Genomic DNA, 115343 nt, shown 5'->3' with positions numbered 1-115343 from the left:
GGATTTGAGCGTCACAACGCCAACTTCTGGCATCTGCTGAGCTCCTTGTTGAGCCTGTTTATTGTCACATCCTGTAAGCGCTAAGCTGCCTGAGAGCATCAGAACGACCGCCAGAGGCGTTAACCCTCTGTTTTTGTTCATATGTAAACCTCTAGTGTCCGATTTCAAATTGATCAATGGTCCTGAGTCCAAAAACCCATTGCTGCGTTTATATTATCGTCATGCTATGGTACATACATTCACAAATGTATGTAAATCTGACTCCTGTAAATTCACCCACCTATGGCACGAAAAACTAAACAACAAGCGCTGGAAACCCGACAACACATTCTGGATGTGGCAATGCGTTTGTTCTCTCAGCAGGGTGTTTCATCAACCTCGCTGGCACAGATTGCTCAGGCCGCAGGTGTCACGCGGGGAGCGATTTACTGGCATTTTAAAGACAAGTCAGATCTGTTCAGTGAAATCTGGGAGCTTTCAGAGTCCAGCATTAGCGATCTCGAGAGTGAGTATCGGGCAAAATTCCCTGACGATCCACTCTCAGTATTGAGAGAAATATTAGTATATATCCTTGAAGCGACAGTCGTTGAAGAACGTCGCAGGTTAATGATGGAAATTATTTTCCATAAATGCGAGTTCGTGGGCGAGATGGCGGTGGTGCAAGAGGCGCAACGCAGCCTCAGCCTGGAGAGCTATGATCGTATTGAACAGAACCTGAGCCTGTGTATGCAGGCAAAGCTGTTACCGGCCAACCTGATGACCCGTCGGGCAGCTATCCTGATGCGCAGCTACATTTCAGGCCTGATGGAAAACTGGCTTTTTGCGCCGCAATCCTTTGACCTCAAAGAGGAAGCCCGCAGCTATGTGGCGATTTTACTGGAAATGCTACAGCTCTGCCCCACGCTGCGCAGCGACGCACCTTCACTAACAGCCTGATCCCTTTTCAGGATTTATCTGAGAGGATAACGTTCTCGCTATTCTGCTTCCGGCGAGCGTGATATTCTTCACGCCGGACTATTTTCGGTCATCTTCTGACATCATTCATGACTATGCTGCCCATCAATCGCTCGCAACATCCTGTTTTTGCATTGCTCCTTGCGATGCTGTTTTTCTTCGCCACGGCACCGCTTTCCTGGGCCCGTGCCGATAACAGCAATGATATCCCCTCGCGCGCTGATGTTCAGTCGCAACTCGACACCCTGAACAAACAGAAAGAGCTCTCTCCTCAGGAGAAGCTTATCCAGCAGGATCTGACGGAAACGCTGGAAACGTATGATAAAATTGAGCGTGTCAAAGCTGAAACCGCACAACTGCGTCAGAAGGTGGCCCAGGCTCCTGACAATATGCGCAAGGCAACGGATGCGCTGAATGCCCTGAGTGACGTCGATAACGACGATGAAACACGTAAAACACTCGCGACCCTTTCGTTACGTCAGCTGGAGTCGCGCGTCTCGCAATCACTTGACGATCTGCAAACCGCACAGTCCGATCTCGCAACGTATAATAGCCAACTTGTCTCACTGCAGACTCAGCCTGAGCGCGTGCAAAATGCGATGTACGCCGCGTCCCAACAGTTGCAGCAGATCCGCAATCGCCTGAATGGCACGACGGTGGGAGAGGGCACTTTACGCCCGACGCAGCAAACTCTGCTACTGGTTCAGCAAACATTACTCAATGCGCAAATCGAACAGCAGCGTAAAAGCCTGGAAGGGAATACGCTGCTGCAGGATACGCTCCAGAAACAGCGTGATTACGTCACCGCGAATATTAATCGCCTGGAACACCAGCTCCAGTTGTTGCAGGAGGCGGTTAACAGTAAACGCCTGACGCTGACAGAAAAAACGGCCCAGGAGGCAGTATCACCCGACGAAACCGCTCGTATTCAGGCGAACCCACTGGTGAAACAGGAGCTCGAGGCTAACCATCAGCTCAGCCAGCGTCTGATACAGGCGACAGAAAGCGGTAACTCGCTGGTTCAGCAAAATATCAAAGTGAAAAACTGGCTGGACCGTGCGCTGCAGGCTGAACGCAACATTAAAGAGCAGATTGCGGTTCTGAAAGGCAGCCTCCTCCTGTCGCGTATTCTCTACCAGCAGCAGCAGACGCTCCCGTCCGCCGATGAACTGGAGGATATGACCAATCGTATCGCGGATTTGCGTCTGGAGCAGTTTGATGTCAACCAGCAGCGAGATGCCCTTTTCCAGAGCGATACCTTCGTCGCAAAAATTGAAGAAGGCCATTCCAGTGACGTGAACCCGGAGGTGCACGATGCGCTACTTCAGGTAGTGGATATGCGTCGCGAACTGCTGGACCAGCTCAACAAACAGCTGGGGAACCAGTTGATGATGGCCATTAACCTGCAGATCAACCAGCAGCAGCTGGTAAGCGTTTCGAAAAGTCTGCAGGAAATTTTGACGCAGCAGATTTTCTGGGTAAACAGCAACAAGCCAATGGACTGGGACTGGATTAAATCCTTCCCTGAGACGCTGAAAACGCAGATCAAGAGTATGAAAATCACCGTGAACTGGGAGAAAGCCTGGCCTGCGGTGATGATTGCCTTCCTGGCGGGGTTACCGCTACTGCTGATTGCCGGTCTGATCCGCTGGCGTCTGGGTTGGCTGAAAAAGTACCAGGCGAAACTGGCATCCGAAGTGGGACAACTGCGCAACGATAGCCAGCTCAATACGCCGAAAGCGATTCTGATTGATCTCATTCGTGCCCTGCCGGTATGCCTGATTATCCTGGCGGTAGGTCTGATTCTGCTCACGATGCAGCTCAACGTCAGCGATCTGCTGTGGGCATTCAGTAAGAAACTGGCGCTGTTCTGGCTGGTGTTTGGTCTGTGCTGGAAGGTACTGGAAAAAGACGGCGTGGCAGTGCGCCATTTCAACATGCCTGCGCAACTGACCAGCCACTGGCGTCGTCAGATTGTGCGTATCAGCCTGGCCCTTCTGCCGCTGCACTTCTGGTCGGTTGTCTCTGAACTTTCTCCGCTGCATCTGATGGACGATGTGCTGGGGCAACTGGTTATTCTGCTGAACCTGCTGCTGATTGCCATTCTGATGTGGCCGATGTGCCGCGATAGCTGGCGTGATAAAGAGTCCCACAATATTCGTCTGGCCACGGTAACTGTGCTGGCGATTATTCCGCTGGCGCTGATGGTGCTCACGGCAACGGGCTACTTCTACACCACGCTGCGTCTGTCTGGTCGCTGGATTGAAACGGTTTATCTGGTGATCATCTGGAACCTGCTCTATCAGACCGTTCTGCGAGGTTTGAGTGTTGCGGCCCGTCGTATCGCCTATCGCCGTGCCATTGCGCGTCGTCAACATCAGGTAAAAGAGGGCGCGGAAGGGGCGGAGCCACAGGAAGAGCCGACCATCGCCCTGGAGCAGGTCAACCAGCAGACGCTGCGTATCACCATGCTGGTGATGGTCGCTCTGTTTGCGGTAATGTTCTGGGCTATCTGGTCTGATTTAATTACCGTCTTCGCCTATCTGGACAGTATCACCCTCTGGCAATACAACGGTACCGAAGCTGGTGCTGCGGTCATGAAGAGCGTTACCATGGGCAGCCTGTTGTTTGCTGTGGTGTCGTCAATGGTGGCCTGGGCGCTGATTCGCAACCTGCCAGGTCTGCTGGAAGTACTGGTGCTGTCACGCCTGAACCTGCGTCAGGGGGCGTCCTATGCCATTACTACCATCCTCAACTACGTCATTATTATTGTCGGGGCGATGACGGTCTTTGGCTCGCTGGGTGTCTCGTGGGATAAACTCCAGTGGCTGGCTGCGGCTCTCTCGGTAGGTCTTGGTTTTGGCTTGCAGGAGATCTTCGGTAACTTCGTTTCTGGTCTGATCATCCTGTTCGAACGTCCAGTTCGTATCGGCGATACCGTCACCATCGGCACGTTCTCCGGTACGGTCAGCAAGATCCGTATTCGTGCGACCACCATTACCGACTTTGATCGCAAAGAGGTGATCATCCCGAACAAAGCATTCGTGACCGAGCGCCTGATCAACTGGTCACTTTCAGACACCGTGACGCGCGTAGTGATCCGCCTCGGCGTTGCCTACGGTTCGGATCTGGATAAGGTAAAAGAGGTTCTGCTGCAGGCGGCGTCTGAACATCCGAAAGTGATGCATGACCCAGCCCCGGCGGTCTTCTTCACTACCTTTGGGCCGAGTACGCTGGATCACGAGCTGCGTTTATATGTGCGTGAGCTTCGCGATCGCAGCTACACCGTGGATGAGCTGAACCGCTCTATCGATCGGCTGTGCCGCGAGAACGATATTAATATCGCCTTCAACCAGCTTGAAGTTCACCTGCGTAATGAAAAAGGTGATGAGCATACGGAAGTGAAGCGTGAGATTAAGGGTGACGATCCGACACCGGCCTAATCTATATTCCCTCTCCCTCCGGGGGAGGGGCAGGGTGAGGGCAATACAGCCTTCACCTTACCCTCAAAATCTCTTCGCACAATCTCCAGCGCCTTAAGCACGGTTTCTGCGGGGATTTCATGATTCTCCAGCAACATAATCAAATCAACGGCCAGTTTGACCTCATCGGGTGCATTTTCCAGTGACATTTATATGGCTCCTGTTAACGGGTCAAACGGGCAATAACGCGTTCAATCTCATCCAGCGCCTGACGGCAGCGGACGAGGCGACCTTCCACTGCGCTAATCTCGCGCATTAATAGTTGCTGCTCTTCCAGCGTTTCACTGTTGTTCAGGCGTGCTTCCCGCTCGCGCTTCATCTCAAACAACCGGCGTTCAAACTCCTGGTTCTCCAGCCGCTTACGCTGCCATTTGTTGAGCCCCGGTGATGCACCGTCCCAGGCACGTAGCGTCCAGGTGGCGATTTCCCGGTGCAGGGCGGTGATTTGCCCGCTGAGATGCTCTGCAAGCCAGGCCACTTGCTGCGTCTGCCCGTGCTCAACCGCGTGGCGAAGCTCATCAAGATGGGCCTGGGCTTCAGCAATATAATCCTGAATGAGCGTGCTTCGGGTGCGAAAAAGTTGCCGGTCAAAGCGTGGCTTCAGCGTGGCGTGCCCCATCAGAGGGGTGGCCTCTGCTCGCAGGGTGGTCAGCTGTTTTTGCAGCATCTCCAGAAGCAAGGCTGTTTTCAAGGCGCTCTCCAGTGGTAAAGTAGCCGTTCAGTTTGATAACGATTCGCATTATGCAGCGTACTATTTTAATCATCATTGGCTGGCTCGCGGTAGTGCTTGGCACATTAGGTGTGGTTTTACCTTTGCTGCCGACCACGCCGTTTATCCTGCTGGCGGCCTGGTGCTTCGCCCGCTCATCGCCGCGTTTTCACCACTGGCTGCTGTATCGCTCATGGTTTGGTGGCTATCTGCGCCACTGGCAAAAACACCGGGCCATGCCGCCCGGAGCTAAACCGCGCGCGATCGCGGTGATCCTCATCACCTTCGCTATTTCATTATGGCTGGTGAAAATGATGTGGGTGCGGATCCTGTTGCTGGTGATCCTGACTTGCCTGCTCATCTTTATGTGGCGAATCCCGGTGGTTGATGAAAAGCAACAAAAGCACTGACGCCTTATAATGTCTGTTGCAATTATCTCGCACAGCCAGTAAATTCGACCGTTTTCGAGCACAGGTGCGCCTGGTTAAAGGTTAAGCAATTGTTATCTTTACCGACTCGTTGCGCGCTGTGAGTAACACTGTTTCATTTAGGCACAAACCGATGACCGCAACTGCACAGCAGCTTGAATATCTGAAAAACAGCATCAAAAGTATCCAGGACTATCCAAAACCTGGCATTCTTTTCCGTGATGTCACCAGCTTGCTGGAAGACCCGAAAGCGTACGCGCTCAGCATTGAACTGCTGGTTGCGCGTTATAAAAACGCCGGGATCACCAAAGTAGTAGGTACCGAAGCCCGTGGCTTCCTGTTTGGCGCACCGGTTGCGCTGGCGTTGGGGGTGGGTTTTGTGCCGGTACGTAAACCGCGCAAACTGCCACGTGAAACCATCGCTGAAAGCTACGAGCTGGAATACGGCACCGATCAGCTGGAGATCCACGTTGATGCGATCGTCCCAGGCGACAAAGTGCTGGTGGTTGACGATCTGCTGGCAACCGGCGGCACCATCGAAGCGACCGTGAAGCTGATCCGTCGTCTGGGTGGTGAAGTGACCGATGCGGCATTCATCATCAACCTGTTCGATCTGGGCGGTGAACAGCGCCTGGAAAAACAGGGTATTACCAGCTACAGCCTGGTGCCATTCCCGGGTCACTGATCCCGATTTTCACAACCTCGCTCAATGGGTGAGGTTGTGATAGCATTCCCCTCCATAAATTCACCTTCCAGCGTTGCAGAGCCTGCCCATGAGTTATCAGGTGTTAGCCCGTAAGTGGCGACCACAAACCTTTGCTGACGTTGTCGGTCAGGAACATGTGCTGACGGCCCTGGCGAACGGCTTGTCGCTAGGTCGCATCCATCACGCCTATCTTTTCTCCGGCACCCGCGGCGTCGGCAAGACCTCTATTGCCCGTTTGCTGGCAAAAGGTCTGAACTGCGAAACCGGGATCACCGCCACGCCGTGTGGCGTATGCGATAACTGCCGGGAGATTGAGCAGGGGCGTTTTGTCGATCTGATCGAGATCGACGCCGCCTCACGCACGAAAGTTGAAGATACCCGCGATCTGCTCGACAACGTGCAGTATGCCCCGGCGCGTGGGCGCTTCAAGGTCTACCTGATCGATGAAGTGCATATGCTGTCGCGTCACAGCTTCAACGCCCTGCTGAAAACGCTGGAAGAACCGCCCGCGCATGTGAAATTCCTGCTGGCGACCACCGATCCGCAAAAGCTGCCGGTCACGATTTTATCGCGCTGCCTGCAGTTCCACCTGAAGGCGCTGGACGTTGAGCAGATCCGTGCGCAGCTTGAGCACATTCTTGATGAAGAGAAGATTGTCCACGAACCGCGTGCTCTGCAGCTTTTGGCTCGCGCGGCGGACGGCAGTCTGCGTGATGCGTTAAGTCTTACCGATCAGGCGATAGCCAGCGGTGACGGCAAGCTCTCGACCGATGCGGTCAGTACCATGCTTGGCACGCTGGATGATGATCAGGCGCTCTCCCTTATCGAAGCGATGATTGCCGCTAACGGCGAGCGTGTTATGTCGCAGGTCGATGCGGCCGCAGCCCGGGGTATTGAATGGGAAGGGCTGCTGGTCGAGATGCTCAGCCTGTTGCACCGCGTGGCGATGCTGCAGCTTTCACCGTCTGCCATTGGTGCGGATATGGCGGCTATCGAACAGCGGATGCGTGAACTTGCCCGCACCGTACCGCCTGCTGATGTTCAGCTTTACTACCAGACGCTGCTGATTGGCCGCAAAGAGTTACCGTTCGCGCCGGATCCGCGTATGGGCGTTGAAATGACGCTACTGCGCGCGCTGGCGTTCCACCCGCGTATGCCGTTACCGGAACCGGACGTGCCGCGACAATCCTTTGCTCCGGTCGCACCGACGGCGGTGATGTCACCGCAGCAGGTACCACCGCAGCCGACGCCGCAGCAGCAAAATGTGCCGCTGTCGGACGCCACCAGTTCGGTGCTTGCCGCGCGCAGCCAGTTGCAGCGTGCGCAGGGAGCAACCAAACCAAAAAAGAGTGAACCGGCAGCGCCTGCAAGAGCGCGGCCGGTTAACAACGCCGCGCTTGAACGACTGGCCTCGGTAACGGAGCGCGTACAGTCGCGTCCTGCACCGTCCGCGCTCGAGCAGAAAGCCCCGGTGAAAGAAGAGGCTTACCGCTGGAAGGCGACTACTATCATCGAAGAGGTGAAGGAAGAGGTCGCCACCCCGAAAGCGCTGAAAAAGGCGCTGGAGCATGAGAAAACGCCGGAGCTTTCCGCGAAGCTCGCCGAAGAGTCCATTGCGCGTGATGCCTGGGCCGCCGAAGTCAGTAAACTTCAGTTGCCGAAGCTGGTGGAGCAGGTCGCGCTGAATGCCTGGAAAGAGCAGGACGGCAATCAGGTGCGTTTACACCTGCGTCCTGGTCAACGACACCTGAATTCACCTGGCGCGCAAAAGGCGCTGGCTGAGGCGCTCACCGCATTACAGGGTTCGCCGGTTGAATTGACTATCATTGAAGATGATAATCCGGCAGTTAAAACGCCGCTGGAGTGGCGTCAGGCCATTTATGAAGAGAAACTCGCGCAGGCGCGCGAGGCGATTATTGCGGATAACAACATTCAGACCCTGCGCCGTTTCTTCGACGCCGATCTGGATGAAGAGAGTATTCGCCCCATTTGATCGTGAGTCTGACTTACGGTTGTAATCCTTAAACGTGAAAAAAGAGAGAAGCCTATGTTTGGTGGAAAAGGCGGTCTGGGTGGCCTGATGAAGCAGGCTCAGCAGATGCAGGAAAAAATGCAGAAGATGCAGGAAGAGATCGCTCAGCTGGAAGTCACGGGTGAATCCGGTGCCGGCCTGGTCAAAGTGACCATCAACGGTGCGCACAACTGCCGCCGCGTTGAGATCGACCCAAGCCTGCTCGAAGACGACAAAGAGATGCTGGAAGATCTGGTTGCAGCCGCGTTTAACGATGCCGCTCGCCGTATCGACGAAACTCAGAAAGAGAAAATGGCCTCTGTTTCCAGCGGCATGCAACTGCCACCTGGCTTCAAGATGCCATTCTGATGCAAACCAGTCCGCTGCTCACGCAGTTAATGGAAGCACTGCGCTGCCTGCCGGGCGTTGGCCCGAAGTCGGCGCAGCGCATGGCGTTTACGCTATTGCAGCGCGACCGCAGCGGCGGGATGCGCCTGGCGCAGGCTCTGACCCGCGCCATGTCAGAAATTGGTCACTGTGCGGATTGCCGTACCTTTACCGAGCAGGACGTGTGTAACATCTGTTCGAACCCGCGTCGCCAGGAAAACGGTCAGATTTGCGTGGTGGAGAGTCCGGCGGACATCTACGCCATTGAGCAGACCGGGCAGTTTTCCGGCCGCTATTTCGTGCTGATGGGGCATCTCTCCCCGTTGGACGGTATTGGCCCTCATGATATCGGCCTCGACCGCCTTGAACAGCGTCTTGAGTCCGAAACGATCAACGAGGTGATCCTCGCCACCAACCCCACGGTGGAAGGGGAGGCAACGGCCAACTACATCGCCGAGCTTTGCTCGCAGTATGGTGTTGATGCCAGCCGTATCGCCCACGGCGTGCCGGTGGGCGGCGAGCTGGAGATGGTCGATGGCACCACGCTGTCGCACTCTCTGGCGGGACGCCACAAGATTATTTTCTGACCAAACGGAGGCTGCGTCCGTGGCCTCCGCTTGAAATTTCCCCCCCTTATCCCCATCTCTCCCTCAACGTTTTAAAACCCCATTAAATGGCATTGTTGAGGTCGACATAGATGAAAGGACAAGAAACCCGTGGTTTCCAGTCAGAAGTAAAACAGCTTCTGCACCTGATGATCCATTCCCTGTATTCCAACAAAGAAATCTTCCTGCGTGAGCTGATTTCCAACGCCTCCGATGCGGCGGACAAGCTGCGCTTCCGCGCACTGTCTAACCCGGATCTGTACGAAGGCGACGGTGAGCTGCGCGTGCGCGTCTCTTTCAATAAAGAGAACCGTACCCTGACCATCGCCGATAACGGCATCGGGATGAATCGCGATGAGGTCATCGACCATCTCGGGACGATCGCCAAATCCGGCACCAAAGCGTTCCTGGAGTCTATGGGCTCTGATCAGGCGAAAGACAGCCAGCTGATCGGTCAGTTCGGCGTTGGTTTCTACTCGGCGTTCATCGTCGCGGACAAAGTCACCGTGCGTACCCGTGCGGCAGGCGACAGCGCGGAAAACGGTGTGTTCTGGGAATCCAAAGGTGAAGGCGAATATACCGTTGATGACATCACCAAAGCGGATCGCGGCACCGAAATCACGCTGCACCTGCGTGAAGGCGAAGATGATTTCCTGAACGACTGGCGCGTGCGCTCCATCATCAGCAAATATTCCGATCACATCGCCCTGCCTGTTGAGATTGAAAAACAGGAAGAGAAAGACGGTGAAACCGTGGTTTCCTGGGAGAAGATCAACAAGGCGCAGGCATTGTGGACGCGCAACAAGTCTGAAATCAAAGACGACGAATACAACGAGTTTTACAAACACATCGCCCACGATTTTAGCGACCCGCTGACCTGGAGCCACAACCGTGTGGAAGGTAAGCAGGAGTACACCAGCCTGCTGTACATTCCGGCACAGGCACCGTGGGACATGTGGAACCGCGATCATAAGCATGGTCTGAAGCTGTACGTACAGCGTGTGTTCATCATGGACGATGCCGAGCAGTTCATGCCGAACTACCTGCGCTTTGTGCGTGGTCTGATAGATTCTAACGATCTGCCGCTGAACGTCTCCCGTGAAATTCTGCAGGACAGCACCGTCACCCGTAACTTGCGCAACGCCCTGACCAAACGTGCGCTGCAGATGCTGGAAAAACTGGCAAAAGACGATGCGGAAAAATACCAGACCTTCTGGAAACAGTTCGGCCTGGTGCTGAAAGAGGGCCCGGCAGAAGACACCGCGAACGTTGAAACGATCGCCAAACTGCTGCGTTTCGCCTCTACGCACACCGACTCCTCCGCGCAGACCGTGTCGCTGGAAGAGTACGTCTCGCGCATGAAAGAAGGGCAGGAGAAGATCTACTACATTACCGCCGACAGCTACGCGGCGGCGAAGAGCAGCCCGCACCTCGAGCTGTTGCGCAAGAAAGGCATCGAAGTGCTGCTGCTTTCTGACCGCATCGACGAATGGATGATGAACTACCTGACCGAATTCGACGGTAAGGCGTTCCAGTCTGTTGCCAAAGCTGATGAGTCCATCGACAAGCTGGCGGATGAAGTGGATGAAAGCGCGAAAGAAGCCGAGAAGGCGCTGGAACCATTCGTTGAGCGCGTGAAAACCCTGCTGGGCGAACGTGTGAAAGAGGTGCGTTTCACTCACCGTCTGACCGATACCCCGGCGATCGTTACCACCGACGCTGACGAAATGGGCACCCAGATGGCGAAACTGTTCGCTGCTGCGGGCCAGGCGATGCCGGAAGTGAAATATATCTTTGAGCTTAATCCGGATCATCCTCTGGTGAAACGCGCGGCGGATACCCAGGACGACGCTCGCTTTGCCGAGTGGGTTGAACTGCTGCTGGATCAGTCCCTGTTGGCCGAGCGCGGCACGCTGGATGATCCTAACCTGTTCATTAAACGTGTGAATGCGCTGCTGCTGGCGTAATTGACCACGCCTCCCCTGGTCTTCTCCCTCTCCCGTGGGAGTGGGCCGGGGTGAGGGCACCAGACCCCTCCCTCCCAAATAATCTCCCCCCGTTAACCGTTTCAGCCTTCCCGCCTTCCTTGAGCGATGCCCGTTCTGGTGGTATTGTTTAGCGCTTTTGAAAAATTGAAACGACTTTTGAGGGGATTTTCGCAATGCGTATTATTCTGCTTGGCGCTCCGGGCGCGGGTAAAGGAACTCAGGCTCAGTTCATCATGGAGAAATACGGTATTCCGCAAATCTCCACCGGTGACATGCTGCGCGCCGCTGTTAAATCTGGCTCCGAGCTGGGTAAACAAGCGAAAGACATCATGGACGCAGGCAAGCTGGTGACCGACGAGCTGGTTATCGCTCTGGTCAAAGAGCGCATTGCTCAGGAAGACTGCCGTAACGGTTTCCTGCTGGACGGCTTCCCACGCACCATTCCTCAGGCTGACGCCATGAAAGAAGCGGGCATCAACGTGGACTACGTTCTGGAGTTCGACGTGCCGGACGAGCTGATCGTTGACCGTATCGTGGGTCGTCGCGTACACGCTGCTTCTGGCCGCGTTTACCACATCAAATTCAACCCACCTAAGGTTGAAGGCAAAGACGACGTGACCGGCGAAGAGCTGACTACCCGTAAAGACGATCAGGAAGAGACCGTGCGTAAGCGCCTGGTGGAATACCACCAGATGACTGCACCGCTGATTGGCTACTACACCAAAGAAGCGCAGGCGGGTAACACCAAATACGCCAAAGTTGACGGTACCAAAGCCGTTGCTGACGTACGTGCAGAGCTGGAAAAAATCCTCGGCTAATCGCACCTTTCTCACCCGGATCTCCGGGTGAGAAATATTCCCATCTCTCCTATCGCAGCAATGGGTTTCGTTTAAACGCATTTCCGCTACAATTGACAACCATTCAAATGGTTAAGAGGCGTGAATGAGTCAGGCGAAAACCGGCATCCTGCTTGCCAATCTGGGCACCCCAGAAGCACCCACTTCAGACGCGGTAAAACGCTACCTGCGACAATTTTTAAGCGACACGCGCGTCGTGGATACCCCAAGACTGCTGTGGTGGCCGTTGCTCCGTGGCGTGATTCTGCCGATTCGTTCTCCGCGCGTCGCCAAACTCTATCAGTCCGTCTGGATGGAAGAGGGTTCTCCGCTGATGGTTTACAGCCGTCGCCAGGAAAAGGCGCTGGCCGCACGCCTGCCGGATATGCCCGTCGCGCTCGGCATGAGCTACGGTAAACCCTCGCTGGAAAGCGCGGTCGAATCACTGCTGGCGCAGGGGGTTGACCACATTGTGGTGCTGGCGCTCTATCCGCAGTACTCCTGTTCGACGGTTGCTGCGGTATGGGATGAACTGGCGCGTATTCTGGCGACTCGCCGTCGCATACCTGGCGTGACCTTTATTCGCGACTACGCGGATAACGATCTCTATATCAAGGCGCTTGCTAACAGCGCGCGTGCGTCGTTCGAAAAACACGGCGAGCCGGATCTGCTGCTGCTGTCTTATCACGGCATTCCGCAGCGTTTCGCTGACGAGGGGGATGATTACCCGCAGCGTTGTCGTGATACCACGCGCGAACTGGTTTCTGCCCTCGGCCTGCCACCAGAGAAGGTGATGATGACCTTCCAGTCGCGCTTTGGCCGCGAGCCGTGGCTCACCCCATATACCGATGAAACGCTTAAGATGCTCGGTGAGAAAGGGGTGAAGCATATTCAGGTGATGTCGCCAGGCTTCTCGGCGGATTGCCTGGAAACGCTCGAAGAAATTGCTGTGCAAAACAGGGAGTTCTTCCTGGAAGCGGGGGGCACGAAGTACGAATACATTCCGGCACTTAACGACTCGCCTGAGCATATCGACATGATGGTCTCTCTGGTGACAAACAGTCGCTGATCGCACTCCGGGCCGGGTTTGTGCTACCATTCCCGGCCCATATTCTTTGTACAGTTCAGACCATGAAATTTCCCGGTAAACGCAAATCCAAACACTACTTTCCCGTTGATGCCCGCGATCCGCTCCTGCAGCAAATCCAGCCTGAAAATGAAACCAGTGCCGCATGGGTCGTTGGTATCGACCAGACGCTGGTGGACATTGAAGCGAAAGTGGATGATGCGTTTGTCGCCCGTTATGGTCTGAGCGCGGGGCACTCGCTGGTGATTGAGGACGACGTTGCCGAAGCGCTTTACCAGGAACTGGTGCGCGAAAACCTGATCACCCATCAGTTTGCCGGCGGTACCATCGGTAACACCATGCACAACTATTCCGTGCTGGCTGATGACCGCTCGGTACTGCTGGGCGTAATGTGCAGTAATATCGAAATCGGAGGCTATGCCTACCGTTATCTGTGCAATACCTCCAGCCGTACCGATCTGAACTACCTTCAGGGCGTCGACGGGCCGATTGGCCGCTGCTTCACGCTGATCAGCGATTCTGGCGAGCGTACCTTTGCCATCAGCCCGGGTCACATGAACAAACTGCGTGCCGAGAGCATCCCGGAAGAGGTGATTGCAGGCGCCTCGGCGCTGGTGCTGACCTCCTATCTGGTGCGCTGCAAACCGGGTGAGCCGATGCCGGACGCGACCATGAAAGCGATTGAGTACGCGAAGAAATACAATGTGCCCGTCGTTCTCACGCTGGGCACCAAATTCGTGATTGCCGACAATCCGGAGTGGTGGCAGGCGTTCCTGAAAGAGCACGTCTCGATTCTGGCGATGAACGAAGAAGAGGCGGAAGCGCTGACGGGTGAAAGCGATCCGCTGCTGGCGTCTGATAAAGCGCTGGACTGGGTGGATCTGGTGCTCTGTACCGCAGGACCGGTTGGGTTGTATATGGCGGGCTTCACGGAAGAAGAGAGCAAGCGCAAAACCCAGCATCCGTTGCTGCCTGGCGCGATCGCCGAGTTCAACCAGTACGAGTTCAGCCGTGGTATGCGTTTTAAAGACTGTGTTAATCCGCTGCGTATCTACTCGCACATCGCCCCGTATATGGGCGGGCCAGAGAAGATCATGAACACCAACGGTGCAGGTGATGGCGCGCTGGCCGCATTGCTCCATGACATCACCGCGAATGCCTACCATAAAACTAACGTCCCGAATTCCAGCAAGCACAAGTTCAACTGGCTGACCTATTCGTCGCTGGCGCAGGTGTGTAAATATGCCAACCGCGTGAGCTACCAGGTGCTGAACCAGCACTCCCCGCGCTTAACGCGTGGGCTGCCGGAACGGGAAGACAGCCTGGAAGAGGCTTATTGGGATCGTTGATTGCTAAAAGAAAACCCCGGTGGCGCTACGCTTACCGGGGCTACTTGTAGGCCTGCTAAGCGTAGCGCCACCAGGCTTTTTTAACCCGTCACCCCTTCTTCAACCGGCGGTTTCTCCAGTAGCGTCAGCATCGTATTTGCAATCTCGCGCTCGCCCATCACGACCTTATCCGCACCGCGCTCGGTAATGTACTCCACCTCGTCGTCATAATGCGCGCGGGCGATAATCTCAATCGTTGGGCATTTCTCACGTGCAGTTGCCACAATTTCACCCGCTTCATAGCCGTTTGGAATGGTCAGCAGCAACCAGCGTGCGCAGTCCAGATGTGCCAGATTCATGATCTCTTCGTTTGCCGCATTGCCCAGCACCGCTCGGATACCGCGCTCACGCAGCTCGTCGACGCGGGTGCGTGACGTTTCAATCACTACCAGCGGGATCCCTTGCGCCATCAGTTTCTCACCAAGCAGGCTGCCTACGCGACCAAAACCAACCAGCAGGGCGTGATTACAAATATCTACCGGGATCTGCTTCTCTTCTTCGATAGCTTCTTCCAGCGTCTGTTCTTCCAGCGTTTCGGTTTTATCGAGGTATTTTTCCAGCAGTGCGAACAGGACTGGGTTCAGCATAATCGACAGGATTGCGCCTGCCAGCACCAGGTTCTGCCCGGCTTGCGGTAGCAGGTTCAGCGCCATGCCCAGACCCGCCAGAATAAAAGCAAACTCACCAATTTGCGCCAGGCTGGCGGCGATGGTCAGCGCCGTACGCGGGGAGTGGCCAAACATCCTTACCAGGAAGAAAGCCGCGAGCGACTTACCAAAGATAATAATCGCCAGCGTGCCCAGCACAGCCAGCGGCTGATGAATCAGGACCATCGGGTCAAACAGCATCCCGACGGAAACGAAGAACAGTACGGCGAAAGCATCACGCAGCGGCAAAGTGTCGTGCGCCGCACGGTGGCTCAGCTCGGATTCGTTCAACACCATCCCGGCGAAGAACGCGCCCAGTGCGAAGGAGACATCAAACAGCTCAACGGCACCAAAGGCGATACCCAGTGCCAGCGCCAGTACGGAGAGGGTAAACAATTCGCGTGAACCCGTCGCTGCGCTGCGGGACATGATCCACGGCACCAGACGGCGGCCCACCAGCATCATGATGGCGATAAACGCCACAACTTTACCGATGGTAATGCCCATATCCAGCGCCAGTGAGGTAAAGCCGACGTTGTCTTTTTCCATCATCCCGGCGACAGCGGGCAGCAGTACCAGCGTTAACACCATCACCAGGTCTTCAACAATCAGCCAGCCTATCGCAATTTGTCCACGCTGGCTGTCAATCAACTGTCTCTCTTCAAGTGCACGAAGCAACACCACGGTACTGGCGGTGGAAAGACACAGCCCAAAAACGATACCGGTCATCAGCGACCAGCCAAGAATTGCCGAAAGCGCCATCCCCAGCAGCGTCGCTACCCCTATCTGGGCAATCGCTCCCGGTATGGCGATCGACTTTACCGCCATCAGGTCCTTCAGTGAAAAATGCAGGCCAACGCCAAACATCAGCAGAATCACGCCTAATTCCGCCAGTTCAGGAGCCAGTTTGGTATCCGCAACGAAACCTGGCGTAAATGGTCCCGCCAGAACACCCGCTAACAAATAGCCGACAAGAGGAGAAATACGCAGTTTATTGGCAATCATGCCAAGGATAAAAGCGAGCACAAGGCCACCAACAATGGTGGTGATTAGCGGTGTGGCGTGATGCATTCCGTCTCCTTTCGTTGTGGGTGTTCCTTTTTGGCGCAAACCAAAAAACCGAGTAATAGTTTATGACAATTTTTACTCTTATGTTTATGAATAATTGTTGAAGTTTGAATAAAACAGCAATAAGCACGAAAAAAAGCGCATTTTGATAAATTCAGCAGGGGGAGGCAGAAGAAACCCTTATGGCATCAGGGTATCAGGTAGCCAAAGTAAAACTTTGGCTACCTGTAATTTACGCTTTGTGACGGTTATCAGGCAGGAATATGGTCAACATCCCAAGAAGTGGCAGGAAAGCGCAGATTTTATAAACCAGGAAGATGCTGGTGTGATCCGCAACCATCCCTAACACCGCAGCACCAAGCCCACCCATGCCGAAGGCGAACCCGAAAAAGAGTCCGGAAACCATACCGATACGACCAGGTAACAGCTCCTGCGCATAGACAAGAATGGCGGAAAACGCGGAAGCGAGGATAAAACCAATAATCACGGTTAAAATTCCCGTCCATTCAAGGCTGGCGTACGGCAAAATAAGGGTAAACGGTGCCACACCGAGGATAGAGCCCCAAATAACATATTTACGCCCAATCTTATCCCCCACAGGCCCGCCAATCACTGTCCCTGCAGCGACCGCAAACAGGAAGGCAAACAGATGGATCTGCGCATTTTGTACCGATAATCCGAATTTTTGCATCAGATAAAAGGTGTAATAGCTGCTGATGCTCGCCATATAGAAATATTTCGAGAAAATCAGCACCAGCAGGACGGAAACCGCCAGGATAACCTTGTTACGAGGTAGAGGATTAATCACCTTCGCTTTAGGTTTGCCCTTGTTCACCCGATGTTGAGCGGCATACCAGCGACTGATCTGTGCCAGTACGATGATCGCCAGCAGTGCGGCCAGCACAAACCAGGCCACGTTGCCTTTACCGTAGGGCGCGATAATCACTGCCGCCAATAGCGGACCCAGGGAGCTACCAAAGTTACCGCCCACCTGGAAAAGAGATTGCGCCAGCCCGTGGCGACCACCGGACGCCATACGCGCCACACGGGAGGATTCCGGGTGGAAGACCGACGAGCCGGTGCCCACCAGTGCGGCGGCGATCAACACCGCTTCAAAACTCCCTGCCATGGCCAGCAGTACCAGCCCACTTAAGGTGAAACACATGCCAATCGGCAGCGACCATGGCATCGGGTATTTGTCCGTCCAGTAGCCCACTATTGGCTGCAGTAGCGAGGACGCGAGCTGGAAGGTCAGGGTGATCATCCCGATCTGCACGAAGGTTAAAGAGAACTCGGACTGCAGCAGCGGATAAATTGCCAGAATCAACGACTGGATCATATCGTTGAGCAGATGAGAAAGACTGATTGCACCTAAGACTTTAAAAGAGGTGCGCGATTTCGGCGGTGACGCCGGCACGCCCGGAACGGGCTGGGTTGATTCACTGATTGCCATAGAGAGAATTACCACGTCTTTAGTTATTAGAAATGCAGGATGTAATTATTATCCAACTAACATACCTGTCAGGGGCATTTGAAGAAAGTCGCAATTCTGAAAACTTATTTGTCTATTATTGTGAGTCATTGTAATTTTTGCCTTTGTCTATTGGTCAGGGAGAGAAAAGATGAAGTTAATGAAGCGGGGCGTCGCGCTGGCGCTTATCGCAGCATGGGGCCTGGTAAGCCTGCCCGCGCAGGCATACGAAAAAGATAAAACCTACAAAATCACCATTCTGCATACCAACGATCACCACGGGCATTTCTGGCGCAGTGAATACGGCGAATATGGTCTGGCGGCGCAAAAAACGCTGGTGGATGGTATTCGTAAAGAGGTGGCGGCTCAGGGCGGCAGCGTGCTGTTGCTGTCCGGGGGAGATATCAACACCGGGGTACCGGAATCCGATTTACAGGATGCCGAGCCCGATTTTCGCGGTATGAATCTGATTGGTTACGATGCGATGGCCGTCGGCAACCACGAGTTTGATAATCCACTAACGGTACTGCGCCAGCAGGAAAAACTGGCAAAATTCCCGTTCCTCTCAGCCAATATTTATCAGAAAAGCACCGGTGAACGCCTGTTTAAACCGTGGGCGTTGTTTAAGCGTCAGGATCTTAAAATCGCCGTCATCGGGTTAACGACTGACGATACAGCGAAAATTGGTAATCCGGAGTTCTTTACCGATATCGAATTCCGTAAACCGGCAGACGAAGCAAAGCTGGTTATTCAGGAATTACAGCAGAACGAAAAGCCGGATGTGATTATTGCCACCACCCACATGGGGCACTATGACAATGGCGAACACGGCTCTAATGCGCCAGGTGACGTGGAGATGGCACGCAGCCTGCCGGCTGGCTCGCTGGCAATGATTGTGGGCGGTCACTCACAGGATCCGGTCTGCATGGCCTCCGAGAATAAAAAGCAGGTTGATTACGTGCCAGGCACGCCGTGTGCCCCAGACCGTCAGAACGGCATCTGGATTGTGCAGGCGCATGAGTGGGGCAAATACGTGGGCCGGGCGGACTTTGAGTTCCGTAACGGCGAGATGAAACTGGTGCATTACCAGCTCATCCCGGTCAACCTGAAGAAGAAAGTCACTTATCCTGACGGGAAAAGTGAGCGCGTACTTTACACCCCGGAGATTGCTGAGAATCAGCAGATGCTCTCCCTGCTGACGCCGTTCCAGAATAAAGGTAAAGCACAGCTGGATGTGAAGATTGGCACGCTCAATGGTCGTCTGGAAGGGGATCGCAGCAAAGTTCGCTTCGTGCAGACCAATATGGGGCATCTGGTGCTGGCAGCGCAAATGGCGCGTACCGGCGCTGATTTTGGCGTAATGAGCGGCGGCGGTATTCGTGATTCCATCGAAGGTGGAAACATTACCTATAAAGATGTTCTGAAGGTGCAGCCGTTCGGTAACGTGGTGGTCTATGCGGACATGAGCGGGAAAGAGGTCATTGACTACCTGACCGCCGTGGCGCAGATGAAGCCGGATTCCGGTGCCTATCCGCAGTTTGCCAACGTGAGCTTTGTGGCGAAAGACGGCAAGCTTAACGACCTGAAGATCAAAGGCGAACCGGTTGATCCGGCTAAAACGTACCGTCTGGCGACGTTAAGCTTTAACGCCACCGGCGGTGACGGCTATCCGCATATTGATAACAAACCAGGCTATGTGAACACCGGTTTTATCGACGCGGAAGTGCTGAAGCAGTTCATCGAGCAGAATTCACCGATTGACGTGAATGCATACGAGCCGAAGGGTGAGGTGAGCTGGCAGTAGTGTGGTTGTTTTGCCGGGTAGCGGCTGCGCCTTACCCGGCTTTTCTTTTACTCCCGGCGTGCAATATCCGCAAATTTCGCGTCCAGCATTTTTGCCAGGTCGCCCGCCGCGAGTTCAATATCCAGCCCGCGTTTGCCGCCGGATATAAAGATGGTTTCAAACTCCTGTGAAGGCGCATCTATCAGCGTCGGCAGACGTTTTTTCTGCCCGAGTGGGCTGATCCCGCCGACCAGGTAACCCGTGGTTCGCTGCGCAACCATTGGGTCCGCCATATCCACTTTTTTCGCCCCCAGCGCTTTCGCCACTTTCTTCAAGTCAAGCTGCCCGGCGACGGGCGTAACCGCGACGGCGAGGTGCTTCATGTCACCATTCACGGCGACCAGCAGCGTTTTATAGACCTGGTCAGCGTTCAGCCCCAGTTTACGCACCACTTCATCACCAAAATTGGTTTCATTCGGATCGTGATCGTAGGTATGGATCCGGAAAGGAATTTTGTTTTTTTCGAGTAATTTAACGGCGGGAGTCATAGCTATCCTTCTTACGACAGACAATTCATGCTCACAGCATACGCCTGACGTTTGTCTAAAAAATAGCACCATCTTGCGCAATAGTATTGGCAGTGATGGTCACTTTGAGCGACAATCGGCTCAACCGAAGGTCTCCTTCGGCATAATAAAAACGATGAAATTCCTCTTTGACGGGCCAATAGAAATATTGGCCATTTTTTTATTTCAACAGTGACGGCAAATTCCCTTCTCCGTACAAATGTAATGCACCTACTGCGACAACGTAATGCCCGGCAGGTAAGGCATGCAGAGTCTGCCGCCAGGCTTTATTACGCGCATTCATCAGCACATCATATAACGATTCACTAAACGTCGACGGTAAAGCCAGTTTACTGTCTGCGGGGGGAGCATCCAGCCACCAGCCGATCATGGTCTGCAGCAGACGCGCGTTGGTGTGCCAGTGGGTCAGGGTATCATCCAGCAGCATCAGACCGTCGTCAGGCAGTTGTCGCAACAGCGCAATCTGGCTGTCCGTCCCTTCCAGTTCGATGATCGGCATCCTGCGTGCCCTTGCCATATTCAGTAACTGGTAATCAATGCCGTAATCACCGCGCAGACCCAGACGTTGCGCCTGCGTGGCCTGAAGCACCATGGCAATTTGCCAGAGCGGCAGAGCGTCGATCATCGAGAGCGACACGCCCGTTTCATCCGCGACGCGCGTCAGTTCCGCGAGCAGAGCATCATCCAGACGTTCTGCCAGGCTGAGAGTGCTCTCCAGACCGGCAAACGGTGATTCATGGCCCGAAATGTCCGCCTCAACAACCAGCGCATCGGCGCGCTTGAGAAGTTTTATCAGACCAGGAGGCAGGGGAGACATATCCTGCGTACCCATATGGATGCTGCCCACCAGGTGCAGGTGTTGCCCGCCGGGAAGAGAGATATCCAGACCGGGCCAGGCATAACGGCGGGGAAATAGGGCGCGAAACGATGTTTTTATACGATTAAACAGACTCATACGCGCTCCATGAACGGAAAAGTTCATGCTAGCGCGTACGAGTACAAGGTTCAATCCTTCGGTTTAAACCGCAACAGTCGGTTGGCGTTGCTTACCACGGTGATGGAGGAGAGCGCCATGGCTGCGCCTGCGACCACGGGGTTAAGCAGCGTGCCGGTCAGCGGCCACAAAATCCCGGCGGCAATCGGAATGCCGAAACTGTTGTAGATAAATGCCCCCAGCAGGTTCTGCTTCATGTTGCGCAACGTGGCTTTTGAAATGGCCAGCGCATCAGCAACGCCCATCAGACTATGGCGCATCAGCGTGATCGCTGCCGTCTCAATAGCGACATCGCTCCCGCCTCCCATGGCGATACCGACATCCGCCTGGGCCAGCGCAGGGGCATCGTTGATGCCGTCGCCGACCATTGCCACCTGACGACCCTGGCTTTGCAGTTTCTTGATTGCGTCAGCTTTACCGTCCGGCAGTACGCCTGCAATGACCTCATCAATACCGGCTTCTTTCGCAATGGCGTTGGCGGTGGTCGGGTTATCCCCGGTCAGCATGACCAGGCGATAACCTGCGCGGTGCAGGCGTTTTAAGGCACCCACACTGTCCTGGCGAAGCGGATCGCGCACGGCCAGCAGCGCGGCGGCTTTGCCATCCACCGCCAGCAGAACCGGCGTGGCGCCCTGAGACGCCTGCGCCTTCAGCTCGCTTTCCAGCTCGACAGTATCAATACCGTTTTCATTGAGCAATGCCTGGTTGCCCAGCAGCAGCACGTGGCCTTCTGCTTCACCGCTGACGCCGAGCCCGCGCAGGGTGCGGAAATTGCTCACCTGCGGCAGGCTGGCATTCCCGGCTTTCTCAATAATCGCGCGCGCCAGAGGATGGCTGGAGCCTTGCTCAAGCGCGGCAGCAAGACGCAGTGCGTCATTTTCTGCCATACCTGTCGTATTCACGGCCACAACCTGCGGTTTGCCTTCGGTCAGCGTGCCGGTTTTATCAAACACCAGCGTGTCGAGCGTACTGGCGCGTTGCAGGGCATCGGCATCACGCACCAGCACGCCAAACTCGGCGGCGCGACCGACACCGGAGATAATCGACATCGGTGTGGCAAGACCGAGTGCACAAGGGCAGGCGATGATCAGCACCGTGGTGGCAATCACCAGGGTATAAACAATCTGCGGCGCGGGACCGAAAAAGTACCAGATAGCTGCACTCAGCAGGGCAATACCGACCACGACCGGAACAAAAATGGCTGAGATTTTATCAGCAAGCTGGCCAATCTCCGGCTTGCTGCTCTGCGCCTGGCGCACCATGCGAATAATACGCGACAGCGTCGTGTGGCTGCCGACGGCGCTGGCGGTGAACAGCACGCTGCCGTCCTGCACCACCGTACCGGCATGAACGGCGTCACCGTGGGATTTCTGTTGCGGAATGGGTTCCCCGGTGAGCATCGCTTCGTCCAGCCAGGCATCACCCTGTATGATAATACCGTCAACGGGAACGCGGTCACCCGTAGTCAGGCGCAGAGTCATACCGGGTTGAACCTCGGCCAGCGGGACGCTCTTTTCACCGTCCTCTGTGACTACACGCGCGGTTGGCGGCGTTAAATCAAGTAATCTTTCCAGTGCTTTTGAGGAACGCTGACGCGCGCGCGCTTCGAGCATATGGCCTAAGTTGATCAGGCCGATAATCATCGCACTCGCTTCATAATAAAGATGTCGCGCCTCCATCGGGAACCACTGAGGCCAGACGTTAACGCTCATTGAATACAGCCATGCTGCTCCCGTACCAATGGCAACCAGCGTATCCATTGTCGCAGTACGATTCTTCAGGCTTTTCCAGGCGCTGGTATAAAAATGTCCGCCTGCAATGATCATCACCCCAAGGGTGATCAAACCGATCGCCAGCCACAGTGTGCGGTTATCGTCGGTGACCATCATGTTGTCGCCGAGCATGCCCCACACCATAACCGGAACCCCGACCTGCAGGGCAACTATTGCCTGCCAGCGGAAGCGTTTCATGGTGGCAACAGCCGTTTCCTGCTGACGTTCACGACGTTTTGCATCATCTTCGATAGCTTCAGCGCCGTAGCCCGCTTTTTCAACGGCCTGCACTAAGTCTGCGGCGGAGGCACTGCCCATCACCAGCGCGGTGCGCTCCGCAAGATTGACCCGTGCCTGCGCGACGCCCGGTACGGCCTGCAAGGCGTTTTGTACCCGGGAGACGCAGCTGGCGCAGCTCATGCCGTTGATCAGCAGCTGTTGGCTGTCATCAATATCATCAGCTACCGGAAGCTCAGGAGTGGCCGCTGTCAGTGCTTCCGACGGGGATGATGACTCTGCCAGCGGTTTAGCCTTTGGGTGGCTCAGCTCCGCCCCGTAACCGGCCTGCTTGATGGTATCAATCAGCGCATCCGCGCTGGCGCTACCGGTTACGGCGGCATGATCGATGGTGACTTCAGCGCTTTCAACGTCAGGACGCTGTTCCAGACTTTCTTTAACGCGTTTGACACAGTGGCCGCAGGAGAGGCCGTCCAGTGTCAGGTCAATAGTGTGAGACATAACTAAACTCCCGTATAATGATCTGGTCAGATGTTGACCGGAGTAACGCTTTTGGCTAACTGTTATGAAGGTTAAACCTTCCATCAAGGGGAAGGTCAAGGGGGAAATGTGAATATCAGTGATGTTGCGAAAAAAACCGGCTTAACCAGCAAAGCGATTCGCTTTTATGAAGAGAAAGGGCTGGTGACACCGCCGCTGCGCAGCGAAAACGGCTACCGCAGTTACACGCAACTACATCTTGACGAACTGACGCTGCTGCGTCAGGCAAGACAGGTCGGTTTTAATCTGGAAGAGTGTGGCGAACTGGTGAATCTGTTTAACGATCCGAAGCGTCACAGCGCTGATGTGAAAAAGCGCACCCTGGAAAAGGTGGCTGAGATTGAACGCCACATCACCGAGTTACAGGCAATGCGCAAACAGCTGCTGGCGTTGGCGGAATCGTGCCCGGGAGATGACAGCGCCGATTGCCCGATCATAGATAATCTTGCTGGCTGCTGCCATCGTAAGGCATCTGTTTAACAGGCTTTAACCCGCAGGGTGATTCCTTCTACCGCAATGACCTCAACCCGCGTTCCGGCGCTGAGGTCATCGTCGGCCACGACAGGCCACGAACTGTCGCCCACGCGCATATGTCCACGCCCGTTCACCAGCGCGGTGTCAAGCGTAAAACGCTGGCCGACAATCTGCTGCCCGCGCTGATTAAGGTGCGCATCTAACGGTTTCTGCTCGTTAACCCGTCGGTTAAGCCAGCGCCACCACAGCCATGCAGCCACCAGTGTCAGTACGGCAAACAACGCGCCCTGCCATGCCCAGTCAAGCGGCAGAAGCCACACGAGCAGCCCGGTAATGACGGCGGCGACACCGCTCCAGAGCAGGTAGCCGTTGCCGCCCAGCATCTCAGCGGCCAGCAATAACCCCCCGAGGCTTAGCCAGAAAGCGTGAGGATGTGCGGCGATGAGCTCAATCATTTTTTACGCTCGTTTCCGCTGTCTTTGATCAGTTCAGCGATCCCGGCAATAGAGCCCATCAGGCTGCTGGCATCCAGCGGCATCATGACCACTTTGCTGTTGTTTGCGGAGCCGATCTCTTTCAGAGCGTCGGTATATTTTTGCGCGACAAAGTAGTTCACGGCCTGGATATCACCAGCGGCAATCGCCTCTGACACCATCTGGGTGGCACGAGCTTCCGCTTCGGCTGAACGTTCACGCGCTTCCGCCTGGAGGAACGCAGACTGGCGATCGCCCTCGGCTTTGAGGATCTGCGACTGTTTTTCCCCTTCCGCTTTGAGGATCTCGGCCTGACGTACCCCTTCGGCTTCAAGAATGTAGGCACGTTTGGTTCGCTCGGCCTTCATCTGGGCGTTCATGGAGGCGATCAGTTCAGCCGGTGGGCGAACGTCGCGGATCTCAATACGGGTCACTTTGATCCCCCACGGGTTCGTCGCTTCATCGACAATATGCAGCAGTCGGGTATTGATGCTGTCGCGCTGTGAGAGCATCTCGTCCAGCTCCATCGAACCCAGTACGGTACGGATATTGGTCATCGTCAGGTTAACGATAGCCAGCTCCAGATTGCTCACCTCATAGGCCGCTTTTGGCGCATCAATTACCTGAATAAAACAGACGGCATCAATGGTGACATTGGCGTTATCCTTAGAAATCACTTCCTGAGAAGGAATATCCAGCACCTGTTCCATCATGTTGATCTTACGACCAATTCTGTCCATGAAAGGGACAATCAGGCTTAAACCAGGTTGTAATGTGTTGGTGTAACGTCCGAAACGCTCGACTGTCCACTGGTAACCCTGCGGGACAATTTTGACGCCAGCGCCGACAATAACCAGCGCAACAAAAATAAGGACAGGAACAACGATGAGCATAAAAACCTCCTGTTTTGCATGCTGTGGCGGAAACCATATGGCTGTTTGTTGACCCTAAGTATACGAGGAAAGTCGCCATACAATCACTAATCGCCGTAGACTACTGCTAATTATTGGGATGAAGGCAGGAAATAACATGAAGGATAACAGCGCGATTTTGACAATCGCGGATGTAGGCTACCGTGTGGGTGAAACCACCATTCTGAACAATGTCAGCTTTACCGTTTCGCCGGGGGAATTTCGTTTGATCACCGGGCCATCGGGCTGCGGGAAAAGTACGCTGCTAAAAATCATTGCCTCGCTGCTCAGCCCGACCTCGGGCAAGATCTATTTTGAGGGGAAGGATATTGCAACGCTCTCTCCTGAGGCGTATCGCCAGCAGGTCTCATACTCGGTACAAACGCCCACGCTCTTCGGCGATACGGTGTATGACAACCTGATTTTTCCCTGGAAAATTCGCAATAAGACGCCCGATCCTGAGCGGTTATCGGCCGATCTGGAACGTTTTGGCTTGCCGCAGGAGACGCTGACCAAAGCCGTGAGTGAGTTGTCGGGTGGAGAAAAGCAACGCGTCTCGCTGATCCGTAATCTGCAATTTTTACCCAGGGTGCTGTTGCTGGACGAAATCACCAGCGCGCTGGATGAGGCCAATAAGCGCAACGTTAACGACATCATTCATCATTACGCCAGTAAGCAGAATGTTGCCGTGCTGTGGGTGACGCACGACGCTAACGAAATAACCCATGCGGATGACGTGATTACGCTCCAGCCGCACGGTGGGAAAATGCAGGAGGCTAACCGTGGGTGAGCATAATATTACCAATGAATCCCTGGCGTTTTCGATTGTGCTGGTGCTGATTGCGATTGTGGTCAGCTACCGGGAAAAGCTGGGGCTGGAAAAAGATATTCTGTGGAGTATCTGCCGGGCGGTTATTCAGCTGATTATTGTCGGCTATGTGCTGAAGTATATTTTCAACGTCAACCACGCCGTGCTGACGCTGCTGATGGTGCTTTTTATCTGCTTTAACGCAGCGTGGAATGCGCAAAAACGCAGTAAGTACATTGATAAGGCCTTTATCTCGTCGTTTATTGCCATTACGACCGGGACGGCGCTCACGCTGGCAGTGCTGGTGCTCTCTGGTTCAATTGCGTTTACGCCAATGCAGGTCATCCCCATTTCCGGAATGATCGCCGGAAACGCGATGGTTGCCGTGGGGCTGTGTTACAACAATCTGGGCCAGCGGTTCAGCAGTGAACAGCAGCAGTTGCAGGAGAAGTTAAGCCTGGGGGCAACGCCTAAAATGGCCTCTGCGCGGCTGATCCGTGAGAGTATCCGTTCATCGCTGATCCCGACGGTGGATTCTGCCAAAACGGTGGGGCTGGTGAGCCTGCCTGGTATGATGTCGGGGCTGATTTTTGCCGGTATCGATCCGGTAAAAGCGATTAAGTATCAGATCATGGTAACGTTTATGCTGCTCTCAACGGCGAGCCTGTCCACCATCATTGCCTGTTACCTGACCTACCGGAAGTTCTATAACGCGCGCCATCAGCTGGTGGTGACGCAATTAAAGAAAATGGGTTAAGCCTGTTTTGTAGGCCCGGTAAGCGTTAGCGCCACCGGGCATTTTTTGTTAGTAGAGTAACGCGTACAGCTGACGGCGATACTTCGACGCCAGCGCGTCACCGGTGCCCAACGCGGCCAGAATTTCCTGGAACATCTTACGCGCCTGGCCGTCGGCGGCAGCCAGATCTTTTTGCAGATGGCTAAACAGCAGCTCCAGTGCTTCTTCGTTACGCCCTACCTGATGCAGCTGCAGCGCAAGCTGGCTTGCCAGCGCGGCATCGGCTGGGTTGTCAGCTACCTGCTGTTGCAGCTGCTGAATTTCCGGGGTGTCTGCCGCCTGCTTCAGTAGCTCAATTTGCGCGACCAGCCCCTGGTAACGGGTGTCCTGATCCTGCAGTGGAACCGTCTTCAGCACGGCTTCTGCGTCTTCTGAGCGGTGTAGCGCAATCTGCGTTTCCGCCAGCAGCAGACCAATCTGGCTGTTTTGCTTCGACAACTGCCATGCCTCTTTGAGCAGCGGCAGCGCCTCGTCATATTTGCCTTCCTGCATTAGCGCCATGCCTTCCTGCGCTTTCAGTTCTTCTTCACGCGGCAGGACTTTATCCAGCAGAGCGCGAATAGCCTCTTCCGGCTGCGGCCCCTGGAAACCATCAACAGGCTGACCGTTCTGGAAAAGATAGACGGTTGGAATAGCGCGCAGACCAAACTGAGATGCCACCATTGGCTCGGCGTCACAATCCAGTTTGGCGAGAATGAACTGGCCGTTGTACTGTGCGGCAAGGCTTTCCAGGACCGGCGTCAGTTGCAGGCAGTGCTGGCTACGCTCAGACCAGAAGTAGAACAGCACCGGTTTGGTCATTGACTGTTCGAGGGTCTGTTGCAGGTTTGCTTCAGTAATATTGACGATATTCTGTACGGACATGCGGCTTTCTCTTTTGTCGGTTTGTTCTTTACATGGGGGGTGAGCGTCGTCGCTTCAACTCAACCGTGTAAAATTTTGTCCATCATCCGGCCCGGCAGCAGGCGTTTTAACCAGCCTACGGCATGGGTGACCAGCGTCACCGGATAGCGCATTTTTGGATTTTCACTCTCAAAAGCATGGCGCACTTTCGCGACAACCGCTTCCGGCCCGAGGGTAAAACGTGCGGCGATGCCAGGGTTTTCGACCGGTTTGTCCGCCTGCGTCTGGTTGACGTTTTCGGTAAAGCGGGTGCGGATGGGGCCGGGTTCAATCAGGCTGACCTTAATGCCGCTGTGACGCAACTCCATGCGCAGGGCGTCAGACCAGGCCTCCAGCGCATATTTGCTGGCGGCGTATGCGCCGCGGCCTGGGGTGGAGATCAGGCCCATCACCGAGGAGGTCATCACGATACGTCCTTCACCGTGCGGCAGCATGGCGGGGAGCAGGCGCATAGTCAGTTGATGCACGCCGAAGAAGTTGGTCGAAAACTGTTTTTCCAGCGTTTCGCGGGAGAGGGTATCCAGCGGGCCATACACGCCATACCCGGCATTATTAAAAAGACCGTACAGACGGTTGTCGGTCAGGGCTATCACCTCATCGGCGGCGCGTTCAACGCTTTGCGGTGAGTCCAGATCCAGTAACACGCCGGTAAACCCCATCCCGTTCATGCGTTCGACATCGTCGGGTTTACGGCAGGCTGCCAGGACCCGAAATCCCTGGCGCTTTAATTCGAGCGCGCTTTCAAGGCCAATTCCACTGGAACATCCTGTAATTAAGACCGATTTTTGCATAACTTTACCTGTCAGGATCTCCGCTTAATCAGGAGTCATGTTTAACTAAAGGGGCCAGCCGCGTTGCCATCCAGTCGGCAATAAACGGCTGAGCATCGCGATTGGGATGGATCCCATCGTCTTGCATCCATTGGGGTTTGAGATAGACCTCTTCCATGAAAAATGGCAGCAGCGGAATATCAAACTCTTTGGCAAGCTTTGGGTAGATCGCGCTAAAGGCCTCATTATACCGACGACCGTAGTTAGCGGGCAGGCGAATTTGCATCAGCAGCGGCTGGGCGTTTGCCGCCTTGATGTCCTGCAGAATGGTGCGCAGCGTCTGTTCTGTTTGCTGAGGCTGAAAACCGCGCAGGCCATCATTGCCGCCAAGCTCAACCAGCACCCAGCGCGGCTGATGCTGTTTGAGTAGCGCTGGCAACCGCGACAAGCCCTGCTGCGAGGTATCGCCGCTGATGCTGGCATTGATCACCGGCGTTGTGCTCTGCCATTTATCATTGAGCAAAGCAGGCCAGGCCGCGCTGGCGGCCATGCGATAGCCTGCACTCAGGCTGTCGCCGAGAACCAGTAACGTGTCCGCTGCCGCCGCGCGGAAGGTCATCAGAATCAAAAACAGGAAGGGCAAATGCCAGCGGAAAACAGTGTTGAAGTTCATCGTCTTAAGAAATCCGTCGGTCAGGGGGAACACGAGCTTTCCATCCTTACTGGAGTTGAACTCGTTGTCAAACGCGCTGAAACCATCGCGCTGATTGGCGAATCTGGTTCCGGTAAGTCTACGCTGCTGGCGATTTTGGCGGGTCTGGACGACGGAAGCAGCGGAGAGGTCCACCTTGTCGGGCAACCGCTGCATCAGCTTGATGAAGAGGCGCGCGCTGCGCTGCGTGCGCGACACATCGGTTTTGTTTTTCAGTCCTTTATGCTTATCCCGACGCTGAACGCGCTGGAAAACGTCGAACTCCCGGCGCTTCTGCGCGGCGAAAATAGCCGTGAAAGCCGCGCGCATGCAAAGGCCTTACTAGAGCAACTGGGGTTGGGCAAACGCCTCGACCATCTTCCTGCACAGCTTTCCGGCGGGGAGCAACAGCGCGTGGCGCTGGCGCGCGCGTTTAACGGTCGTCCGGAGGTATTGTTCGCTGATGAGCCTACCGGCAACCTTGACCGTAAAACCGGGGACAAGATTGCTGACCTGCTGTTTTCGCTCAACAGTGAACATGGCACCACGCTTGTCCTGGTGACGCACGACCCGCAACTTGCCGCCCGCTGTGACCGCCGTCTGCGGCTGGTCAATGGTGTTCTTCAGGAGGAAGCATGATTGCCCGCTGGTTCTGGCGCGAGTGGCGCTCGCCCTCGCTGCTGATTGTCTGGCTGGCGTTAAGCCTGGCGGTAGCGTGCGTGCTGGCGCTCGGCAGCGTCAGCGACCGCATGGAAAAAGGGCTCAGTCAGCAAAGCCGGGAGTTTATGGCGGGGGACAGGGCGCTACAAAGTTCACGCGCGGTTCCGCCGGGCTGGATTGATGAAGCGCGCAAGCGGGGGCTCAAGGTCGGGGAGCAGATAAGCTTCCAGACCATGACCTTCGCGGGCGAAACGCCGCAGCTGGCAAGCGTCAAAGCCGTCGATGACATCTACCCGATGTATGGCGAACTGCAAACCAGCCCGCCAGGGTTGAAACCCAAACCCGGAACGGTGCTGCTGGCGCCGCGCCTGATGGCGCTGTTGAACCTGAAAACGGGCGACAGCATTGATGTCGGTGACGCTACGCTGAAAATTGCCGGGGAAGTGGTTCAGGAACCTGACTCCGGGTTTAATCCGTTCCAGCTCGCGCCGCGATTACTGATGAACACCGCCGATGTGGCGAAGACAAATGCCGTACAGCCGGGGAGCCGCGTCACCTGGCGCTATAAGTTTGGCGGTACGCCCGCACAGCTTGATGCCTATGAAAAATGGCTTCTGCCGCAGTTAAAACCGGAACACCGCTGGTACGGGCTGGAGCAGGACGAGGGAGCGCTCGGTAAGTCCCTCGAGCGTTCTCAGCAGTTCCTGCTGCTTTCGGCCCTGTTAACGCTATTGCTGGCAGTGGCGGCAGTTGCCGTGGCAATGGGGCATTACTGTCGCAGCCGTTACGATCTGGTGGCGGTCCTCAAAACGCTTGGTGCGGGCAGAGTACAACTGCGTAAGCTGATTGTCGGCCAGTGGCTGATGTTGCTGCTTTTCTCGGCCTTCACCGGCGGGGTAATGGGGCTACTGTTCGAAAAACTGTTGATGGTGATGCTGAAACCGGTGCTCCCTGCCGCATTGCCACCAGCCAGCCTCTGGCCGTGGCTGTGGGCGATAGGGGCGATGGCGGTAATCTCGGTGCTGGTGGGGCTCCGCCCGTACCGGCTATTGATTGCGACGCAGCCGCTACGTGTTTTACGCCGTGACGTCGTGGCAAACGTCTGGCCGCTGAAGTTCTATCTTCCTGTGATTATAGCGGTGGCGGTTGGGTTGCTGGCCTGGCTGATGGGGGGCAGCACTCTGCTGTGGGCGGTGCTGGCCGGGGCAGTTGTGCTGGCGCTGCTGTGCGGCGTGCTGGGTTGGATACTGCTCAATATCCTGAAAAAAATCACGGTAAAATCGCTTCCCGTGCGGCTGGCAGTGAACCGTCTGCTGCATCAGCCCTGGTCGACGCTCAGCCAGCTTTCGGCGTTTTCGCTGTCGTTTATGCTGTTGGCACTTCTGCTGGTACTGCGAGGCGATCTGCTGGATCGCTGGCAGCAGCAGCTTCCGCCGGAAAGCCCAAACTATTTCCTAATCAATATCGCGCCTGAGCAGGTCACGCCGCTGAAGGGATTTCTGTCGGAGCATCACATTATCCCCGAGTCGTTCTACCCCATCGTTCGCGCACGGCTGACGCAGATCAACGGTCAGTCAACGGAAGGGAACAAGGACGAGTCGCTTAACCGTGAACTGAACCTCACCTGGCAGGAGAAACGCCCTGACCACAACCCGATAACCGCCGGCACCTGGCCGCCGAAAGCGGGAGAGGTGTCGATGGAGGAGGGGCTGGCGACGCGCCTGAACGTGAAGCTGGGAGACAGCGTCACGTTCACCGGGGATACCCAGGATTTTACCGCGAAAGTCACCAGCCTGCGTAAAGTGGACTGGGAAAGTCTGCGGCCTAACTTCTTCTTCATCTTCCCGCCGGGGGCGCTGGACGGGCAACCGCAGAGCTGGCTGACCAGCTTCCGCTGGGAAAACGGCAACGGTATGCTCACCCAGCTTAACCGGGAATTCCCGACGGTCAGCCTGCTGGATATCGGGGCGATCCTGAAGCAGGTGGGACAGGTGCTGGAGCAGGTGAGCCGCGCGCTGGAGGTGATGGTGGTGTTGGTGACGATCTGTGGCGTGCTGTTGCTGCTTGCCCAGGTACAGGTGGGGATGCGTCAGCGTTATCAGGAACTGGTGGTGTATCGCACACTGGGAGCAGGTAAACGACTGTTGCGGGCGACACTCTGGAGTGAATTCGCACTGCTGGGGCTGGTGGCGGGACTGGTCGCGGCCATTGGTGCAGAGACGGCGCTGGCTGTCCTGCAGACAAAGGTCTTCGACTTCCCGTGGGAGCCTGACTGGCGTCTTTGGCTGACATTGCCTCTCTCTGGTGCGGTGCTACTTTCCCTCTGTGGGGGCTGGCTCGGTACACGCTTGTTAAAAGGCAAAGCCCTGTTCCGTCAGTTCGAGAGTTAATTCAATATCGTGATAATTACGCACCGGTTTTTATATCAGTGCGTAATGTTTTAACAGCACAAAAAGATAATACCTGTTAATTTAGTAGCACGAAACATTAAAAAACCGTCCACACAGACTGATTATTTCCAGTTAATATTCACCCGCTAAATATTTAGCAGCGTGTCTATCAAGGAAAAATAATGACTATAAAAAAATCAGCGCTGGCGGTTACGATCGGCGCGGCAGTGGCATTGACTACCTTCGCTTCTCAGGCAGAAATCACCGTTCTTAAACAGGATCCTCAGGCGGGCGATCCACTGAGCCGTCTGAACTTCACCGTGGGCGGCAGTATCCGTCCTCAGTTCAACATGATGACGGGTGACGGCGACAAAGGTTCCTACAAACGTAATGGCTTCGACGGTGGCACCCGTTTCCGTTTCGCAGCTGATTACTACCTGTTTGATGATATCAGTTGGGTAAGCTACTACGAGCTGGGCGTGAACATCCCTGCGCTGTTCGACTGGGACAACCACTACAAAGAAGGCGCGAACAACACTACTCGCCGTATGTTGTATACCGGTCTGAAGAGCGACACTTGGGGTACACTGACCTACGGTCAACAGAACAGCGTTTACTATGATGTGGTTGGCGTGAAAACCGATATCTGGGACTACGATATGATTGGTCAGGCACCAGGTAACGGTATCAACGGTGACTACGACGGTTCTTATCGTTCACGCAACATGCTGAAATATAAGAAAACCGTTGGCGATGCTGACATTTATGCATCCTACCTGTTTGAAGACAGCGAATATCTGCCGGGCAACGGCCTGCGTTACAAACGTAAAGGCGGCGGTTCACTGGGTCTGGATTATCACCTGACTAAAGATCTGACCTGGGGTACGGCGTGGAACTACACCCGTGCGGACATGCGTAACCCGGATAACGGCGACAGCAAAACCTACGACCAGAACATCCTCGGTACTGCGCTGAGCTGGAAACCTGACAACTGGACCTTCTCCTTTGGCGGCGGCTGGTACCAGAACTTCCTGACCACCAAAAAAGTGTCTGTTAACGACTACTTTGCGGGCGACGCGTGGGGTATTGAATACTTCGCAGGGTATAAATTCCCAATCAATCAGTATGCGGTTAAATCCATCCAGCCTTACTTCATGGGCGATCGCATCGAGTACGTGAACGGCCGTAACTACCAGCGCATCGACAACGGTGTGGGTATCAGCTTCCAGCTGGATTATGGTTTCCGTGTTGATTACGAACACGTATTCACCTCCAGCACCGACGATCTGGGCGATATGAACCTGGTCCGTCTGCGTTACGACTTCTAAGTCGTTTTGTAGGGTGCGGTCTGATGCCCTCACCCTGACCCTCTCCCACGGGGAGAGGGAACAAACATTAAAAACGGCAACTCTGGTTGCCGTTTTGCTTTTGCCTCGTCACCCGGCTTTATTTTTCAGCGATCAAGCCACTCAGCAATTTCTTCGAACGTTCCGCGATAGACAATCTTCTCCGCTTTCTTTCCAAGCTGATAGCTGTACATCGGGTCGTAATAATCATTCAGCAACGGGACAAGCCAGCTGAAATGTGCGTCAGTGCTGCCAGAACGTTGTTGTTCCAGCAGCGCGGAGTCTAACAGTGCGGTGAATTCCGCAAAGCGCTGTAACCCCAGACGGCGGCGAATGGCGAACAGCCCGTGGTGCAGGTACTCGCTGTACTCTTTCCAGCCTGCTTCTTCACCGTAAGCGGCAGAAAAATCTGCCCACATATGGTCGAAATACTCTTCTCGCAGGCGCTCAAGGCGGATTTCAAACGGGTCGTCGACGACGACAATAGGGGATTCAACCATCCGGTCACGCAGGCATTCCGGCAGGTGGTTAGAGCCAATCATCCGACCTTCATCTTCCAGCACCCAGCGTGCAGCGTCTTTTTTCAATAGCTCAACCGCAAGGTGATTTTCAAAGCTGGCCTGGGAAAGCTGCGGCGTGAGCGTGCGGCCAAACGATGAACCGCGATGGTGCGCCAGCCCTTCCAGATCAATGCCCTGGACATGTTGTTTAACCAGCAGGGTTTTACCGCTGCCGGTACAGCCACCGATAAGTACCATCGGTTTTTGTGACTGCTCGGTTGTCACCTGAATTGCTGTCTGACGCAGGGCTTTATAGCCGCCGCGGATCAGTGGGTAGTCGACACCCGCTTCTTTAAGCCAGGCCTGTGAGATGTGCGAACGCTGGCCACCGCGCGCGCAGCAGAGATAGCCCTCAGGATGGGCAAGGCTGGCTTCCCGCCAGGCGTTGATCCGTGACTCACGCGTGGTGCCGTTCACCAGACTATGGCCGAGAGCCAGTGCAGCTTCGGGGCCCTGGCGTTTATAGCAAGTGCCGACGGCGGCGCGTTCATCATCATTCATTAAAGGCAGGTTGATTGCCGCAGGCATCGCACCCTGTGTAAATTCGATCGGCGCGCGAACGTCGATTAAAGGGGTATCAGACGCGAGGATCGCGCGATAGTCCGTTCCATCGTTCATGGTTTTTCCAGAAGAAAACTAAGCTGCAATGGGCGGGAATTGTACGCCGGGGAAGGGGAAGGTCAACTCCCCGGCGCAGGTGTGTTACTTAAGCTTAGTTTGTGCCCAGACCATACCGCTCGCGTATTCCGGCGGCAGGAGAGGGATCAGTGCTTCCAGGGTGGCGCTCAGACGGCCGGTGTCGCTGTCGTTCAGGTTCAGGTGACCGACCTTACGACCCGAGCGAACCTCTTTGTCATACCAGTGCAGGTGTACCAGCGGCAGCTTAAGCCAGTCGTAGTTCAGATCGGTTCCAATCAGGTTGATCATCACTGACGGGCTATTCACCACCGGCTGCGGCAGAGGCAGGTCAGTGATGGCGCGCAGGTGCAGTTCGAACTGACTGATGGACGCGCCATTTTGCGTCCAGTGGCCGCTGTTGTGCACGCGCGGCGCAAGCTCGTTGATCAGCAGACCGGACGGTGTGACAAAGCACTCCATCGCCATTATGCCGACGTAGCCCAGTTCGTGCATGATGGCAGACAGCATGTCTTCCGCCTGTGCCTGTTGTTCCGCATTGGCCTGCGGAAACGCCACGCTGGTGCGCAGAATACCGTCCTGATGCAGGTTATGCGTCAGCGGATAAAACACAGTGCGGCCATCATGACCACGCGCACCAACCAGCGACACTTCGCCGCTAAAGTTAATGCCCTGCTCAACGATACACTCACCGTAGCAATCATCCGGTAGCTCAGCCGTTTCGTGCGCCCGCAAACGCCATTGTCCACGACCATCGTAACCGCCCACGCGGCGCTTCACGATGGCCAGTTCGCCCAGCATCGCGAAAACATCATTCCACTCGCTTTTATCCGACAGGAGCTGCCACGGTGCGGTCGGCAGACCGAGCTTGTCGAACAGCTGCTTTTGTGTCAGGCGGTCGGCAATAATCGGGAAAACATCGCGGTTAACAAAGGCGTTATGACGCGCCAGCTCGCGAGTCAGCGCCGTTTCCGGCCAGCGTTCGATCTCGGCGGTGATCACGCTCTGGTGGAACGGTACCGCTTCAGGTTCAGCATCCAGCCCGACGGGCCAGACGGAAATACCCAGCGGTTCACCCGCCTGGCGCAGCATACGGCCCAACTGACCGTTACCGAGGACGCAAACCTGCTTCATGCCGCACCCCGTGGGTCCGGATTGTCCAGCACCTCGTCGGTCTGTGCTTTACGCCAGTCAGCCAGACGCTGATGTAAGTCTTTATCATGTGTCGCCAGGATCTGCGCGGCCAGCAGGGCAGCATTTGCAGCACCCGCTTTACCAATCGCCAGCGTGCCGACCGGAATACCCCGCGGCATCTGCACGATAGAATAGAGACTATCGACACCGCTCAACGCAGCGCTTTGTACCGGTACGCCCAGAACGGGTACCAGCGTTTTAGCGGCAATCATGCCTGGCAGATGTGCTGCGCCGCCCGCACCGGCAATGATCACCTCATAACCGTTCTCTTCAGCGCCTTCGGCGAAGCTGAACAGTTTGTCCGGTGTACGGTGTGCGGAAACCACTTCAACGTGGTGCGGAACATTCAGGATTTCAAAGATTTCGGCGGCGAACTGCATGGTAGCCCAGTCGCTTTTGGACCCCATCACGATGGCGACACGCGCCGGATTATTGCGGGAAGACATGCGTCTTAAAACTCCTGTGGTGCGAAACACACTGCTTTCGAGGGCACAGAGAATAGCATGTAATACGGGGAAGGAAAACGGTTGCGCGGTTAAAACTTGAGCCGTTGTTACCGCCAGAACATAACAAAACAGACCGCAATCTGGCGGTCTGTTTTCGTCAATCAGGTGTGGTTATTTAGTCAGTTCTGCGGTCATGTACACGCGGTTATTGACCTGTGCGCTGGTGATTTTATAAGACGCACCTTGTTCAGCAGCCTGAGCGGCGATTTTCGCTTCTGCGCGGTCGAGGGTAGAAGCACTCGCGCTGACGCTCTGAGCGAAAGAACCAAAAGAGAGCATAGAAAGAGCGGCAACTGCAACGAAAGTTTTGATAGATTTCATGGTCGTATTCCTGAAGTAATTTATCTGGGATAGGGCACGTTGCCCTGATGTGATAAATAATAGGCTGACCATGGGCTGATTAAAATCGGAACAATTTGCCAATGTTATTCAAAAAAATAGAATGATTTTTGAGAGGTTAAAACGAAAAAGCGATCAGCTCTACACTCTCTGGTGTGACTTTGACCATGGACCCTTCACTGTGCCAGGCACCCAGTACGACACGGTTAGCCGGTTCGCTGTTGGCGATCAGGGAATGTACATCGGGGCGATGAGTATGACCGTGGATCAGCCACTGGACGCGATGCTTCTCCATCACGTTGACCACTGCCTGCGGGTTAACGTCCATGATGGTCATGGATTTGCTGCTGTTGGCGGCTTTACTGCCCGCGCGCATTCTGGCTGCGATACGGTTGCGGATAAACAGCGGCAGGGCCAGGAACACTTTTTGGATCCACGGGGTGTGGACTTTCGCGCGAAATGCCTGATAACCGGTATCGTCGGTGCAGAGCGTATCGCCATGCATGATCAGGATCTTTCGGCCATAGAGATCAAGCACCTGTTCTTCCGGCAGCAGTTGCATACCGCTTTCGCGGGCGTAGCGCTTGCCGAGCAGGAAATCACGGTTGCCATGGATGAAGTAGCAGGGAACGCCGGAATCCACCAGCGATTTAATGGCTGCAGCCATTTCCCGGTGCAGCGGGTTAGGGTCGTCGTCGCCAATCCAGGCTTCGAACAGGTCGCCCAGAATGTACAGCGCGTCGGCGCTTTTCGCTTCACCGCGTAAAAAACGCAGAAAACCGGCGGTGATCGCCGGTTCTTCTGTTTGCAGATGCAAATCCGCAATAAAGAGTGTCGCCACCAATTACTCGCTGACGGTCACGCTGGTAATCACTACGTCTTCTTTAGGAACGTCCTGGTGCATGCCGCTGCGGCCAGTAGAGACGGCTTTGATCTTATCAACCACGTCCATACCTTCAACCACTTCTGCGAATACGCAGTAGCCCCAACCCTGCAGGCTTTCGCCGGAGAAGTTCAGGAAGTCGTTGTCAGCCACGTTGATGAAGAACTGAGCAGTCGCAGAGTGAGGCGCCTGAGTACGGGCCATCGCCAGCGTACCACGGGTGTTTTTCAGACCGTTGTTCGCTTCGTTTTTGATCGCTTCTTTGGTCTCTTTCTGGTGCATGCCAGGTTCGAAACCGCCGCCCTGGATCATAAAACCGTTGATCACGCGGTGGAAAATGGTGTTGTTGTAGAAACCTTCGCGGCAGTAGTCCAGGAAGTTTTTAACTGTTTCAGGCGCTTTGTCATCAAAGGTTTTGATTACGATATCGCCATGATTAGTGTGGAAAGTAACCATTTTTGCATCCTGTTCCGTTATTGTGGTGCGTCAACCCGTGTTCGGGTCACATATAGGGGCTTGTTATAGCATAACCACAGGACGCGATCACCTTGCATTGTGTGCTGATCCTATTCCGAATTATGGGTATTATAGGGAACAAACAACCCACACACGTGTTTACATGGAATCTTCGATGTTAAAAATCTTTAATACAATGACGCGCCAAAAAGAGGAATTTAAACCTATCCATGCCGGGGAAGTCGGCATGTACGTGTGTGGTATTACGGTTTACGATCTCTGTCATATTGGCCATGGGCGTACCTTTGTCGCCTTCGACGTTGTTTCACGTTACCTGCGTTTTCTGGGGTACAACCTGAAGTACGTGCGCAACATCACCGATATTGACGACAAAATCATTAAACGCGCTAATGAAAATGGCGAGAGCTTTGTGGCGCTGGTGGACCGCATGATCGTTGAAATGCACAAAGACTTTGATGCATTAAATATTCAGCGCCCGGACAGTGAGCCACGTGCGACCCACCATATTCACGAAATTATTGAAATCACCGAAAAGCTGATCGCACGCGGTCATGCCTACGTTGCGGATAACGGCGACGTGATGTTCTCCGTGCCGACGGACCCAACCTACGGCGCGCTTTCCCGTCAGGATCTGGATCAGCTTCAGGCCGGTGCCCGCGTTGACGTCGTTGACGTGAAGCGCAACCCGATGGACTTCGTGCTGTGGAAGATGTCCAAAGAGGGTGAACCGAGCTGGTCATCTCCGTGGGGCGAAGGGCGTCCTGGCTGGCACATTGAATGTTCGGCGATGAACTGCAAACAGCTGGGCAACCATTTCGATATTCACGGCGGTGGCTCGGATCTGATGTTCCCGCACCATGAAAACGAAATTGCACAATCTACCTGTGCACATGGCGGCGAGTACGTTAATTACTGGATGCACTCCGGGATGGTGATGGTTGACCGCGAGAAGATGTCTAAATCGCTGGGTAACTTCTTCACCGTGCGCGACGTGCTGAAGTATTACGACGCGGAAACCGTGCGTTACTTCCTGATGTCCGGCCACTATCGCAGCCAGCTGAACTACAGCGAAGAGAACCTGAAGCAGGCGCGCTCGGCGCTGGAGCGTCTGTACACCGCGCTGCGCGGTACCGACAGGTCTGTTCCTGCTGCGGGCGGCGAAGCGTTCGAAGCGCGCTTCATTGAGGTGATGAACGACGACTTCAATACGCCAGAAGCGTACTCCGTGCTGTTCGACATGGCGCGTGAAGTGAACCGCCTGAAGTCAGAGGATATGGCGGCAGCGAATGCGCTGGCGTCCCATCTGCGTAAGCTCTCTTCCGTTCTCGGCCTGCTGGAGCAGGAGCCGGACGTATTCCTGCAAAGCGGTGCGCAGGCGGACGATGGTGAAGTGGCGGAAATTGAAGCCTTGATCAAAGCGCGTCTGGAAGCGCGTCAGTCGAAAGACTGGGCGGCGGCAGATGCGGCACGTAATCGTCTGACCGAGATGGGTATCATTCTGGAAGACGGTCCTCAGGGAACCACCTGGCGCCGTAAGTAATCTTCCCCTCACCCTAACCCTCTCCCGCAGGGAGAGGGAATTGTCAGGTTTGCTCCCTCTCCCCGTGGGAGAGGGCCGGGGTGAGGGCATCAGCGCGCACGTCGTCTCCACCACAACATCCCCATCAGCACTACTCCCGGCAGCCACACCCACAGCAGTTCGGAAATGATCACCTGATGCCCGTACGGCGTGGTATAGCGTGACAGCGCGAACGGTGCGACCTTAATCACCTGCCATGGCGCAAAGAAGCGTTCGTCTGACCACGGCCACAGCCAACCAACCCCTTTTCCACCCGTGGTAATGGAATCCAGCAGGCTGTGCGACAGTAATGACACGGTTAAAAACAGCCAGCACCGGGTCAGGCTGGCTCTGAACCATCGTCGACCTATCAGAACGCAGAGTATCGGCACCACAAAGGCAAACAGCAGGGAGTGAGTAAAGCCGCGATGGCCGAAAACATTGCCATAGGCGACGCCGAACTTAAACGCCAGCACGTCGGCGTCCGGCAACATCGCGAGGACAATTCCAGTAAACAGCAGTCGAGGCGGAATAACTCTGGTTCCCAGGCCTAAGCCCAGGCAAAGCGGAACAGCAGCATGCGTAATAACGGTAGGCATTGACATTATCCATGGCAAATCATGGAAATATAGCAGTAATCTCGCGCTAACAGACCTGTGCTAAATTCTGATTTTACGCCGATTCGCGTGCGATAAGCTGCCCGGAGAGGGTAATCCGCTGCGTTTGCAAGTCCGGCTCTTTCAGCTTGCGAATAATCAACCCGGCTGCCTGACGGCCCGTCTCTTCACTGGCGGAGGAGACGTAGGTCAATGACGGTGACGTGAGGTTTACGTGCAGCATATCTTCGAAACCGACCAGCGCGACCTGCTGCGTCAGAAACACGTCTTTACCCACCGTACGCCCGACCTGATGAATCGCTGATATGGAGCCGATCATGGCATCAGGCGAGTGGCAGAGCAGGGCGGTGATGGTGTTGTTTTTTTCCAGTAACTGACGAGTGGCAAAACCTGCTGCCAGCGTGTCATCGCTGCAGGCCGGAGAGTATTCATCGCGCCAGACCAGCCCGTTTTGCGTCATCGCGCTGCGAAAACCGAGCAGGCGCTGCTCGCGAATAAGGCAGCCCTCACGCCCGCCAATGTAGGCGATATTGCGATGGCCGCGCTCGATAAGATAACGCACCGCCAGATTTGCCGCCTGACGGTTATCGCGCATTACCAGGTTGCATTTTTCATCCAGCAGCGACTGAGAGACCGCAACCAACGGCAGTGGGCAATGACGAATGTGTTCCGGCAGGGTGGATGTCCGGGTGTCAGAAGCCAGGTAAATCACACCGGCGACGCCCTGCTGTTTAAACGACAGCAGGCAGCGCTCAAGATGGTCATAGTCATTCTGCGGCTGGCCGAGAAACACCATATACCCCTGTTTTTCCAGCTCCTGGACGATGCTCGCCATCACCTTGATGGAGAAGCTGTCGCTGAAGTCACGGAGGATAAGACCAATAAGATTGGAGGTGTTGGCGCGAAGGTTGGCGGCGGCGACGTTATGAACATAGCCCAGGGTATTGATGGCAGCGTTGACCTTCTCGATCGTTGCCTCTGAGATTTTCCCTTTCTGGCGCAACACCAGCGAGACGGTTGAGACCGAAACGCCCGCGTGCTTTGCGACATCAATAATGCTGACTTTCTTCAAAACCGCTCCCTGAAATTTGCCGATTATCAGCCAGATAAAACACGTCTCCCAGCGTACAGGAGACGTGTCGTTCAGGCATCTTATTATTTGCCGATCATGGTGGACATGGTCTGGGCGATAAACTGTGCTCTGGCACCGAAAATCACCTGAATACCGTTGTCGCCGACGAAGACCACGCCGCGCGCGCCAAGCCCATTCAGGCCGTCTTTATCAACTGCCTCGCTTTTTGCCACTTCCAGACGTAAACGGGTGATACAGGATCCGACGGAGTCGATATTATGCGCCCCGCCCAGCAGGGAGATGATCTCGGTCGCGAGTTCGGAATCTGACTTCTCATCCGCATTGGCTGTCACTTCAGTACGGCCCGGCGTTTTCACATCGAAACGACGGATCACAAAGCGGAACGTGAAGTAGTAAATCAGGCCCATCGGAATGCCGATGATAATGGCATTCAGGAAGTTGGTTTTGTAACCGTTAAATGACGGCAGGATCCCGAATGAGAGATAGTCGATAAAGCCCGCGGAGAACGACTTGGCGATATGCGCATGCAGCAGATACATGGTCATATAAGCCAGGCCCGCCATGATGGCGTTAAAGACGTACAGAATCGGTGCCACGAAGATAAAGGTAAACTCAACCGGCTCGGTGATCCCCGTCAGGAAGCAGGTCAACGCCGCAGAGAACAGAATACCGGCCGCGATTTTCTTATTCTTCGTATGGGCTTCGTGATACATCGCCAGGCACGCCGCAGGCAGCGCGAACAGCATCAGCGGGAATTCACCCTGCATGAACTTACCGGCGTTCTCGTAGGTGTCGCTGCTGAAGGATTTGACCCCTTCTTCCAGCATCTTGAACCAGATGGTTTGGTCGCCGTGGATCACCTGGCCTGCCTGGGTGGTGTAATCCCCAAACGAATACCAGAAAGACGGGTACCAGATATGGTGCAGTCCGAGCGGGATCAGCGCGCGCTCCACCAGACCGAAGATAAAGGTCGACGCCGCCTGATTATCGCCGTTAACGATCACGGAGAGCGCGTCGATACCGGCCTGGATATGTTGCCAGACGTAGGGCAGCAGCAACCCCATCAGGAAAGAGAGGAACGCTGTTGCAATCGCCACGAAGCGCTTACCGGAGAAGAAGCCCAGGAATTCCGGGAGTTGCATGGTGTGGAAGCGGTTATAGCACCAGGCCGCGAGAATACCGCAAATCAGGCCGCCGAAGACGCCCATCTGCAGTGTCGGGATGCCCACCACCATGGCGTATTTCCCGCCCTGTGACGCCATTTCCGGCGTGATGCTCAGTACGGTGCTGATGGTGATATTCGTGACAAACACCGATACCGCCGCAGACAGTGCGGCAATACCGGATTCAGACGCCAGACCGACGGCAGAGCCAATGGCGAACAGCATCGGCAGGTTATCAAAAATAACCCCGCCTGCGTTCATCATCAGCGGCAGGTGGAACTTATCGCCGAAGGCCAGCAACAGGCCCGCAGCGGGAAGCAGTGAAATTGGCAGCATCAAGGCGCGACCAATCATAGACAACTTAGACAGCGATTTAACAAACCCTGATATCAGACTCATGCTGATTTCCCCCGAGTAGCGCTTTTTTTGGCGCTGTTATTGTAAGTAGAACGTTTTAGTAGAACGTTCTACTTATCGTGGGCAAAGTGTGAAAAACGCGCAACTGAATTTTCACTATTCAACAGAGGAAATAGTGATTATTTGAAGTTGATCGATAAATAACCGTGATAGGTGTGAGGGGATTTTTAACCCTCTCCTGCTGGGAGAGGGTTAGGGGAGGGCATCAAACGGCTCAGGCCGTAACGGTCACGCTCTGTCCTTCGAAGCTTACGGTTTGGCCCGCGACAATCTTGCAGCGTTTGCGGGTTTCTACCACACCGTCGACTTTTACTCGCCCGTCGGCGATCACGATTTTCGCCTGCGCACCGCTTTCGCTCCAGCCTTCCAGCTTCAGCAGATCGCACAGCTCAACGTGTGGGTGTTTTCCTAATGAAAATGTCGCCATCTTACGCGTCCTCTACGTCATGGTACTCTTCGCACGCCTGCAAAGTATTCTGAATCAATGTGGCGACGGTCATCGGGCCTACGCCGCCCGGTACCGGGGTGATGTAAGAGGCACGTGCCGCAGCATCTTCATACACTACGTCACCGACGACTTTGCCGTTTTCCAGACGGTTAATTCCGACGTCCACGACAATCGCACCCTCTTTAATCCATTCACCTGGAATAAAGCCCGGTTTCCCGACGGCAACGATCAGCAGATCGGCGTTCTCTACGTGGTGACGCAGATTTTTGGTGAAACGGTGGGTGACGGTAGTGGTGCAGCCGGCCAGCAGCAGTTCCATGCTCATCGGGCGGCCCACAATGTTGGAGGCACCAATGACCACGGCGTTCAGACCGTAGGTGTCAATGTTATAACGCTCCAGCAGCGTCACGATACCGCGTGGCGTACATGGACGCAGACGCGGTGCACGCTGGCACAGGCGGCCAACGTTGTACGGATGGAAACCGTCAACGTCTTTATCCGGTGCGATACGCTCCAGCACCTTCACGTTGTCGATGCCTGCTGGCAGCGGCAACTGAACCAGAATTCCGTCGATCTCTTTATCGGCATTCAGAGTGTCAATAAGTTCCAGCAGTTCTGCTTCGCTGGTGGTTTCTGGCAAATCGTAAGAGCGGGAGACGAAGCCCACCTCTTCACACGCTTTGCGTTTGCTGCCGACATAAATTTGTGATGCCGGGTTGCTACCAACCAGCACAACGGCCAGCCCAGGGGCGCGTTTTCCGGCGGCTTTACGCGCCTTCACTTTTTCCGCAACCTCAGAGCGCACCTGCTGCGCAATCGTTTTACCGTCAATAATCTTTGCTGCCATCAGAGAGAAGATTCCGTCTGTAACGTTTGAAAGGGGGGATTGCCTGTATTTTGTCAGAAGCGAGCGCTGCTGTCAGTCACCCTTTGCGAGTTTTCATCAGTAGGACGTAAAAACCCTTCCAGGTGGATGGTCAATTTCTTAGGCGGGATTAGGATGTGACCTGGAGAAATGGCAGCGTTTTGACATATTTAAAAAATGATTCCTGAGCTACTTTGTCTCCTCCGAAATAAGTTTTCAATTCATCAATTGAACGTATTTCTTATTCCCGATTATTCGCGGGAAGGGTTATTTACATTTTAAAGGAATAGACATGAAACTCAGCAACATTGCTTCTTCTGTTATTGCAACTCTGGCCCTGGTCGCGGGTGCCGCTCATGCAGATCCGGTTTCCGTAAATGGCGGTACTGTGCATTTTAAAGGTGAACTGGTTAATGCTGCATGTTCAGTAAATACCGATTCTTCCGAGCAGACGGTTAATCTCGGTCAGTACCGTACCGCGAAATTCACTAAAGTGGGCGACACTACCTCTAATATCCCATTCAACATTGAACTGAACGATTGCGATCCACTGGTAGCAAAAACCGCTGCTGTTGCGTTCACCGGTCAGATTGATGCAACTGACAAAACCCTGCTGGCAGTGACTTCCGGTAACAATGACAACACCGCGAAAGGCGTGGGTATCGAGATCCTCGACAGCAAATCCAGCGTTCTGACCCCAGACGGTGCAACCTTCTCTGCTGCGCAGAACCTGATCGAAGGAACGAACACCCTGCAATTCACCGCGCGTTATAAATCAACGGCTGCGACCACCGAGCCAGGCCAGGCAAACGCTGACGCCACCTTCGTTATGAAATACGAATAATTCGTACAGGGATGTCCAGGCCTCAGGGACGAGGCCGTCATACGCTAATGCCAGGAACGAAGGATGACAAAAACGGGAGCACTACTGCTTTTAACCCTTGCGATGGCTAACCAGGCAACGGCACATACTGTGGTGATCGAAGGCGGGAAAGTTCACCTCAGAGGTGAGCTGGTGAACGGCGGCTGCGCCGTGGCGCCCGACAGCCAGAATATGCGCATCGACATGGGACAGTATCGAACCAATTCATTTGCCGGAGTGGGCAGTTTTTCCACGGTGAATGTGCCCTTCACTGTGCGGCTATTGGATTGCAGCGTTGATGTCTCGCGCACCGTGGGGATCCAGTTTCAGGGTGTCACGCCCGCAGAAGATCCGCAGGTTTTTCTGGCGACATCGCGGCCAGGTGAAACACCTGTTAGCAGCGGTGTGGGGCTGGCGCTCTTTGACGAACAACAACGTCAGATTATCCCAAATGCGACGGCCGTCAGCTGGTTGCCGGTAAATACCAGTGAACTCGCGTTTCATTTTAGCGCCCGCTATCGGGCTATTTCCGAACATCTCATGCCAGGCAATATTCAGTCGGATGTCTGGTTTACGTTGATTTATCCATAACACCTGCGAACACATTATTAAAGGTACGGTTGTGATGAATACCCGAATTAAACCAGGACTTTTTTTATCGTTTATTTTGATGATGGTTTCTGCTTGCGCGAATGCTTCCGGCGGTATTGCGCTGGGGGCCACGCGCGTTATTTATCCGGCAGATGCGAAGCAAACGTCGCTGGCGATCACTAACAGCAACAAACAAGAACGCTATTTAATCAACGCATGGATCGAAAATGCGAACGGGCAAAAAGAAAAAACCTTTGCCGTCACTCCGCCCCTGTTTGTCAGCGAGCCAGACAGCGAAAACACGCTGCGTATTATTTACGCCGGACCGACGCTGCCCGCCGACCGTGAATCGCTCTTTTACATGAACGTGAAAGCGATCCCGTCAGTGAACAAAGCGAAAACGGAAAACAATAACGTGCTGCAGCTGGCGATCCTTTCGCGTATCAAACTGTTTGTACGCCCGAACAATCTGGCGATGCAGCCGGAAGAGGCGCTCTCCCAGCTGCGTTTTGAGCGTACTGGCAACCACCTCAAAGTCAGCAACGCGTCTCCGTATTACATCACCCTGGTCAACATGAAGCTGGGGGGTAAGGCGCTGGATAACCTGATGGTTGCGCCTAAAAACTCGGCACAACAGGTACTGCCAGCCGGTGCGAGCGGCACGCTCTCCTGGCAGAGCGTAAATGACTACGGTGCCATTACACCGGCGCGTAGCGTCAACCTGTGAGCAGAGTCAGGGCGATGAAAAATCATCAGGGACGTTACTGCCCGGTTGCACTGGCGCTGATGGCCGCGCTCTGGCCGCAGGCTGGCTGGAGCGAAAGCTACTTCAACCCGGCCTTCTTGTCCGACGATACCGCCAGCGTGGCGGATTTGTCGCGTTTTGAACAAGGTCACCAGCAGGCACCCGGCGTTTATCGCGTGGATATCTGGCGTAACGATGAGTTTATCGGCACCCAGGACGTGCGTTTTGAGCAAGCCGAAAACACCCCGCCGGTGGCGGGCGGTTTATCGCCGTGCATCACGCGCGCGATGCTCGATCGCTTTGGTGTCAATGTTGCGGCATTTCCTGAACTGGCAAATGTACAGGGCGATACCTGCGTTCCGCTGACCACGGCCATCCCCGGCAGCGAGACGGCATTTAACTTTGCTTCTCAGCGTCTGAACGTCAGCCTGCCGCAGGTGGCGTTGCAGAACAGTGCCCGTGGCTACATTCCGCCTGAACAGTGGGATGAAGGCATTCCCGCCGCCCTGTTGAACTACAGTTTCACCGGTAACCGGGGCAGTGAGGACGACAGTTATTACCTGAACCTGCAGAGCGGGTTGAACTATGGCGCCTGGCGTTTACGTAACAATGGCGCATGGCGTTACACACAGAATAACGGGCAGCGGCACAGCGAGTGGCAGAATATCGGCACCTGGGCGCAACGCACCGTCATTCCGCTTAAAAGTGAACTGGTGCTGGGTGACAGTAATACCGGCAATGATGTCTTCGACAGTGTCGGTTTTCGCGGTGGACGGCTCTTTTCATCTGACAGCATGTACCCTGATAGCCTGCAGGGTTATGCACCTACCGTACGCGGAATTGCCCGGACGCCCGCCAAAGTTGTGGTTCGTCAGAACGGCTATGTTATCTATCAAAGCTATGTCCAGCCCGGCGCGTTCGCCATTACCGATCTCAACCCGACCTCCTCAAGCGGTGACCTGGAAGTGACGGTCGAAGAGAAAGATGGTACCCAGCAGCGCTACACCGTGCCGTACTCCACTGTACCGCTCCTGCAGCGTGAAGGACGCTGGAAATATGACCTTGTGGCGGGGGATTACCGCAGCGGTAACAGCGATCAGGATACGCCATTCTTTACTCAGGGAACCCTGATTACCGGTCTTGCCAATGGTTACACGCTGTACGGTGGTACCCAGCTGGCATCTCGTTATACCGCGGTGGCTATCGGGGCCGGAAAAAACCTCGGTGACTGGGGCGCGGTCTCGCTCGATATTACTCACGCCCGCAGCCAGCTCGCGGACGACAGCAAACATGAAGGACAGTCTCTGCGCTTCCTCTACGCGAAATCACTCAACGGTTTCGGCACCAACTTCCAGCTGCTGGGTTACCGCTACTCCACAAAAGGGTTTTACACCCTGGACGATGTGGCCTGGCGCTCAATGGAAGGTTATCAGTATGCCGATAACCAGGATGAAGATGGCGTCCCGGACGTGCAGAGTTATCACAACCTGACATGGAATAAAAAAGGGCGCTTCCAGCTCAATATTTCTCAGTCGCTGGGTGACTATGGATCGGTCTATATCTCCGGCAGCGAGCAGAGCTACTGGGGAACCGATGAGACAAACCTCTGGTATCAACTGGGGTATGCGGGAGGCGTGAAGGGGATCAACTACTCCGTCTCCTGGTCGTGGAACAAATCCGTCGGGATAGAAGGTACCGACCGGATCGCATCGTTTAACGTCTCCGTACCGTTCAGCCTCTTTACCCGTCAGGGGTATCGCCGGGATAGCGCGATTGACCGCGCCTATGCCACGGCATCCGCCAGCCGAAACAGCGATGGCGATACGAGCTGGCAAACTGGCGTCAGCGGTACGCTGCTGGAGGATCGCAACTTGAACTACAGTGTGACCCAGGGACACACCAGCAATAATGGCTCAAGCGGTAGCGCCAGTGCCAACTGGCAGGCGACTTACGGCACGTTGGCCGCGGGTTATAACTACTCACGCGATCAGCACGATCTCAACTGGCAGCTCTCCGGTGGTGTGGTCGGTCATGCCGACGGGGTGACCTTCAGTCAGCCACTGGGCGACACCAACGTGCTGATCAAAGCGCCGGGAGCATCGGGCGTCAGTGTGGAAAACCAAACCGGCGTGAAAACCGACTGGCGAGGCTATGCGGTTATGCCGTATGCCACCGTCTATCGCTACAACCGCGTGGCGCTGGATACCAACACCATGAGCAACAACACCGATATCGAAAACAACGTGAGCAGCGTGGTGCCAACCAAAGGCGCGCTGGTTCGCGCCAGCTTTGATACGCGTATCGGTGTGCGTGCCCTGCTGACGGTGACGCGCGGTAACCAGCCCGTGCCGTTCGGTGCCGTGGTGCGCGAAACCCAGAGTGGCGTTACCAGTATGGTGGGGGATGACGGGCAGATCTACCTGAGTGGGCTGCCGCTGGAAGGTGAACTGCTTATCCAGTGGGGCGACGGGGCGCAGTCCCAGTGCCGTGCACCTTACAGCTTACCTGAAAAGAGCCTGCAACAAGCGATCACACTTAAGGGGATCAGCTGTGATTAAAACCCAAATCTTTGCCCTGTCGTTTCTGGCGTTACTGCCCGCGACAAACGCATTAGCGACCGTGTGCGTCAATGAAAAAGGTGTACCGACGGAAGTGCATTACGACCTGACGGATAAATTTAATAGTTCGAATAACCAGGTCGGGCAGGTCGTGACGCTCAGCGAGAAATCACAGTGGGTAGGGGTGAATGCCGTCTGCCCAAAGGGCACGACCGGTAATACCACCAAACGTAGCTATGTGACAGATTACCCGATCACCGGGACCAGCGATGGCTACCAGTATCTGAAGCTTAATGACTATCTGGACGGGGCGATGAAAATCACGGACAGCTTTGCTGGCGCGTTTTATCCACCCAAAAACTATATCCAGATGGGGAGTCATCCGAACGTTTCAAAAAACAAACCGTTTGGTGTGCAGGATTCCAGCCTTATTTTCCGCCTTAAAGTGACGCGACGCTTTATCAATATGGTGGTGATCCCACGTGCCACCATGTTCCGTGTTTACGTCACCACCACGTCCTCCGATCCGTTAACCACGCCTGTCTACACCATCAGCTACAGCGGAACTATTCAGGTGCCGCAGAGCTGCGCCATCAATGCCGGTAATGTGGTTGAGTTTGATTTCGGCGACATTGGCGCCTCTTTGTTCAGCAAAGCGGGTGTGGGTAACAAGCCGGAGGGCGTCTCATCGCAAAGCAAAACCATCGCGATTAAATGCACCAACGTGGAGGCGAACGCCATGCTGACGATGCGTGTCGAGGCTGAAAAGGTCTCCGATAATGTACTGGTGTCCGATAACCCGGATGTGGGCTTCATCATTGCCAACGAGAGCGGTGCGCCGCTCACGCCCAACAACCTGACGAGTAAAATTCCGTTCCGCCTCGACGACAGTGCGCAGGCGCAGGTAGGGATCCGGGTCTGGCCGGTGAGCGTGACGGGCAACAAGCCAGCGGAAGGGCGCTTTACCTCGCGCGGATATTTGCGTGTGGATTACGACTAAGGAGCCGATATGCGAAACGGGATCCGTTTTATTACCGTGGCGCTCTTTGCGCTTTGCACACAAGCTCAGGCGGAAACCGCGTTGGGCGAAATTAACATTCGACTCTACGGCAATATTGTCGATTTCACCTGTGTAGCAGAGGGGAGCGATAGCGACAAGACCGTCACGTTAGGCACCTGGCCGACTAAACAGCTGAGCTCCACCGGGAGCCGCACGCAGCCCATGCCGTTTACGCTGAAGCTGACTGGCTGTCCGCCGGGCGCTGCGTCGATCACGTTTTCAGGCAAAGCTGACGGAAGTAATAACGGGTTGCTGGCGTTGAATGACGCCAGTACAGCAAGTCATGTCGCCGTTGAGATCAGGGATGCGGATAAAACGCGTCTGCCGCTTCAACAGGCCAGCCAGCCAGTCACGGTTGATGCGCAGGGGAATGCAATTCTGTCGTTTTATGCCAATTATATTGCCACTGCCGATAACCCTCAGCCCGGACAGGCTGACGCTGATGCTACTTTCATGATTAACTATAATTAGCACTGACCGCACTCCCTGCAGCTCAGATAAGCTGCAGGGAGTGAATTCAGGTTATAGCAGTTCGTGCGCTTTGGCGTAATCAATTAATTCCACGATACTTTGCACACCCAGCTTGGAATAAATGTTGGATTTGTGCGCACTAATGGTTTTGTTACTCAATAGTAACTGTTCAGCTATTTCCTTATTGGATAATCCATTCGCCAGATAACGTAATACCGTGACTTCACGATTCGATAATGGCATATCCACTGCGATCCCTTTCCCTGAACCCTGGTGATTTATAAAATTCAGCGTTTCCGACGGGAAAAAAGAATAGCCCATCAGGATCATATCTACGGCATTGTAGATCTCACCCAGGTCTTTTCGTTTACTGACAAAGCCATTTGCCCCGGCTCGAATGGCACGGCCTGAGTAAAACAACTCTGATTTCGACGAGAGGAACAGAATCTTAATGTTTTTATTTAAGTTTCTGATTCTCTTTAGTAAAGCGAAAGCATCTGTACTGGTGAGTTCGATGTCAAGGATCACCATATCAATAGGGTGATTACGGATACAGTCAAGGACTTCATGGCTGTCGCCAGACTTGAGCTTGACGGTGATGTTTTTATTTTTCTGTAGCAGGACTTCTATCGACATTCTGACAATAGGGTGTTCGTCCATAATGATAACGGATGCCGGTTTCATTTTTAATGCCTCAGATTGTTAAAAGCGTTATGTAGAGTTTTGTAAAACTCACGAAATGCCGGAAGGATATAATGTGCAGATCCCTATACCGAAGTATTTCCCTGGAAAGAGCGAAAGCATCCTTGTTTACGTAATGAAAAGAACTATGCCTCAGCGCGGTCATCTCATTTGGCTGGTGTTGGCAAAAAGGTTTTTCTTATTCAGATTTGGTACGCATCTTATTATACAGGGTAAGTTTTTTCCGAAAACCCTGTAAATTAATATCCGGGTATTAGTTTGTATTATCTTCTGGATCTGAATAGCTAATTTTTTAAAATTAGCGGAAATGTCCTGTTATCCCATTTACCGCATATTTTCGTCTTTATGTAATAACAAAAAATAACAGATATCTCTGTATGTTGATTAATTGTTAACAAAAACACGCCTTTTTTAAAGGGGCGAACTCGCTGTGGAGAGGTTAAAAATTACCCTCACAGGCCGTCAGACCTTCATCTGAAAGTTCTTACGTTGACCCGGATAATGGCGTCATCTGCACAGGAGAACATGCTGACTGCTTCACTTTTTACTCCGGGAAGGTGTCGCTAAGTTGTTTGTTTTTACATCATTATCATCTTATTAACGCCTTCTGCATTCACTTAACGGATGGAGGAAAGTTCTGCTGTTTCCTCAATTTGTGGTATTTCACAAGGTTCACGCCCATAAATTAGGAATAGTTATAATTTCGATTTTATTGTTAATAATTAACATTTTTGCAACGCAAGTGGTAAGTAAATTCCTAAACCGCTTTAGGAAATAAGGGGTTATGACGTGAGCGAAAACGTGCAGTCTGAGAGGTTATTAAGAAGATGCAGCAATTCCTGGCGATGGCTTAGCCCTAGTTTCAGCAGGATGCAGCTGAGACGATAGATAATGCGGCTATAGGGACGATTTTGCATATGGGCAATCTGACGTAATGTCTTGCCCCGGGAAAGTTCCTGCAGGATGGGCCATTCATTGCGCGAGAACCAGTCTTTCCCGGTCCCCTGCGGGGGACGAGTATCCAGCAGGCTGTGCTGGAGCGCTGCGGCGTTCAGCTGACGTTCGAGCACATGAAAGGGACCTGCCGCTTTGCAGAAGAGGCGGGTGTCATAATTATCGGCCCGGACCAACAGCCAGGGGGTAAGGAAAGGAGGAAACAGGCTATGCCGTCTCAACTGATCCAGTTTCTCCAGAAGCCCCGTGGACCGGCTTTCAATATCAACGACCAGACGGGCTGATGGCCACTGCGTCTGAGCGACAAGGGCGTCGTCCAGCGTGGCGTAGTCGCAGCAGCTACTCAGGGGAAACTGCCCGTTGAGAAAACCGGTGCGCAGGAAATGATCCTCCGTCACCAGAAGGATAAACGGGGCGTCTGTTTTGCGGGGCTGGCTGATGGACTGGCTCAAAAATTCGAGTCGGTCGAAAAAAGGGGGAGCAAAAGGCGAGTGCGTAAATCCCAATGCATCACTTCCTGTACGCCGCCGCCTGTAACGGCGCACTGTCATTCGCATGGTCTCCCTCCTGGAAATGGCTTTTTAATCCTCCGGCCATGTCCAGGACGGCCAGTAATATCCCTGGCCGAGTTCTGCGCCCGCCTGCAGTGCCCAGGTACGATCGCGCTCAGTTTCAATCCCTTCGATAAGAACTTTCCCGGCAAGCTGAAAGCAAAGTGAAACCAGTTGCCCCAGCGCAGGGGTAGCGCGTAAGCGCCAGAAAGCTTCTTTATCAATTTTGATGCCGCTTAACGGTAGGCGACAGGATATAAACGACGAAATTAATACTTCATCAACATCATCCAGCCAGATGCTATGCCCCTGCCTTCTGAGTTGCTGCAGGTTCTGGATGACGCTCTGTTTCCGCGTAACAGACAGCGCCAAAAAATCCGCGAGGTCGACGATCTCAATATTCAGCGGAGCCCCACTCAGCCGGATAAGTCGCTGAAAAGATTCTGACTCTGTCAGGACGGTTATCGGCAGATTAATAAAAAGGTTATGACAGTGCGGTGTATTTTTTAATGCGACAAGCTGCGCTTCAAGCAGGGTTATCGACTCTTCTGCAGACTGGCGGCGGAAAAACGCCTCACTGTGCCGCGTTTCGGACATGATGCTAAGCACCTCAGCGCCAATCTGACGCGAAGAGGTGAGGGCGACAATGGGCTCAAGTTTAATGCCGACGATGTCCTGAGAAAGGGCCTGTAACTGGGGGGGCGTATAGATCAGGTTTTGCGCTGTCACTCCATTATCCTGTTGTCTGTCAGCCTCCAGGCGGCCGGGATACCTCTTACTAGTGTGACGAGGTGACGTTCAGGAAAACAGCAGGCGTTACTTAAATGCCACTAAGCCTTTTCGCAGCGCATAATTTTACGGTGAAACTGATGATAATGTTGAAAAAACAGGCGTATTTACAACCGGCCAGGCGTAATTGGACATGAAAACGGAAAAGGCATTGACTCACCTGACATTGACCGTATAATTCTTCGCGTTTCACCACCGCGAAGTTCACTCTTCTCAGTGCGCCCTTAGCTCAGTTGGATAGAGCAACGGCCTTCTAAGCCGTAGGTCGTAGGTTCGAATCCTACAGGGCGTGCCATTTCATCTCAACATGCGTCTTTATTCATCGACATAACCCACGCTATGAAAGTTCTCAGCGGTGCAGGTAGATGTTTTCGACTCGGGTAGTAAACACAGAAATTATCAGCGGGATAGGCATAATCGGGTAGCAAACGGACAAGTTTGTTTTCGCTAATTTTATCTTTAACCAGATTCTCATAAACAAACGCAATACCTAACCCATATTCAGCAGCCTGAATCATTGCCGCATCTGAATCTACAACCAGATCGCCATTAACAGACACGTCCATTTTTTCCCCTTGTGAATCTATAAACTCCCATTGGTATCGTTGTCCATCAGGAAAGCAGCGATTTATACACCTGAATTTTATAAGATCTTTTGGTGAGTCAGGCTGTCCTGATTTTTCCACAAAATGGGGGCTGGCAACGGGAATAAGAGACATCTTGCCTCCAAATGGGATTGCAACCATATCTTTAGGAACATCTTGTGTATAACGTACTCCGGCATCGAAACCTGAATCTATAATATTTATTTTTCTGTCAGTGGTGAATAACTCTAAATTAATACCCGGGTAATCATTTTTGAACTTAACGAAGTGGCTTTGAAAAAAGAGATCAAGCACGATTCGGGGTAAGTTGATTCTGATGACGCCTTCTGGGTTATCTTTGTGGTCATTAAGATTATCAATGACGCGCCTGTAGTCATTCAGGACTGGCGTCACGTCATTAAGAAATGTTTTGCCGACAGCGGTTAAAGACAAGCTTCTGGTGGAGCGATTTAAAAGCCTAACACCCAGTTTTTCTTCAAGATTATTTATAGCGACCGTTAATGTCGGCGCTGAAAGATTTAATTCTTTTGCGGCTTTACGAAAGCTCCCATGTTTTACAATAAGAAGTAATATTTCTATGTGCTGTAATTCTGGCACGTTTTTCATTGTTAGTTTCCATAAAATACTGCATTAAAAATATACTAATTGTTATGCGTGAAAAATGGAAGTATATATTTCCTGTCGTTTATCGAAAGAGGAATATAAGGTGAAAACACGTTATCTTGGGAAAAGTAAATTCCAGGTGTCAGCATTGGGTCTGGGTTGTATGGGGATGAGTTTTGCCTATGGTGGTGCCGAAGAGTCGGAGGCGATCAATACTATTCACGCTGCGGTGGATTTGGGCGTCACCTTCCTTGACTCCGCAGAAGTCTACGGCCCCTTTGATAATGAAGTCCTGGTCGGAAAAGCCATCAAAGGCATTCGCGATAAGGTACAGATTGCGACTAAATTTGGTTTCCGTATTCTTCCTGTCGGGCAGGGGCTTGAGCGTATGGCTGGTGTTGACAGCCGCCCTGAACATATTCGCGAAGCGGTGGAAGGTTCACTTAAACGTCTCAATATCGATACTATCGATCTGCTATATCAGCATCGCGTTGACCCGACAGTACCTGTTGAGGATGTTGTGGGAACAATGGCTGATTTAATCAAGGAAGGGAAAATTCGCCATATCGGGCTTTCAGAGGTGTCAGCCGACACTTTACGCCGGGCCTGCAAAATTTATCCGATTACCGCAGTTCAAACGGAATATTCGCTTTGGACTCGCGAGCCGGAGGAAAGCATTATCAACGCTTGCCGCGAGTTAGGCGTTGGGTTTGTGCCCTATAGTCCGTTGGGACGCGGATTTTTAACCGGGAAAATCACAGACAGTTCCGGTTTTGGCGAGGATGATTTTCGGCGCAACCTGCCTCGCTTCCAGAAAGCAGCGATGCAGAAAAACCAACTGCTGCTTGATCAACTACAGGGCGTCGCTGATAAATACTGTTGCTCCCTGGCACAACTGGCACTGGCGTGGGTGATGAGTAAAGGAGAGGATATTGTTCCCATCCCGGGCGCACGAAAAATAGCACATTTACATGATAATGCGGGTGCGGTCAGTCTGAACCTTTCCGACTCCGATATTAAGGTCATTGACAGTCTCTTCACGCCTGACAATATTCAGGGGCAAAGATATAACCAGAGTGATTTTAATTTAATCGATAAATAACACCTCGCAAAAAATTCTCCTGCTTTTATGGCGGGAGAGTTGCTTAGCCTGTGTATTAAATGTCGCTCTAATAAATAGAAGGCTAATGAGTTTTTCTTCCATTTAGCCTTAAGGTTTTCTTAATTTTTAATCATTCCGCTTTCTTCATCTGGATTTTTATCATTCCAAACCCCGCGATAATGAAATTTTACACTTTTACGCCAAAACTGGATTGATACTAATTATCATTAGCGTTTTTGTATGCTTTAATCCTGTCCCACAAAGCTATGCGTTGTTAATCACGTTGGTCAATTAAGGATATGTTCATGAATTCTCGTCTGCTGTCATGTTTCTCCCTTGCCTTGTTGTCTTCATCCCTTTTCCTTTCTACACAATCAGTTGCGGCAGATAACAACGAAGGTATCGTTGTCTACAACGCGCAGCACGAAAATCTGGTTAAGTCGTGGGTTGATGGTTTTACCAAAGAAACCGGCATTAAAGTGACTCTGCGTAACGGTGATGACAGCGAGCTGGGTAACCAACTGGTTCAGGAAGGCAGCGCATCGCCAGCAGACGTATTCCTGACGGAAAACTCGCCGTCCATGGTTCTGGTGGATAATGCCAACCTGTTTGCACCACTTAATGCAGATACCCTGAAGCAGGTACCAGCAGAATATCGTCCGGCACACGGTCGCTGGATCGGGATTGCTGCCCGCAGCACGGTGTTCGTGTATAACCCAGAAAAACTGACCGAACAGCAGTTGCCAAAATCGCTGATGGATCTGGCGAAACCTGAGTGGAAAGGCCGTTGGGCGGCCTCACCGTCAGGCGCAGATTTCCAGGCCATCGTGAGCGCAATGCTGGCCCTGAAAGGCGAGAAGGCGACTCTGGAATGGCTTAAAGCGATGAAAACCAATTTTGTTGCCTACAAAGGTAACAGCACCGTCATGAAAGCCGTCAATGCCGGTCAGATTGATGGCGGCGTGATTTATCACTACTACCGTTTTGTCGACCAGTCCAAAACGGGTGAAAATAGCAAAAACACCCAGCTCTACTACTTTAAACACCAGGATCCGGGCGCGTTTGTAAGCCTCTCCGGCGGTGGTGTACTCGCATCCAGCAAACACAAAGAGCAAGCACAGGCGTTCATCAAATACATCACGGGTAAAGAAGGCCAGGAAAGCCTGCGTACCAACAATGCCTTTGAATATGCTGTGGGTGTAAATGCTGCCTCTAACCCGAAACTCGTTCCGCTGAAAGATCTCGATGCGCCGAAAGTTGAACCTTCAACGCTCAACAGTAAAAAAGTCATCGAGCTGATGACTCAAGCCGGTCTGCTGTGATCCTGAGAGTAAAGTGAACGTCTTATGTCTGGTCTGAGTCTCGACATCGGTAAAAACAGAGTGCAGGAGCCTGCTCGCAGGCGTCCTGCACTGCCGATGGTTGCGTTAGCTGTCCTGTTTTCATTAATGGCGCTTCTGCCTTTAGGTTTTATCATTGCCATTGGCATTGAGACGGGCTGGGAGACGATTAAGGCGCTGGTGTTCCGCCCGCGTGTTGCTGAGTTGCTCAGCAACACGCTGTGGCTGACAGCGTTAGCGGTTCCGCTTTGTATTGTGACAGGCGTAGCAATCGCCTGGCTCACAGAGCGCACGCAGCTTGCCGGACGAGGGATCTGGTCTGCGCTGGCGGTGGCTCCGCTGGCTATCCCCGCGTTTGTACAAAGTTATGCGTGGGTAAGTGTTGTCCCGTCGATGCATGGACTTTCTGCAGGCGTGTTCCTCTCCGTACTTGCCTACTATCCCTTTATCTATATGCCGGTTGCGGCGGTGCTGCGTCGCCTTGACCCAACGCTGGAAGATGTCGCCGCTTCGCTCGGTACTCCGCCGTGGCGGGTCTTTTTCCGCGTGGTGCTACCACAACTCAAACTCGCGATCTGTGGTGGCGCGCTGCTGGTGGCGTTGCACCTGCTGGCGGAATATGGCCTGTACGTGATGATCCGTTTTGATACCTTCACCACGGCGATTTATGACCAGTTTCAGTCTACCTTCAGCGGTCCTGCCGCAAACATGCTGGCGGGTGTACTGGCCTTGTGCTGTCTGGCTATCTTAGTGCTGGAAGGTGTTACCCGCGGAAAAGCACGCTACGCGCGCATTGGTGCTGGTGCCGCACGTGAACAGAAGCGCTGGCCGCTGAAACCCGCTGCGGCTGCGCTGGGTCAGCTGTTTTTCATCGTGCTGATTGTTCTGGCACTGGGCGTGCCATTAATTGTTCTGTGTCGCTGGATTTGGCTCGGCGGTGTGCAAAACTGGATGAGCGCCGATCTCTGGCACTCACTGCGCCAGACGCTGATGCTTGGTGTGGGTGGTGCTCTGTTGACGACAGCGTGTGTGATCCCCATCGCCTGGCTCGGAATTCGCTACCCCCACCGCGTTTTTCGTCTGCTGGAAGGCTGCATCTACATCACCAGTTCGCTGCCGGGGATTGTTACCGCGCTTGCGCTGGTCACTGTCACCATTCATTACGCCCGTCCCATTTACCAGACGGAAATTACCCTGTTCCTTGCCTATCTGCTGATGTTTATGCCCCGCGCGCTCATTAACCTGCGTGCCGGGATAGCACAGGCACCGGTAGAACTGGAAAACGTGGCGCGCAGTCTTGGCAGTACGCCGGCGAAGGCGCTCTGGAGCGTCACGATGCGGCTGGCTGCGCCGGGTGCGGCAGCGGGGGCTGCACTTGTTTTCCTCGGTGTCAGCAACGAGCTGACTGCGACTCTGCTGCTCTCTCCGCTGGGCACACGCACGCTCTCCACCGGGTTCTGGGCGCTGACCAGCGAGATCGATTATGTGGCTGCTGCCCCTTACGCAATGCTGATGATCCTGATTTCACTCCCGCTGACCGCCATTCTCTATATGCAGTCGAAAAAAATTGCAGGGCTTTGACATGCTTGAATTAACCTCCATTTCTAAAACATTCTCTGATGTGCAGGTGCTCGACAGCTTAAACCTGAGCGTTGCCCCCGGGAGCCGGACGGCAATTGTCGGGCCATCCGGGTCAGGTAAAACCACGCTGCTGCGAATTCTTGCCGGGTTTGAAACACCGGACACCGGGCGCATTGTCATGCAGGGGCGAACGCTGTTCGATGAGAACAGTTTTGTCCCCGCCCACCTGCGCGGGATCGGTTTTGTTCCTCAGGAGGGCGCATTGTTCCCGCATCTTAATGTGGCAGATAACATTGCCTGGGGGCTGGACGGTACACGTCATGAGAAGCGTCAGCGTATTGAAGCGCTGATGGATATGGTTTCGCTGGACAGGCAGCTTGCGACGCACTGGCCGCATGAGATTTCCGGTGGGCAGCAGCAGCGTGTGGCGCTGGCCCGTGCGCTTGCTCAGCGTCCTTCACTGATGCTACTGGATGAGCCCTTCTCAGCGCTGGATACGGGCCTGCGCGCGATGACGCGCAAAGCAACGGCCGATCTGCTGGCCGAAGCGGGCGTTGCCTCCATTCTGGTCACCCACGATCAGAACGAAGCGTTGTCGTTTGCCACCCAGGTTGCCGTCATGCGTGCCGGACGTTTTACCCAGGTTGGTACGCCTTATGAAGTCTACACACAGCCTGTTGACGAAGAAACGGCGCTGTTTCTTGGGGATGCGGTGATCCTGCCAGCTCAGCTCAATGCCGGGAGTGCTATATGCGCGCTGGGTGAGGTGCCGACGGACAACGCGCATGCGACAGGAGAGGGCAGGGTAATGATGCGCCCCGAACAACTGCGCGTAACGGCATGTGCAGCGCATGAAAGCCCGATCTCGATTCTTGATGTGGATTTCACCGGTCAGCTGTCGACGCTCACCCTGGGATTAGCCGGGCAACAGCAGCCTGTGATTCTGAAGACGGTAAGCCAGCCCGGGTGGAACCCTGGCACGTCGGTACGCATTGAGATTGCTGGCACGGCACGTGTTTTTGAATATTCTTAATAGTCGTTAGTAATTTCGTGCAACGGGTTGTTATAAAAGAATTTTCCAGAACGTATGGCATTTCCTGAGATTCTCTACCATGCTCATAATGCCTCACACATAATGTGTGGGGTTTTTCGTAGTTGCTGATTAATCTCAAGGAAAAAAGTTATGAAAAAGACAACGGCTATTTTGTTGGGAACTGCGTTACTGTTTACGACCAATGCGTTTGCTGCTCAACTAATGACCAAAAATGAGTTTGAGAAAGTGGCGTCTCAATATCAAAAAATCGGTACGGTAAGCACCTCGAATGAAGTATCGGTTGATGACGCGAAAAAAGAACTGATTGAAAAAGCGGATAAGAAAGGCGCGGATGTGCTGGTGCTCACTTCAGGTAACACCAACAATAAAATTCACGGTACGGCGAATATTTACAAGAAAAAATAATGACTCCACAGCCACTCCGGTATCGGGGTGGCTGCCCAGGTTCCTCCCAATCCCTTGCTACCTCCAGCATGAAGTGTTAAAACGTGCCCCTTCTAAAAAAGAGACAGGGGTAGGACGTGAAAGACGCGTCATCCGCTTCAGGCAACGGTAGTACTGAAGCTTCGTCGGAACAGAATCCGACGCTGCAACGTGGTTTGCAAAATCGACATATTCAGTTAATTGCCCTCGGCGGCGCAATTGGTACCGGGTTGTTTCTCGGTATCGGCCCTGCGATTCAGATGACTGGCCCGGCGGTTCTGCTGGGTTACGGTATCGCCGGGGTTATCGCCTTCCTGATCATGCGCCAGCTCGGTGAGATGGTCGTTGAAGAGCCGGTTTCAGGCTCCTTCGCACACTTTGCATATAAATACTGGGGCCCGTTTGCAGGCTTCCTGTCCGGCTGGAACTACTGGGTGATGTTCGTGCTGGTGGGGATGGCTGAGCTCACGGCGGCTGGCATCTATATGCAGTACTGGCTGCCGGACGTTCCGACGTGGATTTGGGCGGCGGCCTTCTTCATTATCATTAACGCCGTTAACCTCGTGAATGTCCGCCTGTATGGTGAAACCGAGTTCTGGTTCGCGCTGATTAAAGTGCTGGCGATTATCGGTATGATCGGCTTTGGCCTCTGGCTGCTGTTCTCAGGTCACGGTGGCGAGCGTGCCACTATCGACAACCTGTGGCAACACGGCGGTTTCCTGGCAACGGGCTGGAAGGGGCTTATCCTCTCTCTGGCCGTGATTATGTTCTCCTTTGGCGGCCTGGAGTTGATTGGCATCACCGCTGCTGAAGCGCGCGATCCGCATAAAAGCATTCCTAAAGCGGTCAACCAGGTGGTGTACCGTATTCTGCTGTTCTATATCGGTTCGCTGGTGGTGCTGCTTGCGCTCTACCCGTGGGTTGAGGTGAAGTCTGACAGCAGTCCATTTGTGATGATTTTCCACGATCTGAACAGCAATATGGTGGCCTCTGCGCTGAACTTCGTCATTCTGGTGGCGTCACTCTCGGTCTATAACAGCGGTGTCTACTCCAACAGCCGCATGCTGTTTGGTCTCTCTGTGCAGGGCAACGCGCCGAGGTTTCTTACCCGCGTCAGCCGTCGCGGCGTGCCGGTGAATTCGCTGTTGCTTTCTGGCGCTATCACGTCGCTGGTGGTGTTGATTAACTATCTGTTGCCGAAAGAGGCCTTTGGCCTGCTGATGGCGCTGGTGGTTGCCACGTTGCTCCTGAACTGGATCATGATCTGCCTGGCGCACCTGCGTTTTCGCGCGGCAATGCGCCGCAAGGGGCGTGAAACACAGTTTAAAGCGCTGCTCTATCCGGCAGGTAACTATCTCTGTATCGCTTTCCTGGGGTTGATTCTGGTGCTGATGTGCACGATGGATGAGATGCGCCTGTCGGCGATGCTGCTGCCAGTGTGGGTGATTTTCCTGTTTGCGGCGTTTAAGCTTTCCCGCAAGAAATAGTGCGGTTTTCGCCCGGTAGCGTTGCGCTTACCGGGCTTAAATGCTTATTTCGCGATAACACCTGCCAGAGATCGAATGTCGTTTCCGGTGGGTGACTGGTGAATACGCAGCCCAAATTCATCCACCACCGCGAAAATATGGTCGAAGATGTCGGCCTGAATCTCCTCATATTCTGCCCAGATCACCGTGTTGGTGAAGGCATATATTTCGATCGGCAGACCATTCGCGTCAGGCGCTAACTGGCGCACCATCAGCGTCATATCTTTGCGAATACGCGGGTGATTGCGCAGATATTCATTCAGGTAGGCGCGGAAGGTGCCAATATTGGTCATCTTACGCAGGTTTAATACCGACTCTCCTTCACCGTTCTTCTGATTCCAGAGTGAAATTTCCTCGTGTCGCGCGGCCATATAGGGCTTAAGCAGCTTCGCCTGAATCAGGTGCTGCTGTTCCTGCTCGTTGAGAAAATGAATGCTGGTGGTATCAATATTCAGACTGCGCTTAATACGTCGCCCACCTGAAGCCGACATTCCGCTCCAGTTGATAAAGGCATCGGACACCAGCGCCCATGTTGGGATCGTTGTGATGGTGTTATCGAAGTTTCTCACTTTCACGGTGGTCAGGCCAATATCCGTCACCGTGCCGTTCGCGCCGAATTTAGGCATTTCCAGCCAGTCGCCCAGCTTGAGCATATCGTTGGCGGACAGCTGTATTCCGGCGACCAGCCCGAGAATCGGATCTTTAAATACCAGCATGAGGACTGCGGCCATCGCACCCAGCCCGCTAATCAGAATGGCGGGGGATTGTCCAATCAGCAGGGAGATAATTAAGATCCCCACCAGAATCGCACTCACCAGCTTGATTCCCTGGAATATCCCCTTCAGCGGCAGCTGTGACGCGGTGGCCATTTTCTGCGACAGATTGAATATCACATCCAGCAGGGAGAAGAAGGAGAGAAGTGCATAGACCATCACCCACAACTTCGCGCAGGTGGTGAGTATTTCAGCCGCTTCGCTGCCTTTTTGCAGCCACAAAACCGCCTGAACGTTAACGATTATCCCCTGAAGGGTAAAGGCCAGACGGTGAAATAATTTATTCTGGGTAATGATCTGTAACCACAAATGGCTACTGGCCTGCGCGCGTTTCTCAAAAACGCGAAGTACCCCTTTGTGCAGAATAAAATGAACGATAAGGGCAGTAAGAAAAATAATACCAAAGATAATCACTAAAGAAGTGGTGTGATTAATTTCAATGCCTAACTCTTCAACCTGAGCAATTAATTCCTGCATAACGTCTCCTGTATTGATGCAGCCCCATAATGGCGGCTGCAAACCTGTTATGCAAATCTGCCAGGCTTATTTAGTGACGTGGCAGGTCTTCACCACGGGCAGACACAGTCGATGACGCATACGTAATGTCGCCAGCGCAAGGATAAGCATCAAACCTGTTTCGACGGCCAGGAAGAGGTTTATCGCCTGAGTATAATCCCCGTGATGATTCCTCAGCCCGTGCAGCAAAATTGCGCCGAAAATGGCCGGACCAAGACCGAGTGCCGCCTGCTGAAGCGTACTCAGGATCGCACTCGCGGCACCGGCATCATCAGGCTGGATGTCGCGCATCCCGATACGGTAGAAGCTGTTGACGATCAGCGCCTGTCCATAGCCAACCAGGCCGGTCGCCGGAACCAGGGTCAGCGTTGTGTTGTTCATGCCCCAGAGGCGGAATGTGGCGATCAACGCCAGCAGGCCGATAATCTGGATCGCCAGCCCGGTCAGCAGGATCGTGCTGGTGCTGTAGCGGGCGATCAGACGCGGGGCAAACCATGCTGAAATAAAGTAGGTCACACCCAGGGCGATAAAACTGTTCCCCGACTGCCACGGTGCCATCCCGAGACCGGTTTGCATGGTCAGTGCCATACAGAACATAAACCCGGACCAGACGCTGAAAAAGAGCATCGCAATCAGCACGCCAAAGCGAATGCTGCGAAGCTGTATCAGACGCGGTGGGATCAGCGGATGGGCATCCTCACGCTCTTTTTTACGGGCATTCAATACCATCAGATATCCCAGCGGAATGATCGCAATCAGCGCGGCCTTCAGCGGCCATGACCAGTGCCACTGCGGGCCGAGGGCCATCGGAAACAGCAGGCAGCAGAGGATCACTGCCAACAGGACGGTGCCCACCCAGTCAATGCGCGACGGCGTTTCGCGATGGGTTTCCGGCACATAGCGACGGCTCAACGCCAGAACCACCAGACAGATGGGCACGTTGATAAAGAAGGCGTTACGCCAGCCCAGCCCGGCGATATCCGCCGATACCAGCCAGCCGCCACCCATCTGCCCGACGATAAACGCGATCCCGCCGATCCCGCCAAACAGGCTTATCGCTTTGGCATGGGCCGTACCTTTTAAGGTGACATGCAGCGTGGCGAGTATTTGCGGCATGATCAACGCCGCGCCAGCACCCTGCACAATGCGCGCAGCAAGCAGTTGTTCAATGTTCCCCGAAATCCCGCACAGCAGCGAAGCCAGGCCAAAAATTGCCACGCCCCCCATAAACAGACGACGACGGCCAAGGTTGTCCCCCAGCTTGCTGCCGAGCGCGAGACAGACGGCGAAGGCCACGCCGTATAGGGCGACAATCAGCTCCAGCTCGGTGGCGGTGGCATGCAGGGAATGGGTGATGGCGTCCAGCGCCACGTTGGTGATTGAGGTATCAATCATGGGCAGCATCTGGCCGGTTAACAGCAATATCAGGCCTGCGCGACCCGGTGAAACAACTGACGTATTCATGGTAACTCCATTGCGTCATTCATCAGATGGTCGTAGCATCAACTATCTGATAAACGGGTACCAGTTCTTGCTTATACTGGTATTGGCACTACCATGCAGGGGGATTTATGGCGCTGATGTCTGAACCTGTCGTCTCACTTCAGGATGACACCCGAAAACAGCTGGGGGCGTTTCTGCGTGCCCGTCGCGAAAGCCTTGATCCGCAGCGTCTCGGCCTTCCGCGCAGTGGTCGTCGACGCACGCCGGGGTTGCGCCGGGAAGAGGTCGCTCTGTTGGCTGACGTGGGTGTGACCTGGTACACCTGGCTTGAGCAGGGCAGGGATGTTAATCCTTCCAGCGCGGTCATGGCCGCCGTCGCAAAAGCACTGCAATGTACCCCGACTGAAACACGGCACCTGTTTGTACTGGCCGGGTTACCACCGGGTGAAGCGCCGCAGGCGACCTGCTGCGAGGGGATCAGCGAAGGTACGCGCCGCCTGCTGGATACGCTGATGCCAAAACCGGCCAGCATTCAGAAACCGAATTTCGATATCGTGGCGTGGAACGACAGCTTTGGTCATCTGATGGGCGTCGATTTCAATGCTATCCCGCCGGAAGATCGCAACTGTATTTATCTGTTCCTCACGCATCCTGCGTGGCGTGCCCGGCTTGGCAGACGTGACGATGTGCTGCCGATATTTGTCTCCTATTTCCGGGCGGCGATGGCCGAGCACCGTGGGGACCCGCTGTGGGAAGCTAAACTGGCACGCTTCTTCGCGGTATCTGACGAGTTTAAAACCCTGTGGCACCAGCGTAACGAGGTGCGCGGTGTGGAAAACCAGCTCAAGCTATTCACCCACCCTGAACTTGGGGAGTTTACCCTGCAACAAATGTACTGGTACTCTGCCCCACGCAACGGTTCGCGACTGCTGGTTTATCTGCCAGTGGATGACGCGGGGGAGAAAGCAATGGAATGGCTGGCGGAGCAGGCAAAATGAACGTTACCCGAAAACAGGAGCGGCTTTTACGTCGCGCACTCGATGAGTGGCAACAGGACGGCGTATTAACCCCCGAGGAACATCAACGGCTAACCGGGACCCTGAAACGCGTCACCATGGACTGGCAGCGCCTTAGCCGCTACGCCTTCTGGACGGCACTCGCCTGCGTGATCATCGCCATTGGTAGCCTGTTCTCCGACAGTGAGTTGATGGCGCGTATTATCGAATTCTTCGCTTTCTCTTCTTTCGCCCGCATCGGGCTACCGGCGCTGATAGCGGTGCTGTTTTACCTGTGGGGATTCAGTCGACAGCGGCGGGAAACACAGTGGCATTACAGTACTGAGGCCATCCTGTTCCTTGGGGTCTTCTTTACCGCCATCGCGCTCTGGCAGCTTGGCGAACGGCTCGATAACGGCAGCGGCCACGTTGCGCCGTTGTTCCTGGCAGGTTGCGTGATTTACGGGCTGGTGGGCTTTTTTGGTCGCTCGGGGCTGGTGTGGCTGTTTTTCCTGCTCTCACTTGGCAACTGGTTTGGTGCTGAGACGGGCTATGTATCCGGCTGGGGCGCGTACTGGCTGGGGATGAACTACCCGGTGCGGTTTATCTTCTTTGGCGGCGGGCTGCTGGCGTTGTGCTGGGTTATGCGTGCGCTGCTGCAGTCGCGACAGCTCTACACGACCAGCAAAGCTATGGGGTTAACGTACCTGTTTGTTGCCCTGTGGATCATGTCGATATTTGGCAATTACGATATTGATAACTGGTACAGCGTGACGCAGGCTTCGCTTCTGCCGTGGGCGCTGCTGTTTGCGGTGGCCGCGGTAATCTGCATTTATATCAGCCTGAAAATCGACGACGGTATGCTGCGCGGTTTTGGCCTGACGTTTCTCGCCATCAACCTTTATACCCGCTATTTCGAGTACTTCTGGGACGGCATGAATAAGGTGGTGTTCTTCCTGATTCTGGCGGTGTCGCTGGCGGTGATAGGGCGGTATGCGGAGAGAATTTGGCATGCTGGCGGTCGGTAAAACGTAACGGGCCGCAGCGAGCGGCCCGTGTGCATTAGCACTCGGTCACAACCGTGCTCAGCGGCAGGCGAGATTTCGGCAGCGTGGCATTGAAATCTTCCACGCTGTGGTGGCCAACTGGCACCACCACCAGGCTGGTAAAGCCTTTCTCTTTCAGACCAAATTCTTCGTCGAGGATCGCGGCGTCGAAACCTTCAATCGGTACTGCATCCAGACCCATCGCCCCCACACCCAGCAGGAAGTTACCGACGTTCAGATAAACCTGTTTCGCCATCCACTGGTCGTCATCTTTCAGATCCACGCGGTGCATGTCAGCAAAATAGGTGCGGCCTTTGTGGTTAGCGGCTTTCGCTTCTGGTGTCGCAAAGCGGCCATCAGCTTCTTCCTGATCCACAACGCGTTCCAGCCAGGCATCATCCATCGCCGTTTTCGCGCAGAACACTACCACGTGAGAAGCATCCAGCATTTTGCGTTCGTTGAAGACATAGGTGCCCGCAGCAGACTTCGCCACGCGTGCTTTACCTTCCTCGGTGCTGGCAACAATAAAGTGCCACGGCTGGGAGTTGGTGCTGGACGGGCTGTACTGCAGCAGGGTTTTGATTTTTTCCGCTTCTTCAGCGGTCAGTTTTTTGCTTGCGTCGAACGCCTTGGTGGAGTGGCGTTTCAGGGCGACAGAAATGATATCCATAACAACTCCTGGTGATGAAATTCGCCCGTGCGCGGGCGCGAAAGGTGAGCAGATTACAGCGCGACGCGGAAAAAGATAAGTGCAATTCGAGCGCTTATTCTGTTCGTCTCAGACGAACAATCAGGCCGGACGGATCCACTTCTGGTCTTTTTTCGGTAGCTTATCCACCACCAGATGCCAGGAATCATTGATGAGGTCGGTAACCAGTTCCGGTGTCATATCGTCAGTGCCGTAAAGGGAAATCCAGTGCTTTTTACTCAGATGGTAGCCCGGCTCTATCCCGCGATAGATCTGCTGATTTAGCAGGGATTTCTCCGGGTCTGATTTCAGGCTGACGTGTGGTCTCCCGTGCGCGACGGCCACAATCATGAAAATTTTTCCGCCTACTTTAAACACGTCAAACTCCGGCCCAAATGGCCAGCAGTGTTCGGTGAACGGCAGTTCCAGCGCCACGCGTTTTGCATGCTCCTGCAATGCCTTACTCTCCATCGCTCTCCTCCTGGGCAAGTCCGCGCCACATCACCTCAAAGCCGAGCGCTTTAAAATCAACGGCGCGGGAAGGATCGCGGGTGGCAAAGTCCATCGTCGCTTCGGCCAGCGATAAAAACAACGCATCGCCAAAGGTTTTAAATTCATCAGACATAAACACCTGGCGTATCGAACGGCGGCAGAGCTCATGGAGTTCCGGGAACATCTCTTTCACCTCCTGCTCCGTTTCGACGCTCAGCTTTTCACTCACGCCGATCTGACGGATAGCCGCATGAGCAACAGGGTTACGAATACCCCAGTCCACATAGCTGTTCCAGATATTGCGGGTATGTTCTTTTGGCAGCGTAATGGTGCGATCGAGGTTCGCCAGCATGGTCTGGCAGAGATCCTGCTTCAGGTGCAGATAGAGGGCATTCAGCAGATCGTCTTTCGTAGCAAAATAGCGAAACAGAGTCCCTTCGGCGACGCCCGCATTTCGGGCGATGAGTGCCGTTGAGGCGGCAATACCTGACTGTGCAAACGCCACTGTTGCGGCTTCCAGCAAGGCCTGTTTTTTATCTTCACTCTTCGGACGTGCCACTAAATTTTTCCCCCTGTCAATTATAAAAACCCTGATTGAAACACGTGCTTTGACACGCTGCAACGCGGAATGTCAAAGATCGAAAACGTCTTGACGACTTTATCATCACATCTATAATGAGTGCTTACTCACTCATAATCAAGTTTACCCCGCGCAACCCATCGGATGGGGGCGTTTTCGGGTCAGGATATGAAAAAACCTCAATTCATCTGCGTGGTGTTTGTCATGATTATTGCTTCAGCTGCAAGTTTTCCGTTTGTTCTGAATGCCGGATTTGGCCAGTCCCCGCAGGGGGCTCAGCTCACGGAAGTCGAGGCTTCCCCACAACATCGTGACGGGAAATTCCACAATACGTTGCCAACACCGGGTTATAACGGTGACAAAAATATGCTGGTGGCGATGTGGGAGTTTCTGACCAAAAAAACTGAAAACGCACGCCCGGCTCAGCCGCTGCCGATGGTGAAAACCGATCTCACGAGCCTGCCGCTGGAGCAGGAGACTCTGGTGTGGCTTGGTCACTCCTCCTGGTATCTCCAGCTGGCGGGCAAACGCATTCTGATCGATCCGGTGCTGGGTAACTACGCCGCGCCGTTCTCGTTCCTGAATAAAGCGTTTGCTGGCGAGTATCCGTGGCGCGCTGAGAGCATGCTGGAAATCGACCTGCTGATTATCTCGCACGATCACTACGATCATCTGGATTACGCCACCATCAGAGCATTGCTGCCGAAGGTGAAGCGTGTGGTGACGCCGCTGGGTGTCGGATCTCACCTGCGTTACTGGGGGATGAAACCAGAGATTATCGACGAGCGAGACTGGAACCAGTCTGTGCGCATCAGTGATGAATTGACGGTGCATGTACTGCCGGCGCGTCACTTCTCCGGACGCGGTATCAAACGCGATCAAACCTTGTGGGGCAGTTTTATGTTCGTCACGCCAGAGCAGAAGGTTTACTACAGCGGTGACTCCGGGTACGGCCCGCACTTCAGGGCTATCGGCGAACAGTTTGGCGAGGTGGATTTAGCCATTATGGAAAACGGCCAGTACGACCAGGACTGGAAGTACATCCACATGCTGCCGGATGAAACGGCGCAGGCTTCAGCCGATCTTAATGCAAAAGCCGTCGTGCCCGGGCATAACGGGCGCTTCGTACTGGCGAAACACACATGGAACGACCCGCTGATCCAGCTGGCAAAAGCCAGCAAGGACAAAAACTATCGGCTGCTGACACCGGAGTTGGGTGAGCCTGTTCGGGTGAGCGATACCACGCAAACATTTCGTGAATGGTGGGAATAATGTTTAAACGAGAAGCAGAAGGGGAGAGCAGTATGACCATTTCCGCTCAAGTCATTGATACCATCGTCGAGTGGATCGACGACAACCTGCATCAGCCATTACGTATTGACGAGATTGCTCGCCACGCGGGTTACTCGAAATGGCACCTGCAGAGACTCTTTATGCAGTACAAAGGGGAGAGTCTGGGACGTTATATCCGTGAACGCAAGCTGCTGCTGGCGGCGCGCGATTTGCGTGAATCGGACGAACGCGTCTATGAAATCTGCCTGCGCTACGGGTATGACTCTCAGCAGACGTTTACGCGTATTTTTACCCGCACCTTTAATCAGCCGCCCGGAGCATACCGCAAAGAGAATCATAGCCAGGCGCATTGAACATATCGAAATTCAGGCCGGGTAAGGCGTAGCCATTACCCGGCTTTTTTATGGCTTAGGACGCCAGTGAAAACCAGCGACGCCAGACGAAACGCAACACGAAGAATTCGATAACCCCAAGCAGTAAAAACCACAGGCAGAACAAAATGGTGTAAAGCTGGTTAAGATCGACCATATGGAAGGTGGTAACCAGCTTCTCCGCCAGCACCAGTCCTGGCGAGGGCGCAGGAAGCAGCAGGCACGAAAGCAGGGCCAGCAATAAAATGCCTCCCGCTGTGAGCAGCGATTCTAACGGGTGTTTCATCTTAATGTTAATCGTCAGTTAAAAATGTCATTGTCCGGCATCCCGGGATGTAAAGCAATGCGGAGAGACTCCTGAAGAGTGTTGGGGGATAGGGGAGTTACGGGGGCGTCGCCCACAGCTCGCAGTGTTTCTGAACCAGAGAAATAAGCGAGCCACCGTCGGCGATAAAATCCCGCATGCGTTGCGCTTCGCTCTTGCCCTGTTTTAACAGCAGGGCGATTTCCGTCATCGCGTTTGTAGCACCGAGCTTCCCGGCGGACGGTGCAACCTGCTCAAGCAGCCAGGCAATATCTTCTGCCACAGTTTTTTGCTCACCGGTATGCACGTCCGTCAGAATACCATTTAACCCGTAACGACAGGCCTGAAAACGGTTAAAGTTGTACAACAGAAAGTCTTTTTCCTGGTGTATAAACGGCCGGGTAGCCAGCAGCCAGTACGAGGTCGCCTGGATCAGCCCGGCGATATTGATCGCGTGGCCGAGCGTCAGCGGGGTATCCATCACTCGTACTTCTACGGTGCCGAAATGTGGGCTGGGACGAATATCCCAGTGCAGATCTTTGATGCTGTCGATCATGCTGGTGGCACTCAGACGGCGGAACAGCCCTTCAAACTCCTGCCAGTTATTCACCCATGGCATCAGGCCGTGATCCGGGAACCCCGAAAAGATGTTGAGCCGTGACGAGGCAAACTTCGTGTCCGTGTTTTGCATGTACGGTGATGCCGCCGCCAGAGCAATAAAGTGCGGCACAAAACGTGACAGACCGTGCAGCAGATAAATGGCGTCATCCCCGGTCCGGCAACCGATGTGCACATGCTGGCCGAACACGGTCGCCTGCAAAATCAGATAGCCAAAGCGCTCAAGCCTGATGTTATAGCGCTCGTCGTCGCATACCTCCTGGCGTTGCCACTTCTGGAACGGATGTGTTCCTCCACCGCAGATCTGAATATGCTGATCCGCTGCCGCGCGCAGAATGCTTTGCTGAATAACAGAGAACTGTGCTGCCGCCTGGTCGATGTTCTGGCACACGCCAGTAGCGATTTCGAGCATGCTTTCGGTGATATCGTGCTTCACTTCACCGCCTTTGATGTCGTCTTTGACGGCGGCGATAAGGGCAGAGGAGTCCTGGCTGAGATCGTATCCAGGTGGGTTCACCACCTGCAGTTCGAGTTCGATGCCGAGGGTGAAAGGTTCAGAAGACTTGAAATCGGGTAAAGGCATGGCGCACTCCGTTGTCTGTTATGTGTTGAGTATAGACAACGAGGGTGGCGCGCTCGTCTCAGGGTGGTATAACTGTTAGCAGGCTTAGCAAAAGGGGAGTGACTCATGTCTGACTATCCAACCATTGCGCTGATTGGACCCGGTGCGATTGGGACCACCATTGCCGCAGTGCTGCATGACGCTGGCCGCACGCCGCTGTTGTGCGGACGCACCGCGCACCCGGAATTACGTTTGCGTCACGATGAGGGGGAAACGGTGGTGCCCGGTCCGGTATTAACGGATCCGACCGTCATCACGCGCCCCGTTGATCTGGTTTTTGTGGCGGTAAAAACGACGCAAAATGCCGACAGCGCCGGATGGTTGCGCGTGCTGTGTGACGAAAACACCGTGGTCTGCGCCCTGCAAAACGGCGTTGAGCAAAAAGCCCAGCTTGCGCCGTGGGTCAACGGCGCAACGGTGCTGCCGTCGGTGGTCTGGTTCCCGGCGCAGCGTGAGCCGGATGCCTCTGTATGGCTGCGCGCCAAACCGCGTCTGACATTGCCGGATGTCCCGCAGGCACAACGAGTGGTCGATGCCCTGCGTGGCACACGCTGTGCGGTTGAACTGTCGGCAGATTTCTCCAGTGTGGCATGGCGCAAACTGCTGCAAAATGCGGTGGCTGGCCTGATGGTGTTGGCCAATCGTCGCGCCGGGATGTTCTCTCGCGAGGATATTAGCGAGCTGGCGCTTGCGTATTTGCGTGAAGGGCTGGCCGTCGCTCGTGCCGAGGGGGCAAACCTGGACGATGAGGTGGCACAAGAGATCCTGGCAAACTTTCAGCGTGCACCTGCCGATTTAGGCACATCGATCCTCGCAGATCGTCAGGCCAACCGGCCGCTGGAGTGGGATATCCGTAACGGTGTTATTCAACGTTATGGTCGCGCGCGCGGTATCCCGGTTCCCATTAGCGATGTGGTGGTGCCACTGCTGGCGGCAGGGAGTGAAGGCCCGGGATAAAGGAGAAAGCGGTCTTTGAGAGAGGGGGAGCACTGGCATCCATTGCGGAATATTCAGAATCTATCGTTGATGTCTGATTAATAAGCTCCCGATCTCCTTTTATTGATGTGGCAAGTCATTACAGAGCTCTTGTAACTCATTGAACAGTCTTGCCACATGAAAACCGTCACACACGGAATGGTGTACCTGAACGGCGAGAGGCAACAATACTTTTCCATCTTGTTCGTAATATTTTGCAAGAGTGAACATCGGAGCAAAAAAGTTCTGCATATTAGCAACGTTGACATTAAAACTGGTAAAGCTCACCCAGGGAATAGCCGATACGAAAAATATATTTTCCCGAGACTCTTCCTTCGGCCAATAAGCAAGGATATTACCATAGCGTGCAACGTCTTCTGAATAAGTATCCTGGAAGTGTTGAATATTGCCATCGTAATGGCTCCACATTGACGAGAAGGTCTCTGTTTCATTATGGAAAATAGTATAGTTGGGATGAATTTCATTCCAAATGACAAGCTCATTGTTTTTTATGGCCATACGGAACTCCGTATGTCGGTTGACAATTTTAGCAAGGAGGAAAATCATCGTAGGGTAGAATTTCCAGCCAACCTCTTTTATATGTTTCAGCAGCGCGGTAATGTCTATCAGAACCGTTTGGTTAAATGTACTTTGAGCAAACCCCTGAAATACCTCAAAATGCTCTTTTCTTGCCCAACGCGATAAATCAACGGGTGTATATTCTGGAATTATTTTTTTCATTTTTTATCCTTTTGCTGGCAAGCCGACAGGTTCCGAACCGTGTTGGTCGAGAACGCACTGGTGAGAGTAGCGCATCCTTATACGGGATGAAAGAAGATGCCATAGCATATCCGCTCTGCAGCCTGGTTCAAATCTGGCTCGTCGCAAAAGCGGATAACAACAGCGAAGTAGTTTAATTTGCCTTATGGAACCACTGTCAGGGGTTCACTCCATGTCCTGGAGTGTGGACTTAACCGCTTTTAATGTCCTTTTACGGATCCAGCCACTGCCCGCCCGTATTGCCAGCCAATAAGCTGCCATTTTTAACAGAGTACTTCTGTCCGGACAAAAGACGAACGTCTCCGTAGAGAGTTCATATTGGCCTGACGCCAGTTCTGTGACCTGGTAGCGTAGCAGCAGTTTCGCGCGGCCCGGCGCGACGGGCGTCTGAAAAGCACTGGCATCCGGTATGTTTTCCAGGTTGAAATCGGTACGCCAGAATTGTCCTCGTAAGCCATAGCAGAGCTCAGATGCAGAGCTTTTTAAAAGGGTAAAACTGTGCAACCCAAAATTACTGATCGAATTAGCCTGCGTATTGCGCATTAGTTTTCGCGGCAATTGACGCAAAGACATCAACTGGCGAATCACCGGATCTTGCCGGACGTCAAAGTTTGCGATCAACGGCAGAATAGTTTCAGGGTGGGTAGTGTGAATGACCGTTCGGTGTTTTTCATGAAACTGGAACTGAGGTAAAAAAACGGGAGCATCCTGCCAGTCAGCAAGCGCATTGCGGGTAACGAATCCTGGATTCAGCATCTCTTTTCCTTGTCATCCCTTAAGCACAGCCAGAGTAACAGATGGCTTACCACAGGCAATTACCAGGAAAATAGAGTTGTATTTGGCCAAAATTCTGCTCTTTCACAAACTCCGCCCGCTGCCAGGCCATGTGATGCAGTATTGCGAGGCGGCTTCCGGAAAGAGCATGCCGGGGTGTTTTCCCGGCCTGCAACACGATGAATAACAGGTTTGCGAAATTACCCTGCGGCCTGCTGCTTATACATCTCCACGAGTTTCTTTTTTTGCTCCTGCGTGAGCATTTTACTGACGTTGGTGTAATACGTAATTCGACAATGTGCCGCCTGTTCATGCAGTCCATTCTGGATCGCTATTTGTTGCTTAAATACTTTCTCATCCACATTACCCGTTTTAACCATTTTTAAAAACGCCTGCGGATTAAATTGGCTTGCATCAATATTGTTCATGCACTCCTGTGCATCAGCATGCAGGTTAATGAGCTGCGTTTTTTGCGATTTATCTAGCTGTAACACGCTGCCAAACGTTTCTGGTTGAGGTGCCAGTGGCTCCGCAGCCAGCGTCATGCCTGAGAAGATGAAAGTCGATAAGCCTAATATGATAGTAGGAAATTTCATGGGATATTTCTCCATTTGAATAAGTGGTATTCACTGTAGCTGATATGGCTGCCTTAAAAAGTCTCATTTGGAACTTTCACCGCAATTATGGAGCGAAAAAACTCTGCCACCAATATGCCGTGGCAGAGAAACCGGACTTTCAAGGATGGAACGTATCTGACGATACGCAATAAACAGTAAGGTGAAATGATTATTCAGGTCAATTTTTACAAAGTACCAAATGACACTCCCGTTATTTATTCGGGCCGATATAGTTCGTGGCGATATTAAAAAAACAAACTTCGGACTTAAAGGCTAAAGAGATGAAAAACAATTATTCCCGTTTACTCGGAGGGCTGGTCATATCCTGCTCTCTGCTACTCACCGCGTGCGACCGCAACGCCCCGGTGCCCGGCGCACAGGCTCCCCATCCGGTGGGTGTGGTTACACTGCGCAGCCAGTCACTGCCTGTACAAACCGAACTTCCAGGCAGGGTATCGGCATTTCGGGTGGCTGATGTGCGTCCGCAGGTCAGCGGCATCATCCTGAAGCGAAATTTCGTGGAGGGAAGCCATGTGCATGAGGGCGAGTCCCTGTATCAGATAGATCCTGCGTCCTATCAGGCCGCGCTGAACAGTGCCAAAGGCGATCTCGCAAAAGCCACCGCCGCGGCCACTCAGGCGCATCTCACGGCGAACCGCTACCGTGCGCTGATAAAAACTCATTATGTCAGCCAGCAGGACTATGACACGGCGGTGGCTAACGCCCAGCAGGCTGATGCCCAGGTTGTAGCCCAGAAAGCGGTGGTCGAACAGGCGCAAATCAACCTCAACTACACCAAAGTGACCTCGCCAATTTCAGGCGTGATTGGTAAATCTTCCGTGACCGAAGGGGCGCTGGTCACCGACAGTCAGTCTTCAGCGCTTGCGACGGTGCAACAGCTGGATCCGGTTTATATCGATGTGACGCAGTCCAGCGACGATTTTCTGGCACTGAAAAGCGAGATGGCAAAAGGCCAGATCACGCAGCAGAACGGGCAGGCAGACGTCATGCTGCAGCTGGATAATGGTCGTCTGTATCCCAGTAAGTGCCAGCTTGAGTTTTCTGATGTCACTGTTGACCAAACAACAGGGTCGATTACGGTGCGCGCGGTGTGTCCAAACCCTGACAGCACGCTGCTGCCGGGAATGTTTGTCCGTGCGCATCTCACTGAAGGGATGCGTACCGATGCCTTGCTGGTGCCGCAGCAGGCCATTACCCGTACACCGCGCGGTGATGCAACGGCGATGGTGGTGGACAGCCACAACCGGGCGCAGGTGCGTCGCGTTCAGGCTGCGCAGGCCACGGGTAATCAATGGCGTGTTACGGCGGGGTTATCGGCAGGTGACCGGGTGATCGTTACAGGTCAGCTGATGCTGCGACCGGGGATGACCGTTTTGCCAACCGAAGATGACAGCATGGCAGCATGGGCGCCTGGCAATCGTGCGGGGGGCAAATAATGTCGAACTTCTTTATTAGCCGACCGATTTTTGCCTGGGTGATCGCCATTGTGCTGATGCTTGCCGGTGGCCTGTCGATCCTGAAGCTGCCTGTGTCGCAATATCCGACTATCGCACCACCCGCTGTACAGATCACCGCCAGCTATCCGGGAGCTGATGCAAAAACCGTGGAAGACACGGTGACGCAGGTTATCGAACAGAAGATGAACGGCCTCGATGGCCTGATGTATATGTCTTCCAACAGCGACGCGATGGGCAATGCCACTGTGACGCTGACATTCAAAAACGGAACCGATCCTGATATCGCCCAGGTTCAGGTGCAAAATAAGCTGCAGCTGGCGATGCCGCTTCTGCCTGCCACGGTGCAGAGTATGGGCATTAATGTTCAGAAAGCCAGCAGCAGCTTCTTGATGGTTGTCGGGTTCACCGGTGAGAAGGGCAGTGCCTTAACGCAGGCCGATCTGGCCGATTATGTGGCCTCAACTGTACAGGATCCGATCAGCCGGACGCAGGGCGTTGGGCAGGTGCAGTTGTTTGGTGCGCAGTATGCCATGCGCGTGTGGCTTGATCCGAACAAGCTGAACAACTACCAGCTCACCACGGAAGAGGTTGTAAAAGCGATCAAATCGCAGAATAACCAGATTACGGGTGGACAGCTTGGGGCGTTACCGGCTCCGGCATCACAGCGTCTGAATGCTTCTATCATCGCTCAGACCCGCTTAAGCACGCCGGAGCAGTTCGGTAACATTATTCTGCGCGTCAATGAAGATGGCTCAGAGGTTCGCCTGCGTGATGTGGCGCGCGTTGAGCTGGGCAGTGAAAACTACAGCTCCAGCGCAGAATACAACGGCGAGGCAGCGGCTGGGCTGGGGATCAAACTGGCCACTGGCGCGAACGCGCTCGACACAGCGAAAGCCATAAAAGCCGAAATTAACACGCTGAAACCGTTTTTCCCGGCGGGAATGAAGGTGGTGTATCCGTACGACACCACACCGTTTGTGAAAATTTCTATCCACGATGTGGTGAAAACGCTGCTTGAAGCGATAGTGCTGGTGTTCCTGGTCATGTACCTGTTTATGCAGAACATCCGTGCCACCCTGATCCCGACCATTGCTGTACCTGTGGTGTTGCTGGGCACGTTCGGGGTGCTGGCCGCTTGTGGGTTCTCCATCAACACACTGACCATGTTCGGGATGGTTCTGGCGATAGGCCTGCTGGTCGACGATGCCATTGTGGTGGTCGAAAACGTCGAGCGCGTGATGACCGAGGAGGGGCTTTCCCCCGTCGAAGCGACCCGCAAATCAATGGGGCAGATCCAGGGGGCACTGGTCGGTATTACGATGGTTCTCTCCGCAGTATTTGTACCGATGGCCTTCTTTGGCGGCTCGACAGGGGCGATTTATCGCCAGTTCTCCGTCACCATCGTGTCGGCGATGGTGCTGTCCGTGACGGTGGCCATGATCCTGACGCCGGCGCTGTGTGCCACTCTTCTGAAGCCGGGCAACCATGCGCCGCAGCGGGGCTTTTTTGCCTGGTTTAACCGGATGTTCGACACCAATGCCGATCGCTATCAGAACGGTGTGGCGCGCATCGTCAACAAGACCGGGCGCATGATGGCAATTTACCTGCTGATTGTCGCCGGCATGGCCGCGATGTTTGTTTTCCTGCCCACCTCTTTCCTGCCAGATGAGGACCAGGGGGTATTTATGAACATGGTGCAGTTGCCTGCCGGGGCGACGCAGTCACGGACTCAGGCGAGTCTGGATAAGGTGACGCGCTACTATCTGCATAATGAAGCAGCGAATGTGAATTCGGTGTTCACCGTGGCGGGCTTTGGTTTTAACGGCAACGGTCAGAACAACGGTATTGCTTTTGTCAGCCTCAAAGACTGGTCTCAGCGTCACGGTACCGCAAACCGCGTGGAGGCGATAATTCAACGTGCCAATCATACGTTTGCCCGCACGATTCATGACGGCGTCGCTTTCGCCTTTAATCTGCCTGCCATTACGGATTTGGGCACCGCCACTGGCTTCGACTTTGAGCTGATCGACAAAGCCAACCGTGGCCATGCCGCGCTGACGCAGGCGCGAAATCAGCTGCTGATGATGACGCGTAAGTTCCCCAATGTGGTGACCAAAGTCCGGCCAAACGGGCTGGAAGATGCCCCGCAGTTGAAACTGGATATCGATCAGCAAAAAGCGGAAGCACTGGGCGTGAGCAATGACGCAATCAATAACACCATCTCTACTGCGCTGGGTGGCACCTACGTGAACGATTTCCTCGACAGAGGGAGAGTGAAAAAAGTCTACGTGCAGTCCGATCAGGCGTATCGCATGCTTCCGGATGACATCAACAGCTGGTACGTCAAGGGGAACCACAACCAGATGGTACCGTTCTCGGCATTTGCCCGCGCCCGCTGGGAATATGGTTCACCACGCCTGGAGCGCTACAACGGCCAGTCATCCATGGAGATCCTGGGTGAGCCTGCACCCGGGCGCAGTTCAGGGCAGGCAATGATGCTGATGGAAAAACTGGCCGCCAAACTGCCAACCGGGTTTGGCTATCAGTGGACCGGCATGTCCTGGCAACAGCAGCAGTCGGGCAATCAGGCTCCCGCGCTGTACGCCATCTCACTGGTGGTTGTGTTCCTCTGCCTTGCTGCCCTGTATGAGAGCTGGTCCGTTCCGTTCGCCGTGATGCTGGTGGTGCCGCTGGGTATCATTGGCGCACTGGCAGGGGCCATGCTGCGTGGCCTGAACAATGATGTTTACTTCCAGGTCGGGCTGCTGACCACCATCGGTTTGTCGGCGAAGAACGCTATCCTGATCGTCGAGTTTGCCCGGGATCTGATGTTAAAAGAGGGGATCCCTCTGCTGGAGGCCACGTTGCAGGCGGTACGCATGCGACTGAGACCGATCCTGATGACCTCGCTGGCCTTCATTCTGGGTGTCCTGCCACTGGTGATCAGCGAGGGTGCAGGAAGCGGTGCCCAGAATGCCGTCGGCACTGGGGTGATGGGCGGGATGATCAGTGCCACGTTACTCGCCATCTTCTTCGTCCCGGTGTTTTACGTGGTGGTGATGAGGCTGGTGGCCCGTAAAAAATAGCACTTAATAGCGCAGCGGAAGGTGAACAATACGGATCAGTTTCCCTCGCTGCGCTTCCACGTAGCCGCCTTCGGTCAGGTCTTTGAGGATCCGCAGGACTGTGCTGCGGGACAGCTTAGTGGTGGACTGAATATAACTGAGGATGGAGCGTGCCTGACGAAAGTCATCGTCTTTTAACTCCAGTTCCAGCAGCTTTCCACGGACAGTATCGTAAGCATTGTCGTTAAGCAGATGCAGGTCTCGCCAGGTGGAGAAGTGCAGATGAAACGCCAGTACGGTCGCGGCATCCTGCCATAGCAAGGGCTGCTCACTGAATACCTGCTGCGCTTTTTGGCCAGACAGCACATAAACCTCGCTCTCAGGTGCAAAGCGAACGTAGGTCGTGTCGCCCAGAGGCATCAGTATCTCAGCAAGCCCGAAGATATGTGGTGCGGTGGCCATACTGAGTTCCAGGTCATCCTGCTTGCGGTGAAGCCAGAAATGACCTTCGGTCAGCAGATAGATCTCCGGGCCATTTTTATAAAAACTCCGCGGACGACGGACCAGCATCTTTTCAGCCTGTGGAAGCAGGGCATCCAGCAGGCGTTGAATGCTCTCCTGCGGTTTGAGCGCCAGTATTTTTTTCAGTGTGAGCTGGAATGTATCGGCGGTCGGTGTGGTCATGGCGATGTTTTTTTATGCTTGCGGGTGAGTAAATCAGTATCGCAGAACGCAAAATTATCGTCCATATTCCTCATTTCTACCTCACCAGAAACCGTGCGATATCGGTACAGAGAACTGGAGCACTCCCGCATGGTCGGTGGGGCAATAATCTGGGGATAGTCAGCCTTAAACACATATGCGAAACTTACCGCTTCTGAAAAAATGTGGTGGGACCCGCTCAATGTCAGAACCATCTTCGCAGTGCCTTTTCAGTGAAGGACTGATCAACTTTCCTGATGGCTATCAGGATCGTACCGTAAACGTATTCGCGCCGCCCGCGGCGGATGCACCAGCGTTCAATATCTCCCGCGATGCCCTCAACCCCGGCGAAACACTTGCCGCGTATATTGATCGCCAGCTCGCCCTGATGGAAAAACACATCAAAGGCTGGAAGCAGGGTGAGCGCAGCGACGCGACACTTGGCGACAGCCTTTTGCAGGGTGAAATTGTCCATGCCAGCTACCTGCGCGACGGGAAACGCGTCTGGCAGCAGCAGGCGGTGTTTAATGTCGACAGCCATAAAATTCTGGTGTTCACCATGACCTGCACGCGCGCGCTCAGCGATGCCGACAACGCGCTGTTTGGCGAACTTCTCAGGAGCTTCCGCTTCCACCAGTAACTTCAGGGACCGTTGTTATGTTTGAAGCAGCACGCGTTGGTGATGATATCGGCCACTCTGGTGCGCTGGCCGGGATGATTGCCGGAACAATTGTCGGTGGTCTGATTGCCGCCGCCGGGGGGATTCTGGCGGGGGCCATGTTTATTGCCGGCCTTGGCGCATCCTGTCTTGGTGTGGGCGTCCTGCTCGTCGGCGCCAGCCTGGCCGTGGGGTATTACACCGGGGAGCTGGCGACCGCCGCCCGGGACAGCATCGCAGACGCCGGGGCATCCAGTATGACGAAGAAAGGCGTCATCACCTCCGGCTCGCCCAATGTGTTTATCAACGGTAAACCTGCCGCTATGGCCACGGACAGCGCGGTGAAGTGCTCTGACGACGGCTCGCAGCAGATGGCCGAAGGCTCCTCACGGGTCTCTATTAACGGCCTGCCTGCGGCCCGCATCGGGGATAGAACCACCTGCGACGCGAAGGTGATGACCGGTTCGGACAACGTCATCATCGGCGGCGATCCGCAGCAAACCCTGCCCATTCAGTCTGAAGTCCCGGAGTGGCTCTACAAAGTCTCCGATCTTACCCTGCTGTTCGCCGGGCTTATCGGCGGCTGGGGTGGTGCGGCTGGCAAAGTCGGGGCGCTGTCTAAGCTGCTGGGGAAAATCCCTGGGATCAATAAGCTGGCTCGTATTGCCTGCCGGGCGGGTACGCTGATGACCGGCGTGGCGGCGGCGGGGATCATTGCCCGCCCGGTGGATATCGTTAGCGGACAGAAGTTTCTCAGCGGGGATGACGAGCTGGATTTCGTCCTGCCTTCCCGTCTGCCAGTGCGCTGGCAGCGCTACTGGCGCAGCGGCAACCCCGGCGACAGCGTACTGGGCCGCGGCTGGAACCTGTTCTGGGAAAGCCGCCTTGAACCTTATCAGGACGGCCTGGTGTGGCGCGCGCCATCCGGCGATTACGTCGCTTTCCCGAGGGTGCCGAAAGGGTTGCGGACCTACTGCGAAAGCGAAAAAAGCTGGCTTGAACATCACTCTGACGACAGCTGGTCTGTGTATGACGTCAGCGGCGAGCGCTGGCACTATGCGCCGCTGCAGGATGATGCCCCGTCACTGCTCCAGCGTCTCTCTGAACCCTGCGGCAACGATATCCTCTTCGAGTGGAATGCGGATCATACCCTGCATGCCCTGACCGACAGCGCGGGTCAGCGCGTTGTCTGCCGCTACGACCGTGACAGACTCGCCAGCGCCTGGCTGGATGACGAGATCTGCCTGGTCAGTTACGCTTATGATGAACAACGCCGGCTGGTCTGTGTGACCGGCCGGGGCGGTAGCGTGCGCCGACGCTTCCGCTGGCAGGACGGGCTGATGAGCGCCCACGAGGACGCCAATGGCCTGCTGAGTGAATACCGCTGGCGCGAGATTGACGGCCTGCCTCGCGTGGTCGGCTTCCGCCATAGCGGCGGCGAACAGCTGACGTTCGAATATGATTTTGATAACGGCATCCGTCGCGCCATCCGCGATGACGGTGCGCAGGCGCACTGGCTGGTGGATGACGACGACAATGTCGCGCGCTTCACGGATTACGATGGTCGCCAGACGACATTTGTCTACCGCGACGGCGAGCTCTGCGACGTCATTCTGCCCGGCGGAGCGATGCGCCGCAGCACGTGGGACAAATATGGCCGAATGACCAGCGAGACGGACCCGGCGGGCCGCCACACGGAGTATCACTGGCATCGTCTGACCGACCGCATCACCCGCACGGTGTACCCGGACGGCACGTCATCGCAGGCCATGTACGATCTTCGCGGTCGCCTGCTGTCGGAAACGGATCCCGCCGGTAGCACCACCGCGTATCGCTATCCCGACGATGAAGAAAACCTGCCGGAGAGCATCACCGACGCCATCGGCGGCGTGGTGCGCCTTGTCTGGAATCACCAGGGGCTGCTGACGCAGCGCACCGACTGCTCCGGCAGCGTGACCCGCTTCACCTACGACCGCTTCGGGCAGCTGATTGCCAGCGAGGATGCAGAAGGGAATACCACGCGCCGGGAGTGGAGCCGTGCCGGGTTGCTGAGCGCCGTGATCCATCCGGACGGCAGCCGCGAGTCGCTGGTGTGGAACGAACGCGGCCAGCTCACGGGCTGGCGCGACCCGCTGGAAAGCGAGGTGAGCTGGGCCTATAACGCGCTCGGCCTCCCGGTCAGCCTCACCGACCGTATTGGCCGCGTGCGCCAGTGGCGCTACGACCCACGCGGTAACCTGCTGCGACTCGATAACGGCAACGGGGCGGAATACCGCTTCACCTACGACGCCGTGGGCCGCCCGCTCAGCGAAACGCGCCCGGACGAGACCGTGCGCCATATGGAATGGGATGCGCGAGGGTTCCTCTGCGCGCTCGAAGAAAACGGACGGCCTGCCGCCGACGGTGGTATCGCCCGTCGCGTCCAGCAGTTCAGCTATGACGACAGCGGGCTGCTGATTGGACGCACTCAGCGCCATGCGGAGTACCGCTACTTCCGCGCTCTGAGCGGTCAAATCACCCGCATCCGCCGTACGCCGACAGCTGAAGGCGTTGCCCTGGGTATCGAAAGCGATGAGATCGTTTACCGCCACGATACCGCCGGACGCGTGCTGAGCGAGTCCGGCATTAACGGCGCGGTGGGCTACGAATGGGATGCCCTGAGCAACCTGACCGGTCTGACGCTGCCCGGCGAGCAAAAGCTGGCCTGGCTGCACTACGGCTCCGGCCACGTCAGCGCCATCCGCTTTGGGCAGCAACTGGTGACCGAGTTCACCCGCGACCGCCTGCACCGCGAAGTTCGCCGTACCCAGGGCGCGCGCGAGCAGCTCCGTCAGTATGACAGCCTCGGCAGACGCACCCTGCAGCGCAGCGAAGTGAGTACGGACGTGACCCTGCCGGAGCAGGCGCTACTGGAACGCCTGTATCGCTACACCGCGCGCGGCGAGCTTTCCGGCGTCAGCGACACCCTGCGCGGTGAGGTGGATTACGGCTACGACGCCGAAGGGCGTCTGCTGAAGCACTACGAGGCCCGACAGGGGCACAGCCGCGCGCAGTTCAGCTACGACGCCGCGGATAACCTCGCCGCCAATGACGATGCGGTACCGGTCACGGATAACCGCCTGCAGCACTGGCAGGCGCTGTTTATGAAATACGACCACTGGGGCAACCTGGTCAGCCGCCGCAACGGGCTGTATGAGCAGCATTATGTCTATGACGCCGAGAACCGTCTGGTGTCAGCCCGGGGAACCGGGCCGGAAGGGCGCTTTGAGGCGCGCTATCACTATGACGCGCTGGGCCGCCGCACGCGCAAAATCGTCACCACCGCACATGGCACCACCGACACCCGCTTCCTGTGGCAGGGCTACCGTCTGCTGCAGGAGCAGCAGGAGAGCGGGCTGTGCAGCACGTATATTTACGACCCGAATGAAGCCTGGAGCCCGCTGGCGAGGGTGGATCACCTTCGTGACCAGAGCAGCGGTGAGATTTACTGGTTCAACACCGACCTGAACGGCGCGCCGTTGGAAGTGACCGACGAGCGCGGCGCGGTGCGCTGGAGCGGCCAGTACGGCAGCTTTGGCGAGGTGCGCCATCAGAGCGAAGGGTTCTCACGGGTTGTGAATCGCACGGCGATGGCACACCAGCCGCTACGCTATGCCGGGCAGTACGCTGACGGTGAAACGGGGCTGCACTATAACCTGTTCCGCTACTACGACCCGCAGGTCGGGCGGTTTATTGTGCAGGATCCGATTGGGCTGAATGGTGGATGGAACCTTTATCAGTATGCGCCGAATCCGTTGGGGTGGATTGATCCGTTAGGCCTTGCTAGCTGTAGTACTAAATTTAAATCGAGAAATGCAGCCTTTAGGGCCGCGAAAAGAGATGCCGGTATTCCTATGAATCAACAACCAGATAGGATATTCAATCCTAAAACTGGATTCAATGGTTCCCATAGAAATGTCCCAATGACTGATTCCAGTAAAAATCCTATTTTTGATAGCGCCGGTAAACAAATCTGGACAAGAGAGTATCAATTTACCAAAGCAGATGGTAATAAAATTATCATTCAAGACCATTCTGCTGGGCACGTTTATCCTGGAGGAATTGGAAATCAAGGTCCTCATTTAAATGTAAGACCATTCGAAAATACTCGAACAGGTTCAGTTCCTGGCACATTGGATCATTATGAATTTTGAGGAGAATCACATGTATTGGAATGAAATCGAAGGTAGTATTTTGTTTAACAAGGTTTTTAGTAGAGATGTTGAAGTGAATGAAATCGACATCTTTGATATTAAAATAGACCGCGAAGCTGCTACGGTAATAATATGTTTTGACCTTGTTAATGAATTGCCTGACAATCCTCCCCCAAAATGGGTTAAAGGTTATAATAGATGTAGATGTGGTATAAATTGCAGTGGAGTAAAATTCTTAAAAATAGAAGGTATGTCCACGGATATGCCAGCAAAAATAGAAATACAAAAAAACACTCCCCATAGTGAAGTTATAATAAAGGGAGCAGATGTTTTTTTAAATTTGAAGTGTTCGCATATACAATTAATGGGACCTTCTGTATATATTAGTCAGTAAACTAAAGGCCGGGATGGATTTAAAACCTTCCTGGCTTTTATGATTTAAGATTGGTTCAGTCTGCTAAATTAAGTATATCCTAATTCTTTAATATGAGATTTATTTGCTCTGTACCGTGAAACATATTAAAGGGGGGTGTGAAAGAATAATTAAATAGCCGAAAAAATAAATGTTGGTGAGGGTTTATGTTATCTAAGAAAATAAAGCTAATGAGTCAATCTCGAGGTTGGTGGTATGATGATATCACTCAAGAGTATAGTGATGCTTTGCTTTCTTTAGGTATTGACCTTTCTTCTGATTTTGCTCAATTTTATTTGCACGTTGAGGATGGGGTTACTTTTCATAGCAGGAATCATGAAATTTATCAGATCTGCTGGTTTGTTATAAATTCCTCGTACCAACTTGATCTTAAGAGAACATATGAAATATTAAAAATACCAAGCGAGTATATTCCCTTGGATGGTTTTCAAAGCGAGGGTGGGTATTTTTATAACAAAAAAACTGGAGAAGTTTTATTTATCAATGTAGGAGATACTTTAACTAAGTACCTACAGGGGAAATTAAAGTCTCAATGGGGAGACTTTAATTCTTTCATTGAATGGTTTTTTGATTTAGATAAATGAATGCAAAATACATTTACTTATTTAGCTAGAAACCGTGCCCGCAGATCTGTTTGAGGAAAATGCTAATGTATCTTACTGATTCAGAAAATAAACTGACTGTAAACGAAATAAACGCGTTCAATGCGTACTTTGATCATCATCTTCCCGCGTCATTTCTTGATTTTTATCTTAAAAATAATGGTGGGCATCCTAATGATAATGAAGATGGTAATCCTTTTATGCTTGGCGGTTTTAACCCTATAAAATATGGTGACCTGCCAATTGAGCAACTCTATCGTGACCTTATCGAGTCGTTTGGCGAGTTAAGGAATATGGTTCCTTTTGCTTATGATGACGGGGGGAACACTTTTATACTATCTCTCAAATCTGATGATTCATTAGGGAAGGTATTTATTTTTCTGATGGATGATAAAGAGATTGAATTGGTTGCCGATTCGTTCTCAGATTTCATAGAAGAATTATTTGATTGAAAGTAAATAGGCTGTTTAGAAAGTTCTCGACAGTGAAGTTGCTCTTATCGAAGACTCAAAGTTAGAGTCTGTCTAAAATATTTAAGCTCAGTCATTAATTTAAGAGCTTATAAATTCATAACCCGGATTATGTCGGGTTTATTAATATTTAATGGTAACTATTAATTTTTTCAGATCCGATACGCGCTTTGCCTCAAGGAACTGATGCACTACCTTATATTATTTATGGTGATGCTGAGCCAATTCGTGCAGATGGCACAATTGTTGAGCCAACTTCAACGGCGTACAGAATAGCTGCGTCACTTTTTTCTTAACACCTAGTTGAATTCCATCCTAATCAATTCCCCACAAATGCACTTACCGGCACGCCAAAACGCTTCGCCAGCGCGCGCATATGATCCAGCGTTAACGTGCGCTGTCCGTTGAGGATCCGACTTACCAGAGACTTCTTGCCTATCTCATTCTCAAAATCGCTCTGTGTGAGATGGTACTGATCCATCAGCGTTCGCAATAACGCAACGCCTGACGGAATGCTGGCTACACGCGCGTTAAATTCTGCAAACTCCGGGGACTCGTTTTCGTATTTATCGATCTTCGTAGTGAGCATCTCTACCAGCGGGCTATCGGGGTCATGCTCAATCAGATATTCCACCAATTCCAGAGCATCTTCGTAATCTTGTCGCGACGGTCTTGAACCCAGGAAAGGAAGCTCGCTTGTCAGATCGTTTGCCGCTTTGATGGCTGCCGCATAGTTCATTCTTTCGTTCTCCGGTAGAGGTCCGTGAGCTTGTCATACTCTGCGTGAGTGCTGATGTGTTTGATGAAGATCTTTCCCCGCTCAAAATCAGCAAAAAACATCACTCTTAAATGCCCGCCACCTACATCAATGACCCACCATTTTTCCCGGTATTTCATCCGATCCAGGCTGGGAAAGCGCTTTCGCATGTCGTCTGGTGATGGATAGTGTTCCTTTTTTAGTACCCGGTAAAGATCGTCCAGAGCGAGTACTTGATTAGGAAATTGTCTGGTGGCTGTGTCGAAAGGTGCTCTTGAGACTACGTGCATCCTTGCCCCTTGTTTTCAGACTGGAAACATTATAGGTGATTGTTGGTGGGTTGACAATGTGGAAACTTTGATGAAATTGCAGTTTCCACATGTTCGTGATAATTGCGCTCGTATATTGAGTGCGAGCACTTTAAATAGTGGTGGCTTGGGATTAAAGCCTTGGTATAGCTCGGGTTGGGGTATTTGTTTGATTTGCGTAGCGCGTTCAGGAATTGTTTGCTGAGAAGGAGTGTGGTAGATGATGATTTTGCTCACAACCATATATGGAAGTGTGTGAAAGATGCGTCGCTTTGTACCAGAAACGGATGTCGCTACAGTTTTGTGCGTTAATCTATGGTGGCGATTTTGGAAAATTTGCATGGCTGCATTAGAAATGCTACTGAGCATCCTGATTGCAATGCTAAAAAAGCATGCAGCATGAGATCTGTCATATACCGTCATGGTTCATAGTCAGGCTCATACACTATTGCAATGTTTAAACTACAGTGCAGGATTGTCTACCGGAGCGGGGTCAGTCCAACCAACCGAAAAATGTGTCCACTACAATCATTTCGTTTTTTAAAAGCCATATAATCTGTCTGATAGCTTCTTGCACAACGAAAGAGCAAGGTGCATTATTTAAAGTTGGAATGCATGCAAACTGATGGTATTAAGTTCTTCATTTGGAGAAAAAATGACCGCTAGGAAAGGGACTGTAAGCCAAACTCAAAAGCGAAAATCGCCAGCTAATCGCTCGGTATCATCGCATCGTTTTGAACCAGCTAAGCTGGATGCGTTATTCTTAGTCTTAGATGCTGTTGCATGGTTAGATACCCCAAGCATTTCTCAGGTAGCACAATTCGCTGGGATTGATCCTCGAACAGCGGGCAAACATTTGAAGAATGCCTGTCAAACTGGCCTAATAGATGCTGTAGGTTCAGGATACGCGCCAATTCTTCCGTATCCTTATAGAGGCTCTCAAGCCCAAAAAGAAGCAGTGGTAAAAGAGGCTTTGGTGCGGCTTCCATTACTTATAGCCGTTCGCCAATTCCTTCGGCTAGGAGATAAAACTGAATCGGCGCTCCGAAAAGCGGCTACAACTATGGGTATATCGCCTTTTGTTGCTTCGGACCTTAATCCACTTATAGAATGGGCTAATAGTCTGGGTGCACTTAAGCCTGATCTACTTGCCGAGGATTTGCTTGATGCTGCAACGGAAATGAAAGAACAACGTCATCATGATGAGAAAGAACGTCGTGTTGCATTTCTTTCTCATAGTTCCTTAGACAAACCTTTCATTAGACAACTCGCAGCCGACTTGACGGCAAATGGTATTGATGTTTGGTTAGATGAACAAAGAATAAGAGTGGGCGATTCTATCCCTGAAAAAGTTGCACAAGGTTTAGCTGGCTCAGATTTTTTCCTTATCGCATTGAGCAGACACTCAGAAAACTCGGTTTGGGTTCAAAAAGAACTTAATAACGCGCTTGTGAATGAAGTTCAACGTCGAAAAGTGCATATTCTTCCACTTAAATTAGATGATGCGTCTATACCCCCTATAATCGCTGACAAAAAATATGCCGACTTTTCAGTATCATATAAATCTGGTTTAGATGAATTAATTAGATCTCTGAGGATGAGTGTATGAATATGACTGAGAAAAAGACAAGACAAATGCCCAAGGGAGGGCGTAAAGGTGGGGCAATTTTCCCAAGAATACCTTTAAGCGATGCACTCCAATACGCTAAAAAATTAGTTAGCAAAACACATATTAGTGCACAACCACAAGATCTTATTTTCTCGGGAGTTTTAGGCGCAAAAGGGAGCGCGGGTGAAGTCAAAATATCATCATTGAGACAGTACGGTCTTCTTACGGGTGATTCAAAGACAGGTTACTTAGCTGAAGAGTTAGCTAAAAAGATATCGGCTGCACCGCAGGAAGAGCTTATCCCGCTTTACCAACAAGCTATTTTACGGCCGAATGTATTTAAAAAGCTTTTCGATACATATCATGGAGATACAGTTACCAAAGCAAAACTAAAACAAAGGGTATCCGATTTAAGAGTTCATCCTGATCAGGCTGAATTATGTGTTGATCTCTATATAGCAGGAATGCTATTTGCTCAATTGGTTGCTGTTGATGGTGAAAGTATTAGTCACATCTCTCTTAGTGAACTCAGTGGAAGTGAAAAGCAATCACATGATAACAATGAAAAAAAAGGAGGGTTTACTGAAAATAATTATGAAGATAGTGAGGTTATAGAGGCTGGAATAGATAATGCGGCCGATACTACTGAGGTAGTAACGTCCTATGACAACGTGGGACCCTCACAGCAATTGAAACATGACTTATCGACTCCACGTGCAATTTTCAATGTTAATATATCCTTGGATTCCAGTTTAGATACAGAAAAATTACAGAGACAATTAGAGCTTTTAAAAAAATTTGGCGCAATATAAAAATAAAACTCAATGAGAAACTGAATTGTGGCTAATATTTCATTTTAAAAATCATTATTGGCGCTTTTTATAAAGTGCCGCTCTTTTCTTCATTTAAATCTAAAATGTTAATCAGTTGGCTAAGTGGTCATGGCTATTTATTAATGCAATGTATATGTTAATGTATACTGAAAATCCGCTGTTTCGCAGCTAATTTTCATTGTATGTAGGTGCTAACTTTTGCTTCTCGCTCTTAATGGACATTCAACAAACAACGTTGTATTTTGCGTATGGCCGAAATCCTGCTTTTACCCAGCAGAACCCCGGCCTCCCATCACCCGCCTCAATGCGCCGTTATATAAGGCTCCTTCACAAACTCCGCCAACAGCCAGACCAAATCATGCAGTAGCCCGGTGAGTTCTTTCGCCACGCTTGTAGGCAGTGTCCCGCCCATCACCGCCAGCGTTAACGCCACGGCATAGTCCACTTGCAGCGTCGTCTCCTGCCAGCAGTCCGGCACGCAGGAGGTAATCTTTTCCCCTGCGATCAATTGTTCAACCAGATACGAAGGCAGTTCGGCATCGCAGCACTCACGCAGCCGCTTCAGCACAGCCAGCAATCGCTTGCAGAGCGTGGCAAACGTCACCGCGTCGTCAGTTTCCACCAGCACGCTCACATAAGCGGTGCAGGCGTCGGCCAACTCGAAGAGATCCGCAGAATCGGAAAGTTGCAGGTGGATAAGGTGATAAACAGCGCTTTCCTCAGAAAGTGCGTAAGTCAGGGTAGGGATAGTTGTCATGTAGTATTCCTTTTCAAAAAAAATCCAGACCACCACATAAGTTCCTACGCTCATGGGTGGTAGCGCTGACGGAGGTAGGAATGCCGCACATGACAAAACGGCCAACCTTTCGGTTGCTCCGCCAGCGCGACCGTATTTTAACGGGATGAGCGCTGTCGCGACAAAAATAATTGCCGAGTCATGTTAAACGGGTTCCTACGCCCGGTTACGGATGTGCCGCAACGCAGGCACTTTACGGCGGCGAAAAAAGGAAGGGAAGGGATGCCCATGAATTACATAAGGTTGCTTGCAGGTTTGCGAGGCGGCTTCCAGAAGGGCATTGCCGGGTGGCGTCTACGCCTTACCTGGCCTACAAAACCAAACACCAAACCTCCCCGCGACACGAACCGTAGGCCCGCGCAAGCGCAGCGCCGCCGTAACTCCTTACGCAGATCTTTTCATTTTGAGCAACACTTCCAATAACGTCTGAGTTGCTCGGGAGGATTTGCTCGCCGCCGAACAAACCACCCCAAACTCACGGTACAGCGAAGGCGTCACGGGCACGACGCACAAACCGCGTAATTCAACCGGCAGAGCGGATTCTGGTATAAGTGCGACGCCCATGCCTTCGCGTACCAGCAGGCAGGCACTGATCCAGTCCCGGACGGTCACACGAACGTCAGACAGCCGCAAGCCTGCCTGTTCCATCAGGCTTTTTCCATTAACGGCACAACCGCCTGTAGCGAGTACAAAAGGCTGGTCTGCCAGTTCCTCAAGCGTAATGCCGCGCGCGCGTGCATAACGAGCCTGGTGGTGACTGGCCGGTAGCACCCCGACCCACGCATCTTGTCCCAGGATTGCATCCGCGCGTCCGGGAGTAGGGTTCATTACCACCCCCAGATCAACCGTATCTGCTGCAATCCACTCCTCGACTTCCCGGTCCGTCCCTTCCAGTACAACCACCTCGATTTCAGGATGCAGGCGCTTAAAGTCCCGCAGCAGTCCTGGCAAAAATGTGGATGTCACCGATGGAAAACTGGCAAGACGAATGCGTCCGCCAGTCAGCCCCCGGCTCTCATCCGCCAGTAGGCGGATGGCGTCTAGCCGCGCCAGCATACTTCTTGCCTCTTTAACAACCCGCTCGCCCAGGGCCGTCACACCGATGTGGCGTCGCTCACGCGTGAATACTGCAAATCCTAATGAGGCCTCTAACTGAGCGATCGCCTGGCTGGCACCAGATTGCGTCATGCCAACCTTTTCAGCGGCACGTGAAATATTACTGGCATCGGCCACCGCAACCAGTAAGCGCCAGTGTAAAAGATTCATCATAAGTATCAGTAGCTCAGCTAATGGCTAATTTATGAATCATTAATTTTACAGCGAGATCGGTTTTAAGCACAGTGAATGCAAACCGAATCGTCACCACTCAACAGCTTTAACGGAGAGATTATGAAACTCTATTACGCCCCGGACACCTGTTCACTCTCACCCCATATCGTGCTTCGCGAACTGGCGATTGAGTTTGAACTGATTAAAGTGGACAACAGGAGCAAGCTTACCGCTGACGGGCGCGACTTCCTGACCATTAACCCTAAAGGGTACGTCGCTGCGCTTGAACTGGATGACGGGAAAATCCTGACCGAGGGGCCAGCCATTTTGCAGTACCTCGCAGACCTCAAGCCAGAAAGTGGGCTGGCACCGCGAGCAGACAGCTGGGAGCGAGTGCGGCTTCAGGAATGGCTAAACTTTATCACCAGCGAAATACACGCTGGTTTGGCACCTCTCTTCAACAATATGTTGCCGGAAGAGGCCAAATCGATTTTTCGTGAGAAGCTGTTCAGGCGGTTCAGTTTTCTTCAGGAAACGCTCTCAACAAACGCTTATCTGGCAGGCTCGTCGTTCAGCGTGGCGGATGCCTATCTTTTCACCGTTCTGGGCTGGTGCAAATTCTTCGCCATTGAACTGAATAACTGGCCCGCGCTACTGGCGTACCGGGAAAAAATCAGTGCCCGTCCTGCTGTGCGGGCCGCATTACGTGCGGAGGAGAAAGTCTAGGTCTGCGTATTCCGCCGCAGGTATTAATGCCTGAAGCAGGAGGCAAGTGAGGGTGTGGAGTCAGGATGGGTTAGCATACTGTCACTCTGCATCTGATTGCATGGCGCTTTTCACGGCATCCTGCTTCCCGGGATTGCATTGCTGTTTTGTTCCTGGAAGATAAAATTTTCCCGACGCGTCCGGATCTGTTCCGCCCGGACAACCCGCACGGCCCGGAGCTGAGACGGTGCCATCCGAACCATTTCCTCCATCCCCACCATTACCGCCACCAGCTGCATTTACAGCAAATGCGCCGAGTATGAGCAAAAATGTAATAACTCGTATAGTCATCAAAACCTCCAGTGCTCAGGGCATTTCACAGAAATCCCTCACTTCTGATTTTCAACATGCAACCTGACAGCCTCCAGCGTCCTTCTACGGATCCAGCCGCTCCCTGCCCGTATTGCCAGCCAGTAGGCCGCCATTTTGAGTTGAGTACGTTTGTCCGGACAATAGACGAAGGTCTCAGTACAGAGTTCATGTTGACCTGGCGCCAGTTCCGCTACCTGGTAGCGCAGCAACAGTTTTGCGCTGCCCGGCCCGGCGGGTGCCTGAAAAGCAATCGCATCGGGCGCGTTTTCCAGACCGAAATCTGTCCGCCAGAATTGCCCTCTTAAGCCAAAGCAGAGCTCGGATGCTGAGCTGTGCAACAGCGTAAAACTGTGCAGCCCAAAGTTGCCCGTCGAGTTAGTCTGCTGATTGTGCAGAAATTTCTGCGGTAATTGCCGCAGAGACATCAGCCGCCGAATGACGGGGTCTTGCTGGACGTCAAAGCTTGCAATCAACGGCAGAATATTTTCAGGGTTGGAAGTATGAATGACCGCTCGATGTTTCTCATGGAACTGAAACTGGGGTAAAAAAGCAGGGACATCCCGCCAGAGAGCAAGCGCTTTGCGGGTAACGAATCCGGGGTTCAGCATTTCACGTCCTTGTCATCCTTTGCACTCTGTCAGAGTAACAGATGGCATGCGGCAAACAATTACCAGGAAAACGTAGTTCCGGAGCGTATATCAATAAAACAGCAAAGTCCTGGATCCGACCCCGCGTTGCCTGCAACAACTTTCCAAACTGCACCCGATGAGTTTATGGTGTTGTTTCACCCTCACAGGGCATCAGGTGTCATATATGTCGAATGCAAAAGCTAACAAAGACTGGGTCAGACTGGCGCAACAACCCTGAAAAATAGAGCGCATAGAGGCGTATTTCAGCGGGCATGGCTATGAGCCGCATCGTCACGACACTTATGCCATAGGCCGGACCTTATCCGGGGTGCAGAGTTTTCACTATCGGGGAAGTAAACAACATAGCCTGCCGGGCGGGACAATGGTCCTGCACCCTGACGAAATACATGACGGAGAGGCGGGAACGAACGACGGATTCCAGTATCGGATGTTGTATATCGATCCGGCGTTAATTCAAAAAATCCTGGGCGGAAAGCCTTTGCCGTTTATTCCCGGCGGAATTTCATCCGATCCCCGGCTTTTTGCAGCGACCGAACCGCTGTTAAAAGCGCCGGAAGAATCTTTCGATACGCTGGAAGAAGACGATGCGCTCTACGATCTCGCCCACACGCTCGCCGTCGTGGGAGGACAACGTTTTCGCCGGAATCGGGTGGATTATCAATCCGCAGAACGCGCGCGCGAATATATACACACTGAATTCATTCACAATATTACGCTGGATACTTTATCCGCCGTCAGTGGCAGAGATCGCTGGAGCCTCAGCCGGGATTTTCGTGCGCTTTATGGAACGAGTCCTTATCGCTATGTGACCATGCGTCGACTTGTATACTGTCGACGCCTGATTCAGGCGGGCCTGTCGCTTGCTGAGGCTGCCGCTGCAGCGGGGTTTTCAGATCAAAGTCACATGACTCGTCAGTTCATCAAAACGTTGGGTATGTCGCCTGGGCGCTGGCAAAAATTCATTAAAGGTCATCCTGCCTGATTTGCACGATCGTTCAAGACCGGCACGCCGGCCTTATTCTATCCTGGATGCTTCTCAACCATAGGAAGTGTCGCAATGTATAGTCCTGTTAATTTAGACAATAAATTCTCTCTCTTCGACACGCACTGGCAGCCGAAAGTCATCGCTCAGATGAATGACTATCAGTTTAAAATCGTCAAAATATCGGGTGATTTTATATGGCACGCGCACCCTGAAACCGATGAGGCATTCATCGTGGTCGAGGGCGTGTTACGTATTGATTTTCTTGACGGACATGTGCTCGTCAATCCAGGGGAAATGTACGTTGTGCCAAAAGGCGTTGAACATAAAACGTCTGCTGAAACGACGGTAAAAATGATGATGATAGAACCGTGTGGGATCCTGAATACCGGACACGAAGGTGGGGAGCGCACCGCAGAGAACGATGTCTGGATTTGACGCCTGTGGCTATGTTGCCGGGTAGCGGCTACGCCTTACCCGGCCAACTAAAACCACCAGCCAAACCCACCGGGCTCGGCCGCTACCCCTCACTCATCATCGCCAGAAACCGCTTCACCGTCCGAGAACGTTCAAAACGCCGCCAGCAGAGCGCGATATCAGTGTAAAGCGCCGGTGAGCTCAGTGCGTGGTAGGTAACATTCGGCGGAGAAATGGCCGCCATGGATTTCGGTACCAGCGCGAAGCCGCCGCCGGCGGAAACCATGCTCAGGGAGGATGAAAGCTGTGATGACTGCAGCGCGTGCTGCACGTCGATCCCGGCCCGTTCGCAGCAGCCGTAAACCCGGTCGTACAGGCCCGGCGCGACCTCCTGCGGGAACAGCACCACGGGTGTATCCTGGAGCTGGTCCAGCGCCAGATCGCCGCACGCCGCCAGCGGATGGTCGCGATGCAGCGCCACCACCATCGGCTCCCGGTCGAGGATTTTTAACTCGAACGCCTTGCTGCTCTCGCACGGCAGACGCACGAAGGCGATATCCAGCTCACCCTCAGCCAGCATTGTCGTCAGCGAAGACATATTGGCTTCCACCTGGTGAACCCGTACCGCCATGTTCTGTACTTGATACTGGCGAATCAGCGCGAAAATTTTGGGATGGAAAGCGTCGGAACTGGTGATGCCAATCGACAGGTTGCCGTTCAGCCCGCGCGCGATGCCACGGGCTTTCTCCAGCGCGGCGTCGCTCAGCGCCAGGATCTTGCAGGCATCCTCATAGAACGCTTCTCCCGCCTCGGTCAGCTCGACGCCCCGCGTCAGGCGTTTGAACAGCGGCGTGCCTACTTCCTCTTCAAGCCGTTTGATCTGCTGACTCAGAGGAGGCTGAGAAATACCCAGCGCTTTGGCCGCTTTGGTGAAGTGTCGCTCGCGAGCAACCGCGACGAAATACCGCAGATAACGAAGTTCCATATCTAAAACGTCTCAAACCAGCATGGATTCTATATTGGAACTCTCTGCTGAATCGGGTCAACATTTATTTAACCTTTCTAAATAAAGTTGAAGAGGACGAGCATGATGATGCATTCATCTGCCTGCGACTGTGAGGCCAGTTTGTGCGAGACCCTGCGAGGGTTCTCCGCTCAGCATCCTGACAGTGTGATTTATCAGACATCGCTAATGAGCGCCCTGCTAAGCGGCGTGTACGAGGGGAACACCACCATCGCCGATCTGCTGGCACACGGTGATTTTGGTCTGGGCACTTTCAACGAGCTGGATGGCGAAATGATCGCCTTCAGCAGCCAGGTGTACCAGCTGCGCGCCGACGGCAGCGCCCGCGCCGCGAAGCCAGAGCAGAAAACACCGTTCGCGGTGATGACCTGGTTCCAGCCGCAGTATCGTAAAACCTTTGATGGGCCGGTCAGTCGCCAGCAGATCCACGATGTGATCGACCAGCAAATCCCCTCCGATAACCTGTTCTGCGCGCTGCGTATCGACGGTAACTTCCGCCATGCCCATACCCGCACGGTACCACGTCAGAAGCCGCCATACCGGGCGATGACCGACGTGCTGGACGACCAGCCAGTGTTCCGCTTCAACCAGCGGAAAGGTGTACTGGTCGGGTTCCGCACACCACAGCATATGCAGGGTATTAACGTGGCGGGCTACCACGAACATTTCATCACCGACGACCGTCAGGGCGGGGGCCATCTGCTCGACTACCAGCTGGAGAGCGGCGTGCTGACCTTCGGTGAAATTCACAAGCTGATGATTGACCTGCCTGCCGACAGTGCGTTTTTGCAGGCCAACCTGCACCCCAGCGATCTTGATGCAGCGATCCGTTCCGTCGAAAACTAACAGGAGAACTACCGTGAACAGTGAGAAACAGTCACGTCAGTGGGCGCATGGCGCCGATATGGTCGTCGGCCAGCTGGAAGCGCAGGGCGTGAAGCAGGTGTTCGGTATTCCGGGGGCGAAAATCGACAAAGTCTTTGATTCCCTGCTGGACTCCTCCATTGAGATCATTCCAGTACGCCACGAAGCGAATGCGGCGTTTATGGCGGCGGCGGTAGGGCGCCTGACCGGCAAAGCCGGGGTGGCGCTGGTCACTTCCGGTCCGGGTTGTTCCAACCTGATCACCGGCATTGCCACCGCCAACAGCGAAGGCGACCCGGTGGTGGCGCTGGGTGGGGCGGTCAAGCGGGCGGATAAAGCCAAACTGGTGCACCAGAGCATGGACACGGTCGCTATGTTCAGCCCTGTCACCAAATATTCTGTGGAAGTCAGCTCTCCGGATGCGATTGCCGAAGTGGTATCGAATGCATTCCGTGCCGCCGAGCACGGCAGACCGGGGGGCGCGTTCGTCAGCCTGCCGCAGGATATTGTCGACCAGCCCGCGACAGGCGCGATTTTGCCTGCCAGTGGCGCGGCACGAATGGGCCCGGCACCGGAGTCGGCGATTAACGACGTGGCGAAGCTGATTGAAAACGCCAAAAACCCGGTCATCCTGCTGGGCCTGATGGCCAGCCAGCCCGCTAACAGTGACGCGCTGCGTAAGCTGCTGGAGAAAAGCCGCATTCCGGTCACCAGCACCTATCAGGCTGCCGGGGCGGTGAACCAGGAGCACTTCACCCGCTTTGCCGGACGCGTCGGTCTGTTCAACAACCAGGCGGGCGACAGGCTGCTCCATCTGGCGGATCTGATTATCTGCATCGGCTACAGCCCGGTGGAGTACGAGCCGTCTATGTGGAACAGCGGCGACGCCACGCTGGTGCACATTGATGTGCTGCCTGCCTACGAAGAACGTAACTATGTGCCGGATCTGGAGCTGGTGGGGGACATCGCCGAAACGCTGAACCTGCTCGCTAACCGCATCGATCATAAGCTGGAGCTGAGCCAGCGGGCGTCAGAGATTCTGGTCGATCGCCAGCATCAGCGCGATCTGCTCGATCGTCGTGGCGCATCGCTTAACCAGTTTGCCCTGCATCCGCTGCGCATCGTGCGTGCCATGCAGGACATCGTGAACAGCGACGTCACGCTCACCGTGGACATGGGCAGCTTCCACATCTGGATCGCCCGTTATCTCTACAGTTTCCGGGCGCGTCAGGTGATGATTTCCAACGGTCAGCAGACCATGGGCGTCGCGCTGCCGTGGGCCATTGGCGCATGGCTGGTGAACCCGGGCCGCAAGGTGGTTTCGGTCTCCGGCGACGGCGGCTTCCTGCAGTCGAGCATGGAACTGGAAACCGCGGTGCGCCTCAACGCCAACGTGCTGCACATCATCTGGGTGGATAACGGCTACAACATGGTCGCCATTCAGGAAGAGAAAAAATATCAGCGTCTTTCCGGCGTGGAGTTTGGCCCGGTCGATTTCAAAGTGTATGCCGACGCCTTTGGTGCGAAAGGTTTTGCCGTGGAGAGCGCCGATGCGCTTGAACCGACGCTGCGTGCAGCAATGGATGTCGATGGCCCCGCCGTGGTGGCCATTCCCGTCGACTATAGCGATAACCCGCTGCTGATGGGCCAGCTCCATCTCAGCCAGATTTTGTGACTCAATATAAGGACAGAGAAATGCAAAAAGTTGCTCTCGTAACAGGCTCAGGCCAGGGGATTGGTAAAGCGATTGCGCTGCGCCTGGTAAAAGATGGCTTCGCGGTCGCCATTGCGGATTACAACGAGGATACGGCGAAAGCGGTCGCCGATGAAATTACCCGTAACGGCGGTCGTGCTGTCGCCGTGAAGGTGGATGTTTCGAACCGCGACCAGGTGTTTGCGGCGGTGGAGAAAGCGCGTACCGCTCTGGGCGGTTTCAATGTGATTGTGAATAACGCCGGGATCGCGCCTTCCACGCCAATCGAGTCGATTACACCGGAGATTGTCGACAAGGTTTACAACATTAACGTGAAAGGGGTGATTTGGGGCATCCAGGCCGCGATCGATGCTTTCCGTAAAGAGGGGCACGGCGGCAAGATCATCAACGCCTGTTCCCAGGCGGGCCACACCGGCAACCCGGAACTGGCGGTGTACAGTTCCAGCAAGTTCGCGGTTCGTGGCTTAACCCAGACGGCGGCACGGGATCTCGCGCCGCTGGGGATCACCGTTAATGCCTATTGCCCGGGGATCGTTAAAACGCCGATGTGGGCGGAGATCGACCGTCAGGTGTCTGAGGCGGCAGGAAAACCGCTCGGCTACGGGACTGAAACCTTTGCCAAACGTATTACGCTTGGCCGTTTGTCTGAACCAGAAGACGTCGCCGCCTGTGTTTCATACCTCGCCGGGCCAGATTCCGACTATATGACCGGCCAGTCGCTCTTAATTGATGGTGGGATGGTGTTTAACTAAATACTAATAAGCTCTGACATGAGTTTTCCCCTGCACCCGTGCAGGGGCTTTTTTTTGTCTCCTCAGCCATTGTGCATTACACTGCGCGCTGCAAAACTTTAGTCATTACGATCTGACAGGCGGTAACAGCGATGAACGGTACAATCACAACGTGGTTTAAAGATAAAGGCTTTGGATTTATCAAAGATGAAAACGGCGACAACCGCTATTTTCATGTGATTAAGGTCGCGAACCCTGATCTGATTAAGAAAGATGCGGCGGTGACCTTCGAGCCAACCACCAACAACAAAGGCCTTTCCGCCTATGCGGTGAAGGTGATCCCGGAAAGTAAACACCTCTATATTGCCGGCGAGCGCGTGAAGCTTACCTCGATCAAATCCTTCGTGGTGTTTAACGAAGAAGAACCGGTTGATACTAAAATCGACAAAGAGAACGCGGTGCTGTCGGTGGGGCTGCTGATGAACAGCATTAAGCCGAAGTCCGAGAAAAAGCCGGGCGAAATGCGCACGGTGAAGAAGCTGGCGATCACCACCTTCCAGAACACGACGCTGATCTTCACCGAAGACGAGATCGACATTGATGCCACGGTGAAGCTGCTGAAGTGATTTTGTGCCGGGTGGCGGTTCCGCTCTACCCGGCCTGCTAATCCTCTCTTTTCGCCCGCTTTTTAACCTGCTATAACAAACTCCTTACCTTTCAGGGAGTCACCGTCGTGCCCGAAATCAATCAACATGGTCAAACCGTTAACGATATCGTTCCTGGCTGGAAAGGCGCGCGCGTATTAACCCGCACGCCGCTGTTTGGCCAGTATTGCCGCCTGGAGCCGCTGGATGTCGATCGCCATGCAGCCGATCTCTATGACGCCTACGCACTGGGCGACGACAGCGACTGGACATGGCTTGCCAGCACGCAGCCTGAAAGCGTGGAAGCCACCGCACACTGGGTGCTGGGAAAGGTGCTGGATGACGAGCTAGTACCGTTTGCCGTCATTGATTTACGCACCGAACGTGCGGTGGGGCTGGTGAGCTATATGGCTAACGAGCGGCTGCTGGGGTCGGTTGAAATCGGTCACGTGACCTGGTCGCGCAAAATGAAAGGCTCCCGCATCGGTACTGAAGCGGTGTGGCTGCTGCTGAAAAATGCGTTTGAGCACGGCTACCGTCGTCTGGAGTGGAAGTGCGATTCGATGAACGTTGCCTCACGCAGGGCGGCGGAGCGGCTGGGGTTTGTCTGGGAAGGGCGCCTGCGCCAGAAGCTGGTGCGCAAAGGGCGCAACCGCGACAGCGATATGCTTTCTATTATTGACGGCGAATGGCCGCAGAGAGACGCCGAACTGCGCGCCTGGCTGGCGGCGGAGAATTTTGACGGGGAAGGGCGGCAGATTAAGCGGCTTGAGGCGTTTCGGTTATAAGTTTTTTATGTAGGGTACAGCGTAAACACGCGGCTAATCCGCGGAAATGGCAATTTCAATCAAATTGGTTTTTCCGGACTGTAGTCCGCGGGCTACCGCTTCGGCGATATCTGCCGCCTCGGTCACCCGGCAGCAGTGGACGCCCATGGCAGTGGCCAGCGACTGAAAATCGATATGCGGATTCACGAGGTCCATCCCGATAAAACGCCCCAGCTGCGTTGAGCTGTAGTCAGCCTGGCTCTTCATAAAGTTTTTCAGGATGTTGTACTCCCTGTTATTCATGACGATAAAGGTGACCGGCAGATTTTCATGTGCCGCCGTCCAGAGCGCCTGCGGCGAGTACAGGGAGGCTCCATCACCTATCAGGCATACCACCGGTTCCCGCCCGCGTCCCAGCGAATGCCCTACTGAGGCGGGCATCCCCCAGCCCAGACCGCCGCCGCGCATAAAGTAGTACCGCTGATGCTGCTGGTCAGAGATGAACCGGCGGACATGTCTGGCGGTCGCTATCGCCTCATCAACGATGGTGGTACCCGCCGGAATGGACCGGATGACCTCATATGCTGCGACCATCGGCGAAAGGGTCGGGCGCAGCCGCTCGGCTGCCAGACGTTCTTCCTGCAGTTGCCACTCTTTTTCACGTTCAGCGCGTGCCGCTTTGAGCAGCCGCTGATGCGTCAATTTGCTTGCCACCCGGCGCTGCTCAAGCTTCGGCAACAGTTCGTGCAGGGACAGTTTGATATCCCCCATCACCGAAAGGCGAGTGGCGTAGGTGCGGCCCAGCTCGTTCATATCCGCCGAGAGCTGATACACCGCGCAGGTTTCCGGAATGGCCTCGCCCTCGCTATATAAAATGGTAATCAGGCTTCTGCCGCCGATGATAAAGACGGCATCGTAGGCGTTGATGATGCTGGCGATTTCACTGGCGGTGGTGGGCATATTGCCCCGCCAGAGCTCGTGCTGGGTGGGAAAAGGCAAATTCAGCGGCCAGGAGGAGCCGTAGACGTGGGCGCTGAGCGCTTCCGCCAGCTGGACAATCTCCTGCGTCGAGCCACTGGAGTGCACCTCATCGCCCGCCACAATCATTATCCTGCCTGGAGCGATCTCGCTGAGTGCCTCTGCCAGTTCGTCCAGCGAGCCTGCGACAGTGTGGTAGTTCACTCTGGACGCCGTCTGTATTCCGGCGTCGCTCAGCTCTTCCATCACGTTCATCGGGAGGGAGAGCAGAACCGGGCCGGCTGGAGGATAGCTGGCCGCGTGAAACGCGTGGCGCACCAGCACCGGGAGCTGGTCGGCGCTGGTGACCTCCTGTGCCCATTTCATGACCGGGGAGCCAATGGAAACAATATCATCATACAGAAGCGGGTCGCGGACGTAGTGTCGCGTATCCTGCTGTCCAACGGTAACTACCAGCGGGGTTTTCATGATTCGCGAATTAATGAGATTCCCCATGCCGTGCCCCAGGCCGCTGGCAGTATGCAAATTGATAAAGCCCGTTTTGCCGGAGGCTTTCGCATAGCCGTCGGCAATCGCCACCACGGTGCTCTCCTGAAGCGCCAGAATATAGTGAATATTTTCATGGCGAAGCAGGGCATCAATGAGCGGAAGTTCGGTGGTACCCGGATTACCAAAAATATATTCCACGCCTTCACTCTCCAGCACCTCAAGAAGAATATCGGCGCCTGACCGCATATTTAAATCTGATAAGGACGTTAATGATTTAATCATAATTAAACCTCATTCAGCGTTATTTAATTCATGCTAAAATTCTTCCTGCGTCGGACGAACAACAATTTCATTAATATCAACATCGCCTGGCTGTTCGATGGCAAATAAAACGGAGCGGGCAATCGCGTCAGCCGGAATAGCCTGCTTATAAAACTCATGGAGAAATTTTTTACTCTCTTCGTCTGAGCTGCCGAATTGCAGTTCGCTTTCGACCGCACCGGGAGAGATAAGCGTGGTGCGTATCGTTTTACCTGCTTCCTGACGCAGACCCTCGCTCAGCGCGCGAACGGCGAATTTTGTCGCGCTGTACACCACGCCGCCGGGGGCAAGGACCTTGATGCCCGCCACCGAGGCAACGTTAATAAAGTGACCACTTCCCTGACGCTGAAACACCGGTAATGCGGCCGCGATGCCGTACAGTACCCCTTTCAGATTGGTATCAATCATCTTGTCCCATTCTTCAGTTTTCAGCTCGCTGAGGGGGGCGATAGCCATAAAGCCAGCGTTGTTGATCAGCACGTCCACGCGCTGGTATGCGGCGATGGCGGCCTCAATGGCGCGCTGGACCTCTTCCTGACGGGTAACATCGGCCTTGACGGCGATGGCCTTACCGCCTTGCTGGATTATCCTGTCCACGAGGGCATTAATTTTTTCCTGACGGCGCGCCACCAGTACCAGCGAAAACGCGTTATTCGCTAAATGGAGGGCAATGGCTTCACCAATCCCGCTGCTGGCACCGGTGATAACGACAACCTTGTTTGCACTATTATTCATGATCTTATCTCACTGTAGTGTGACTCAGAAAATAAAAGGCAGGGAAGAATGAAAGAATAATGAAAAATCCTTTCATTCTGGGTTTGAATATATTGTATATGTCGGGATGAATAATCTTCGATTAAAACTTAATGGAGTTCGGAAGAGAGTGTCAACACTGTTTTAAATAATAAAGCGTATTACAGGGTAATAGTTAATTCTTATAGGTTACAGCAACGGTTTACCCGCGCTTTAATAGTGAAAACCCTCTCCTTTACGGAGAGGGCGTGACAATTATGCCTTCTGTGTTACCTGACGAACCGGTGCCCCGTTCGCCACATAATACGCCGCCGTGCTCTTCGCCAGCGGCTCGCGTCCGCGGATGGCATCGGCCATCTTTTCACCGATCATAATGGTCGTGGCGTTCAGGTTGCCGGTGATGATCTGCGGCATAATTGACGCATCCACCACGCGTAACCCTTCCAGACCGTGAACGCGGCCTTCACCGTCGACCACCGCCATCTCGTCATAGCCCATTTTGCAGGTGCCACATGGGTGGAACGCGGTTTCGGCGTGGTTACGCACGAACTCATCCAGTTGCTCGTCGGTCTGGCATTCGATACCTGGGCTGATTTCGCGTCCACGGTATTTGTCCAGTGCAGGCTGGTGCATGATCTCGCGGGTGATGCGGATCGCGTCGCGGAACTCCTGCCAGTCCTGCTCGTGGGACATATAGTTGAACAGGATCGCCGGATGCTGGTGCGGATCGCGCGATTTGATGCGCACGTGCCCACGACTCGGTGAGCGCATGGAGCCGACGTGGCACTGAAAACCGTGCTCTTTCACCGCGTTCGAGCCATTGTAGTTAATCGCGACCGGCAGGAAGTGGTACTGAATGTTCGGCCATCCGAACTCTTCGCGGCTGCGAATAAACCCACCCGCTTCAAAGTGGTTGCTCGCGCCCACGCCGGTGCCGTTAAACAGCCACTCGGCACCAATCTTCGGCTGGTTCCACCACTGCAGGGCAGGGTAGAGGGAAACGGGCTCTTTGCATTCATACTGCAGGTACATCTCCAGGTGATCCTGCAGGTTTTCACCCACGCCGGGTAAATCATGCACCAGCGGGATATCGAACTGTTTCAGCAGCTCCGCGTTGCCCACGCCGGAACGCTGGAGGATTTGCGGAGAAGCAATGGCTCCGGCGCACAGCAGCACTTCTCTGCTAGCGGTGGCTTTCGACGGTATGGTGCTTTCCCCCTCCAGCCACTCGACGCCCACCGCGCGCTTGCCGTCAAAGAGGATGCGATCTGTCATGGCGTGGGTGCGGATGGTCAGGTTCGGGCGCGGTTTCGCCTGATCCAGATAGCCGCGCGCGGTGCTGGCACGTCGGCCCTGCGGCGTGACTGTACGGTCCATCGGGCCGAAACCTTCCTGCTGATAGCCGTTGAGATCGTCGGTGCGCGGATAGCCCGCCTGCACGCCCGCTTCCACCATCGCCTCAAACAGCGGGTTCACGCCCGGTTTCGAAGTGGTGACGCTCACCGGACCGTCGCCGCCGTGATAGTCGTTCGGCCCCACGTCGCGCGTCTCGGCCTTGCGGTAGTAGGGCAGGCAGTTGAGGTAGCTCCAGTGCTCCAGGCCCGGCTCTTTTGCCCAGTGGTCGAGGTCCATCGCGTTACCGCGGATGTAGCACATGCCGTTGATCAGCGACGAGCCGCCCAGCCCTTTGCCGCGTCCACACTCCATACGGCGGTTGTTCATGTACGGCTCTGGCTCGGTTTCATACGCCCAGTTGTAGCGCTTGCCCTGTAGCGGAAACGCGAGCGCGGCGGGCATCTGGGTGCGAAAATCAAAGCGGTAATCCGGCCCGCCCGCTTCAAGCAGCAGCACGGTGGTGTTGGGATCTTCGGTCAGTCGTGTTGCCAGAACGTTGCCGGCAGAGCCGGCACCAATAATGATGTAATCAAATTGCAAATAAACCTCCCGGTTAAAATATGGACTGGAATTTACCCATCTCAACCTGGATGGACTTCACCTGGGTGTAGCTCTGCAGCGTCATCACGCCATTCTCACGGCCAATACCGGAGTGTTTGTAGCCGCCGACCGGCATCTCTGCGGCGGATTCACCCCAGGTGTTGATCCAGCAGATGCCCGCTTCGAGCTGATGAATGGCACCGTGCGCGCGGTTAAGGTCGGCCGTGACGATGCCTGCCGCCAGCCCGTAGTCGGTATCGTTGGCGCGGCGGATCGCTTCTTCTTCGCTTTCATAGGTGAGGATGGACATCACCGGGCCGAAGATCTCTTCGCGTACGATGGACATCTCGTCGGCGCAGTCGGTGAACACTGTCGGGGCAACCCACGCGCCGTTATCGAAGTTTTCACCCTTCAGCACGTCGCCGCCGCACAGCACGCGCGCGCCTTCCTCTTTGCCTTTGGCGATGTAACGCAGCACGCTGTCGCGGTGCGGGAAGCTGACCATCGGGCCAAAGTTGGTGCGTTCATCGAACAGGTCGCCCGCGCGGATGCGGCCCACACGCTCAACAATTTTCTGCTCAAACGCGCTTTTAAACTTTGCGGGTACGAACACGCGGGTGCCGTTGGTGCATACCTGGCCGGAGCTAAAGAAGTTGGCCATCATGGCGATGTCTGCCGCGAGATCGAGATCCGCGTCGTCAAAAATAATCAGCGGGGATTTGCCGCCCAGCTCCATCGTCACCTCTTTCAGGGACGAGGCCGCCGAGTTGGCCATCACTTTTTTGCCGCTGGCGACGCCCCCGGTAAAGGAGACTTTCGCGATATCCGGATGTTCGGTCAGGTACTGGCCGGTCTCCGCGCCCACGCCCGGCAGGACGTTAAACACACCGTCCGGCAGGCCCGCTTCGGTGTAGATCTCGGCAAGCTTGAGCGCGGTAAGTGGCGTCACTTCGCTCGGCTTGAAGATCATCGCGTTACCTGCCGCCAGCGCCGGAGCAGATTTCCACAGGGCGATCTGGATCGGGTAGTTCCACGCGCCGATGCCTGCCACCACGCCAAGCGGTTCGCGGCGGGTGTAGACGAATGAAGTGTCGCGCAGGGGGATCTGGCTGCCTTCCAGTGCCGGGATCAGCCCCGCGTAGTACTCCAGTACGTCCGCGCCGGTGACGATATCGACGGTTGAGGTTTCGGAATACGCTTTACCGGTGTCGAGGGTTTCCAGCTTCGCCAGTTCGTCATTACGTTCGCGGAGGATGTCGACAGCACGACGCAGAATGCGCGAGCGCGCCATCGCGGTCATCGCCGCCCAGATTTTTTGCCCGCGTTTTGCGCTTGCCACGGCGCGCTCGACATCTTCACGCCCGGCCGCCTGAACGTTTGCCAGGACTTCACCGTTGGCCGGGTTAATGGTCTCGAAGGTGCGACCGCTGGTGGCGGATGTATAACCACCATTGATATAAAGCTGCTGTTCTGCCATTCGGGACATAAATTCTCCTCGGTTATTCGGTCGGTAAATGCTGGCTGATAAAGTGGCTGGTGAGCGATTGCGCCAGGGCCTTATCCAGTGGTTTGCCGCTCAGCGCGGCGCGCAGCCACAGCCCGTCGATCAGTGCCGCCAGGCCATAGCCCGCCTCCTGGGCCTGCTCGCGCGGCAGTTCGCGGCGGAACTCGTACACCAGGTTTGAGAGTAGACGGCGGCTACTCACCTGCTGCAGGCGGTAGAGCATCGGCTGATGCATGCTGCTCGCCCAGAAGGCAAGCCAGGCCTTCATTGCTGCGCTGCTGGTCTGGGTTTCATCAAAATTGCCGCCGACAATGGCCTGCAGGCGCTGCTCTGCGCTGCCATCCGGCAGGGCATGCAGGCGGCTCAGAACCGCGTCGCGCAGCTGGCCGGTGATGTCGCGCATGGTCGCTTCCAGCAGACCATTTTTATCTTTGAAATAGTGACTGATGATCCCCGTGGATACGCCCGCCCGACGGGCGATCTGTGCGATGGTTGCATCGTGCATTCCCACTTCATTTATTGCTTCCAGCGTGGCGTCAATCAGTTGCCTGCGCCGGATCGGCTGCATCCCCACTTTGGGCATTTTTGCCACTCCATTCATCAGCGTTGGTTATACATTAAAGCGGTTTTTGATTGGACGTTCAATATAAAATGTGTCTTAATTGTTGCGGATTTGGATTTTAATAGTTACAAAAACAGTGAGGATACTGGATGACAGACCTTTCACAAGACAGAGAAAAAGACAAAATCAACCCGGTCGTTTTTTATACTTCCGCCGGGCTGATTTTGTTGTTTTCCCTGATGACGATCTTCTTTAGCGGTTTTTCTGCCGAGTGGATTGGGCGCACTCTTGACTGGGTGTCGAAGACCTTCGGCTGGTACTACTTACTGGCGGCGACGCTCTATATTGTCTTTGTTGTCTGCATTGCCTGCTCGCGCTTCGGTTCGGTGAAGCTTGGGCCAGAGCAGTCAAAACCCGAGTTCAGCCTGCTGAGTTGGGCCGCGATGCTGTTTGCCGCGGGCATTGGCATCGACCTGATGTTCTTCTCCGTGGCGGAACCGGTTACGCAATATATGCAGCCACCGGAAGGGGCTGGGCAGACGATGGAGGCTGCGCGTCAGGCGATGGTCTGGACGCTCTTCCACTATGGCTTAACTGGCTGGTCGATGTATGCCCTGATGGGGATGGCGCTCGGATACTTTAGCTATCGTTATAATTTACCCCTCACCATCCGCTCTGCGCTGTACCCAATTTTCGGGAAAAAGATAAACGGGCCGATTGGTCACACCGTGGATATCGCGGCGGTGATTGGCACCATCTTTGGTATCGCGACGACGCTCGGGATCGGTGTGGTGCAACTCAACTACGGCCTGAGCGTGCTGTTTGATATTCCGGATTCGATGGCAGCCAAGGCGGCATTGATTGCGCTGTCGGTGATTATCGCCACTATTTCGGTGACGTCGGGCGTAGATAAAGGCATTCGCGTGTTGTCCGAATTGAACGTCGCGCTGGCGCTTGGCCTAATTCTGTTTGTGCTGTTTATGGGGGATACGTCGTTCCTGCTCAATGCGTTAGTGCTTAACGTCGGCGACTACGTGAACCGTTTTATGGGGATGACTCTGAACAGTTTCGCCTTTGATCGCCCGGTCGAATGGATGAACAACTGGACGCTGTTCTTCTGGGCGTGGTGGGTGGCCTGGTCGCCGTTTGTTGGCCTGTTCCTGGCACGTATTTCACGTGGCCGCACCATCCGCCAGTTTGTGATGGGCACGCTGATTATCCCGTTCACCTTTACTCTGTTGTGGCTGTCGATTTTCGGCAACAGTGCGCTGCACGAGATTATCCACGGCAATGCAACTTTTGCACAGGAAGCAATGGCGCACCCTGAGCGCGGCTTCTACAGCCTGCTGTCGCAATACCCGGCGTTTACCTTTAGTGCCTCCGTGGCGACCATTACCGGCTTGCTGTTCTACGTCACCTCAGCGGATTCCGGCGCGCTGGTGCTGGGCAACTTCACTTCAAAGCTGAAAGACATCAACAGCGATGCACCAAACTGGCTGCGCATCTTCTGGTCGGTCGCCATTGGTTTGCTGACACTGGGCATGCTGATGACCAACGGGATTTCCGCTCTGCAGAACACTACGGTGATCATGGGCCTGCCGTTCAGCTTCGTGATCTTCTTTGTGATGGCCGGGCTGTACAAATCGCTCAAGGTGGAAGATTACCGCCGCGAAAGCGCCAGCCGCGATACCGCGCCGCGTCCGATGGGCGCCCAGGACAGACTGAGCTGGAAGAAGCGTCTCTCGCGCCTGATGAACTACCCGGGCACGCGCTACACCAAACAGATGATGGAGACGGTCTGCTTCCCGGCCATGGAAGAGGTGGCGCAGGAGTTGCGATTACGGGGTGCTTACGTGGAGCTGAAAAACCTGCCGCCGGAAGAGGGCGAGACGCTGGGGCATCTGAATCTGCTGGTGCATATGGGCGACGAGCAGAACTTTGTCTATCAGATCTGGCCGCAGCAGTATTCGGTGCCCGGGTTTACCTACCGGGCGCGCAGCGGCAAATCGACCTACTACCGGCTGGAGACCTTCCTGCTGGAAGGCAGCCAGGGGAATGATTTGATGGACTACAGCAAAGAGCAGGTGATTACGGATATTCTCGACCAGTATGAACGGCACCTGAACTTTATCCATCTGCACCGGGAAGCGCCGGGGAATAGCGTGATGTTCCCGGATGTTTGATTGATGACAAACATCTGTCATTAACAATTCAGCCGTCTTTCTTGCCGGGTGGCGCTGCGCTTACCCGGCCTACAAAACTGCTTTTCCGTAGGCCTGATAAGCGAAGCGCCATCAGGCACGCCTTTCATTGACATAACTTTAATGATAATTATTTTCATTTAAACATAGCCTGTGCTATATCTTATAGCGCAGGCTAATTTTGTTTTGAATTTAATCACCTCAGGAGACTTCTGCGATGCACCCATGGCAAGGATTAAAGCGTTTGTTGCTCGGCGCTCTGCTAATGACCACGGCCACTACCGGCGCGCTGGCAGCTGAAAAGTTCCAGGTCATTACCACCTTTACCGTTATTGCTGATATGGCGAAAAACGTGGCGGGAGACGCCGCAGAAGTGACATCGATTACCAAACCGGGCGCTGAAATCCATGAGTATCAGCCCACCCCGGGTGATATCAAGCGCGCGCAGAAGGCGCAGTTGATTCTGGCGAACGGCATGAATCTGGAGCTCTGGTTTCAGCGCTTTTATCAGCACCTGAACGGTGTACCGGAAGTGATTGTTACCAAAGGCATTACACCGATAGGGATCGGCGAAGGGCCGTATAACGGAAAGCCCAACCCGCACGCGTGGATGTCGCCGGACAACGCGCTGATTTACGTTGATAACATCCGCGACGCGCTGGTGAAGTACGACCCGGCGAATGCGCAAACCTACCAGCGCAACGCCGAAGCTTACAAGCAGAAGATCACCGCTATCCTCGAACCGTTGCGTAAGCAGGTTGCGGAGATCCCGCAAGAGAAGCGCTGGATGGTGACCAGCGAAGGGGCCTTCTCCTATCTGGCACGGGATCTGGGTATGAAGGAGCTTTACCTGTGGCCGATCAACGCCGATCAGCAGGGCACGCCACAGCAGGTACGCAAGGTTATCGATCTGGTGAAAAAGCATCACATTCCGGCGGTGTTTAGCGAAAGCACAGTCTCCGATAAGCCCGCACGTCAGGTGGCGCGAGAAACTGAAACCCACTACGGCGGCGTGCTGTACGTCGACTCGCTGAGCGCGGAAAACGGCCCGGTGCCAACTTATATTGATCTGCTGAACGTCACGACCCACACGCTGGTGCAGGGCATCCGTGATGGCATGAAGGAGTAAACATGCACGAGGGGATTGTTGTCACAGACGTGACCGTGACCTACCGCAACGGCCACACGGCGCTACGCGATGCATCGTTCAGCGTGCCGGGCGGATCGATTGCCGCGCTGGTAGGCGTGAATGGTTCCGGCAAGTCCACGCTGTTTAAGGCGGTGATGGGGTTTGTGCGGGCGGCAAGCGGGACTATCACCATACAGGGGTTGCCGCCCCACCGGGCGCTGCGTCAGAACCTGGTCGCCTACGTACCGCAGTCGGAAGAGGTTGACTGGTCATTTCCGGTGCTGGTTGAAGACGTGGTGATGATGGGCCGCTACGGGCATATGGGGTTTCTGCGTCGACCCAAAGCGCGCGATCGGCAGATCGTGACCGATGCGCTGAAGCGCGTGGATATGCTTGAGCTGCGCCATCGACAGATTGGCGAGCTCTCTGGTGGTCAAAAGAAACGCGTATTTCTGGCGCGGGCGATTGCGCAGCAGGGCGAGGTGATCCTGCTCGACGAGCCGTTTACCGGTGTGGACGTTAAAACCGAAGCCAGAATTATCAGCCTGCTGCGCGAGTTGCGCGACGAAGGCAAAACGATGCTGGTGTCGACCCATAACCTGGGGTCGGTCACGGAGTTTTGCGATTACACGGTGATGGTGAAAGGCACCGTGCTGGCGAGCGGCCCGACGGAAACCACCTTTACTGCCGAGAACCTTGAGCGTGCCTTCAGCGGCGTGCTGCGCCACGTGGTGCTCAGCGGCACGGAAGAGCGCATTATTACCGATGACGAGCGGCCCTTCGTCACGCACCGTCAGGAGGCAAAATGAACGCGCTTTTCGAACCCTTCGGCTATGAGTACATGCTCAACGCGATGTGGGTCTCGGCGATGGTGGGGGGGCTGTGCGCGTTTCTCTCCTGCTATCTGATGCTCAAAGGCTGGTCGCTGATCGGCGATGCGCTGTCGCACTCCATCGTGCCTGGCGTGGCGGGGGCGTATATGCTCGGGCTGCCGTTCTCGCTGGGGGCGTTCCTGTCGGGCGGGCTGGCGGCGGGCAGCATGCTGTTTCTCAACCAGCGCAGCCGCCTGAAAGAGGACGCCATCATTGGGCTGATCTTCTCCTCCTTTTTCGGGCTCGGGCTATTTATGGTCTCGCTCAACCCAACCTCGGTGAATATTCAGACCATCGTGCTCGGCAATATTCTGGCTATCGCCCCGGAGGACATCGTCCAGCTGGCGATTATTGGCGTAGTGTCGATGGTTATCCTGCTGTTCAAATGGAAAGATCTGATGGTGACCTTTTTTGATGAGAACCACGCCCGCGCCATCGGTCTGCGCCCTGAACGTCTGAAAATCCTCTTCTTCACCCTGCTGGCGGTCTCCACCGTGGCGGCGCTGCAAACCGTTGGCGCGTTTCTGGTGATCTGTCTGGTGGTCACGCCCGGCGCGACCGCGTGGCTGCTCACCGATCGTTTCCCGCGTCTGCTGATAATTGCCGTCGCCATTGGCAGCATCACCAGCTTCCTTGGCGCATGGGCCAGCTATTACCTGGACGGTGCGACCGGCGGCATTATCGTGGTTGCCCAGACGCTGCTGTTCCTGCTGGCGTTCGTCTTTGCGCCGAAGCACGGGCTGCTCACCAACCGCCGTCGCGCGCGTCACGCGCAGGAGGCACACCCATGATGGTACTGCTCCTCGAACCGTTCCAGTTTGCGTTTATGAATAACGCTCTGTTGATTTCACTTCTGGTGGCCGTGCCCTGCGCACTGCTGTCTGTTTTTCTGGTGCTGAAAGGCTGGGCACTGATGGGCGATGCTATGAGCCACGCAGTGTTTCCCGGCGTCGTGCTGGCATGGATGATGGGCCTGCCGCTGGCGCTGGGCGCGTTCGTTGCCGGGCTGTTCTGCGCGGTCGCCACCGGATACCTGAAGGACAACAGCCGCATCAAGCAGGATACGGTTATGGGGATCGTCTTTTCCGGCATGTTCGGCGCCGGATTGATCCTCTATATCGCCGTCAAACCCGAGGTGCATCTCGACCACATTCTGTTCGGCGATATGCTGGGCATCAACAACATGGATATCCTGCAAAGCGGGATCGTGGCGGGGCTGATCGCGCTGGTGATTGGCCTGAAGTGGCGCGACTTTTTGCTGTACTGCTTTGATTACCAGCAGGCACAGGCGAGCGGTCTGCGCACTCGCTGGCTGCACTACGGGTTATTGTGCATGGTCTCGTTGACCATCGTGGCGACGCTGAAGGCGGTGGGGATTATTCTGTCGATTTCTCTGCTGATTGCGCCCGGCGCGGTTGCGGTACTGATCACCCGTCGCTTCCACATGGCGCTGCTGGTGGCGGTCGCCGTTTCAGCACTGGTGTCCGTAAGCGGCGTGTATGCGTCGTTTTATCTCGACAGCGCACCTGCGCCGACCATTGTGGTGCTGTTCGCTGTGGTGTTTATCGTGACGTTTGGGGTTACCAGCGTGAAGGCCCGTCGGCGGGAGAACGTGACAGCAGGGTGATGACCTGATCACCCTGCCGCTGCCAGTGAAGGATGAAGGCGGTGCCTTCGCCATACCCCGCAATCGACCGGGTCAGCGCCAGCGTGAGCGTCTTCGCGTCGAGCACCGTTACACGCGCGCTGTCAAACCCCATATAACTCTGCACCTGCGGGAAGAGCGCTTTGAACAGGCTCTCTTTGGCGCTAAAGGTCAGCGTCAGGGCGAGGGCGAACGGGGATCCCGCACTCAAAAGCACAGACTCTTCCTGTACATCAATGATGCCGTCTTTAATCTCTCTGGCTTCGTTTTCGGACAGGATGGTTTCGCAATCAATGCCGATAAGGGCACGTTGTTCGCGCGTGACAACCGCCATCGCCTGCGTGCCGCTGTGGGTGATGCTCCCTGAAACCCCTTCCGGCCAAAGTGGTTCGCCGCTGGGGCCGATGCCAGGAATGGTGCGATCATTTAACGCGTGTGCGGCGGCGATGCGTCCGGCCAGATGCTCGGCTTTGCGTTTGCGCCCGGCGTTTGAAAGTTCTGTGTGGTGGGGGAGCCAGAGGAGATCGGCGTCGGCGAAGGTGGTTGGGTCGAAGGTGACGCGGTGGATGGTGTGGCCGGCGAGAATGAACGTGCGATGGGTTATGTGCATGTTTTTCCTTCAGAGTTGTGCGGCCTGATGCCCTCGCCTCGACCCTCTCCCAAAGGGAGAGGGGAAGTTACTGCCTGTATCAGAAACGCGTATTCACGCTCATGTACCAGGTGCGGCCCGGCTCATTATACGTGTATGCCCCTGCACCGTACATATATGCCCCGGTGGTGGCATTCCCGGTGGTCTGGGCATTACCTGCGCGCCACTGACGCTTATCGAAGACGTTATCCACGCCGCCGGTCAGGCTGACATTTTTGGTCATGTCCCAGGTCGCGCTCAGACCAACGATGCTGTAAGGGCTGACTTCGTCTTTCTCCGATCCGGTTACCGGCTGACCTTTGTAGTTGTACTTCTTCGGCTGCTGCTTGCCGTACCAGGTGAAGGTTGACTGGAGTGATACATCCTGATGCACCTGCCAGCTCAGGGTTGAGTTCAGCGTGTACTCCGGGATGATCGACAGACGGTCACCGGTCTCTTTGTTCTTGCTTTGTAGCATGTAAGTGATGTTATTGGTCCAGTTGATCGTGTCGCTGACCGGCACGTTCAGGGAGCCTTCCAGGCCTTCAACTACTGCTTTTGGTACGTTTTCCCACTGGTAGATATCCGTCTGCGCTTTACCGGAGGAGGTGTGGCCAATTGGCGTGTAACCCGCTTCAATCTTGTCGCGATAATCGTTACGGAACCAGGTCACGCCCGCCAGCCAGCCGTCGCGTTTCCACTCCAGACCAATTTCTTTGTTGATGCTGGTTTCCGCTTTCAGGTCGTCGTTACCCATCATGTAGCAACCGACGCCATCAGAGCTGGCGTAACACCCCTGGCCTTTGCTGTACAGCAGGTAGTTTGGGTTGGTCTGGTACAGGCTTGGTGCTTTATAGGCGCGGGCAATCCCCATCTTCAGCGTGAAGTCATTGCCCAGACCTTGCGACAGATTCAGGGATGGGCTCCAGTTGTTGCCGACGATGGTGTGGTGATCGAAGCGCAGGGCCGGGGTCAGCATGGTGCTGTCGGTCAGTTCCATGTTGTTCTCGGCGAACAGCGAGAAGATCTCTGCGGAGGTATACGGGCTGCGATCGTTACTCATCCCCGGGACGGTCCCGCCCTGCAGGGTTTGCGTGAAGGAGGTAGAGTCCTTCATGCGCTGCTGGTTCCACTCGGTACCTAAGGTCAGGTTCTGGTTGACGAGGAAATCAATTGGCAGGTTGATCTCGCTGTGCAGCATCACATCGGCCAGGTCGGTGT

General features: G+C 54.2%; 111 protein-coding genes, 1 tRNA gene and 1 other annotated feature (2 of these 113 only partly in view). Of the genes, 59 read left to right on the top strand and 53 right to left on the bottom strand.

The features are described from left to right. Window positions 1-141, bottom strand: the 5' end (the start) of a protein-coding gene (acrA, locus tag WB237_RS11865) for a multidrug efflux RND transporter periplasmic adaptor subunit AcrA (protein WP_114977962.1). 1053 nt of this gene lie to the left of the window's left edge; 141 of the gene's 1194 nt are visible here — the first part of the coding sequence; its start codon is at window positions 139-141; the stop codon falls past the left edge of the window. Between the two features lie 141 nt (window positions 142-282). Between acrA and acrR the strand changes: the two genes are divergently transcribed. Next, a complete protein-coding gene (acrR, locus tag WB237_RS11860) occupies window positions 283-936 on the top strand; it encodes a multidrug efflux transporter transcriptional repressor AcrR (RefSeq protein ID WP_129996549.1) in 654 nt (217 codons plus the stop codon). Window positions 937-1049: 113 nt separating this feature from the next. Further along, entirely contained in the window at window positions 1050-4397 is a 3348-nt protein-coding gene (gene mscK, locus WB237_RS11855; RefSeq protein WP_336213573.1) for a mechanosensitive channel MscK, read from the top strand. On the opposite strand, the gene rsmS is transcribed toward mscK, so the two are convergent. Then, window positions 4394-4585: a pleiotropic regulatory protein RsmS gene (gene rsmS, locus WB237_RS11850; RefSeq protein ID WP_114977964.1), complete on the bottom strand. Its 192-nt coding sequence runs from the start codon at window positions 4583-4585 to the stop codon at window positions 4394-4396. The genes mscK and rsmS overlap by 4 nt on opposite strands. 14 nt (window positions 4586-4599) lie before the next feature. Beyond that, entirely contained in the window at window positions 4600-5127 is a 528-nt protein-coding gene (gene priC / locus WB237_RS11845) for a primosomal replication protein N'' (protein WP_336213193.1), read from the bottom strand. A 50-nt stretch (window positions 5128-5177) separates the two neighbouring features. Between priC and WB237_RS11840 the strand changes: the two genes are divergently transcribed. The 9 genes from WB237_RS11840 to WB237_RS11800 all read left to right on the top strand — a co-directional run bounded on the left by WB237_RS11840 (window position 5178) and on the right by WB237_RS11800 (window position 14542). Further along, complete coding sequence (locus WB237_RS11840) at window positions 5178-5555, top strand: DUF454 family protein (protein WP_013095896.1); 378 nt, start codon at window positions 5178-5180, stop codon at window positions 5553-5555. A 151-nt stretch (window positions 5556-5706) separates the two neighbouring features. Then, window positions 5707-6258, top strand: a complete 552-nt coding sequence (gene apt, locus WB237_RS11835) for an adenine phosphoribosyltransferase (RefSeq protein WP_028017607.1) — start codon at window positions 5707-5709, stop codon at window positions 6256-6258. A gap of 88 nt (window positions 6259-6346) precedes the next feature. Then, complete coding sequence (gene dnaX / locus WB237_RS11830; RefSeq protein WP_336213189.1) at window positions 6347-8272, top strand: DNA polymerase III subunit gamma/tau; 1926 nt, start codon at window positions 6347-6349, stop codon at window positions 8270-8272. Continuing rightward, window positions 7602-7666 (top strand) — a sequence feature (DnaX frameshifting element). (Overlaps the previous gene by 65 nt.) A gap of 54 nt (window positions 8273-8326) precedes the next feature. Beyond that, window positions 8327-8659, top strand: coding sequence for a YbaB/EbfC family nucleoid-associated protein (locus WB237_RS11825; protein WP_003858972.1), 333 nt, complete (start codon window positions 8327-8329; stop codon window positions 8657-8659). Beyond that, window positions 8659-9264: a recombination mediator RecR gene (gene recR, locus WB237_RS11820; protein ID WP_336213187.1), complete on the top strand. Its 606-nt coding sequence runs from the start codon at window positions 8659-8661 to the stop codon at window positions 9262-9264. The genes WB237_RS11825 and recR overlap by 1 nt, the downstream gene beginning before the upstream one ends. Window positions 9265-9374: 110 nt before the next feature. After that, window positions 9375-11249 (top strand): molecular chaperone HtpG, encoded by a 1875-nt coding sequence (gene htpG, locus WB237_RS11815; protein WP_336213185.1) that lies wholly within the window; start codon window positions 9375-9377, stop codon window positions 11247-11249. Between the two features lie 194 nt (window positions 11250-11443). Continuing rightward, window positions 11444-12088 (top strand): adenylate kinase, encoded by a 645-nt coding sequence (gene adk, locus WB237_RS11810; RefSeq protein WP_006809841.1) that lies wholly within the window; start codon window positions 11444-11446, stop codon window positions 12086-12088. Window positions 12089-12212: 124 nt separating this feature from the next. After that, entirely contained in the window at window positions 12213-13175 is a 963-nt protein-coding gene (hemH, locus tag WB237_RS11805) for a ferrochelatase (protein ID WP_336213180.1), read from the top strand. A gap of 62 nt (window positions 13176-13237) precedes the next feature. After that, window positions 13238-14542 carry an inosine/guanosine kinase gene (locus WB237_RS11800; protein ID WP_336213178.1) on the top strand — a complete coding sequence of 435 codons (1305 nt, stop codon included), beginning with the start codon at window positions 13238-13240 and terminating at the stop codon, window positions 14540-14542. Between the two features lie 80 nt (window positions 14543-14622). Here WB237_RS11800 and ybaL read toward each other — a convergent pair whose 3' ends face one another. Further along, entirely contained in the window at window positions 14623-16299 is a 1677-nt protein-coding gene (gene ybaL / locus WB237_RS11795; RefSeq protein WP_336213176.1) for a YbaL family putative K(+) efflux transporter, read from the bottom strand. A 229-nt stretch (window positions 16300-16528) separates the two neighbouring features. Then, entirely contained in the window at window positions 16529-17749 is a 1221-nt protein-coding gene (locus WB237_RS11790; RefSeq protein WP_336213173.1) for an MFS transporter, read from the bottom strand. A gap of 169 nt (window positions 17750-17918) precedes the next feature. Here WB237_RS11790 and ushA point away from each other — a divergent pair, with 169 nt between their 5' ends. Further along, window positions 17919-19571, top strand: a complete 1653-nt coding sequence (gene ushA / locus WB237_RS11785; RefSeq protein ID WP_028017599.1) for a bifunctional UDP-sugar hydrolase/5'-nucleotidase UshA — start codon at window positions 17919-17921, stop codon at window positions 19569-19571. A 47-nt stretch (window positions 19572-19618) separates the two neighbouring features. On the opposite strand, the gene ybaK is transcribed toward ushA, so the two are convergent. The 3 genes from ybaK to copA form a co-directional block, all read right to left on the bottom strand. Continuing rightward, the gene (ybaK, locus tag WB237_RS11780) at window positions 19619-20098 is read right to left on the bottom strand and encodes a Cys-tRNA(Pro)/Cys-tRNA(Cys) deacylase YbaK (protein ID WP_028017598.1); all 480 of its coding nucleotides are present in this window, start codon (window positions 20096-20098) and stop codon (window positions 19619-19621) included. A gap of 199 nt (window positions 20099-20297) precedes the next feature. After that, window positions 20298-21092 (bottom strand): TraB/GumN family protein, encoded by a 795-nt coding sequence (locus tag WB237_RS11775; protein WP_028017597.1) that lies wholly within the window; start codon window positions 21090-21092, stop codon window positions 20298-20300. A 50-nt stretch (window positions 21093-21142) separates the two neighbouring features. Beyond that, window positions 21143-23641, bottom strand: coding sequence for a copper-exporting P-type ATPase CopA (gene copA, locus WB237_RS11770; protein WP_336213169.1), 2499 nt, complete (start codon window positions 23639-23641; stop codon window positions 21143-21145). Between the two features lie 108 nt (window positions 23642-23749). Here copA and cueR point away from each other — a divergent pair, with 108 nt between their 5' ends. After that, entirely contained in the window at window positions 23750-24160 is a 411-nt protein-coding gene (cueR, locus tag WB237_RS11765) for a Cu(I)-responsive transcriptional regulator (protein ID WP_049007462.1), read from the top strand. On the opposite strand, the gene WB237_RS11760 is transcribed toward cueR, so the two are convergent. Beyond that, window positions 24157-24609, bottom strand: coding sequence for an NfeD family protein (locus WB237_RS11760; protein ID WP_129323852.1), 453 nt, complete (start codon window positions 24607-24609; stop codon window positions 24157-24159). The two genes, cueR and WB237_RS11760, sit on opposite strands and share 4 nt — an antisense overlap. Next, window positions 24606-25520 (bottom strand): SPFH domain-containing protein, encoded by a 915-nt coding sequence (locus tag WB237_RS11755; protein ID WP_008499312.1) that lies wholly within the window; start codon window positions 25518-25520, stop codon window positions 24606-24608. Before WB237_RS11755 ends, WB237_RS11760 begins: the two co-directional genes overlap by 4 nt. A 136-nt stretch (window positions 25521-25656) precedes the next feature. Here WB237_RS11755 and fetA point away from each other — a divergent pair, with 136 nt between their 5' ends. Beyond that, entirely contained in the window at window positions 25657-26328 is a 672-nt protein-coding gene (fetA, locus tag WB237_RS11750; RefSeq protein WP_336213165.1) for an iron efflux ABC transporter ATP-binding subunit FetA, read from the top strand. Beyond that, on the top strand, window positions 26321-27103 hold the full coding sequence (fetB, locus tag WB237_RS11745) for an iron efflux ABC transporter permease subunit FetB (protein ID WP_336213163.1): 783 nt from the start codon (window positions 26321-26323) through the stop codon (window positions 27101-27103). Before fetA ends, fetB begins: the two co-directional genes overlap by 8 nt. Before the next feature lie 48 nt (window positions 27104-27151). Here fetB and WB237_RS11740 read toward each other — a convergent pair whose 3' ends face one another. From WB237_RS11740 to tesA, 3 genes are read right to left on the bottom strand one after another with little or no spacing between them, the layout of a single operon-like run. Beyond that, entirely contained in the window at window positions 27152-28006 is an 855-nt protein-coding gene (locus WB237_RS11740; protein ID WP_023293125.1) for a co-chaperone YbbN, read from the bottom strand. A 59-nt stretch (window positions 28007-28065) separates the two neighbouring features. Further along, entirely contained in the window at window positions 28066-28836 is a 771-nt protein-coding gene (locus WB237_RS11735; protein ID WP_028017591.1) for an SDR family oxidoreductase, read from the bottom strand. 28 nt (window positions 28837-28864) lie between these two features. Beyond that, entirely contained in the window at window positions 28865-29488 is a 624-nt protein-coding gene (tesA, locus tag WB237_RS11730) for a multifunctional acyl-CoA thioesterase I/protease I/lysophospholipase L1 (RefSeq protein WP_028017590.1), read from the bottom strand. Here tesA and ybbA point away from each other — a divergent pair. From ybbA to WB237_RS11715, 3 genes are all read left to right on the top strand, one after another. Beyond that, on the top strand, window positions 29459-30145 hold the full coding sequence (gene ybbA, locus WB237_RS11725) for a putative ABC transporter ATP-binding protein YbbA (protein ID WP_336213156.1): 687 nt from the start codon (window positions 29459-29461) through the stop codon (window positions 30143-30145). The genes tesA and ybbA overlap by 30 nt on opposite strands. After that, on the top strand, window positions 30142-32556 hold the full coding sequence (ybbP, locus tag WB237_RS11720; protein ID WP_336213154.1) for a putative ABC transporter permease subunit YbbP: 2415 nt from the start codon (window positions 30142-30144) through the stop codon (window positions 32554-32556). Before ybbA ends, ybbP begins: the two co-directional genes overlap by 4 nt. Window positions 32557-32738: 182 nt before the next feature. Continuing rightward, entirely contained in the window at window positions 32739-33884 is a 1146-nt protein-coding gene (locus WB237_RS11715; RefSeq protein ID WP_236921276.1) for a porin, read from the top strand. Window positions 33885-34009: 125 nt separating this feature from the next. Here the strand turns inward: WB237_RS11715 and mnmH are convergent, their stop codons facing one another. The 6 genes from mnmH to ppiB all read right to left on the bottom strand — a co-directional run bounded on the left by mnmH (window position 34010) and on the right by ppiB (window position 38476). Next, window positions 34010-35080: a tRNA 2-selenouridine(34) synthase MnmH gene (mnmH, locus tag WB237_RS11710; RefSeq protein ID WP_336213151.1), complete on the bottom strand. Its 1071-nt coding sequence runs from the start codon at window positions 35078-35080 to the stop codon at window positions 34010-34012. Between the two features lie 84 nt (window positions 35081-35164). After that, window positions 35165-36232, bottom strand: coding sequence for a 5-(carboxyamino)imidazole ribonucleotide synthase (gene purK / locus WB237_RS11705; RefSeq protein ID WP_336213148.1), 1068 nt, complete (start codon window positions 36230-36232; stop codon window positions 35165-35167). After that, window positions 36229-36738 carry a 5-(carboxyamino)imidazole ribonucleotide mutase gene (gene purE / locus WB237_RS11700; RefSeq protein WP_028017586.1) on the bottom strand — a complete coding sequence of 170 codons (510 nt, stop codon included), beginning with the start codon at window positions 36736-36738 and terminating at the stop codon, window positions 36229-36231. The genes purK and purE overlap by 4 nt, the downstream gene beginning before the upstream one ends. A gap of 171 nt (window positions 36739-36909) precedes the next feature. Beyond that, on the bottom strand, window positions 36910-37119 hold the full coding sequence (locus WB237_RS11695) for a YdgH/BhsA/McbA-like domain containing protein (protein ID WP_336213146.1): 210 nt from the start codon (window positions 37117-37119) through the stop codon (window positions 36910-36912). A 136-nt stretch (window positions 37120-37255) separates the two neighbouring features. Next, window positions 37256-37978 carry a UDP-2,3-diacylglucosamine diphosphatase gene (lpxH, locus tag WB237_RS11690; protein ID WP_336213144.1) on the bottom strand — a complete coding sequence of 241 codons (723 nt, stop codon included), beginning with the start codon at window positions 37976-37978 and terminating at the stop codon, window positions 37256-37258. 3 nt (window positions 37979-37981) lie between these two features. Then, window positions 37982-38476, bottom strand: a complete 495-nt coding sequence (ppiB, locus tag WB237_RS11685) for a peptidylprolyl isomerase B (RefSeq protein WP_028017583.1) — start codon at window positions 38474-38476, stop codon at window positions 37982-37984. 175 nt (window positions 38477-38651) lie between these two features. Between ppiB and cysS the strand changes: the two genes are divergently transcribed. Next, a complete protein-coding gene (gene cysS, locus WB237_RS11680) occupies window positions 38652-40037 on the top strand; it encodes a cysteine--tRNA ligase (protein ID WP_336213142.1) in 1386 nt (461 codons plus the stop codon). 89 nt (window positions 40038-40126) lie between these two features. Here cysS and WB237_RS11675 read toward each other — a convergent pair whose 3' ends face one another. The 5 genes from WB237_RS11675 to folD form a co-directional block, all read right to left on the bottom strand. Beyond that, window positions 40127-40654, bottom strand: a complete 528-nt coding sequence (locus WB237_RS11675; protein ID WP_129323861.1) for a metal-dependent hydrolase — start codon at window positions 40652-40654, stop codon at window positions 40127-40129. A gap of 73 nt (window positions 40655-40727) precedes the next feature. Beyond that, on the bottom strand, window positions 40728-41744 hold the full coding sequence (gene malI / locus WB237_RS11670) for a Mal regulon transcriptional regulator MalI (RefSeq protein ID WP_049007453.1): 1017 nt from the start codon (window positions 41742-41744) through the stop codon (window positions 40728-40730). An 83-nt stretch (window positions 41745-41827) separates the two neighbouring features. Beyond that, the gene (locus tag WB237_RS11665; protein WP_336213138.1) at window positions 41828-43327 is read right to left on the bottom strand and encodes a PTS transporter subunit EIIC; all 1500 of its coding nucleotides are present in this window, start codon (window positions 43325-43327) and stop codon (window positions 41828-41830) included. 232 nt (window positions 43328-43559) lie between these two features. Then, window positions 43560-43772: a ribosome-associated protein YbcJ gene (ybcJ, locus tag WB237_RS11660; RefSeq protein ID WP_023310640.1), complete on the bottom strand. Its 213-nt coding sequence runs from the start codon at window positions 43770-43772 to the stop codon at window positions 43560-43562. A 1-nt stretch (window position 43773) separates the two neighbouring features. After that, complete coding sequence (folD, locus tag WB237_RS11655) at window positions 43774-44640, bottom strand: bifunctional methylenetetrahydrofolate dehydrogenase/methenyltetrahydrofolate cyclohydrolase FolD (protein ID WP_008499332.1); 867 nt, start codon at window positions 44638-44640, stop codon at window positions 43774-43776. Window positions 44641-44950: 310 nt separating this feature from the next. Here folD and fimA point away from each other — a divergent pair, with 310 nt between their 5' ends. From fimA to sfmF, 6 genes are all read left to right on the top strand, one after another. Further along, complete coding sequence (gene fimA, locus WB237_RS11650; protein ID WP_028018406.1) at window positions 44951-45502, top strand: type 1 fimbrial major subunit FimA; 552 nt, start codon at window positions 44951-44953, stop codon at window positions 45500-45502. Window positions 45503-45565: 63 nt separating this feature from the next. Beyond that, on the top strand, window positions 45566-46111 hold the full coding sequence (gene fimI / locus WB237_RS11645; protein ID WP_272910531.1) for a type 1 fimbrial protein subunit FimI: 546 nt from the start codon (window positions 45566-45568) through the stop codon (window positions 46109-46111). 34 nt (window positions 46112-46145) lie between these two features. Beyond that, a complete protein-coding gene (gene fimC, locus WB237_RS11640; protein WP_336213134.1) occupies window positions 46146-46838 on the top strand; it encodes a type 1 fimbria chaperone FimC in 693 nt (230 codons plus the stop codon). 14 nt (window positions 46839-46852) lie between these two features. Next, window positions 46853-49414 (top strand): fimbrial biogenesis usher protein, encoded by a 2562-nt coding sequence (locus WB237_RS11635; protein WP_336213132.1) that lies wholly within the window; start codon window positions 46853-46855, stop codon window positions 49412-49414. After that, window positions 49407-50414: a type 1 fimbria D-mannose specific adhesin FimH gene (fimH, locus tag WB237_RS11630; RefSeq protein ID WP_336213131.1), complete on the top strand. Its 1008-nt coding sequence runs from the start codon at window positions 49407-49409 to the stop codon at window positions 50412-50414. Before WB237_RS11635 ends, fimH begins: the two co-directional genes overlap by 8 nt. A 9-nt stretch (window positions 50415-50423) precedes the next feature. Continuing rightward, entirely contained in the window at window positions 50424-50945 is a 522-nt protein-coding gene (sfmF, locus tag WB237_RS11625) for a fimbria assembly protein (RefSeq protein WP_134707218.1), read from the top strand. A gap of 51 nt (window positions 50946-50996) precedes the next feature. Here sfmF and fimZ read toward each other — a convergent pair whose 3' ends face one another. From fimZ to WB237_RS11610, 3 genes are all read right to left on the bottom strand, one after another. Further along, window positions 50997-51629 carry a fimbria biosynthesis transcriptional regulator FimZ gene (fimZ, locus tag WB237_RS11620; RefSeq protein ID WP_049007446.1) on the bottom strand — a complete coding sequence of 211 codons (633 nt, stop codon included), beginning with the start codon at window positions 51627-51629 and terminating at the stop codon, window positions 50997-50999. Between the two features lie 800 nt (window positions 51630-52429). Next, window positions 52430-53158: a helix-turn-helix transcriptional regulator gene (locus tag WB237_RS11615; protein WP_336213127.1), complete on the bottom strand. Its 729-nt coding sequence runs from the start codon at window positions 53156-53158 to the stop codon at window positions 52430-52432. Window positions 53159-53182: 24 nt separating this feature from the next. Beyond that, entirely contained in the window at window positions 53183-53881 is a 699-nt protein-coding gene (locus tag WB237_RS11610) for an EAL domain-containing protein (protein WP_336213124.1), read from the bottom strand. A gap of 278 nt (window positions 53882-54159) precedes the next feature. Here WB237_RS11610 and WB237_RS11605 point away from each other — a divergent pair. After that, window positions 54160-54236, top strand: a tRNA-Arg gene (locus WB237_RS11605). A gap of 7 nt (window positions 54237-54243) precedes the next feature. On the opposite strand, the gene WB237_RS11600 is transcribed toward WB237_RS11605, so the two are convergent. Next, the gene (locus WB237_RS11600; protein ID WP_336213122.1) at window positions 54244-55152 is read right to left on the bottom strand and encodes a LysR family transcriptional regulator; all 909 of its coding nucleotides are present in this window, start codon (window positions 55150-55152) and stop codon (window positions 54244-54246) included. Window positions 55153-55252: 100 nt separating this feature from the next. Here WB237_RS11600 and WB237_RS11595 point away from each other — a divergent pair, with 100 nt between their 5' ends. The 6 genes from WB237_RS11595 (at window position 55253) to pheP (ending at window position 62136) form a co-directional block, all read left to right on the top strand. Next, window positions 55253-56251, top strand: coding sequence for an aldo/keto reductase (locus WB237_RS11595; protein WP_336213120.1), 999 nt, complete (start codon window positions 55253-55255; stop codon window positions 56249-56251). A gap of 305 nt (window positions 56252-56556) precedes the next feature. Then, window positions 56557-57573, top strand: coding sequence for an iron ABC transporter substrate-binding protein (locus WB237_RS11590; protein ID WP_114978002.1), 1017 nt, complete (start codon window positions 56557-56559; stop codon window positions 57571-57573). Window positions 57574-57597: 24 nt separating this feature from the next. Continuing rightward, window positions 57598-59172 carry an ABC transporter permease gene (locus WB237_RS11585; RefSeq protein WP_336213117.1) on the top strand — a complete coding sequence of 525 codons (1575 nt, stop codon included), beginning with the start codon at window positions 57598-57600 and terminating at the stop codon, window positions 59170-59172. A gap of 1 nt (window position 59173) precedes the next feature. Then, a complete protein-coding gene (locus WB237_RS11580; RefSeq protein ID WP_336213115.1) occupies window positions 59174-60205 on the top strand; it encodes an ABC transporter ATP-binding protein in 1032 nt (343 codons plus the stop codon). A gap of 150 nt (window positions 60206-60355) precedes the next feature. Then, complete coding sequence (yahO, locus tag WB237_RS11575) at window positions 60356-60631, top strand: DUF1471 family periplasmic protein YahO (protein ID WP_336213112.1); 276 nt, start codon at window positions 60356-60358, stop codon at window positions 60629-60631. Window positions 60632-60747: 116 nt separating this feature from the next. Further along, window positions 60748-62136 (top strand): phenylalanine transporter, encoded by a 1389-nt coding sequence (pheP, locus tag WB237_RS11570; RefSeq protein WP_336213110.1) that lies wholly within the window; start codon window positions 60748-60750, stop codon window positions 62134-62136. A gap of 44 nt (window positions 62137-62180) precedes the next feature. Here the strand turns inward: pheP and WB237_RS11565 are convergent, their stop codons facing one another. Beyond that, complete coding sequence (locus tag WB237_RS11565) at window positions 62181-63425, bottom strand: mechanosensitive ion channel family protein (protein WP_336213109.1); 1245 nt, start codon at window positions 63423-63425, stop codon at window positions 62181-62183. Window positions 63426-63491: 66 nt separating this feature from the next. After that, entirely contained in the window at window positions 63492-64928 is a 1437-nt protein-coding gene (locus WB237_RS11560; RefSeq protein ID WP_336213107.1) for an MFS transporter, read from the bottom strand. Between the two features lie 107 nt (window positions 64929-65035). Here WB237_RS11560 and WB237_RS11555 point away from each other — a divergent pair, with 107 nt between their 5' ends. Together WB237_RS11555 and WB237_RS11550 are read left to right on the top strand one after the other, a co-directional pair. Next, window positions 65036-65905 (top strand): helix-turn-helix transcriptional regulator, encoded by an 870-nt coding sequence (locus tag WB237_RS11555; RefSeq protein WP_336213105.1) that lies wholly within the window; start codon window positions 65036-65038, stop codon window positions 65903-65905. Further along, window positions 65902-66930: a DUF2157 domain-containing protein gene (locus tag WB237_RS11550; RefSeq protein ID WP_336213104.1), complete on the top strand. Its 1029-nt coding sequence runs from the start codon at window positions 65902-65904 to the stop codon at window positions 66928-66930. The genes WB237_RS11555 and WB237_RS11550 overlap by 4 nt, the downstream gene beginning before the upstream one ends. A 34-nt stretch (window positions 66931-66964) precedes the next feature. On the opposite strand, the gene nfsB is transcribed toward WB237_RS11550, so the two are convergent. The 3 genes from nfsB to WB237_RS11535 all read right to left on the bottom strand — a co-directional run bounded on the left by nfsB (window position 66965) and on the right by WB237_RS11535 (window position 68687). Further along, window positions 66965-67618 carry an oxygen-insensitive NAD(P)H nitroreductase gene (nfsB, locus tag WB237_RS11545; RefSeq protein WP_028018446.1) on the bottom strand — a complete coding sequence of 218 codons (654 nt, stop codon included), beginning with the start codon at window positions 67616-67618 and terminating at the stop codon, window positions 66965-66967. A gap of 120 nt (window positions 67619-67738) precedes the next feature. Beyond that, entirely contained in the window at window positions 67739-68107 is a 369-nt protein-coding gene (locus WB237_RS11540) for an MmcQ/YjbR family DNA-binding protein (RefSeq protein ID WP_336213103.1), read from the bottom strand. After that, the gene (locus WB237_RS11535) at window positions 68097-68687 is read right to left on the bottom strand and encodes a TetR/AcrR family transcriptional regulator (RefSeq protein WP_336213101.1); all 591 of its coding nucleotides are present in this window, start codon (window positions 68685-68687) and stop codon (window positions 68097-68099) included. The genes WB237_RS11540 and WB237_RS11535 overlap by 11 nt, the downstream gene beginning before the upstream one ends. 189 nt (window positions 68688-68876) lie before the next feature. Here WB237_RS11535 and WB237_RS11530 point away from each other — a divergent pair, with 189 nt between their 5' ends. Both WB237_RS11530 and WB237_RS11525 read left to right on the top strand, forming a co-directional pair. Next, window positions 68877-69980, top strand: coding sequence for an MBL fold metallo-hydrolase (locus WB237_RS11530; RefSeq protein WP_336213099.1), 1104 nt, complete (start codon window positions 68877-68879; stop codon window positions 69978-69980). A 32-nt stretch (window positions 69981-70012) separates the two neighbouring features. Further along, window positions 70013-70354 (top strand): RamA family antibiotic efflux transcriptional regulator, encoded by a 342-nt coding sequence (locus tag WB237_RS11525; protein ID WP_049007437.1) that lies wholly within the window; start codon window positions 70013-70015, stop codon window positions 70352-70354. Window positions 70355-70409: 55 nt separating this feature from the next. Here the strand turns inward: WB237_RS11525 and WB237_RS11520 are convergent, their stop codons facing one another. Together WB237_RS11520 and WB237_RS11515 are read right to left on the bottom strand one after the other, a co-directional pair. After that, window positions 70410-70658: a DUF1158 domain-containing protein gene (locus tag WB237_RS11520; RefSeq protein ID WP_028018441.1), complete on the bottom strand. Its 249-nt coding sequence runs from the start codon at window positions 70656-70658 to the stop codon at window positions 70410-70412. Window positions 70659-70755: 97 nt separating this feature from the next. Further along, window positions 70756-71877, bottom strand: a complete 1122-nt coding sequence (locus WB237_RS11515) for a YbdK family carboxylate-amine ligase (protein ID WP_336213097.1) — start codon at window positions 71875-71877, stop codon at window positions 70756-70758. Between the two features lie 105 nt (window positions 71878-71982). On the opposite strand from WB237_RS11515, the gene WB237_RS11510 reads away from it, so the two are divergent. After that, entirely contained in the window at window positions 71983-72873 is an 891-nt protein-coding gene (locus tag WB237_RS11510) for an oxidoreductase (protein WP_336213095.1), read from the top strand. 99 nt (window positions 72874-72972) lie between these two features. On the opposite strand, the gene catA is transcribed toward WB237_RS11510, so the two are convergent. The 3 genes from catA to WB237_RS11495 form a co-directional block, all read right to left on the bottom strand. Further along, window positions 72973-73632 carry a type A chloramphenicol O-acetyltransferase gene (gene catA, locus WB237_RS11505; protein ID WP_129996514.1) on the bottom strand — a complete coding sequence of 220 codons (660 nt, stop codon included), beginning with the start codon at window positions 73630-73632 and terminating at the stop codon, window positions 72973-72975. Window positions 73633-73836: 204 nt separating this feature from the next. Continuing rightward, window positions 73837-74427, bottom strand: coding sequence for a hypothetical protein (locus tag WB237_RS11500; protein ID WP_336213092.1), 591 nt, complete (start codon window positions 74425-74427; stop codon window positions 73837-73839). Window positions 74428-74645: 218 nt separating this feature from the next. Further along, window positions 74646-75041, bottom strand: coding sequence for a Spy/CpxP family protein refolding chaperone (locus WB237_RS11495; RefSeq protein ID WP_164881355.1), 396 nt, complete (start codon window positions 75039-75041; stop codon window positions 74646-74648). Between the two features lie 302 nt (window positions 75042-75343). Between WB237_RS11495 and WB237_RS11490 the strand changes: the two genes are divergently transcribed. Together WB237_RS11490 and WB237_RS11485 are read left to right on the top strand one after the other, a co-directional pair. Next, a complete protein-coding gene (locus WB237_RS11490) occupies window positions 75344-76519 on the top strand; it encodes an efflux RND transporter periplasmic adaptor subunit (protein WP_236921171.1) in 1176 nt (391 codons plus the stop codon). Then, on the top strand, window positions 76519-79626 hold the full coding sequence (locus WB237_RS11485) for an efflux RND transporter permease subunit (protein ID WP_336213088.1): 3108 nt from the start codon (window positions 76519-76521) through the stop codon (window positions 79624-79626). Before WB237_RS11490 ends, WB237_RS11485 begins: the two co-directional genes overlap by 1 nt. Window positions 79627-79629: 3 nt before the next feature. On the opposite strand, the gene WB237_RS11480 is transcribed toward WB237_RS11485, so the two are convergent. Further along, complete coding sequence (locus WB237_RS11480) at window positions 79630-80289, bottom strand: helix-turn-helix domain-containing protein (protein ID WP_129996511.1); 660 nt, start codon at window positions 80287-80289, stop codon at window positions 79630-79632. Window positions 80290-80509: 220 nt separating this feature from the next. On the opposite strand from WB237_RS11480, the gene WB237_RS11475 reads away from it, so the two are divergent. From WB237_RS11475 to WB237_RS11455, 5 genes are all read left to right on the top strand, one after another. Then, window positions 80510-80947: a DUF1795 domain-containing protein gene (locus tag WB237_RS11475; protein ID WP_336213087.1), complete on the top strand. Its 438-nt coding sequence runs from the start codon at window positions 80510-80512 to the stop codon at window positions 80945-80947. 17 nt (window positions 80948-80964) lie between these two features. Next, window positions 80965-85158, top strand: coding sequence for an HNH/endonuclease VII fold putative polymorphic toxin (locus WB237_RS11470; RefSeq protein ID WP_336213085.1), 4194 nt, complete (start codon window positions 80965-80967; stop codon window positions 85156-85158). A 10-nt stretch (window positions 85159-85168) separates the two neighbouring features. After that, window positions 85169-85552 (top strand): Imm50 family immunity protein, encoded by a 384-nt coding sequence (locus tag WB237_RS11465; protein WP_336213082.1) that lies wholly within the window; start codon window positions 85169-85171, stop codon window positions 85550-85552. 209 nt (window positions 85553-85761) lie between these two features. Then, a complete protein-coding gene (locus WB237_RS11460; RefSeq protein WP_336213081.1) occupies window positions 85762-86175 on the top strand; it encodes a hypothetical protein in 414 nt (137 codons plus the stop codon). Window positions 86176-86240: 65 nt separating this feature from the next. Then, window positions 86241-86645: an SMI1/KNR4 family protein gene (locus tag WB237_RS11455; protein WP_336213079.1), complete on the top strand. Its 405-nt coding sequence runs from the start codon at window positions 86241-86243 to the stop codon at window positions 86643-86645. A 337-nt stretch (window positions 86646-86982) separates the two neighbouring features. Here the strand turns inward: WB237_RS11455 and WB237_RS11450 are convergent, their stop codons facing one another. Both WB237_RS11450 and WB237_RS11445 read right to left on the bottom strand, forming a co-directional pair. Then, window positions 86983-87402 (bottom strand): helix-turn-helix domain-containing protein, encoded by a 420-nt coding sequence (locus tag WB237_RS11450; protein WP_336213077.1) that lies wholly within the window; start codon window positions 87400-87402, stop codon window positions 86983-86985. Further along, entirely contained in the window at window positions 87399-87710 is a 312-nt protein-coding gene (locus WB237_RS11445; RefSeq protein ID WP_336213074.1) for a type II toxin-antitoxin system HigB family toxin, read from the bottom strand. Before WB237_RS11445 ends, WB237_RS11450 begins: the two co-directional genes overlap by 4 nt. 643 nt (window positions 87711-88353) lie before the next feature. Here WB237_RS11445 and WB237_RS11440 point away from each other — a divergent pair. Both WB237_RS11440 and WB237_RS11435 read left to right on the top strand, forming a co-directional pair. Beyond that, entirely contained in the window at window positions 88354-89337 is a 984-nt protein-coding gene (locus WB237_RS11440; protein WP_336213072.1) for a toll/interleukin-1 receptor domain-containing protein, read from the top strand. After that, window positions 89334-90149: a hypothetical protein gene (locus WB237_RS11435; RefSeq protein WP_336213069.1), complete on the top strand. Its 816-nt coding sequence runs from the start codon at window positions 89334-89336 to the stop codon at window positions 90147-90149. Before WB237_RS11440 ends, WB237_RS11435 begins: the two co-directional genes overlap by 4 nt. A 322-nt stretch (window positions 90150-90471) precedes the next feature. On the opposite strand, the gene WB237_RS11430 is transcribed toward WB237_RS11435, so the two are convergent. Beyond that, entirely contained in the window at window positions 90472-90927 is a 456-nt protein-coding gene (locus WB237_RS11430; protein ID WP_336213067.1) for a hypothetical protein, read from the bottom strand. A gap of 423 nt (window positions 90928-91350) precedes the next feature. Next, complete coding sequence (locus WB237_RS11425; RefSeq protein ID WP_336213064.1) at window positions 91351-92235, bottom strand: LysR family transcriptional regulator; 885 nt, start codon at window positions 92233-92235, stop codon at window positions 91351-91353. Between the two features lie 120 nt (window positions 92236-92355). Between WB237_RS11425 and gstA the strand changes: the two genes are divergently transcribed. Further along, window positions 92356-92961, top strand: coding sequence for a glutathione transferase GstA (gene gstA / locus WB237_RS11420; protein WP_336213062.1), 606 nt, complete (start codon window positions 92356-92358; stop codon window positions 92959-92961). Window positions 92962-93042: 81 nt separating this feature from the next. Here the strand turns inward: gstA and WB237_RS11415 are convergent, their stop codons facing one another. After that, window positions 93043-93291 (bottom strand): hypothetical protein, encoded by a 249-nt coding sequence (locus WB237_RS11415; RefSeq protein ID WP_336213060.1) that lies wholly within the window; start codon window positions 93289-93291, stop codon window positions 93043-93045. A 38-nt stretch (window positions 93292-93329) separates the two neighbouring features. Beyond that, window positions 93330-93920 (bottom strand): hypothetical protein, encoded by a 591-nt coding sequence (locus WB237_RS11410; protein WP_028019538.1) that lies wholly within the window; start codon window positions 93918-93920, stop codon window positions 93330-93332. A gap of 262 nt (window positions 93921-94182) precedes the next feature. Between WB237_RS11410 and WB237_RS11405 the strand changes: the two genes are divergently transcribed. Both WB237_RS11405 and WB237_RS11400 read left to right on the top strand, forming a co-directional pair. Continuing rightward, the gene (locus WB237_RS11405) at window positions 94183-94944 is read left to right on the top strand and encodes an AraC family transcriptional regulator (protein ID WP_336213570.1); all 762 of its coding nucleotides are present in this window, start codon (window positions 94183-94185) and stop codon (window positions 94942-94944) included. A gap of 75 nt (window positions 94945-95019) precedes the next feature. After that, the gene (locus tag WB237_RS11400) at window positions 95020-95382 is read left to right on the top strand and encodes a cupin domain-containing protein (protein WP_336213057.1); all 363 of its coding nucleotides are present in this window, start codon (window positions 95020-95022) and stop codon (window positions 95380-95382) included. An 82-nt stretch (window positions 95383-95464) separates the two neighbouring features. Here the strand turns inward: WB237_RS11400 and WB237_RS11395 are convergent, their stop codons facing one another. After that, window positions 95465-96346 carry a LysR family transcriptional regulator gene (locus tag WB237_RS11395; RefSeq protein WP_336213055.1) on the bottom strand — a complete coding sequence of 294 codons (882 nt, stop codon included), beginning with the start codon at window positions 96344-96346 and terminating at the stop codon, window positions 95465-95467. 105 nt (window positions 96347-96451) lie between these two features. Between WB237_RS11395 and budA the strand changes: the two genes are divergently transcribed. The 5 genes from budA (at window position 96452) to WB237_RS11370 (ending at window position 101126) form a co-directional block, all read left to right on the top strand. Next, window positions 96452-97231 (top strand): acetolactate decarboxylase, encoded by a 780-nt coding sequence (gene budA, locus WB237_RS11390; protein ID WP_028019534.1) that lies wholly within the window; start codon window positions 96452-96454, stop codon window positions 97229-97231. A gap of 13 nt (window positions 97232-97244) precedes the next feature. Further along, window positions 97245-98924 carry an acetolactate synthase AlsS gene (gene alsS / locus WB237_RS11385; protein WP_336213053.1) on the top strand — a complete coding sequence of 560 codons (1680 nt, stop codon included), beginning with the start codon at window positions 97245-97247 and terminating at the stop codon, window positions 98922-98924. A gap of 20 nt (window positions 98925-98944) precedes the next feature. After that, window positions 98945-99715 (top strand): (S)-acetoin forming diacetyl reductase, encoded by a 771-nt coding sequence (locus WB237_RS11380; protein ID WP_336213050.1) that lies wholly within the window; start codon window positions 98945-98947, stop codon window positions 99713-99715. A gap of 131 nt (window positions 99716-99846) precedes the next feature. Beyond that, on the top strand, window positions 99847-100320 hold the full coding sequence (locus tag WB237_RS11375) for a cold-shock protein (protein WP_028019531.1): 474 nt from the start codon (window positions 99847-99849) through the stop codon (window positions 100318-100320). Window positions 100321-100427: 107 nt separating this feature from the next. Further along, window positions 100428-101126, top strand: a complete 699-nt coding sequence (locus tag WB237_RS11370; protein WP_336213047.1) for a GNAT family N-acetyltransferase — start codon at window positions 100428-100430, stop codon at window positions 101124-101126. 33 nt (window positions 101127-101159) lie between these two features. Here the strand turns inward: WB237_RS11370 and WB237_RS11365 are convergent, their stop codons facing one another. From WB237_RS11365 to betI, 5 genes are all read right to left on the bottom strand, one after another. Then, window positions 101160-102854: a thiamine pyrophosphate-binding protein gene (locus WB237_RS11365; protein ID WP_336213045.1), complete on the bottom strand. Its 1695-nt coding sequence runs from the start codon at window positions 102852-102854 to the stop codon at window positions 101160-101162. 33 nt (window positions 102855-102887) lie between these two features. Next, complete coding sequence (locus tag WB237_RS11360) at window positions 102888-103628, bottom strand: SDR family oxidoreductase (RefSeq protein WP_336213043.1); 741 nt, start codon at window positions 103626-103628, stop codon at window positions 102888-102890. 273 nt (window positions 103629-103901) lie between these two features. Continuing rightward, on the bottom strand, window positions 103902-105581 hold the full coding sequence (gene betA, locus WB237_RS11355) for a choline dehydrogenase (RefSeq protein WP_336213041.1): 1680 nt from the start codon (window positions 105579-105581) through the stop codon (window positions 103902-103904). A 13-nt stretch (window positions 105582-105594) separates the two neighbouring features. Beyond that, window positions 105595-107067 carry a betaine-aldehyde dehydrogenase gene (betB, locus tag WB237_RS11350; protein WP_336213039.1) on the bottom strand — a complete coding sequence of 491 codons (1473 nt, stop codon included), beginning with the start codon at window positions 107065-107067 and terminating at the stop codon, window positions 105595-105597. Window positions 107068-107080: 13 nt separating this feature from the next. Beyond that, window positions 107081-107668, bottom strand: coding sequence for a transcriptional regulator BetI (betI, locus tag WB237_RS11345; RefSeq protein WP_336213567.1), 588 nt, complete (start codon window positions 107666-107668; stop codon window positions 107081-107083). 128 nt (window positions 107669-107796) lie between these two features. Here betI and betT point away from each other — a divergent pair, with 128 nt between their 5' ends. The 5 genes from betT (at window position 107797) to WB237_RS11320 (ending at window position 113476) form a co-directional block, all read left to right on the top strand. After that, the gene (gene betT, locus WB237_RS11340; RefSeq protein ID WP_336213037.1) at window positions 107797-109830 is read left to right on the top strand and encodes a choline BCCT transporter BetT; all 2034 of its coding nucleotides are present in this window, start codon (window positions 107797-107799) and stop codon (window positions 109828-109830) included. A gap of 235 nt (window positions 109831-110065) precedes the next feature. Further along, entirely contained in the window at window positions 110066-110977 is a 912-nt protein-coding gene (locus WB237_RS11335; protein WP_336213035.1) for a metal ABC transporter substrate-binding protein, read from the top strand. A 2-nt stretch (window positions 110978-110979) separates the two neighbouring features. Continuing rightward, window positions 110980-111786: an iron/manganese ABC transporter ATP-binding protein SitB gene (sitB, locus tag WB237_RS11330; protein ID WP_336213032.1), complete on the top strand. Its 807-nt coding sequence runs from the start codon at window positions 110980-110982 to the stop codon at window positions 111784-111786. Continuing rightward, window positions 111783-112640: an iron/manganese ABC transporter permease subunit SitC gene (sitC, locus tag WB237_RS11325; RefSeq protein ID WP_336213030.1), complete on the top strand. Its 858-nt coding sequence runs from the start codon at window positions 111783-111785 to the stop codon at window positions 112638-112640. The genes sitB and sitC overlap by 4 nt, the downstream gene beginning before the upstream one ends. Then, window positions 112637-113476: a metal ABC transporter permease gene (locus WB237_RS11320; RefSeq protein ID WP_336213027.1), complete on the top strand. Its 840-nt coding sequence runs from the start codon at window positions 112637-112639 to the stop codon at window positions 113474-113476. The genes sitC and WB237_RS11320 overlap by 4 nt, the downstream gene beginning before the upstream one ends. Here the strand turns inward: WB237_RS11320 and entD are convergent. Beyond that, window positions 113430-114104 (bottom strand): enterobactin synthase subunit EntD, encoded by a 675-nt coding sequence (gene entD / locus WB237_RS11315; RefSeq protein ID WP_336213025.1) that lies wholly within the window; start codon window positions 114102-114104, stop codon window positions 113430-113432. The genes WB237_RS11320 and entD overlap by 47 nt on opposite strands. A 79-nt stretch (window positions 114105-114183) precedes the next feature. Then, a protein-coding gene (locus WB237_RS11310) for a TonB-dependent siderophore receptor (protein WP_336213023.1) crosses the window boundary here: on the bottom strand, window positions 114184-115343 show its 3' portion. It continues 1081 nt past the right edge of the window; the window shows 1160 of its 2241 coding nt (coding positions 1082-2241); the start codon falls outside the window, past its right edge — the gene reads right to left on this strand; the stop codon is at window positions 114184-114186.

The sequence above is a fragment of the Enterobacter sp. P82 genome (assembly GCF_037053385.1).
Taxonomy (GTDB): Bacteria; Pseudomonadota; Gammaproteobacteria; order Enterobacterales; family Enterobacteriaceae; genus Enterobacter.
Note: the sequence above shows the minus strand (reverse complement) of the source record. Positions and strands in the feature narration are given on the sequence as shown.

What these genes read in the sequence shown, in the direction of transcription:
- WB237_RS11775 (WP_028017597.1), bottom strand. Translation starts at nt 21,092, where the DNA reads ATGAGTCTGTTTAATCGTATAAAAACATCGTTTCGCGCCCTATTTCCC.
- WB237_RS11455 (WP_336213079.1), top strand. Translation starts at nt 86,241, where the DNA reads ATGTATCTTACTGATTCAGAAAATAAACTGACTGTAAACGAAATAAAC.
- WB237_RS11415 (WP_336213060.1), bottom strand. Translation starts at nt 93,291, where the DNA reads ATGACTATACGAGTTATTACATTTTTGCTCATACTCGGCGCATTTGCT.
- tesA (WP_028017590.1), bottom strand. Translation starts at nt 29,488, where the DNA reads ATGAACTTCAACACTGTTTTCCGCTGGCATTTGCCCTTCCTGTTTTTG.
- WB237_RS11565 (WP_336213109.1), bottom strand. Translation starts at nt 63,425, where the DNA reads ATGCAGGAATTAATTGCTCAGGTTGAAGAGTTAGGCATTGAAATTAAT.
- ybcJ (WP_023310640.1), bottom strand. Translation starts at nt 43,772, where the DNA reads ATGGCGACATTTTCATTAGGAAAACACCCACACGTTGAGCTGTGCGAT.
- WB237_RS11465 (WP_336213082.1), top strand. Translation starts at nt 85,169, where the DNA reads ATGTATTGGAATGAAATCGAAGGTAGTATTTTGTTTAACAAGGTTTTT.
- WB237_RS11615 (WP_336213127.1), bottom strand. Translation starts at nt 53,158, where the DNA reads ATGCGAATGACAGTGCGCCGTTACAGGCGGCGGCGTACAGGAAGTGAT.
- sitC (WP_336213030.1), top strand. Translation starts at nt 111,783, where the DNA reads ATGAACGCGCTTTTCGAACCCTTCGGCTATGAGTACATGCTCAACGCG.
- WB237_RS11755 (WP_008499312.1), bottom strand. Translation starts at nt 25,520, where the DNA reads ATGCTCATCGTTGTTCCTGTCCTTATTTTTGTTGCGCTGGTTATTGTC.
- purK (WP_336213148.1), bottom strand. Translation starts at nt 36,232, where the DNA reads ATGAAGCAGGTTTGCGTCCTCGGTAACGGTCAGTTGGGCCGTATGCTG.
- WB237_RS11735 (WP_028017591.1), bottom strand. Translation starts at nt 28,836, where the DNA reads ATGCAAAAATCGGTCTTAATTACAGGATGTTCCAGTGGAATTGGCCTT.
- budA (WP_028019534.1), top strand. Translation starts at nt 96,452, where the DNA reads ATGATGCATTCATCTGCCTGCGACTGTGAGGCCAGTTTGTGCGAGACC.
- ybbP (WP_336213154.1), top strand. Translation starts at nt 30,142, where the DNA reads ATGATTGCCCGCTGGTTCTGGCGCGAGTGGCGCTCGCCCTCGCTGCTG.
- WB237_RS11740 (WP_023293125.1), bottom strand. Translation starts at nt 28,006, where the DNA reads ATGTCCGTACAGAATATCGTCAATATTACTGAAGCAAACCTGCAACAG.
- WB237_RS11400 (WP_336213057.1), top strand. Translation starts at nt 95,020, where the DNA reads ATGTATAGTCCTGTTAATTTAGACAATAAATTCTCTCTCTTCGACACG.
- WB237_RS11840 (WP_013095896.1), top strand. Translation starts at nt 5,178, where the DNA reads ATGCAGCGTACTATTTTAATCATCATTGGCTGGCTCGCGGTAGTGCTT.
- WB237_RS11600 (WP_336213122.1), bottom strand. Translation starts at nt 55,152, where the DNA reads ATGAAAAACGTGCCAGAATTACAGCACATAGAAATATTACTTCTTATT.
- mnmH (WP_336213151.1), bottom strand. Translation starts at nt 35,080, where the DNA reads ATGAACGATGGAACGGACTATCGCGCGATCCTCGCGTCTGATACCCCT.
- WB237_RS11510 (WP_336213095.1), top strand. Translation starts at nt 71,983, where the DNA reads ATGTCTGACTATCCAACCATTGCGCTGATTGGACCCGGTGCGATTGGG.
- WB237_RS11475 (WP_336213087.1), top strand. Translation starts at nt 80,510, where the DNA reads ATGTCAGAACCATCTTCGCAGTGCCTTTTCAGTGAAGGACTGATCAAC.
- WB237_RS11445 (WP_336213074.1), bottom strand. Translation starts at nt 87,710, where the DNA reads ATGCACGTAGTCTCAAGAGCACCTTTCGACACAGCCACCAGACAATTT.
- WB237_RS11450 (WP_336213077.1), bottom strand. Translation starts at nt 87,402, where the DNA reads ATGAACTATGCGGCAGCCATCAAAGCGGCAAACGATCTGACAAGCGAG.
- WB237_RS11375 (WP_028019531.1), top strand. Translation starts at nt 99,847, where the DNA reads ATGAACGGTACAATCACAACGTGGTTTAAAGATAAAGGCTTTGGATTT.
- cysS (WP_336213142.1), top strand. Translation starts at nt 38,652, where the DNA reads ATGTTAAAAATCTTTAATACAATGACGCGCCAAAAAGAGGAATTTAAA.
- WB237_RS11410 (WP_028019538.1), bottom strand. Translation starts at nt 93,920, where the DNA reads ATGCTGAACCCCGGATTCGTTACCCGCAAAGCGCTTGCTCTCTGGCGG.
- adk (WP_006809841.1), top strand. Translation starts at nt 11,444, where the DNA reads ATGCGTATTATTCTGCTTGGCGCTCCGGGCGCGGGTAAAGGAACTCAG.
- WB237_RS11485 (WP_336213088.1), top strand. Translation starts at nt 76,519, where the DNA reads ATGTCGAACTTCTTTATTAGCCGACCGATTTTTGCCTGGGTGATCGCC.
- WB237_RS11490 (WP_236921171.1), top strand. Translation starts at nt 75,344, where the DNA reads ATGAAAAACAATTATTCCCGTTTACTCGGAGGGCTGGTCATATCCTGC.
- WB237_RS11555 (WP_336213105.1), top strand. Translation starts at nt 65,036, where the DNA reads ATGGCGCTGATGTCTGAACCTGTCGTCTCACTTCAGGATGACACCCGA.
- dnaX (WP_336213189.1), top strand. Translation starts at nt 6,347, where the DNA reads ATGAGTTATCAGGTGTTAGCCCGTAAGTGGCGACCACAAACCTTTGCT.
- ushA (WP_028017599.1), top strand. Translation starts at nt 17,919, where the DNA reads ATGAAGTTAATGAAGCGGGGCGTCGCGCTGGCGCTTATCGCAGCATGG.
- betT (WP_336213037.1), top strand. Translation starts at nt 107,797, where the DNA reads ATGACAGACCTTTCACAAGACAGAGAAAAAGACAAAATCAACCCGGTC.
- ybbA (WP_336213156.1), top strand. Translation starts at nt 29,459, where the DNA reads ATGCCAGCGGAAAACAGTGTTGAAGTTCATCGTCTTAAGAAATCCGTC.
- WB237_RS11550 (WP_336213104.1), top strand. Translation starts at nt 65,902, where the DNA reads ATGAACGTTACCCGAAAACAGGAGCGGCTTTTACGTCGCGCACTCGAT.
- WB237_RS11515 (WP_336213097.1), bottom strand. Translation starts at nt 71,877, where the DNA reads ATGCCTTTACCCGATTTCAAGTCTTCTGAACCTTTCACCCTCGGCATC.
- WB237_RS11580 (WP_336213115.1), top strand. Translation starts at nt 59,174, where the DNA reads ATGCTTGAATTAACCTCCATTTCTAAAACATTCTCTGATGTGCAGGTG.
- WB237_RS11425 (WP_336213064.1), bottom strand. Translation starts at nt 92,235, where the DNA reads ATGATGAATCTTTTACACTGGCGCTTACTGGTTGCGGTGGCCGATGCC.
- fimZ (WP_049007446.1), bottom strand. Translation starts at nt 51,629, where the DNA reads ATGAAACCGGCATCCGTTATCATTATGGACGAACACCCTATTGTCAGA.
- hemH (WP_336213180.1), top strand. Translation starts at nt 12,213, where the DNA reads ATGAGTCAGGCGAAAACCGGCATCCTGCTTGCCAATCTGGGCACCCCA.
- WB237_RS11435 (WP_336213069.1), top strand. Translation starts at nt 89,334, where the DNA reads ATGAATATGACTGAGAAAAAGACAAGACAAATGCCCAAGGGAGGGCGT.
- yahO (WP_336213112.1), top strand. Translation starts at nt 60,356, where the DNA reads ATGAAAAAGACAACGGCTATTTTGTTGGGAACTGCGTTACTGTTTACG.
- WB237_RS11635 (WP_336213132.1), top strand. Translation starts at nt 46,853, where the DNA reads ATGAAAAATCATCAGGGACGTTACTGCCCGGTTGCACTGGCGCTGATG.
- WB237_RS11380 (WP_336213050.1), top strand. Translation starts at nt 98,945, where the DNA reads ATGCAAAAAGTTGCTCTCGTAACAGGCTCAGGCCAGGGGATTGGTAAA.
- gstA (WP_336213062.1), top strand. Translation starts at nt 92,356, where the DNA reads ATGAAACTCTATTACGCCCCGGACACCTGTTCACTCTCACCCCATATC.
- betI (WP_336213567.1), bottom strand. Translation starts at nt 107,668, where the DNA reads ATGCCCAAAGTGGGGATGCAGCCGATCCGGCGCAGGCAACTGATTGAC.
- ppiB (WP_028017583.1), bottom strand. Translation starts at nt 38,476, where the DNA reads ATGGTTACTTTCCACACTAATCATGGCGATATCGTAATCAAAACCTTT.
- nfsB (WP_028018446.1), bottom strand. Translation starts at nt 67,618, where the DNA reads ATGGATATCATTTCTGTCGCCCTGAAACGCCACTCCACCAAGGCGTTC.
- copA (WP_336213169.1), bottom strand. Translation starts at nt 23,641, where the DNA reads ATGTCTCACACTATTGACCTGACACTGGACGGCCTCTCCTGCGGCCAC.
- WB237_RS11430 (WP_336213067.1), bottom strand. Translation starts at nt 90,927, where the DNA reads ATGACAACTATCCCTACCCTGACTTACGCACTTTCTGAGGAAAGCGCT.
- fetA (WP_336213165.1), top strand. Translation starts at nt 25,657, where the DNA reads ATGAAGGATAACAGCGCGATTTTGACAATCGCGGATGTAGGCTACCGT.
- betB (WP_336213039.1), bottom strand. Translation starts at nt 107,067, where the DNA reads ATGTCCCGAATGGCAGAACAGCAGCTTTATATCAATGGTGGTTATACA.
- purE (WP_028017586.1), bottom strand. Translation starts at nt 36,738, where the DNA reads ATGTCTTCCCGCAATAATCCGGCGCGTGTCGCCATCGTGATGGGGTCC.
- fimI (WP_272910531.1), top strand. Translation starts at nt 45,566, where the DNA reads ATGACAAAAACGGGAGCACTACTGCTTTTAACCCTTGCGATGGCTAAC.
- WB237_RS11560 (WP_336213107.1), bottom strand. Translation starts at nt 64,928, where the DNA reads ATGAATACGTCAGTTGTTTCACCGGGTCGCGCAGGCCTGATATTGCTG.
- WB237_RS11360 (WP_336213043.1), bottom strand. Translation starts at nt 103,628, where the DNA reads ATGAATAATAGTGCAAACAAGGTTGTCGTTATCACCGGTGCCAGCAGC.
- acrR (WP_129996549.1), top strand. Translation starts at nt 283, where the DNA reads ATGGCACGAAAAACTAAACAACAAGCGCTGGAAACCCGACAACACATT.
- sitB (WP_336213032.1), top strand. Translation starts at nt 110,980, where the DNA reads ATGCACGAGGGGATTGTTGTCACAGACGTGACCGTGACCTACCGCAAC.
- recR (WP_336213187.1), top strand. Translation starts at nt 8,659, where the DNA reads ATGCAAACCAGTCCGCTGCTCACGCAGTTAATGGAAGCACTGCGCTGC.
- WB237_RS11470 (WP_336213085.1), top strand. Translation starts at nt 80,965, where the DNA reads ATGTTTGAAGCAGCACGCGTTGGTGATGATATCGGCCACTCTGGTGCG.
- WB237_RS11695 (WP_336213146.1), bottom strand. Translation starts at nt 37,119, where the DNA reads ATGAAATCTATCAAAACTTTCGTTGCAGTTGCCGCTCTTTCTATGCTC.
- WB237_RS11590 (WP_114978002.1), top strand. Translation starts at nt 56,557, where the DNA reads ATGAATTCTCGTCTGCTGTCATGTTTCTCCCTTGCCTTGTTGTCTTCA.
- rsmS (WP_114977964.1), bottom strand. Translation starts at nt 4,585, where the DNA reads ATGTCACTGGAAAATGCACCCGATGAGGTCAAACTGGCCGTTGATTTG.
- WB237_RS11520 (WP_028018441.1), bottom strand. Translation starts at nt 70,658, where the DNA reads ATGAAACACCCGTTAGAATCGCTGCTCACAGCGGGAGGCATTTTATTG.
- apt (WP_028017607.1), top strand. Translation starts at nt 5,707, where the DNA reads ATGACCGCAACTGCACAGCAGCTTGAATATCTGAAAAACAGCATCAAA.
- fimC (WP_336213134.1), top strand. Translation starts at nt 46,146, where the DNA reads ATGAATACCCGAATTAAACCAGGACTTTTTTTATCGTTTATTTTGATG.
- WB237_RS11395 (WP_336213055.1), bottom strand. Translation starts at nt 96,346, where the DNA reads ATGGAACTTCGTTATCTGCGGTATTTCGTCGCGGTTGCTCGCGAGCGA.
- WB237_RS11320 (WP_336213027.1), top strand. Translation starts at nt 112,637, where the DNA reads ATGATGGTACTGCTCCTCGAACCGTTCCAGTTTGCGTTTATGAATAAC.
- sfmF (WP_134707218.1), top strand. Translation starts at nt 50,424, where the DNA reads ATGCGAAACGGGATCCGTTTTATTACCGTGGCGCTCTTTGCGCTTTGC.
- catA (WP_129996514.1), bottom strand. Translation starts at nt 73,632, where the DNA reads ATGAAAAAAATAATTCCAGAATATACACCCGTTGATTTATCGCGTTGG.
- WB237_RS11530 (WP_336213099.1), top strand. Translation starts at nt 68,877, where the DNA reads ATGAAAAAACCTCAATTCATCTGCGTGGTGTTTGTCATGATTATTGCT.
- WB237_RS11715 (WP_236921276.1), top strand. Translation starts at nt 32,739, where the DNA reads ATGACTATAAAAAAATCAGCGCTGGCGGTTACGATCGGCGCGGCAGTG.
- WB237_RS11585 (WP_336213117.1), top strand. Translation starts at nt 57,598, where the DNA reads ATGTCTGGTCTGAGTCTCGACATCGGTAAAAACAGAGTGCAGGAGCCT.
- htpG (WP_336213185.1), top strand. Translation starts at nt 9,375, where the DNA reads ATGAAAGGACAAGAAACCCGTGGTTTCCAGTCAGAAGTAAAACAGCTT.
- WB237_RS11365 (WP_336213045.1), bottom strand. Translation starts at nt 102,854, where the DNA reads ATGATTAAATCATTAACGTCCTTATCAGATTTAAATATGCGGTCAGGC.
- mscK (WP_336213573.1), top strand. Translation starts at nt 1,050, where the DNA reads ATGCTGCCCATCAATCGCTCGCAACATCCTGTTTTTGCATTGCTCCTT.
- WB237_RS11665 (WP_336213138.1), bottom strand. Translation starts at nt 43,327, where the DNA reads ATGAGTCTGATATCAGGGTTTGTTAAATCGCTGTCTAAGTTGTCTATG.
- WB237_RS11500 (WP_336213092.1), bottom strand. Translation starts at nt 74,427, where the DNA reads ATGCTGAATCCAGGATTCGTTACCCGCAATGCGCTTGCTGACTGGCAG.
- WB237_RS11790 (WP_336213173.1), bottom strand. Translation starts at nt 17,749, where the DNA reads ATGGCAATCAGTGAATCAACCCAGCCCGTTCCGGGCGTGCCGGCGTCA.
- fimA (WP_028018406.1), top strand. Translation starts at nt 44,951, where the DNA reads ATGAAACTCAGCAACATTGCTTCTTCTGTTATTGCAACTCTGGCCCTG.
- WB237_RS11525 (WP_049007437.1), top strand. Translation starts at nt 70,013, where the DNA reads ATGACCATTTCCGCTCAAGTCATTGATACCATCGTCGAGTGGATCGAC.
- WB237_RS11675 (WP_129323861.1), bottom strand. Translation starts at nt 40,654, where the DNA reads ATGCCTACCGTTATTACGCATGCTGCTGTTCCGCTTTGCCTGGGCTTA.
- folD (WP_008499332.1), bottom strand. Translation starts at nt 44,640, where the DNA reads ATGGCAGCAAAGATTATTGACGGTAAAACGATTGCGCAGCAGGTGCGC.
- WB237_RS11760 (WP_129323852.1), bottom strand. Translation starts at nt 24,609, where the DNA reads ATGATTGAGCTCATCGCCGCACATCCTCACGCTTTCTGGCTAAGCCTC.
- WB237_RS11495 (WP_164881355.1), bottom strand. Translation starts at nt 75,041, where the DNA reads ATGAAATTTCCTACTATCATATTAGGCTTATCGACTTTCATCTTCTCA.
- WB237_RS11480 (WP_129996511.1), bottom strand. Translation starts at nt 80,289, where the DNA reads ATGACCACACCGACCGCCGATACATTCCAGCTCACACTGAAAAAAATA.
- WB237_RS11800 (WP_336213178.1), top strand. Translation starts at nt 13,238, where the DNA reads ATGAAATTTCCCGGTAAACGCAAATCCAAACACTACTTTCCCGTTGAT.
- WB237_RS11440 (WP_336213072.1), top strand. Translation starts at nt 88,354, where the DNA reads ATGGTATTAAGTTCTTCATTTGGAGAAAAAATGACCGCTAGGAAAGGG.
- WB237_RS11540 (WP_336213103.1), bottom strand. Translation starts at nt 68,107, where the DNA reads ATGGAGAGTAAGGCATTGCAGGAGCATGCAAAACGCGTGGCGCTGGAA.
- ybaK (WP_028017598.1), bottom strand. Translation starts at nt 20,098, where the DNA reads ATGACTCCCGCCGTTAAATTACTCGAAAAAAACAAAATTCCTTTCCGG.
- ybaL (WP_336213176.1), bottom strand. Translation starts at nt 16,299, where the DNA reads ATGCATCACGCCACACCGCTAATCACCACCATTGTTGGTGGCCTTGTG.
- WB237_RS11335 (WP_336213035.1), top strand. Translation starts at nt 110,066, where the DNA reads ATGCACCCATGGCAAGGATTAAAGCGTTTGTTGCTCGGCGCTCTGCTA.
- entD (WP_336213025.1), bottom strand. Translation starts at nt 114,104, where the DNA reads ATGCACATAACCCATCGCACGTTCATTCTCGCCGGCCACACCATCCAC.
- WB237_RS11460 (WP_336213081.1), top strand. Translation starts at nt 85,762, where the DNA reads ATGAGTCAATCTCGAGGTTGGTGGTATGATGATATCACTCAAGAGTAT.
- WB237_RS11825 (WP_003858972.1), top strand. Translation starts at nt 8,327, where the DNA reads ATGTTTGGTGGAAAAGGCGGTCTGGGTGGCCTGATGAAGCAGGCTCAG.